The sequence below is a fragment of the Blastococcus saxobsidens genome (assembly GCF_010682065.1).
Classification (GTDB): domain Bacteria; phylum Actinomycetota; class Actinomycetes; order Mycobacteriales; family Geodermatophilaceae; genus Blastococcus; species Blastococcus saxobsidens_B.
In genome coordinates this window covers 56,665-149,046 of the sequence record NZ_JAAGWG010000012.1, presented here as the reverse complement: position 1 = coordinate 149,046, position 92,382 = coordinate 56,665, and the positions used below count along the sequence as shown (strand labels likewise).

88 protein-coding genes, 1 tRNA gene and 1 pseudogene (1 of these 90 only partly in view) are annotated in these 92,382 nt (G+C 73.3%); 53 read left to right on the top strand and 37 right to left on the bottom strand.

Annotation, left to right across the window (positions count from 1 at the left end; translation table 11 throughout):
* Window positions 1-46 precede the first annotated feature (46 nt).
* Complete coding sequence (locus tag GCU60_RS10235) at window positions 47-472, bottom strand: hypothetical protein (protein ID WP_163204810.1); 426 nt, start codon at window positions 470-472, stop codon at window positions 47-49.
* A 59-nt stretch (window positions 473-531) separates the two neighbouring features.
* Window positions 532-1,122, bottom strand: a complete 591-nt coding sequence (locus GCU60_RS10230; RefSeq protein WP_163204808.1) for a TetR/AcrR family transcriptional regulator — start codon at window positions 1,120-1,122, stop codon at window positions 532-534.
* Between the two features lie 186 nt (window positions 1,123-1,308).
* On the opposite strand from GCU60_RS10230, the gene GCU60_RS10225 reads away from it, so the two are divergent.
* From GCU60_RS10225 to GCU60_RS10200, 6 genes are read left to right on the top strand one after another with little or no spacing between them, the layout of a single operon-like run.
* Window positions 1,309-2,193: an ABC transporter permease subunit gene (locus GCU60_RS10225; protein WP_163204806.1), complete on the top strand. Its 885-nt coding sequence runs from the start codon at window positions 1,309-1,311 to the stop codon at window positions 2,191-2,193.
* Complete coding sequence (locus GCU60_RS10220) at window positions 2,160-3,389, top strand: substrate-binding protein (protein ID WP_163204804.1); 1,230 nt, start codon at window positions 2,160-2,162, stop codon at window positions 3,387-3,389. The genes GCU60_RS10225 and GCU60_RS10220 overlap by 34 nt, the downstream gene beginning before the upstream one ends.
* Window positions 3,386-5,098, top strand: a complete 1,713-nt coding sequence (locus GCU60_RS10215; protein ID WP_163204802.1) for an ABC transporter permease subunit — start codon at window positions 3,386-3,388, stop codon at window positions 5,096-5,098. Before GCU60_RS10220 ends, GCU60_RS10215 begins: the two co-directional genes overlap by 4 nt.
* The gene (locus tag GCU60_RS10210) at window positions 5,098-5,787 is read left to right on the top strand and encodes an ABC transporter ATP-binding protein (RefSeq protein ID WP_163204800.1); all 690 of its coding nucleotides are present in this window, start codon (window positions 5,098-5,100) and stop codon (window positions 5,785-5,787) included. The genes GCU60_RS10215 and GCU60_RS10210 overlap by 1 nt, the downstream gene beginning before the upstream one ends.
* 47 nt (window positions 5,788-5,834) lie before the next feature.
* Window positions 5,835-6,035: a hypothetical protein gene (locus GCU60_RS10205; protein ID WP_163204798.1), complete on the top strand. Its 201-nt coding sequence runs from the start codon at window positions 5,835-5,837 to the stop codon at window positions 6,033-6,035.
* 2 nt (window positions 6,036-6,037) lie between these two features.
* The gene (locus tag GCU60_RS10200; RefSeq protein WP_163204796.1) at window positions 6,038-7,435 is read left to right on the top strand and encodes an amidase family protein; all 1,398 of its coding nucleotides are present in this window, start codon (window positions 6,038-6,040) and stop codon (window positions 7,433-7,435) included.
* Between the two features lie 82 nt (window positions 7,436-7,517).
* Here the strand turns inward: GCU60_RS10200 and GCU60_RS10195 are convergent, their stop codons facing one another.
* From GCU60_RS10195 to GCU60_RS10185, 4 genes are all read right to left on the bottom strand, one after another.
* A complete protein-coding gene (locus GCU60_RS10195; protein WP_345770518.1) occupies window positions 7,518-8,144 on the bottom strand; it encodes a TetR/AcrR family transcriptional regulator in 627 nt (208 codons plus the stop codon).
* A gap of 153 nt (window positions 8,145-8,297) precedes the next feature.
* Window positions 8,298-8,432: a hypothetical protein gene (locus GCU60_RS21040; RefSeq protein ID WP_275585493.1), complete on the bottom strand. Its 135-nt coding sequence runs from the start codon at window positions 8,430-8,432 to the stop codon at window positions 8,298-8,300.
* A gap of 104 nt (window positions 8,433-8,536) precedes the next feature.
* Window positions 8,537-8,692 (bottom strand): hypothetical protein, encoded by a 156-nt coding sequence (locus tag GCU60_RS10190; protein WP_163204792.1) that lies wholly within the window; start codon window positions 8,690-8,692, stop codon window positions 8,537-8,539.
* Window positions 8,693-8,759: 67 nt separating this feature from the next.
* Window positions 8,760-9,686: a PfkB family carbohydrate kinase gene (locus GCU60_RS10185; RefSeq protein ID WP_163204790.1), complete on the bottom strand. Its 927-nt coding sequence runs from the start codon at window positions 9,684-9,686 to the stop codon at window positions 8,760-8,762.
* Between the two features lie 102 nt (window positions 9,687-9,788).
* On the opposite strand from GCU60_RS10185, the gene GCU60_RS10180 reads away from it, so the two are divergent.
* From GCU60_RS10180 to GCU60_RS10165, 4 genes are all read left to right on the top strand, one after another.
* Window positions 9,789-10,130: a DUF3140 domain-containing protein gene (locus GCU60_RS10180; RefSeq protein WP_163204788.1), complete on the top strand. Its 342-nt coding sequence runs from the start codon at window positions 9,789-9,791 to the stop codon at window positions 10,128-10,130.
* Window positions 10,131-10,133: 3 nt separating this feature from the next.
* Window positions 10,134-10,841, top strand: coding sequence for a methyltransferase domain-containing protein (locus GCU60_RS10175; RefSeq protein ID WP_345770517.1), 708 nt, complete (start codon window positions 10,134-10,136; stop codon window positions 10,839-10,841).
* Between the two features lie 73 nt (window positions 10,842-10,914).
* The gene (locus GCU60_RS10170; protein WP_163204786.1) at window positions 10,915-11,943 is read left to right on the top strand and encodes a type III polyketide synthase; all 1,029 of its coding nucleotides are present in this window, start codon (window positions 10,915-10,917) and stop codon (window positions 11,941-11,943) included.
* Between the two features lie 75 nt (window positions 11,944-12,018).
* Entirely contained in the window at window positions 12,019-12,669 is a 651-nt protein-coding gene (locus tag GCU60_RS10165; protein WP_163204784.1) for a response regulator, read from the top strand.
* A gap of 23 nt (window positions 12,670-12,692) precedes the next feature.
* On the opposite strand, the gene GCU60_RS10160 is transcribed toward GCU60_RS10165, so the two are convergent.
* Window positions 12,693-14,345, bottom strand: a complete 1,653-nt coding sequence (locus GCU60_RS10160) for a sensor histidine kinase (RefSeq protein ID WP_345770516.1) — start codon at window positions 14,343-14,345, stop codon at window positions 12,693-12,695.
* Window positions 14,346-14,529: 184 nt separating this feature from the next.
* Here GCU60_RS10160 and GCU60_RS10155 point away from each other — a divergent pair, with 184 nt between their 5' ends.
* The gene (locus GCU60_RS10155) at window positions 14,530-16,572 is read left to right on the top strand and encodes a putative bifunctional diguanylate cyclase/phosphodiesterase (protein ID WP_163204780.1); all 2,043 of its coding nucleotides are present in this window, start codon (window positions 14,530-14,532) and stop codon (window positions 16,570-16,572) included.
* A gap of 222 nt (window positions 16,573-16,794) precedes the next feature.
* Here the strand turns inward: GCU60_RS10155 and GCU60_RS10150 are convergent, their stop codons facing one another.
* The 6 genes and pseudogenes from GCU60_RS10150 to GCU60_RS10125 all read right to left on the bottom strand — a co-directional run.
* Window positions 16,795-17,730: an Abi family protein gene (locus GCU60_RS10150; RefSeq protein ID WP_163204778.1), complete on the bottom strand. Its 936-nt coding sequence runs from the start codon at window positions 17,728-17,730 to the stop codon at window positions 16,795-16,797.
* Window positions 17,731-17,912: 182 nt separating this feature from the next.
* Window positions 17,913-19,034: a tyrosine-type recombinase/integrase gene (locus GCU60_RS10145; protein ID WP_163204776.1), complete on the bottom strand. Its 1,122-nt coding sequence runs from the start codon at window positions 19,032-19,034 to the stop codon at window positions 17,913-17,915.
* 81 nt (window positions 19,035-19,115) lie between these two features.
* On the bottom strand, window positions 19,116-19,364 hold the full coding sequence (locus GCU60_RS10140; protein ID WP_345770515.1) for a helix-turn-helix domain-containing protein: 249 nt from the start codon (window positions 19,362-19,364) through the stop codon (window positions 19,116-19,118).
* 130 nt (window positions 19,365-19,494) lie between these two features.
* Complete coding sequence (locus GCU60_RS10135; RefSeq protein ID WP_163204774.1) at window positions 19,495-19,719, bottom strand: helix-turn-helix transcriptional regulator; 225 nt, start codon at window positions 19,717-19,719, stop codon at window positions 19,495-19,497.
* Between the two features lie 165 nt (window positions 19,720-19,884).
* Window positions 19,885-23,514, bottom strand: a complete 3,630-nt coding sequence (gene mobF, locus GCU60_RS10130; protein WP_163204772.1) for a MobF family relaxase — start codon at window positions 23,512-23,514, stop codon at window positions 19,885-19,887.
* Window positions 23,515-23,786: 272 nt separating this feature from the next.
* Window positions 23,787-23,978: pseudogene (locus GCU60_RS10125) on the bottom strand (IS21 family transposase); the annotation flags it as partial.
* Between the two features lie 287 nt (window positions 23,979-24,265).
* Between GCU60_RS10125 and GCU60_RS21035 the strand changes: the two are divergent.
* Complete coding sequence (locus GCU60_RS21035; RefSeq protein ID WP_163204768.1) at window positions 24,266-25,819, top strand: methyl-accepting chemotaxis protein; 1,554 nt, start codon at window positions 24,266-24,268, stop codon at window positions 25,817-25,819.
* Window positions 25,820-26,617: 798 nt separating this feature from the next.
* On the opposite strand, the gene istB is transcribed toward GCU60_RS21035, so the two are convergent.
* Window positions 26,618-27,391: an IS21-like element helper ATPase IstB gene (istB, locus tag GCU60_RS10115; protein WP_163204765.1), complete on the bottom strand. Its 774-nt coding sequence runs from the start codon at window positions 27,389-27,391 to the stop codon at window positions 26,618-26,620.
* On the bottom strand, window positions 27,388-28,629 hold the full coding sequence (gene istA / locus GCU60_RS10110; protein ID WP_163204763.1) for an IS21 family transposase: 1,242 nt from the start codon (window positions 28,627-28,629) through the stop codon (window positions 27,388-27,390). Before istA ends, istB begins: the two co-directional genes overlap by 4 nt.
* Before the next feature lie 446 nt (window positions 28,630-29,075).
* Between istA and GCU60_RS10105 the strand changes: the two genes are divergently transcribed.
* The 3 genes from GCU60_RS10105 (at window position 29,076) to GCU60_RS10095 (ending at window position 31,221) form a co-directional block, all read left to right on the top strand.
* Entirely contained in the window at window positions 29,076-29,768 is a 693-nt protein-coding gene (locus tag GCU60_RS10105) for a hypothetical protein (RefSeq protein WP_163204761.1), read from the top strand.
* 110 nt (window positions 29,769-29,878) lie between these two features.
* Window positions 29,879-30,442: a hypothetical protein gene (locus GCU60_RS10100; protein WP_163204759.1), complete on the top strand. Its 564-nt coding sequence runs from the start codon at window positions 29,879-29,881 to the stop codon at window positions 30,440-30,442.
* Window positions 30,439-31,221: a signal peptidase I gene (locus GCU60_RS10095; protein WP_163204757.1), complete on the top strand. Its 783-nt coding sequence runs from the start codon at window positions 30,439-30,441 to the stop codon at window positions 31,219-31,221. The genes GCU60_RS10100 and GCU60_RS10095 overlap by 4 nt, the downstream gene beginning before the upstream one ends.
* Before the next feature lie 386 nt (window positions 31,222-31,607).
* Here the strand turns inward: GCU60_RS10095 and GCU60_RS10090 are convergent.
* From GCU60_RS10090 to GCU60_RS10075, 4 genes are all read right to left on the bottom strand, one after another.
* A tRNA-Gly gene (locus tag GCU60_RS10090) sits at window positions 31,608-31,681 on the bottom strand.
* Between the two features lie 52 nt (window positions 31,682-31,733).
* Window positions 31,734-32,702 (bottom strand): methyl-accepting chemotaxis protein, encoded by a 969-nt coding sequence (locus tag GCU60_RS10085; protein WP_163204755.1) that lies wholly within the window; start codon window positions 32,700-32,702, stop codon window positions 31,734-31,736.
* Between the two features lies 1 nt (window position 32,703).
* The gene (locus GCU60_RS10080) at window positions 32,704-33,282 is read right to left on the bottom strand and encodes a PAS domain-containing protein (protein WP_163204753.1); all 579 of its coding nucleotides are present in this window, start codon (window positions 33,280-33,282) and stop codon (window positions 32,704-32,706) included.
* A 154-nt stretch (window positions 33,283-33,436) separates the two neighbouring features.
* Window positions 33,437-36,121, bottom strand: a complete 2,685-nt coding sequence (locus GCU60_RS10075) for a S8 family serine peptidase (protein ID WP_163204751.1) — start codon at window positions 36,119-36,121, stop codon at window positions 33,437-33,439.
* Between the two features lie 176 nt (window positions 36,122-36,297).
* Here GCU60_RS10075 and dcd point away from each other — a divergent pair, with 176 nt between their 5' ends.
* On the top strand, window positions 36,298-36,885 hold the full coding sequence (dcd, locus tag GCU60_RS10070) for a dCTP deaminase (RefSeq protein ID WP_163204750.1): 588 nt from the start codon (window positions 36,298-36,300) through the stop codon (window positions 36,883-36,885).
* Here dcd and GCU60_RS10065 read toward each other — a convergent pair.
* The 3 genes from GCU60_RS10065 to GCU60_RS10055 all read right to left on the bottom strand — a co-directional run bounded on the left by GCU60_RS10065 (window position 36,854) and on the right by GCU60_RS10055 (window position 41,953).
* Window positions 36,854-38,161, bottom strand: a complete 1,308-nt coding sequence (locus tag GCU60_RS10065; RefSeq protein ID WP_163204748.1) for an MFS transporter — start codon at window positions 38,159-38,161, stop codon at window positions 36,854-36,856. The two genes, dcd and GCU60_RS10065, sit on opposite strands and share 32 nt — an antisense overlap.
* 216 nt (window positions 38,162-38,377) lie before the next feature.
* A complete protein-coding gene (locus tag GCU60_RS10060) occupies window positions 38,378-40,681 on the bottom strand; it encodes a (Fe-S)-binding protein (RefSeq protein WP_163204746.1) in 2,304 nt (767 codons plus the stop codon).
* Window positions 40,682-40,960: 279 nt separating this feature from the next.
* The gene (locus GCU60_RS10055; protein ID WP_163204744.1) at window positions 40,961-41,953 is read right to left on the bottom strand and encodes a type IV toxin-antitoxin system AbiEi family antitoxin domain-containing protein; all 993 of its coding nucleotides are present in this window, start codon (window positions 41,951-41,953) and stop codon (window positions 40,961-40,963) included.
* 319 nt (window positions 41,954-42,272) lie between these two features.
* Here GCU60_RS10055 and dnaK point away from each other — a divergent pair, with 319 nt between their 5' ends.
* The 7 genes from dnaK (at window position 42,273) to GCU60_RS10020 (ending at window position 49,356) form a co-directional block, all read left to right on the top strand.
* On the top strand, window positions 42,273-44,144 hold the full coding sequence (dnaK, locus tag GCU60_RS10050; RefSeq protein WP_163204742.1) for a molecular chaperone DnaK: 1,872 nt from the start codon (window positions 42,273-42,275) through the stop codon (window positions 44,142-44,144).
* Entirely contained in the window at window positions 44,141-44,833 is a 693-nt protein-coding gene (gene grpE / locus GCU60_RS10045; protein WP_163204740.1) for a nucleotide exchange factor GrpE, read from the top strand. Before dnaK ends, grpE begins: the two co-directional genes overlap by 4 nt.
* A 19-nt stretch (window positions 44,834-44,852) precedes the next feature.
* Window positions 44,853-46,067 carry a molecular chaperone DnaJ gene (gene dnaJ, locus GCU60_RS10040; protein WP_163204738.1) on the top strand — a complete coding sequence of 405 codons (1,215 nt, stop codon included), beginning with the start codon at window positions 44,853-44,855 and terminating at the stop codon, window positions 46,065-46,067.
* Window positions 46,064-46,516, top strand: coding sequence for a heat shock protein transcriptional repressor HspR (locus GCU60_RS10035; protein WP_163204735.1), 453 nt, complete (start codon window positions 46,064-46,066; stop codon window positions 46,514-46,516). The genes dnaJ and GCU60_RS10035 overlap by 4 nt, the downstream gene beginning before the upstream one ends.
* Before the next feature lie 11 nt (window positions 46,517-46,527).
* The gene (locus tag GCU60_RS21030) at window positions 46,528-47,007 is read left to right on the top strand and encodes a MarR family transcriptional regulator (protein ID WP_163204733.1); all 480 of its coding nucleotides are present in this window, start codon (window positions 46,528-46,530) and stop codon (window positions 47,005-47,007) included.
* 91 nt (window positions 47,008-47,098) lie between these two features.
* Window positions 47,099-47,581 carry a MarR family winged helix-turn-helix transcriptional regulator gene (locus GCU60_RS10025; RefSeq protein ID WP_163204731.1) on the top strand — a complete coding sequence of 161 codons (483 nt, stop codon included), beginning with the start codon at window positions 47,099-47,101 and terminating at the stop codon, window positions 47,579-47,581.
* A gap of 53 nt (window positions 47,582-47,634) precedes the next feature.
* Window positions 47,635-49,356 carry an MFS transporter gene (locus GCU60_RS10020; protein WP_345770514.1) on the top strand — a complete coding sequence of 574 codons (1,722 nt, stop codon included), beginning with the start codon at window positions 47,635-47,637 and terminating at the stop codon, window positions 49,354-49,356.
* A gap of 70 nt (window positions 49,357-49,426) precedes the next feature.
* Here GCU60_RS10020 and GCU60_RS10015 read toward each other — a convergent pair whose 3' ends face one another.
* Both GCU60_RS10015 and GCU60_RS10010 read right to left on the bottom strand, forming a co-directional pair.
* Entirely contained in the window at window positions 49,427-49,864 is a 438-nt protein-coding gene (locus tag GCU60_RS10015) for an OsmC family protein (RefSeq protein ID WP_163204729.1), read from the bottom strand.
* Between the two features lie 106 nt (window positions 49,865-49,970).
* Entirely contained in the window at window positions 49,971-50,423 is a 453-nt protein-coding gene (locus tag GCU60_RS10010; protein WP_163204727.1) for a MarR family winged helix-turn-helix transcriptional regulator, read from the bottom strand.
* A 206-nt stretch (window positions 50,424-50,629) separates the two neighbouring features.
* Between GCU60_RS10010 and clpB the strand changes: the two genes are divergently transcribed.
* Together clpB and GCU60_RS10000 are read left to right on the top strand one after the other, a co-directional pair.
* Window positions 50,630-53,212 (top strand): ATP-dependent chaperone ClpB, encoded by a 2,583-nt coding sequence (gene clpB / locus GCU60_RS10005; protein ID WP_163204725.1) that lies wholly within the window; start codon window positions 50,630-50,632, stop codon window positions 53,210-53,212.
* A 133-nt stretch (window positions 53,213-53,345) separates the two neighbouring features.
* On the top strand, window positions 53,346-54,137 hold the full coding sequence (locus tag GCU60_RS10000; RefSeq protein ID WP_163204723.1) for a hypothetical protein: 792 nt from the start codon (window positions 53,346-53,348) through the stop codon (window positions 54,135-54,137).
* Between the two features lie 9 nt (window positions 54,138-54,146).
* Here the strand turns inward: GCU60_RS10000 and GCU60_RS09995 are convergent, their stop codons facing one another.
* Window positions 54,147-54,602 (bottom strand): hypothetical protein, encoded by a 456-nt coding sequence (locus tag GCU60_RS09995; protein ID WP_163204721.1) that lies wholly within the window; start codon window positions 54,600-54,602, stop codon window positions 54,147-54,149.
* A gap of 118 nt (window positions 54,603-54,720) precedes the next feature.
* Here GCU60_RS09995 and GCU60_RS09990 point away from each other — a divergent pair, with 118 nt between their 5' ends.
* The 10 genes from GCU60_RS09990 (at window position 54,721) to GCU60_RS19860 (ending at window position 63,820) form a co-directional block, all read left to right on the top strand.
* Complete coding sequence (locus GCU60_RS09990) at window positions 54,721-56,418, top strand: molybdopterin-dependent oxidoreductase (RefSeq protein ID WP_163204719.1); 1,698 nt, start codon at window positions 54,721-54,723, stop codon at window positions 56,416-56,418.
* A gap of 136 nt (window positions 56,419-56,554) precedes the next feature.
* Complete coding sequence (locus GCU60_RS09985; protein ID WP_163204717.1) at window positions 56,555-57,217, top strand: fasciclin domain-containing protein; 663 nt, start codon at window positions 56,555-56,557, stop codon at window positions 57,215-57,217.
* Window positions 57,218-57,354: 137 nt separating this feature from the next.
* Window positions 57,355-57,909, top strand: a complete 555-nt coding sequence (pyrE, locus tag GCU60_RS09980; RefSeq protein WP_204261778.1) for an orotate phosphoribosyltransferase — start codon at window positions 57,355-57,357, stop codon at window positions 57,907-57,909.
* Between the two features lie 98 nt (window positions 57,910-58,007).
* Window positions 58,008-59,423 (top strand): FAD-binding oxidoreductase, encoded by a 1,416-nt coding sequence (locus GCU60_RS09975; RefSeq protein ID WP_163204715.1) that lies wholly within the window; start codon window positions 58,008-58,010, stop codon window positions 59,421-59,423.
* Window positions 59,420-60,772, top strand: coding sequence for an FAD-dependent oxidoreductase (locus GCU60_RS09970; RefSeq protein WP_163204713.1), 1,353 nt, complete (start codon window positions 59,420-59,422; stop codon window positions 60,770-60,772). The genes GCU60_RS09975 and GCU60_RS09970 overlap by 4 nt, the downstream gene beginning before the upstream one ends.
* 4 nt (window positions 60,773-60,776) lie before the next feature.
* A complete protein-coding gene (locus GCU60_RS09965) occupies window positions 60,777-61,388 on the top strand; it encodes a pentapeptide repeat-containing protein (RefSeq protein ID WP_163204711.1) in 612 nt (203 codons plus the stop codon).
* A gap of 25 nt (window positions 61,389-61,413) precedes the next feature.
* Window positions 61,414-61,932, top strand: a complete 519-nt coding sequence (locus GCU60_RS09960; RefSeq protein ID WP_163204709.1) for a hypothetical protein — start codon at window positions 61,414-61,416, stop codon at window positions 61,930-61,932.
* A gap of 127 nt (window positions 61,933-62,059) precedes the next feature.
* The gene (gene fbaA, locus GCU60_RS09955; RefSeq protein WP_163204707.1) at window positions 62,060-63,091 is read left to right on the top strand and encodes a class II fructose-bisphosphate aldolase; all 1,032 of its coding nucleotides are present in this window, start codon (window positions 62,060-62,062) and stop codon (window positions 63,089-63,091) included.
* A complete protein-coding gene (locus tag GCU60_RS09950) occupies window positions 63,091-63,513 on the top strand; it encodes a DUF3151 domain-containing protein (RefSeq protein ID WP_163204704.1) in 423 nt (140 codons plus the stop codon). The genes fbaA and GCU60_RS09950 overlap by 1 nt, the downstream gene beginning before the upstream one ends.
* A 163-nt stretch (window positions 63,514-63,676) precedes the next feature.
* Window positions 63,677-63,820 carry a GPGG-motif small membrane protein gene (locus GCU60_RS19860; RefSeq protein WP_204261777.1) on the top strand — a complete coding sequence of 48 codons (144 nt, stop codon included), beginning with the start codon at window positions 63,677-63,679 and terminating at the stop codon, window positions 63,818-63,820.
* Between the two features lie 36 nt (window positions 63,821-63,856).
* On the opposite strand, the gene GCU60_RS09945 is transcribed toward GCU60_RS19860, so the two are convergent.
* From GCU60_RS09945 to GCU60_RS09935, 3 genes are all read right to left on the bottom strand, one after another.
* Window positions 63,857-64,693: an ATP-binding cassette domain-containing protein gene (locus tag GCU60_RS09945; protein ID WP_163204702.1), complete on the bottom strand. Its 837-nt coding sequence runs from the start codon at window positions 64,691-64,693 to the stop codon at window positions 63,857-63,859.
* A complete protein-coding gene (locus GCU60_RS09940) occupies window positions 64,690-65,751 on the bottom strand; it encodes an ABC transporter permease (protein ID WP_163204700.1) in 1,062 nt (353 codons plus the stop codon). Before GCU60_RS09940 ends, GCU60_RS09945 begins: the two co-directional genes overlap by 4 nt.
* A 124-nt stretch (window positions 65,752-65,875) precedes the next feature.
* The gene (locus GCU60_RS09935) at window positions 65,876-66,490 is read right to left on the bottom strand and encodes a hypothetical protein (RefSeq protein WP_163204697.1); all 615 of its coding nucleotides are present in this window, start codon (window positions 66,488-66,490) and stop codon (window positions 65,876-65,878) included.
* Window positions 66,491-66,600: 110 nt separating this feature from the next.
* Between GCU60_RS09935 and GCU60_RS09930 the strand changes: the two genes are divergently transcribed.
* On the top strand, window positions 66,601-67,890 hold the full coding sequence (locus tag GCU60_RS09930) for an adenylosuccinate synthase (protein ID WP_163204695.1): 1,290 nt from the start codon (window positions 66,601-66,603) through the stop codon (window positions 67,888-67,890).
* A gap of 234 nt (window positions 67,891-68,124) precedes the next feature.
* The gene (gene rsgA, locus GCU60_RS09925) at window positions 68,125-69,150 is read left to right on the top strand and encodes a ribosome small subunit-dependent GTPase A (protein ID WP_345770513.1); all 1,026 of its coding nucleotides are present in this window, start codon (window positions 68,125-68,127) and stop codon (window positions 69,148-69,150) included.
* 10 nt (window positions 69,151-69,160) lie between these two features.
* Here rsgA and GCU60_RS09920 read toward each other — a convergent pair whose 3' ends face one another.
* Window positions 69,161-70,180 (bottom strand): glycerophosphodiester phosphodiesterase family protein, encoded by a 1,020-nt coding sequence (locus tag GCU60_RS09920; protein WP_163204691.1) that lies wholly within the window; start codon window positions 70,178-70,180, stop codon window positions 69,161-69,163.
* 216 nt (window positions 70,181-70,396) lie between these two features.
* Between GCU60_RS09920 and purD the strand changes: the two genes are divergently transcribed.
* Both purD and GCU60_RS09910 read left to right on the top strand, forming a co-directional pair.
* Window positions 70,397-71,677 carry a phosphoribosylamine--glycine ligase gene (gene purD / locus GCU60_RS09915; RefSeq protein ID WP_163204690.1) on the top strand — a complete coding sequence of 427 codons (1,281 nt, stop codon included), beginning with the start codon at window positions 70,397-70,399 and terminating at the stop codon, window positions 71,675-71,677.
* Complete coding sequence (locus tag GCU60_RS09910) at window positions 71,674-72,072, top strand: DMP19 family protein (protein ID WP_163204687.1); 399 nt, start codon at window positions 71,674-71,676, stop codon at window positions 72,070-72,072. Before purD ends, GCU60_RS09910 begins: the two co-directional genes overlap by 4 nt.
* A 92-nt stretch (window positions 72,073-72,164) precedes the next feature.
* Here GCU60_RS09910 and GCU60_RS09905 read toward each other — a convergent pair whose 3' ends face one another.
* Window positions 72,165-73,610 carry an AI-2E family transporter gene (locus GCU60_RS09905; RefSeq protein WP_345770512.1) on the bottom strand — a complete coding sequence of 482 codons (1,446 nt, stop codon included), beginning with the start codon at window positions 73,608-73,610 and terminating at the stop codon, window positions 72,165-72,167.
* A gap of 63 nt (window positions 73,611-73,673) precedes the next feature.
* Here GCU60_RS09905 and purB point away from each other — a divergent pair, with 63 nt between their 5' ends.
* From purB to GCU60_RS09870, 7 genes are all read left to right on the top strand, one after another.
* A complete protein-coding gene (gene purB, locus GCU60_RS09900) occupies window positions 73,674-74,981 on the top strand; it encodes an adenylosuccinate lyase (RefSeq protein ID WP_163204685.1) in 1,308 nt (435 codons plus the stop codon).
* The gene (locus GCU60_RS09895; RefSeq protein WP_163204683.1) at window positions 74,978-75,853 is read left to right on the top strand and encodes a phosphoribosylaminoimidazolesuccinocarboxamide synthase; all 876 of its coding nucleotides are present in this window, start codon (window positions 74,978-74,980) and stop codon (window positions 75,851-75,853) included. Before purB ends, GCU60_RS09895 begins: the two co-directional genes overlap by 4 nt.
* Window positions 75,854-76,354: 501 nt before the next feature.
* The gene (locus GCU60_RS21570; RefSeq protein ID WP_163204681.1) at window positions 76,355-76,852 is read left to right on the top strand and encodes a DUF559 domain-containing protein; all 498 of its coding nucleotides are present in this window, start codon (window positions 76,355-76,357) and stop codon (window positions 76,850-76,852) included.
* A 99-nt stretch (window positions 76,853-76,951) separates the two neighbouring features.
* On the top strand, window positions 76,952-77,191 hold the full coding sequence (gene purS, locus GCU60_RS09885) for a phosphoribosylformylglycinamidine synthase subunit PurS (protein WP_040338692.1): 240 nt from the start codon (window positions 76,952-76,954) through the stop codon (window positions 77,189-77,191).
* 7 nt (window positions 77,192-77,198) lie between these two features.
* Window positions 77,199-77,870: a phosphoribosylformylglycinamidine synthase subunit PurQ gene (purQ, locus tag GCU60_RS09880; RefSeq protein WP_163204679.1), complete on the top strand. Its 672-nt coding sequence runs from the start codon at window positions 77,199-77,201 to the stop codon at window positions 77,868-77,870.
* A complete protein-coding gene (gene purL, locus GCU60_RS09875; protein ID WP_345770511.1) occupies window positions 77,867-80,215 on the top strand; it encodes a phosphoribosylformylglycinamidine synthase subunit PurL in 2,349 nt (782 codons plus the stop codon). The genes purQ and purL overlap by 4 nt, the downstream gene beginning before the upstream one ends.
* Window positions 80,216-80,224: 9 nt before the next feature.
* Window positions 80,225-80,614 (top strand): sterol carrier family protein, encoded by a 390-nt coding sequence (locus tag GCU60_RS09870; RefSeq protein ID WP_163204677.1) that lies wholly within the window; start codon window positions 80,225-80,227, stop codon window positions 80,612-80,614.
* Window positions 80,615-80,662: 48 nt separating this feature from the next.
* Here the strand turns inward: GCU60_RS09870 and GCU60_RS19855 are convergent, their stop codons facing one another.
* Genes GCU60_RS19855 through GCU60_RS20260 form a run of 3 tightly spaced genes read right to left on the bottom strand, consistent with a single transcriptional unit; the run spans window position 80,663 to window position 82,227 of the window.
* Window positions 80,663-80,812, bottom strand: a complete 150-nt coding sequence (locus tag GCU60_RS19855) for an MFS transporter small subunit (protein ID WP_204261775.1) — start codon at window positions 80,810-80,812, stop codon at window positions 80,663-80,665.
* Entirely contained in the window at window positions 80,809-81,939 is a 1,131-nt protein-coding gene (locus GCU60_RS09865) for an OFA family MFS transporter (protein ID WP_345770510.1), read from the bottom strand. The genes GCU60_RS19855 and GCU60_RS09865 overlap by 4 nt, the downstream gene beginning before the upstream one ends.
* Window positions 81,940-82,227: a hypothetical protein gene (locus GCU60_RS20260; protein WP_239520846.1), complete on the bottom strand. Its 288-nt coding sequence runs from the start codon at window positions 82,225-82,227 to the stop codon at window positions 81,940-81,942.
* 207 nt (window positions 82,228-82,434) lie between these two features.
* Here GCU60_RS20260 and GCU60_RS09860 point away from each other — a divergent pair, with 207 nt between their 5' ends.
* Window positions 82,435-83,526 carry an S-(hydroxymethyl)mycothiol dehydrogenase gene (locus GCU60_RS09860; protein WP_163204675.1) on the top strand — a complete coding sequence of 364 codons (1,092 nt, stop codon included), beginning with the start codon at window positions 82,435-82,437 and terminating at the stop codon, window positions 83,524-83,526.
* Window positions 83,523-84,131, top strand: a complete 609-nt coding sequence (locus GCU60_RS09855; RefSeq protein WP_163204673.1) for an MBL fold metallo-hydrolase — start codon at window positions 83,523-83,525, stop codon at window positions 84,129-84,131. Before GCU60_RS09860 ends, GCU60_RS09855 begins: the two co-directional genes overlap by 4 nt.
* A gap of 42 nt (window positions 84,132-84,173) precedes the next feature.
* Here the strand turns inward: GCU60_RS09855 and GCU60_RS09850 are convergent, their stop codons facing one another.
* Window positions 84,174-84,845 carry a DUF5701 family protein gene (locus tag GCU60_RS09850; protein WP_345770509.1) on the bottom strand — a complete coding sequence of 224 codons (672 nt, stop codon included), beginning with the start codon at window positions 84,843-84,845 and terminating at the stop codon, window positions 84,174-84,176.
* A 74-nt stretch (window positions 84,846-84,919) separates the two neighbouring features.
* Window positions 84,920-85,651: a DUF2071 domain-containing protein gene (locus GCU60_RS09845; protein WP_163204671.1), complete on the bottom strand. Its 732-nt coding sequence runs from the start codon at window positions 85,649-85,651 to the stop codon at window positions 84,920-84,922.
* Window positions 85,652-85,764: 113 nt separating this feature from the next.
* Here GCU60_RS09845 and purF point away from each other — a divergent pair, with 113 nt between their 5' ends.
* Both purF and purM read left to right on the top strand, forming a co-directional pair.
* On the top strand, window positions 85,765-87,303 hold the full coding sequence (gene purF, locus GCU60_RS09840) for an amidophosphoribosyltransferase (protein ID WP_163204669.1): 1,539 nt from the start codon (window positions 85,765-85,767) through the stop codon (window positions 87,301-87,303).
* Window positions 87,300-88,364, top strand: coding sequence for a phosphoribosylformylglycinamidine cyclo-ligase (purM, locus tag GCU60_RS09835; RefSeq protein WP_163204667.1), 1,065 nt, complete (start codon window positions 87,300-87,302; stop codon window positions 88,362-88,364). The genes purF and purM overlap by 4 nt, the downstream gene beginning before the upstream one ends.
* A 183-nt stretch (window positions 88,365-88,547) precedes the next feature.
* Here the strand turns inward: purM and GCU60_RS09830 are convergent, their stop codons facing one another.
* Window positions 88,548-88,736 (bottom strand): DUF3073 family protein, encoded by a 189-nt coding sequence (locus GCU60_RS09830; protein ID WP_430537414.1) that lies wholly within the window; start codon window positions 88,734-88,736, stop codon window positions 88,548-88,550.
* 232 nt (window positions 88,737-88,968) lie between these two features.
* Window positions 88,969-90,033, bottom strand: coding sequence for a Glu/Leu/Phe/Val dehydrogenase dimerization domain-containing protein (locus GCU60_RS09825; RefSeq protein ID WP_163204664.1), 1,065 nt, complete (start codon window positions 90,031-90,033; stop codon window positions 88,969-88,971).
* A gap of 153 nt (window positions 90,034-90,186) precedes the next feature.
* On the opposite strand from GCU60_RS09825, the gene GCU60_RS09820 reads away from it, so the two are divergent.
* The 3 genes in view from GCU60_RS09820 to GCU60_RS09810 are tightly spaced (at most 53 nt apart) and all read left to right on the top strand, a layout consistent with a single transcriptional unit that may run on beyond the window.
* Window positions 90,187-91,188: a sugar ABC transporter substrate-binding protein gene (locus GCU60_RS09820; protein ID WP_163204661.1), complete on the top strand. Its 1,002-nt coding sequence runs from the start codon at window positions 90,187-90,189 to the stop codon at window positions 91,186-91,188.
* 53 nt (window positions 91,189-91,241) lie between these two features.
* On the top strand, window positions 91,242-92,243 hold the full coding sequence (locus GCU60_RS09815; protein ID WP_163204660.1) for an ABC transporter permease subunit: 1,002 nt from the start codon (window positions 91,242-91,244) through the stop codon (window positions 92,241-92,243).
* Window positions 92,240-92,382 carry the 5' end (the start) of an ATP-binding cassette domain-containing protein gene (locus tag GCU60_RS09810; RefSeq protein WP_163204658.1) on the top strand. 685 nt of this gene lie beyond the right edge of the window, so 143 of the gene's 828 nt are visible here — the first part of the coding sequence; it begins with the start codon at window positions 92,240-92,242; the stop codon falls past the right edge of the window. Before GCU60_RS09815 ends, GCU60_RS09810 begins: the two co-directional genes overlap by 4 nt.

Below are 92,382 nucleotides of genomic sequence, written 5' to 3'. Positions count from 1 at the left end.
CCCTCCGGGCCCCGCGATCGGTCCACCGCCTCCGGCGGTGCTGTTCCTAGTCGGCGAGCGCCGGGCCGGCCTCGTGGTTCGGGTGGCCGCTCGTCCGCTCGCGCTGCTTCATGCGCGCCTCGTAGACGTGCCGGTCACCGCCGGCCAGCTCGTCGCGCGCCCGGGCGTCGTAGGCGCGGAAGGTGCCCCAGTAGTTCTCGTCGAAGTCCTCCACGATCTGGAACGTCCAGCGGTCGGCGATGACGTTGCGGCCGACCAGGTCGCGGTCGAGGTCGGCGGCGAGCGCGCCGGCCCCGGCCTGCTCGAACAGCTCCACCGACTCCTGCAGCAGGCGGTCGGCCTTGCCGGTGAGCTGGTGGAAGGCGTAGAGGAAGCCGCGGGCCTGGTCGACGGTCTCCAGGGCCTCGGAGAGCTTGCCGAGCGCCTCGACGGTCGTGTCGTCGAGGTCGGGACGGGTGCGGTCGCTGGTCACCCGCCCATCCTGCGGCGCGGCGGACCGGCTCGCCCCTCAGCCCCGGCGCCTCCCGGCGCTCACAGGTAGTCGGGGTCGGGGGCGCGCACGTGCCCGGCGAGCAGCGCCGTCCCGCTCTCGGGGTGCAGGCACACGCCCTCGACGAGCACCCGGACCTGGGCCACGCGCCGGCGGTGGTCGCGGATGCCTCCGGCCAGTTCGATCAGGTCGCGCGGATCGGCCGTCCGGCGGACCTCGCCGACCCGCTGCCCGCGGACCCACAGCTGCGCCAGCGCCTCGTCGAAGGCGGTCTTGGGGCCCTTGATGGCCACGTCGGGCAGCCGCCCGACGCGGATGCCGGCGGACTCGATGAAGGCGTTGTCCGCGGTGACCATCCGGGAGAACGTGTCCAGGAGGAGCACGATCCGGGAGAGGACGGCGCTGTCGCCGGCCGACTGCCGGGCGAGGTGGTCCATGGCCATCCACCGGTGCACCGAGACGGCGTCGATGAGCGCGCCCTTGTCGGCGAAGTGTCGGTACAGGGTGCTGACCCCTACCTCGGCGCGCTCGGCGATGCTGCGGACCCCCACGCCCGGGCCCTCCTGGGCGACCGCGTCCCGGGCGGCCCGCAGCAGGCGCGCCACGTTCTCGGCGGCGTCGCTGCGCGTCATGGCCCTGGCTCCGTTCCGCCGACCTGTCCGGAAGTGGGAATCATAGGCGCGTTCTGTTTCCGATTTGCTGCATCGACCGCCTCGTGATCGCAGAGTCTGCCCCGAGAAGGTGAGCTCCACCACGGCGATCCGATGTGCCGGGGCGGGGCCCGGCCGCGGATCGGACCTGCAAGGGAGGGCTCGCCGGTGGAGTCGCTCGTCACGTTCGGGCTCGCGGTGCTGCACCTCTTCGGGTTCTACGCGCTGCTGGCCGTCGGGCTGGGCCTGGTCTTCGGGCAGCTCGGGGTAGTGAACGTGGCGCACGGCGAGTTCGTCATGGTCGGCGCCTACGTCATGTACGCGCTCGACGCGGTTCCCTTCGTGCTGCGGCTGGCCCTGGCGGTCGGCGTCGGCCTGGTGCTGTCGCTGCTGGCGGAGTGGACGATCCTGCGCAAGCTCTACTCGCGGGGCATGCTCGCCACCCTGCTGGCCATGTGGGGGCTGGCGATCGTCCTGCGCCAGGTCGCCGAGGCCGTCTTCGGGGCCACCCCCCGGTCGGTGCCGTTCCCGGTGCAGGGCAGCGTGGACGTCCTCGGCGTCCGCTACCCCACCTACCGGCTGCTGGTCGCCGTCGTCTCCCTGCTCGTGGTCGGCGCCGTGCTGCTCGTCATCTACCGGACCAGCCTGGGGCTGAAGCTCCGCGCCTCCATCGAGAACCGCGACATGGCCGCGGTGCTGGGCATCTCACCCCGGGTCATGATCGCCGGCACCTTCGCCGTCGGGACCACCCTGGCGGTCCTCGCCGGCGCGCTGAACAGCCCCACGCTCGGGCTCACGCCCGGGCTCGGCGTGGCCTTCCTGGCCCCTGCCTTCTTCGCCGTCCTGATGGTCCGGCCCGGCTCCATCGCCGGTCCGGCGGTCGGTGCGCTGCTCGTCGCGCTGCTGTCCTCGCTGCTGAGGACGTACTTCACCGAGACCGTGGCCGACCTGGTCTTCTTCGCCGCCCTCGTCGTACTCATCGCCGTCCGGCCCGCGGGCCTGTCCTGGAGGTTGCCCTCATGGTTGACCAGAAGCTCCGAGCGCGTCGCCTGACCCGGGTCGGCGGGCCGGTCGCCGCCGGCCTCGCCGTGCTCCTCGCGCTGTCCGCCTGCGGCGGGTCCATCGGCGGGGGGAGTGACGGCGGGGACGGGGGCTCCGGGGACCCGGGGCCGCTGAAGATCGGCATGCTCGCGCCGATCACCGGGCCGGCGGCGCCGGAGGGCATCGCCCTGCAGCGCGGGTTCGACCTCGCCATCGAGCACATCAACGACGACGGCGGCGTGTTCGGCCAGCCGGTCGAGGTCGTCTTCATCGACGACCAGGCCGACCCCGCCACGGCCACCCAGGCGGCGCAGCGGCTGGTGCAGCAGGAGGAGGTCGACTACATCTTCGGGACGATCACCGACGACACCACGATCGCCGCCGCGACCGTCGCCGACCAGGCCGGTGTGCCCATGTCGCAGGCGATCGCCACCGCGCTGGACTACTGCAGCCCGCACTTCTGGCCCTTCGGCGAGACGCCGACCCAGCTGCTGACCGACCTCGTCCCGCGCATGGTCGAGGAGTTCGGTGGCAACGTCGCCCTGGTCGGCAACGACTACGTCTTCCCCCGGACCTACCACGAGGTGAGCACGCAGCTCATCGAGGAGGCCGGCGGCACCGTGGTCGCCGAGGAGTACTCGCCGCTGGGCACGTCGGACTGGCAGCCCATCATCACCCGGCTGCAGGGGGCGGAGCCCGACTGGATCCTGTCCGCGGTCGTCGGTGGTGACGCCGTCTCCTTCGTCCAGCAGGCCGACCAGTTCGGGCTGCTCGAGGGACGAGGCCTGACCGGGGTGTCGGTCGACCAGCAGTTCTACCCGGCGCTGGCCCCGCAGCTGGAGGGCCGCTCGCAGGTCGTCCGCTACACCGACCAGCTCGACAGCGAGCTGAACGCGACGTTCGTCGAGGCCTACCGGGAGGCCTACGACACCCAGGAGCCCATCCCCGGCGTCGCGGGCAACGCCTACGACGGCATGCGCTTCATCGCCGAGGCCTTCGAACAGGCCGGCTCGACCGACGCCGAGGCGGTCAGCGAGCAGATCGCGGAGATGGAGTTCGAGGGGCTCGGTGGGCCGGTGGGCTTCGACCCGGACAACCACGTGGTCCAGGCGCCGATGTACCTCACCAGCATCGAGGCCGGCTCCCCGTACGCGGTCGTCGAGGAGCTGGGTGTCGTCACCGACGAGCAGGAGAAGGACTGCGCGTGACCGCCTCGCTCGGGCGGAGGGTGGGCGGAGGGCACGCGCTGGCGTTCGTCGGCGCGGCCCTGCTCCTCGCCGCGGCGCCCTTCGTCCTGCTCCCGTACCCGCTGACCCTGCTGACGCTGGCCCTGGTCTTCGGCCTGTTCGCCTTCGGTCTCGACCTGGCGTGGGGACGGGCCGGTGTGGTGAGCATCGGCCACGCCGCGTTCTTCGGGCTCGGCGCCTACGGGTCGGCGATCGCCGCGGCGCGCGACGTCCCGATGGTCCTCGGGGGAGCGGCCGGCGTGGGAATCGCCGTGCTGGTGGCGCTCGGCGTCGGCCTGGCCGGTCTCGGGCGACGGGCGCTGCCCTCGACCATGGCGGTGCTCACCCTCGCGCTGACACTGGCCATGAGCCAGGGGGCGCGCTCGTGGACGTGGCTGACCAACGGGACGAACGGGCTCGTGGTCCTCTCCGACAGCGGGGTCGTCGGCACCTACTACCGGACGGCGGCCATCGTCCTGGTCACGGTGGCCCTCGTCTGGTTCGTCGTGCTGCGCGGCGCCCTGGGCCGCCGGTTCGTCGCCATCCGGATCAACGAGCAGCGAGCCGAGCACCTGGGCATCGACCCGCGGCGCACGAAGATCGTCGCCTTCCTGATCAGCGCGGCGGTCAGCGCGCTGGCCGGGGCCGTCGCCGCGCCCGTCATCGGGCTCGTGTCGCCGTCGGCCGCCGGCATCGTGATGTCGACGGAGGTCCTCGTCTGGCTCGCCGTCGGCGGGCTCGGCACGATCTCCGGCGCCTTCCTGGGGGCCGGCCTGGTGACCATCGGCGACCAGCTGCTCGGGGACGTCCTCGGCAGCTGGTACCTGCTGATGATGGGCGTGGTGTTCCTCCTGGTCGTGCGGTTCGCCCCCGAGGGGCTGGTGGGCCTGGCGCGCGCCGCTCTGCGCCGACCGTTGCGGGAGCGGGCCGCCGGTGGCGCGCTCCTGGAGCCGGTGGGCGCATCCCTCACGCCCCGGCCGGCGGCCGCCGGGTCCTCGGAGCCGGCGATCGGTGCCCGGGACGTGGAGAAGGGCTTCGGTGCCGTCCCCGTCATCCAGGGGGTGGACCTGACGGTGGCCCCCGGCGAGGTGGTCTGCCTCATCGGCCCCAACGGGGCCGGCAAGACCACCTTCCTCGGCGTGCTCGCCGGGGAGCACCGGCCCGAGCGGGGCACGATCTGGATCGCCGGTGACGACGTCACGACGCGGGCGCCGCACGAGCGCGCCCGCCGGGGGCTGGGACGGATGTTCCAGATCCCCAGCGTCTTCCTGGACCTGACCCCCCGGCAGAACCTCGCGATCGCCCGCAGCGAGGGGCTGCACCCGCCCGTCCCGCTGCCCCTGTACGACCGCTTCGACAGCGACACCATGCTGGCCAGGGACCTCTCCCTGGCCGACCGACGGGCCCTGGAACTGGCCATGGTCCTCAGTTGGGGGCCGGAGATCCTCCTGCTGGACGAGCCGGCCGCCGGGCTGTCGCACGAGGACTCGATCGAGCTGGCGCGCACGCTGCGCGACGTCGCCGAGCGCACCGGCTGCAGCCTCGTGGCGGTGGAGCACGACATGGAGATCGTGCGGGAGATGGCCGACCGGGTCGTCGTCCTGGCCGACGGCCGGATCCTGGTGGAGGGCTCCATGGACGAGATCTCGGCCCACGACGAGGTGCGTCGGGCCTACCTGGGGGTGTCCTGATGCTGGAGGTGCAGGGTCTCCACGCCGGCTACCGGGACGCCCGGGTGGTAAACGGGCTGGATCTGCGCGTCGAACCCGGCGAGATCGTGGCGCTGCTCGGGCGCAACGGCGTCGGGAAGACCACCCTGCTGAAGAGCCTGTTCGGGCTGTGCAGCGTCTTCGCCGGCGAGATCCGGGTCGACGGGACCCCCGTCCCGGGCGGCCGCCCGGAGCTCCTCGCCCGATCGGGCTGCACCCTGATGCCCGACGACCGCGGCGTCTTCCCCGGGCTCACCGTGGAGCAGAACCTCCGGCTGGCCGCCCGTCGCGGCTACCGGCCGGTCGTCGACGTCCGCGCCGTCTACCCGTTGCTCTCCGAGCGTGCCGACCAGCTCGCCGGGACGCTGAGCGGTGGGCAGAAGCAGCAGCTGGGGCTGGCCCGCGCCGTGCTCGCCGGCTCCCGCCTGATCGCGATCGACGAGTTCTCCCAGGGGCTGCAGCCCTCCGTGCTGGAGGCCTCCGTCGAGGCTGTGCGCACGGTGGCCCGGTCCGGGGTGGCCGTCCTCGTCGTCGAGCAGGGCCCCGAGATCCCGCTCCGGTTCTGCGACCGGATCGTGGTCATGGTCAAGGGCGGCATCGTGCTCGACGCGACGGCCGAGGACCTGCGCGCCGACCCCTCGCGACTCACCGATCTGCTCGTCGTCGGCTGACGACGACCCCGTTCACCCAGCCGCCACCGACCCCTGGAGCAAGCCCCGTGACACCGACTCCACGTTCCTTCTCCGCCGAGGCCATCGCCCTCGCCGCGGCCGGCGCGCGCCTCGGCCTGCCCGAGGACCGCCAGGAGATGCTGGGCGCCTTCCTCGGCGAGATGTACGGACTGATCGACCGGCTGGACGACGTGCCCCTCGGGGAGACGCCGCCGGCGACCGCCTTCGACGCCCGCTGGGAGGTCTGACCGTGGAGCCGTTCGAGCTCGACCTGACCGCGGCCGCCGAGGCGATCGGGACCGGCAGCCTGTCCCCGGTCGAGTTGACCGAGTCCGTCCTGGGGCGGATCGAGGCGACCGAGCCGGCGATCGGCGCCTTCGCGCACGTCAGTGCCGACCTGGCGCGCGACGCGGCCACCGCGGCGGAGAAGGAGATCGCCGCCGGCCGGTACCGCGGGCCGCTGCACGGCATCCCGCTGGGGGTCAAGGACCTCTACGACACCGCGGGCGTCCCGACGACCAGCAGCTCCGAGGTCCGCGCGGGCCACGTGCCCGACACCGACGCGGTGGCGGTGCGGCGGCTGCTGGACGCCGGCATGGTCATGGTCGGCAAGACGCACACCCACGAGTTCGCCTACGGCGGCCGCACGCACACCACCCGCAATCCGTGGGACACCGCCCGGATCCCGGGCGGCTCCAGCGGCGGCTCGGGCGCCGCCCTGGCCGCAGGCTCGTGCATGCTCGCCCTGGGCACCGACACGGCCGGGTCCATCCGCATCCCGGCGAACCTGTGCGGCACGGTCGGGCTCAAGCCGACCTACGGCCGCACGTCCCGGCGGGGCGTCGCGTCGCTGTCCTGGTCGCTGGACCACGTCGGCCCGCTGGCCCGCAACGTCACCGACTGCGCGCTCGCCCTGGACGCCATCGCGGGGCACGACCCGCTGGACCCGGCGTCGGTCGACGTGCCGGTGCCCGGGTACGCCGCCGGCATCACCGGCGACGTGCGCGGTCTGCGGATCGGGGTTCCCGCCAACTTCTTCTTCGACCACGTCCGGCCCGACGTCGAGGCATCCGTCCGGGCCGCCGTCGACGTGCTCGTGGGCCTCGGCGCGGAGGTCCGGGAGGTGACGATCCCGTACCCGGACCAGGTCCTGGCCGTCGAGTGGGGGATCGTCCTGCCCGAGGCGGCGGCCTACCACCGGGAGTCGCTGCGGACGAAGGCGCACCTGTACCGGCCCGAGACGCGGCTGCAGCTCGAGGCGGGTGAGCTGGTGCTGGCCACCGACTACATCAACGCGCTCCGCGTGCGCACCCTGGTGCAGCGCGCCTGGAAGGAGCTCTTCGCCGACGTCGACGTCGTGGTGGGACCGGTGCAGCCCTTCCCGGCGCCGCTGGTCGACGAGATGGAGGTCGTCTGGCCCGACGGCACGGTGGAGCTGGTGGACCTGGCGATGGTCCGGCTCACGTCGCCGGCCAACCTCACCGGGCTGCCCACGCTGGCGGTGCCGACCGGCTTCGACGAGCGCGGCCTGCCCCTGGGGATGCAGGTGACCGGCCGCCCGTTCGACGAGGCGACGCTGCTCGACGTCGGCGCGGCGTACGAAGCGGCGACCGACGTCGTCGGCAGGCTGGCCCCGCTCGGGCGATGACCGCCGGGGGCCGGCGCCGGACGTCCGGTGCCGGTCCCCGCGCCGTGCGGGGGCGGAGGTCGACGCCGACCTCCGCCGCCGCTCAGCCGCGGGCGACCGCGGCGTCGACGAGCTTCTCGGCCAGCTGGCGGCCGTGGGCCGCCGGGCCGTCGGGACCGAGGAGACCGCCGGAGAGGTACATGCCGTCGATGATCAGGTGGATCTGCGCGGCGAGGTCCTCGCCGTTGCCGGGGACGATCTCGTCGGCCAGGCGCTCGAGGCGGGTGTGCAGCTCGAACTTGTAGTCCGCGGCGGCGCTGCGGGCCGGGTGCTGCGGGTCGTCGTACTCGCTGCTCACGTTGGTGAACGGGCAGCCGCGGAAGCCGACGCGGGTGACGTCGCGCTCCACGGCGTCCACGACCGACAGCAGCGCGGCCCGCGGGTCCCCCTCGAGGCGCTCGAGCTCCGCGTCGATGAAGGCCAGGACCGTCGCGGCCTTGCGGGTCAGGTACGCGCCGACCAGGTCGTCCTTGCTCTTGAAGAGCCGGTAGACCGTCATCTTGCCCAGACCGGTCTCCCGGACGAGCTCGTCCATCCCGACGCTGCGCGAGCTGCGGCCGGAGAACAGCCGCTCCGCGGTGTCGAGCACGATCTCCTGCCGCTCGGCGCGACTCCGGCGCACCGGGGCCGAGCTGTCGTCGGAGGGAACGAGGTTGAGGGCGGCGGTCACGTCAGCGAGGATGCCCCAGTGCCGTGACGGAGCAGTTCGCGGCACGCCGACGTGATTGCTCTGGGTGACGAGAGACGCCCGGGCCGATCGGGGCGCCGGAGATCGATGGTGCCGTTGTGGTCACCCAGCGTTACTTCGGCGGCGGTACCGGCCTCAGTTCCGGCGGGTGCGGCGGGGATTGGCGAGCATCTGGGCGACGGCCCGGACGGCTGCCTCGACGCGCGGCTCTTCGGTGGACCCGTTCGAGGACTCCTGGCCGGCTCCGTGCTGGTTCGTCGTCTTCTCCATGTGTCGCAGCGTGCCCGGCGGGTGACCCGCCGAAACCGCCGCTCCGCCGGCACACCCCGGCCGGGGGGCGAGATGCTGCTCACCCGCCGGCCGGTGCGGAGCGCTCAGACGTCCGGGCTGTCCGCGTTGCCGCCCGCGGAGTCCTCGCGGCCCTCGGCGGGCTCCTCCGGGTGGGGGGTCCGGCCGCTGCCGGAGTCCTCGCCCGCGGGGTCCCCCTCGGCGCGCTCGGGGCTGCGGGGCGTGCGGTGGGCCTCGGTCATGTCGGCTCCTCCTTCTCGGTTCCGGTCGGGAGGCCTGTGCCCGGTCGGCCGGGGGCCGAACCGCAGGTCAATCGACCGGCGTCGGCTCCGGGACGCGGGGGAGCACCGACCGCACGGCGTCCTCGTCGGGCAGGGCGCCGCGCGCCCCGGGGCCGGTGGTGGACAGCGCGGCGGCGGCGACGGCGTGCCGCACGGCCTCCGGCAGCGCCGCGCCCCGGGCCAGCGCCTGGCCCAGGGCGCCGCAGAAGCAGTCGCCGGCACCGGTCGTGTCGACGGCGGCAACCGGCGGCGGCGCCTGGAGCAGCACCGGGCCGCCGTCGCCGGGGACCACCAGCGCGCCACGGGCGCCCAGCGTCACGACCACCGAGCCGGCGCTGACCGTGCGGGCCAGGGCCACCAGCTCGGCCGGCGAGCGGTCCGCGGGGACGGCGCCGGCCAGCTGCACCAGCTCGTGCTCGTTGGGCACCAGCACGTCCACCCGGACGAGCAGCTCGGCCGGCAGCGGCTGCGGGGGAGCGGGGGTGAGGACGACGGTGCCGCTCGCGGCCCGCGCCGCCGCCGTCACCGCCGCCATCGGGACCTCCAGCTGCAGCAGCACCACCCGCGCGTCGCGCACGGACGGCACGTCGACGTCCTCGACCGTGAGCCTGGCGTTCGCCCCGGGGACGACGACGATCAGGTTCTCCCCGCTGCCGTCCTCCACCGGGATCGTCGCGCTGCCCGTCGGGGTCCCGACGGTCCGCAGCACCCGGCGCACGTTGACCCGCGAGGCGGCCAGGGCGGCCAGCTGCCGGTCGCCCGCGGGGTCCTCGCCCACGCGTCCCACCATGTGCACGCCCGGACCCAGCAGGCCCGCTGCCGCGGCCTGGTTGGCGCCCTTGCCGCCCGGCGCGAGCGAGGAGGCCCGGGCCACGACGGTCTCCCCGCGCCCGGGCAGCCGGTCGACGGCGGCCAGGACGTCCTCGTTGAGACTGCCGACGACGGTGACGGACACACGGACCTCCGGGGGGCTGGCGGGGCACCAGCAGTACCAGACGGCCCGTTTCCCCCGGTCCACCGCGCGGTACGGGAGGACGACGAGGCGAGCGGAGGACCCATGGCCGAGGAGGATCCGGACGCGATCCGGCGCGAGTTCGGCGACGCGGTGAACATGACCGCGGGCGAGCTGGAGCAGTGGCTGGACACCGACGAGTCCAAGGCCGTCGGTCAGAAGGACGGCGGCGGGGAGTCCACCGGGCACGCCTCGGGGCGGCGGATCGTCGAGCTGCTGCGCACGAAGAAGGACGACCTGACCGACGACGACCTCGCGCACATGCGCAAGGTGCACGGCTACGTGCAGCGGCACATCGCGCAGGAACCGGAGCACGAGGACGTCGAAAGCTCCCGGTGGCGCCACTCCCTGATGAACTGGGGCCACGATCCGCTGACGAGGGGGTAGCCCGTGCGAGCGACGTCCCTGCCACGCAACGACCCTGCCCAGTACGACGGACTGGCCGACGACTGGTGGGAGGCCGCCGGGGGGTTCGCGGCGCTGCACTGGCTGGCCACCTCCCGCGCGGAGCACATCCCGCCCGCCGGCGCCCCGGGCTCGCTGCTGGTCGACCTCGCCTGCGGTGGCGGGCTGATGGCACCGCACGCCGCGCGGCTCGGGTACCGGCACGTCGGCGTCGACCTGGGCCTGGAAGGGCTGCGGGTGGCCCGCGGGCACGGGGTGCTGCCCGTCCGGGGCTCGGTCCTGGCCGTCCCGCTGGCCGACGGGTGCGCCGACGTGGTGGTCGCCGGCGAGATCCTGGAGCACGTCGAGGACGACGTCGCGGTGCTCGCCGAGTGCGCGCGGCTGCTCCGGCCGGGCGGGACGCTGGTGATCGACGCGCTCGCCGACACCCGGATCGGCCGCTTCCTCATGGTCACCGTCGCCGAGCGGCTGCCGGGCGGACCGCCCCCGGGCATCCACGACCCCGCGCTGTTCGTCGACCGGGAGCGGCTGCTGGCCGCCGCCGAGCGGCTGGGCCTGGACCTCCGGCTCGTGGGCCTGCGCCCCTCGGTGCGCCAGGCCATCGCCTGGGCCACGGGACGGAGGCGGAGCGTGACGATGAAGCCGGTCCGCTCCACCGCCGTCGTCTTCGCCGGCTACGGCCGGAAACGGTGAGCGAGCAACGGCGTCGCGCCGGACGTACCGTCGGAAGCATGATCCCGAGCAGGCCTTCCGCGGAGCGGCGCAGATGACCGCCGCCGTCATCACCGGCGCGGGGTCCGCGCTGCCCGCCGCGCTGGACCAGAAGGCCGCCTGGGACGGGTTCTTCGCCCGGCACTACGAGGGGGTCCGCGCCGCCGAGCGGATCTTCATGAGCGCCGGCGTGCGCCGCCGGCACGCCGTCGCCAACCCGATCGACGAGGACCTCAGCGGCTGGGGCACCGGGGCGCGCATGGCCCGCTTCATCCAGGAGGCGCTGCCGCTGGGCAAGCAGGCGGTGGCCGGTGCGCTGGACGCCGCCGGCCTCGCGCCGGGCGACGTCGGGCTGTTCGCCGTCGCCACCTGCACCGGGTACGCCACCCCGGGGCTGGACATCCGGCTGGCGAGCGACCTCGGCATGCCCGCCGGGCTGCAGCGGCTGCTGGTCGGGCACATGGGCTGCTACGCGGCGATCCCGGGGCTGGCCGCCGTGGGGGACTTCGTCACCGCGCGGTCGCGCCCGGCGGTGCTGCTGTGCTGCGAGCTGACCAGCCTGCACGTCCAGCCGGCGCAGCGGGACCTCGAGCAGGTCGTGGCGCACGCGCTGTTCTCCGACGCCGCGGCCGCGATCGTGGTGGAGCCGGGGGCCGGCCGAGGGCACCGGCTGGCGGGCGTCGTCGCGCGCACGGACGCCTCGACCGCCGACCACATGACCTGGGACGTCACCGACCTCGGGTTCCGGATGGGGCTCTCCCCGAAGGTGCCCGACGTGCTCTCCCGGCACGTGGGCGACGTCGTCGACGAGCTGCTCACCCAGGCCGGCCTGCGCGCCGAGGACGTCGCCGGCTGGGCCGTGCACCCGGGTGGACCCCGGATCATCGACGTCGTCCGCGACGAGCTCGGCCTGCGCGAGGAGCAGGTCGGCGCGTCCCGCCGGGTCCTGGCCGAGCACGGCAACTGCTCGTCGGCCACGGTGCTGCTGGTCCTGCAGGAGCTCGCCGACGTCGACGGGCCCATCGTGGCCATGGCCTTCGGGCCGGGGCTGACGTTGTACGCCGCGCTGCTGCTGCCCGCCTGACCTCGGTCGCGGCGCCCCGGCCGCAGTCCTACGCTGATGTGAACGGGGTCATACCTGCGCGCGAGGGGAGGAGTCGTGCAGTCGTCCCCGCCGCACGTCCGCGTCTTCCTGGTCGACGACCACGAGGTGGTGCGCCGCGGCGTGGCGGAGGTGCTGGAGGACGATCCCGGGATCTCCGTGGTGGGCGAAGCGGGCACGGCGGCCGATGCGCTGGCGCGGGTGCCGGCCGTCCGGCCGGACGTCGTCGTCGTGGACATGCGCCTGCCCGACGGCAGCGGCGACGTGCTGTGCCGGGAACTGCGGTCCCGGGTGCCGGGACTGCCCTGCCTGGTGCTCACCAGCTACGCCGACCAGGAGGCGCGCGACGCGGCGTTGCGAGCCGGCGCCGCCGGGTTCCTGCTCAAGCAGGTGCGCGGGTCGGCCCTCGTGACGGCGGTGCACACCGTCGCGTCCGGCGGCACGGTCCCGCCGCCGGACACCGGGCGGCCGCCCGGCAGGCCTGAGTCGACCGACCGGCTGGCCGGGCTCACCGATCAGGAACGGATCGTGCTGCGGCTGATCGGTGAGGGGCTGACCAACCGGCAGATCGGTGAGCGGATGGGGCTGGCCGAGAAGACGGTGAAGAACTACACCAGTCACCTGCTGGCCAAGCTGGGCTTCGAACGGCGCACCCAGGCGGCGATCCTGGCCACCGAGCTGCGCGACCGCCGCCCGCCCGTGCACTGATCCCGGCGGCCGCCCCTTCGCGGTCAGCCGTGCAGGGGCACGGCCCACGCGACCTCGGTGCCCGACGCGGCGGCCGCTGCGGTCAGCCGCCCACCGCGCCGCTCGGCCCGGTCGGCCAGGTTCGCCAGGCCGCTCCGGGCGGTCACCGGCGGCAGCCCAGCGCCGTCGTCGGTGACCACGACGCGGACCCCGCCGTCCACGGCCACCGTGACGGTCACCCGGGTGGCGCCGGCGTGCCGGACGACGTTGGTGACCAGCTCCCGGACGACGGCCACCACGTCGGCGACCAGCTCCGCCGGCAGCTCCTCGACCTGGTCGTGCACCCGGAGGGACGGCCGCAGGCCGTGCCCCTCGGTCACCGACCGGACCACCTCGGCCAGCCGGCGGCGGACCGCGGCGGGGGAGGTGTCGTCGGCCAGGTGCAGCTCGAAGATGGACTCCCGGATGCGGGTGATGGTCCCGTCCAGCTCGTCCACCCGCTCGGCGATGCGCGCGGCCTCGGCGGGGGAGGTCTCCTCCAGCGACCGGCCGATCCGGTCCAGCGCCAGGGCGGTGGCGAAGATCCGCTGGACGACGTGGTCGTGCAGGTCGCGGGCGATCCGGTCGCGGTCGGCCTGGACCTGGAGGCGGCGCTCCCGCTCCTGGCTGCGGACCAGCTCGATCGCCACCGTCGCCTGCGCGGCGAACGCCTCCGCCAGCTCCAGGACCCCGCCGTCGAACGGGGGGCGCTCCCGCAGCCGGACGGCGACGAGCGTGGTCCGCCGCGAGGGGCCGCCGAGCGGGAGGTAGAGCGCCGGCCCGTACCGCCCGTTCAGCTCCCCGATCACCTCCGGCGGGCTGGTCCCCGGGACGGGTCTGGCGGCATCCTCCAGCAGGGTGGGGACGCCGGAGCGGTGCGCGGTGCCCAGGCGGGTGCTCCCCAGAGGCAGGTGGACGCCCTCCCAGTCGTCGGTGAGCGGCCCCACGGACGCCGTGATGGCCAGCGTCTCCTCGTCCTCGGGCAGCGGCACCAGCACGCCCACCGCGTCGGCCCCGGCGAGCTCCGCGACCCGGACCGCGGCGGCGCGCAGCACCTGGTCGGCCGGCGTCCCGGAGAGCAGCGCGGCGGCGATCTCGGTGCCGGCCTGCGACCAGGCGCGCAGCTGCTCGGCGCGCTCCAGCAGCCGGGCGTTCTCGATGGCCAGCCCCGCGACCGCGGCCAGGGCCTGGGCGACCTCGAGGTCGCTGGCGCTGAACGGTCCACCGGTCCGCTTGTCGGTGAGGTAGAGGTTGCCGAACACCGAGTCGCGCAACCGGACCGGCACGCCCAGGAACGAGCGCATCGGCGGATGCCCGGGAGGGAACCCCACCGCCGCGGGGTGGTCGCGCAGGTCGGTCAGCCGCAGGGGTGCGGGGTCCTCGACCAGCACCCGCAGCAGCCCCTCGCCGGTCGGCGGGCGACCGATCCGCTCGCGGTCCGCCGCGTCCATCCCGACCGTGACGAACCGGTCCAGTCCGCGACCGTCCGGGCTCAGCACGCCCAGCGCGCCGTAGCGGGCGCCCACGTGGTCCACCGCCGCCTCGACGATGGCGCGCAGCGTCGCCTCCAGCTGGCTGCCGGACGCCGCCGCGAGCACCGCCACCGTCAGCGCCGCGGCGTCGTCGCTCACCGGCACACCCGGCTCGGGCGGGGTCACGGCCCGACCGTAGGGGCGTCGGCGCGGGTGGGGGAAGCGATGCGCCCATGGTGCTGCGCCGCCGAGCCGCGTCCCAGGGTCGAAAGGCCCACCGTGGAGGGCGCCGCCGTCGCGGCCTCCCCCCGAGGGAGGGAGACGAGGCCGCGGCCTCAAGATCCACCGACGACCGTCCGATGGATGCGGCATGACCCTCCTGCGCCGCCTGCGACGCGTCAGCCTGCTGGCGCGCTTCGCCGCGCTCAGCCTGGTGCTGACCCTCGGGCTGGGTGGCGTGCTGGGCTGGTCGCGGGCCGAGGCCATCGCCGCCAACGCGCTGGAGCAGGCCGAGTGGACGGCGATCGTGACCGTCCGACTGGGGCTGCAGCCGCAGCTGGACGCCGAGGACGTCGCCGAGGGGTTCGACCCGGACCGGCTGGCGCGCGTCACCCAGGCGATCCGCAGCGCGGAGGACAAGCTGCAGGCCGGGGGCCGCCAGCTGGACGACCTGGACCCCGTCGCGCTCAAGATCTTCAACCGCGAGGGCGCGATCGTCTACGCCGACGAGCACGAGCTCATCGGCAAGGAGTCGAACTCCGACGAGCTCCGGCAGGCGCTCGCGGGTGAGGTGGTCTCCGGGTTCGCAGGCTCCTCGCACGACGACGCCGACGACGGCGTCTCCCGCATGCTCGAGGTCTACGTGCCGGTCCAGTACGCCGGCTCCGATCGGCCGGACGGCGTCATGGAGCTCTACCTGCCCTACGCGCCGGTCGACGCGGCGGTCCGGGCGGACATCGGCAGGCTGATCGTGGTGCTCGCCGTCAGCCTCGCCGTCTTCCAGGCCGTGCTCTACCGCTTCGTGGCCCGCGCCTCCCGCAGGCTGAACCAGCAGACGGAGGAGCTGCGCTCGTCGGCCGAGCGCGACCGGCACACCGCCACGCACGACGCACTCACCGGCCTGCCCAACCGCACGCTGCTGCGCGACCGGCTCGACCAGGCCCTGGCCGGGGCAGCCCGTTCCTCGGCCGAGGTGGCGGTGCTGCTGGTCGACCTGGACCGGTTCAAGGAGATCAATGACAGCCTGGGCCACTCCTACGGCGACGCCCTGCTCCAGCAGGTCGCGCCCCGGCTGGCCGGCGTGCTCCGCGACGGCGACACGGTCGCCCGGCTGGGCGGCGACGAGTTCGCCGTCCTGCTCCCGGCCGTCGACGGCGTCGCCGAGGCCGAGGCGGTCGCCGAACGGCTGCGCGAGGCCCTGCACCGCTCCTTCGACGTCGACGGCGTGACCCTGGACGTCGAGGTCAGCGTGGGCATCGCCGTCTCCCCGTGGCACGGCACCGACAGCGACGCCCTGCTGCGCTCGGCGGACATCGCCATGTACGTGGCCAAGGAGCGCAAGGCCGGTGCGGTCGTGTTCGCGGCCGAGGACCACGTCACGGCGCCGTCCCGGCTCACCGTCCTCGGTGATCTGCGGCGGGCGCTCGAGGACGACGAGCTGTTCCTCCACTACCAGCCCAAGTTCACCCTGGACGGCGAGCGGATCGAGGGCGTGGAGGCGCTGCTGCGCTGGCAGCACCCGACCCGTGGTCTGGTCCCGCCGGCGGAGTTCGTCCCGGTCGCCGAGGGCACCGGCATCATCCTGCGGCTGACCGAGCGCGTGCTCGACCTCGCGCTGGCCCAGGCCCGCCGGTGGTACGACGCCGGGCACCCGATGCCGGTCGCGGTCAACCTGTCCACCCGCTGCCTGCTCGACGCCGGCCTGCCCGACCTGGTCGCGCGCCTGCTCGACCGGCACGGGGTGCCCGCGCGGCTGCTCCGCCTGGAGGTCACCGAGAGCGCGGTCATGGCCGACGCCGCCCGCTGCACCGACGTGCTGCAGCGGCTGCACGACCTGGGGCTGCGGCTGTCGATCGACGACTTCGGCACCGGCTACAGCTCGATGGTCCACCTGCGCCGGCTGCCCGTGGACGAGCTCAAGATCGACCGTTCCTTCGTCATGGGGATGACCACCAGCGCGCACGACGCGGTCCTGGTGCGCACCGCCGTCGACCTGGGCCACAACCTCGGGCTGACCGTGGTCGCCGAGGGGGTGGAGGAGCCGGAGCACGTGGCCGCGCTGCGCGAGCTGGGCTGCGACATCGCGCAGGGCTACCACTACGCCCGGCCCATGGCCGCCGACGCGCTGGACGAGATCCTCGCCCGGGTCGGGACGATCCACGACGACGGCGAGCAGGTGCTCAGGGCCCGCTGACACCGGCGGGCGGGGCGGGGCGCCGGCCGGCGGCGCCCGGTGGAGCGGGTGACGAGAATCGAACTCGCACTGTCAGCTTGGGAAGCTGATCCATCTAGGGGCAAAACCGCAGTTAAAAGCCCTGATTGACGCGCCGAGGAGACACTTCATGACCTCCTTGTGACCTAGCGGCTCCGGTTTGCCAGCGGATGCGTGCCGGCTGCTCGGGGTTGGCGGCAACGCTCAACGCCATAAGGACGAAGTCCGCCACCCCTGGGGGAAGCCCATCTCGGCCAGGGTCCGTCCGGTGGGCGGCAGAGCTGTCGTCACCAGGGCCACGAGATCGTCGCGCCACCCCTTCCACGCGTCGTCGTCAACGACCTCCGCAAGGAGGAAGAGCATGAGACACAGGGGACCGAAGACCCGGGAGACCTGGGCCGTCGGCCCGGTGCGCAGGTGTGCCAGAGGGCCGATCGAGCGCAGGTGAGCCGTGCCGAGTTGGACGTCCATGTTCCGGTTCCACAGCCGCGAGTGGTGGGCGCAAGTGTTACGCAGGTAGTTGATCACTCGCAGCCAATTGGTGAGGACTGCGCCGTTGCCTCGCCCCCTGGCGTCGAGCGCGCCGAAGCCGGCGGCGATCTCATCGCGGTCGCGGCTCTTGAGGCCGCTATAGAGCGTGGAGACTCCGCCGAAGTCCAAGATCTCGGTCACCACCCAGGCTGGCAGCCGGCCGTCGTACTTGGAGCGAAAGTGCTCGACGAAGTCCTCACGGGAGCGCTGCTGCGCGTCATGCATGCGGCGGAGCCACTCCTGGTACCGGCTGGGCTTCCCCGAGGTGAGCGGTTGGTCGAAGCGAGCGTCCAGGTTCACCGGATCCAGGTGTGCGTAGGCGCCGCGACGGCCGAGGACGTGGCCGACCTGTACGCGGGCCGCGATCTCGATGCGCTCCAAGGCATCGAGCAGGTGCAGCTTCAGGCGCCGGTCGAAGTCGTACAGGGCGATGATCTGGTCGAGGCTGGTGCCCGAAACGAACTCGTCGGCTCGTCCGGCGCCGTTCGGGCTGGGCTGGCGGTAGGGATACCAGTAGCCACTGAGCCGGTAGTAGCCGACGGCTTGCAGGACGCTCTCCGCGTGCTGTGGGTCGGGAATGACGAGTCCGCGCGAGGCCAGCAGCCTCACCTGGGCCGGGAGGTCCAGGTGAGGCTTGGTGTACGGCGCAGGCAAGAACGTCCTCTCCTGGCGTCCGAGCAAAAGAAAACCAGCCCGTGATCACGAGGGATCAGAGGGGCTGGCCGTGTTGCATCGACTCTAACGCAGGATGTTGTCGACGTCATCCCTGCGGCGGTGGCGGTGCGTCGCGCTCACTCGGACGAGGGGACCACCGAAGCGGCACCGATCATCGCGTCGAGTGCCCGGGCGATCTCGCTGTCGCGTTCATCGGCCGCGTGCTGGTACATCAACGCTGCGGCTGAGGAGGAGTGCCCCAGACGCCGCATGAGCTCCTTGGTCGTGGCGCCGGTCGCCGCGGCCAGGGTGGCTCCGGTGTGCCGTAGCTCGTGCGGTCGGACCGGTGGTAGGCCGACCGCCTCGACGGCTCGGCGGAAGGTCTGGCCGAAGTTGGCCGAGTGCAGAAAGGTTCCCGCGCCGGTGCCGAAGACCAGCGCATCCGGGGAGTCGGACACGAAGCGCTCCAGATGGGTCGCGAGGGCACTGGCCACGCTGGCCGGCAGGGATACCGTGCGGCGCCCGGCCTCGGTCTTCGGGTCACCGACCAGCCAGCGTCCACCCACGTAGCGGACAGAGCGATGCACGTGCAGCTTGTCACCGTCGACGACGTCCGACCTGCGGAGGGCGGTGGCCTCGCCGAATCGGAGCCCTCCGAAGGCAAGTACGAGCACCAACGCCCGATAGCGCTCCGTTCGCCGGTCCCGGCGCAAGTGGTCGGCCAGGGTCTGCGCCTCAGCGACGGTCAGCGCTCGAGAGGGCCGGGTGGCCTTCGGTGTGCTGGCGCCACGGAGCCGACACGGGTTGGCGGCGATGACCTCGTCGGCCACGGCGACGCCCAGGATGCTGCGGAGGAGTCGATAAGCTTGGGCCAGCGCCGTGGGGCCGGTTCGCCTCGTCGCCGCGGTGTGCCAAGTGCGGACCTTGGCGGGGGTGACCTCGCCGACCGGCACGTCCTCCCACTGGGGGGCCAGGTGGAGCCGCCAGAGGCCGGCATAGAGGCTCCTGGTGCTCTCCCGTAGTTCGTCGCGGACCAGGTAGTCCGCCGCGAAGGCACCGACGGTGCGCTGGCCGAATTCGGGAGCCCGCCAAGCCTTGCGGACGAGGTCAGCCTGTGCGGTTGCGAGCCATGCCCAGGCGTCGGCCTTCGCCGTCCCGAAGACCTTCGACCGGCGGCGTCCATCCGGGCCGACGTAGCGGGCGCGGTAGCGGCCGCTAGGCAGACGGTCGACGGTCCCGAAAGCGGCTCTCTTCGTCATCCGTCCACCCTGTCATGACCTACGAAAGCTGCCAATGTCACCTGTGGACAGCGCATGCTGCGTCTTGCGACCAAACCCTTCCTACTGCCGTGGTACGCGCCCGTTGTTGATGAAGCCATCCAGGGCCGAGCGCTCGAGGCGCACGTGTTTACCGAGTTTCACGTAGGGGATCCGCCGTTCGCTGATGAGGCGGCGGACGAAGCGCTGTCCGGTGTTCAGGTACTCGGCGGCCTGGTTGACAGTGAGCAGCTGACCGGGGTCACCGAGGGGCGTGGGCTCGTGGGCGGAGGCCTGGGGGATCGCCTCTCTCCGTCGGTTGTCCCGAGCCACGGTCAGCGACCGCCTGCCGGGAGGGGGCCCGGGCCCCGCAGGGTGGACCCGAGCGTGCCGCCGAGGGGTGCGCTCGGTCGGCGGGTGTCGCCTCCGGCATCTCGGTGCGTGCGCCGATTGCGGGGTGGGTTCACCGCCGGCTCCTCGAGTCGTTGGCGACCTGGGCGTGTTGAACGTCGATCCAGCTGCGGAGGTCGTCGGCGCGGTAGAGGACGCGGCGGCCGAGGCGGAAGCTGCGGGGGCCGGTGCCGAGGTGGCGCCAGTACCGCAGTGTGGCTACGGGGGCGCGCAGGAGTTCAGCGGCCTCGGCGATGGTGAGCAGTTCGGGCTCCTGGCCGGTGGGGCGGTCGGGCATGGCGGACTCCGGATCCGAGCGACTGGTGTGGGCCTGATGCCTGTAGAAGGCGCCTTTTCGAGCCGTTCGGTGACAGCTCACGACGAGCTTCTTCCGATGGCTCCAGTTCTCCTCCTGTACGTCTCCTGCCGAGCCCGCAGTGGACGCCATCGCGGGGCCGCCTACTCATCGGCCGAGGCCTGGGGTGGTGTCACGCCGGGGTAGGGACGGGCAGAGGCGCTCGTCCTCGGGCCGGGGGACGCCCGGGACGGGGGCGGTTGGCCGCAGGCTCGTCGATCCGCGCTGGGCGGGGCCGGCCGAGTGCTGTGTGCGCCAGGCCTCGCGTTCACGGGTGAGACGGTCGGGTGGCTGGGCGAGGAGAGCCGGCTCGGCGGTCAGGGTCGCGATGCACGCCCGGGCGTCGGTGAGCTCCTGACGGGTGGCGGCGATGTCGCGCTGGAGGTCGGTGAGCCTGCCTGCCGGGCCGGGAGCCCAGGCCACGGTCCCGAACGGGTCGAGCCGTTCCCCGCGCCGGCGGCTGGCCTCGGCCAGTGCCCGCCGGGCCTGCTCGTGCGCGTCCCTGGCGGCGTCGGCGGCCGCGCAGAGCTGGGCGTGTTCGGGATGAGCGTGTTCGGCGGCCCGGTGGGCGGAGGTGTCGAACGCCGTCCACAGGGCGGGCCGGTCGTCGAACCAGCTGGCAACCTTCGCGAGGTCCTTCGGGTCGGCGGGCAGGGACGGCACGTCGATCCGCCAGCGGTCGGCCCAGTCTGTGAGCTGCTCGCCGGCCCGGGTCACTGCGCCTTGGCGGAGGCCGAGCCGACCTGGGCCGTCGAGCACGGTCTTTGCCGCCGCGCGTGTGGCGGGGCGTTCGCCGTCCCAGCGCGCGAGCAGGGTGTCGCGGACCCGATCGGCGTGGGCGGCGATGGCCGCGCCGCTGGCTGCGGCCTGCTGCTTGGCCTGTTTGGCGGTGACCGCCGCCTGCTCACGGGCGGCCTGGAGGTCGGCCAGCTCACTTCTGTGGGCAGTTTCGAGCGCAATGATCTCGCGCAGCGTGTTGCCCTGTGGTCCCCAGTAGGCGAGTCGTTGAAGGCAGTGCTGCTCGGCCGTCCACGCCGCGTGCAGCTCGGCCAGCACGTCGGCCAGTGGGCGGGATGGGGCGTAGCGGGCGGCCTCGGCGGCGGCGAGGCCGGCGGCGTGGGCGGGGCCGAGGTCCGCGCGGTCGCGGGCGAAGACGGCGATCCACTGCTCCCGGGCCTCGTCGGCGTCGGCGGCGACGAGGTGGGCGGTGTTCGCCGTTCGGCCGCGGGTCATGCCGACGTAGGCGGAGGCGGCGCCGGTGTGCTCGCCGACCATCACGTGCGCGGAGGTGACGGTGTCGCCCTGCACGCCGTACGCGGTGGAGGCGTAAGCGAACTCGACGTGCTCGGTGACGTAGTCCGCGGGCAGCACCCGCACGACTCGCGAGCCTGGGGTGACACCATCGGCCCCGCTTCCGGGGGCGGTGCCGGTGGGGGTGACAGCGGGGGTGACGAGCAGCCCGCCGCGGCGGCCGACGGCGGTGACCATCCAGCTGTCGCGGTTGGCGACGTCGAGGTGGCGGTCGTTGCGGCGGGTGGCGATCCGGTCCCCGGCGCCGATCCGCTTCCCGGCGCCGGTGACGGCCACCGTCCGGTCATCGACCCGGCCGGCGACGACCAGCCGTTCCCGGATGGCGTTGTTGAGTTCGGCGGCCTGCTCGCGGGTGTCCACCACCACCGCCACGTGGTCGCCGCGACGGTGGTGCTCGGCGGCGGCCACCGCGATCGCGTCCTGCCGCACGGCGGCGTCGGGGTGCAGCTGGATCTGGCCGCGGGCGAGCAGGGCGTCGAAGACCGCACCCGGGTCCTCGCCGGTGCGCATGGCCAGGGTCAGCTCGGCGTAGGTCGCGTCGGGTGCTGTGCGACCCTCCTGGTCGGTGCGGGTGAAGCGGTGCACCGCGTCGAGTGTCAGGTGCGCCGCCGGGTCGGCGTGGGCGATGGCGAGGTCCAGGACGCCGCCGCGGCCGACCGCGGACAGCTGGTGCCGGTCGCCGAGCAGCGCCACCTGGACCTGGCACTCGTCGGCGATGGTGAGCAGGGCGCGGGCGGTGTCCTGATCGAGCATCCCGGCTTCATCGACCAGCAGCAGATCGCCTGGCCGCAGCTGCGCGGCCTCGTTCGGCCCGGCGTAGGTGCGGCCGGTCGCCGGGTCGTCCTGGTCAGCGGTGAGCCTGATCCACCGCCCCTCGTCGTTCCAGCGCCAGCCGTGTTGAAAGGCGAGGAATGCCGCCGATCCGGCGGCGGCACCCAGCTCGCCGGCGGCCACCTTGGCCGCCTTGCGTGTGGGCGTGACCACCACGAGCCGGCGGCCCTGCGCCTCGAGCAGGTCGCGGGTGGCGGCCAGCGTGGTGGTCTTGCCCGCCCCCGCGGCCCCCTCGACCACCACCAGGGGCCGGTCGCCGGCGAGCGCGGCGACCGCCGCGGCCTGGCCGGCATCCAGCCGGCCAGCGGCGGCCGCCCCCTCGACCGGGAGTGCCGGGTCGGTGCCCGATACGGCGCGGGCGGCGAGCCGGGCGGTCAGCTCGGCCTCGACGTCGAGAACCGGCTGGGAGGTCCATGTCCGGATGTGCTCGGGCACCCCGTCGCGGTCCAGCAACGGCAGACAGCGCTGCAGCGCGCGGGCGGTGAGGTCCTCGGCCAACTCGATCCGCACCGCGGCGTCGGCGACGATGCCTGCGGCGGCGATCAGCCGCTCGGCCTCGCCCCGGATGTCCGCGGCGTTCCACGCCGACCGCCCAGCCGCGAGCCGGGTCAGCGCGCGCTGCACGAGTTCGTCTCGATCCAGCGCCCCCACCGGGGTGGGCGCCAGGTCGACCGGCCTGCCCGGGTCGCGGTAGCCGAGGGCGGACAGCTCGTCCCGCCAGCGTTCGGCCAGCCCGACCCCGGACTGGGCAGTGACCTTGTCCGGGCGGCCGTCGGCCCACGCCCGGGCATCCCACGCGCGGCGCAACGCCGGGCCGGGGTGTTCACCGGGGTGCGCAGCGGTCCATTCGGCTTCGTAGCGGCCCACGTTCCGGGCGATCTGCGCGTGCCGCGCACTGAACGGACCTACGTATTCGGCGAGCTGCTGTATTTCTCCTGTGCCGTCCTTCGTGTATCCCTTTGCGGCGAAGGCGGCGTTCAATTCCGGGCCACATGCCATCGCCGCGTGCCCGATCCCGTTGATCGCGCCTATGAAGTCGCGGATACCGACGGTGTGCAGCCCCCGCCATTTGTCGGCCGCGAACACGCGGGACAGCATCTGCAGGTGCAGATGCCAGTGCGGGTCCTCCGCGCGGGAGGTGTAGTGCCGCACCGTCGCGGCCTCCAGCGCCTCGACAGGGACCTGCACCTGCCCGCCGCGCGGGCCCACCCGGGTGGTGGCGTGCTGGGAGAGCCAGGCGACGATCTGCTCGGCGGCGCGGTCCTGCGCCGCCTCGTACGCCGTCGCGATGTCCGGGTGCAGCGCGGCGGCCAGCGACCACGTCTTCGGGCCGTTGACCACCACCTCGACGAACCGCACGGCGTGCTCGTCGCCGCGCAGCTGCCCCCTCGGCTCGCCTGTCTCCGGGTCGCGGCCGGCCACCCACGTCTCGTAGGTGTCGCCGGTCAGCGGCGCCAGCTCGGCCACGCGACCGTCGGTGGCGGTGAAGCGGCGGGCCACCCCGGTGCCTTCGGTGAGGTAGTAGTCATCCGCCCGGCCGCGGTCGGCCTCCACGTAGTGCCGGGCAGCCGCCGGCGCGCCGGCGTAGATCTTCATTCCGCCGTGCATTCTCAACGCCACCCAGCAATGACCAACACGTCACCCCTAGAAACGCCAATGGGCCCCGCGAAGCGGGGCCCGAGCTACCTCCGAAGGTAGCATTCGTGCCGTCCTCTGGCGTCCTCAGAGATTGCTCGCAGGTATCGCCTCTGAAGCTTGTCTGCGCACTGAATGGCGTTGGCATCTAGATGCGATCAGATCGCGCTTGAGACCTCGGGCGTGCTCGACAGTTCAACTCTTCCGAAGCTCGTGCGAGCCGGGGGAACCGGGCGGCCGGGGAGGAAGGATCGCTCGAGGTAGTCGCGCAGCCGCTCGACCACGCCCTTGGCCTCCGGATTGGCGGGTCGGCCTGGCAGTCGGCGGTGAGCTCGCTGCGCCTGCTCCAGCCCCTGCGGGACCGCCCCCAGCTTGATGATCAGCTGCCACCAGCCGGCCATCAGATCCTCCACCATGCGCGTGGGGGATCAGTACCGTCGCCCTTCAGGAGTAGCCGCAGACAAGCGTCAGCGCCGCAACCTGCGTGGCCGGCGGGTCTGTTCGCGCGGATCAGTACACGCGCAACCAAAGGACCCCCGCGGGCGTCAGCGCGGGCTGGTGACACCGGTTGTCCAGCGGTGAAGGCGCGCCGTTCGACTCAAGGTCCTGCCGCGACCGCCGAAGACCAGGTCATTCAAAGGGATGGCGGGGGCGATCCGGTGGCGTCACTGCTGCCGTGCATGTCCCGTCGCCGAGTTTCGCGGGAGTATTGATGCGCCGTCGTCCGCACGTCACCGCCGCACCGTCGGCGGCCGAGATGCCCCGGGACGTGGAGGCGGTCGAGAAGGTGATCGCTGCCCTCGATGGGGTCAGGGATCGGACCGCAGCCTTCCGGACGGTGGGAGCCACCCTGGTGGAGGCGCTCGGTCTCGGCTACGGGGCGGTGTGGGTGGCCGACGCGACCGGGGTTTATCACCTGGTGGGCGAGTCAGGCCCGCTGTCGCCTGCCATGGCCAGTTTTCGCGGGCAGCGGGTGGATTGCCTGCGGGCGGGCGACGGATTCGGCGGGGAGGCGATCAGGACACGCCGGGTGGTGCTGACCGACGCCAACAGCAATCCGGCGGAGTGTCTGCGGTGGCAGGCCGCGCAGGCTGCCGGGGCGACGCACGGGGTGCTGATCCCGGTGATCGAGGAGGGCAAGGTGGTGGCGTTGAAGGAGTACTACAACGCCGGAGTCATGACCTTCGCCGGTGCTCGTCGGGAGAAGTGGGAGGCGCTGGACAGGCTGGTGGCCCACGCTCGCCGTGCCGCCCTGGACAAGGCCGCGCTGCGGGAGACCCTCGACGACCGGGCCGCGGTCACCACGGTGGTCACCGAGATCGGCTCCGCCCGTACCGCCGAAGCGGCGCTACGGGTGGCGCTGGACACCGTCCGCACCGCCTTCGGGTGGGCCTATGGCTCGTACTGGGCGCTGGATGAGGACGCGCAGGTGCTGCGCTTCCAGCAGGAATCCGGCTCCGCTGGTGAGGAGTTCCGCAAGGTGACCCTGGCTGCCAGTTTCGCCGAAGGGGTCGGACTGTCGGGCCGGGCATGGCGGGCCAGGGACTTGTACTTCGTCCGCGACCTGGCCGAGGTGACCGACTGCGTCCGCGCGCCCGCCGCGCAGCGCGCCGGCGTCCGCTCCGGGGTGTGTTTCCCGCTCGTCGTCGGCGGACGGGTGATCGGCACCATGGACTTCTTCGTGACCGAGACCATCGAGCTTTCCGAGTCCCGCGCCGCCGCGCTACGCAACGTCCAGCAGCTGGTCTCCCAGCGGCTGGACGTCCTGCGGCGCACCGAGTCCTCGGCCGACAGCGCCCGGGAGCTGCTCGACACCGTCGCCCGGCTGCGTGACGCTGCCGGGGAGGCGGGCCGGGTCGCCGAGCAGGCGGTGGCGCAGGCCTCCACCATGAGCGACGAGGTCGACGCCCTCACCCAGGCGTCGACCGCGATCGGCGAGGTGATCCGGATCATCTCCGGCATCGCCGAGCAGACCAACCTGCTGGCACTGAACGCCACGATCGAGGCCGCCCGCGCCGGTGAGGCGGGTAAGGGGTTCGCCGTCGTGGCCAGCGAGGTCAAGGACCTCGCCCGGGAGACCGCCACGGCGACCCAGCGTGTGGCCGACCAGATCGCCGCCATCCAGGCCACCAGCCAGACCGTCACCGTCGGCATCGAAGCCACCAGCGACATCATCGGTCGACTCGACCTCGTTCAAGCCCGGATCGGCGACGTGCTCGAGGAACAGGCCGGTATGGCTGCAGCATTCGAGGCGATGGCCTCCTGACTCCCCGCCACATTGGCCAGGAGGCACCAGGCGTGTGCAGCAACCCGCCTCCTTTGCGTGAGCCCGTTGGGCTTTCGGGCGTCGAAGTAGGTACTCCTTCATCAGGCCGCCCCGCGATGGCGTGACGGCCGGCGGCTCAAGCAGTTCCCAGCCGTCCGCCGACAGGACGTCGAGGGCGTCCATCAGGCTCCCGAGGCCGGCACTCTCAGGAGCTATGGCCTCGTTGCCTCCGGTCGTCAGAAAGTCGATCCTTCCTGCACGGCCTTAGGTGATGCTGCCAGCAGGGTGCCGTTTCGCAGTGGGTTATGGCACCGAGCGTGGACCAGCGACCTGCTTGTCACCCGGGTGGACACCCGACGACATGCCGCAAGGTGCCCGCCCCCGCTCAGTTGACGGTGAGATGGATGGCCTCGTCGGTGGAGGGTCTCGCCGCGGGAGCGGTCGACCGGCGGGGTGCGGTGAAGGGCCCTCGCGCAGACATAGCGAGCGAGTCCCTAGGTCCGCCACCGCGATTACGGACTCGGGCAGGTGGACGAGTCCCTCGCCACCCAGACCGGGATCGACATGGGCCAGCAGCGGCCTACACCACGAGTAGCTCTTCGGAACCTCGGGCGACGAGCGAACGGTATTGGATGTCGTCGTACTCGACGGGTGGGATGTCTCCGCAAGCGCCGTGGGGACGTCACCTTGGGGACCGGCTCGCGACTGCGGATGGCCGCGACGGCCTGGCCGTCGCGCGTGTCAACGACGGCCCAAAGTTGACCCCCTAGCGACGGCCGAAAATTGACCCCCTCGTGGTCATGCGTCTTCGGTGGCGGCCGCGGAGCGGCCGAGGTCTCGGTCTTTGAGCCGGTAGCTGTCGCCCTTGAGAGAGATGACCTCGGCGTGGTGAACCAGCCGGTCGATCATCGCGGCGGCGACGACCTCGTCGCCGAAGACCTCACCCCAGCGGCCGAAGGGCTTGTTGCTGGTCACGATCAGGCTGGCGCGCTCGTAGCGGCTGGAGACGAGCTGGAAGAACAGGTTGGCGGCCTCGGGTTCGAAGGGCACGTAGCCGACTTCGTCGACCACCAGCAGCGGATAGCGGCCGAGTCGGCGTAGTTCGTCTTGTAGTCGGCCGGCGTGGTGGGCTTCGGCCAGCCGGGTGACCCACTCGGTGGCGGTGGCGAACAGGACCCGGTGGCCGGCCTGGCAGGCGCGGATGGCGAGGCCGGTGGCCAGGTGGGTCTTGCCGGTGCCGGGCGGGCCGAGGAGCAGCACGTTCTCCTTGGCGGTGACGAAGTCCAAGGTGCCCAGATGCGCGATCAGCTCGCGCTTGAGGCCGCGGGCGTGGTCGAAGTCGAACTCCTCCAGGCTCTTGCGGGCCGGGAACCGGGCGGCGCGGATCCGTCCCTCGCCGCCGTGGGACTCCCGCGCGGAGACCTCGCGCTGCAGGCAGGCGATGAGGAACTCCTCGTGCGACCAGGACTGCTCGCGGGCCCGCTCGGCCAGCCGCGGCACCGCCTCCCGCAGGGTCGGCGCCTTCAGCGCCCGGGTCAGGAACGCCACCTCCGCGCCCAGGTCCCGGCTCATGCCACGCCCCCGTCGGTGAGGCCGAGGGCGGTGTCGTAGTCGCTCAGCGGCCGGATCTGGACTTCCTCGCTGACCGGCGCCGGGCGGAGCAGCCCGATCCGGGCGGCGCGCAACGCCTTCGCCGCGGTGACGTGCTCGTCGGCCGAGATCGTCTGATGCTTGGCCCAGATCCGCTCGTGGTCGGCCACCACCCGCCCGTCGCAGGCCACCCGCACCCGCGCCAGGTCGGCGAGCACCTCGACCCGCCGGCCGATCACCGCCGGATGGACCGAGTAGTCGTTGCCATCGAGGCGCACGTAGTGGTCCCGGGCCAGGCGCGTGCTGCTGCGCCAGCCGGTGGCCGGAGCGACCGGCGGCAGCGGCAGCATCCGCTCCAGATCGGCGGCGATCCGCTCGGTCGGCGCGCATCCCAGCGCCCGCCGGGGACGGGTGTTCACCAGCCGCAGCCAGGCGGCCAGTTGGGCGTTGAAGTCGGCCGGGCCGGTGAACGTCCTTCCCGGCAGGAACGAGCGCTCCAGATAGTCGTGCAGCCGCTCGACCAGGCCTTTGGCTTCAGGGTCGGCCGGCCGGCAGATCAGCACCTTCGTGGCCAGGGTGCCGCGGAAGCCCTGGCAGTCGGCGGTGAGCTCGCTGCGGCCGCCGCGCCAGCGGCCGACCGCGCCCTCGCCGTCCCAGACCAGCGCCCGCGGCACTGCTCCAAGCGAGGCGATCAGCTGCCACCAGCCGGCGAACAGGTCCTCCGCGGCGCGGGAGGGGATCAGCACTCCGGCCGCCCAGCGGGAGTAGCCGCAGACCATCGTCAGCACCGGCAACTGCTTGGCGGTGCGGGTCTGACCATGGCCGACCGGCAGCGTGATGGGTGGGAACCACAGGTCGAACTGGGCGATCTCGCCGGCCACATACGCCGTTCGGGACGCCGGATCCGGCGGCAGATAGACCGGCCGCAGCTCGGCCACCCGCTTCTTCAGTACGGTCATCGACCGGGTCCAGCCGATCCGTTCGGCGATCACCGTGGCCGGCATCGTCGGGAACGCCTGCAGCAGTTCCCGGACCCGTGGCTCGGCCTCATCGACGATCGACGCCCGTTCGGCTCGCTCGTACTTCGGTGGCCCGTCGGCCCGCAGCGCCGACCGCACCGTGTTTCGCGAGACGCCCAGCACTCGGGCGATCTGCTTGATCGGGATGCCTTCGGCCCGATGCAGCCGGCGGATCTCCGCCCAATCCTCCACGGACAACACCTCGTCCCTCCCCGGCTCGGCTCGAGCCAGGGTCTCGGGAGGGGGTCAGTTTTCGAGCGTCGCGAGGGGGTCAGTTTTCAGGCGTCGTCGACAGCGCGCACTCATCCGGTCGACCCAAGAGCCGCGCGTGGTGTCGGCGTACCGGCCCGTGTCGGTCGCGGGCACCAGGGCGCCGGTGCCGCCGTCGGGCAATCAGGCCGCGCCATAGCAGGTCCAACTCAGCGATGAGTGTGCTCCCGGAACCGGCGGGAGCGGTCGCGCAGGAGCGACTGGCGTGCGCTACATCAAGAAACCATTCGCTATTTCCAGCCGATGCGGCCGCAAACCGGAAAGTGCACTTCTCCCTCTTAAGAGGGAGTTCTCTTGAGCCGATGTTCAGCAAGTCAGTCGTACAACCGTCACTGCTGGCGAGGGAACCATCCGGTTCCGGATCAAGATCGCCTCGGATGGCGCGAGACAGGAACGGATACCTGGTCATGATCACCACCACGCAGAACCCGGCCGAGCCGGCCATCGACGTTGTTGTCCACCGGTTCGTCAGCGAGGAGCAGGAGCCGCGGCCCCGCCGTCGCCGGATCGCCGCCCTCGCCCTCGCCGCGGGCGGTGCGACGCTGGTGAGCGCCGGCGCCTTCTCCAGCTGGGACGCGACGGCCAACGTGACGTCGGGGACCCTGTCGGCCGGCACGGGCAGCGCGCAGCTCCTCGACGCCAACGGCGGCATCTTCACGACGGGCGTGTCGAACCTGCTGCCCGCCGACTGGTTCTACCGCTACGTCGACGTGCAGAACGACGGCTCGCAGGCGAGCAACTTCACCGGCACCGTGACCGTGACCGGCGACCTGGCCGGCCAGCTTGCTGTCGAGGCGACCTCGTGCTCTGTCGCGTGGACGACCGTCGCGGGCGTGAGCACCTGCACCGGCACCACGAAGCCGCTCGCGGGCCCGGCCACCCCTGCCGCGGGCGTGCCGGTCGCGGTGAACCACGGCTCCATCGGCTCGGGAGCGGCCAACGCCCAGCACGTCCGGTACATGTTCACGTTTTCCAGCGGCGCGCCGGCGACCCTGAAGGGCAAGACGGGCTCGATCGCGATCGGCGTCACCGGGACCGTGGTGGGCGGCACCGACCGCACCGCCGGCTGACGGGTCCTCCGATGACAGGCCCGCTCCCTCGCCACCGCGGTGGTCGCCCCCTCGACGGGGGGCGACCGTCGCGGACGGCTCGTCCTCGCCTCCGACGCCTCGTCGCGTCGATGGTCACGCCGTCAGCGGTCGCCCTCGGCGTGGTGGCGGGCCTGTTCGTCGGCCAGGCCGCTGGAGCCGGGCTCGGTGCCCCGGCTGCCGCCGGCGTCACCGCCGCGTGGTCAGGGACCACCGTCAAGGCAGCGCAGGTGACGGAGGCCAAGGCCTCCAGCATCTTCGTCAAGGTCGGCACCAACGGCGCCGTCACCAACGCCGGCACGCGGTTCCAGGTCGGCGCGCTGGTCGTCGACAGCATCGGCTACGCCGAGCTGGTGAACGACTCCTCGATGCCGGGCACGTTGTCCGTGACGGCGAGTCTGCTCACCGTGGTCGGCACCGGCATGGTCAACGTGTGCTCGGAGCCGTGGCGAAACGGTGTCTGCCCCGGCACCAACACCCTCGTCGGGGGCGGGGCGCTGCTCGCCGGCGGCACCGTCACCTACACCACGCCCACGCAGATCGACGTCGGCAAGGCCGTCTACTTCAAGGTGGTCTTCACCGGCGTGGCGGGCGGTGCGGCACTCGTCGCGAACACCCCGGCTTTCCGGGGACCGCAGGAACGGACGTTCTCATGACCACGACCGCCAAGTCCTCACGCGTCGCCGCGCGCGCGGGCGGACTCCTCGGCCTGGCGCTGGTGATCGCGTTGCTCGCCGCTGTCGGCGTGGCCGGCCTGCAAGGCGTCCGGTTCCTGCCCGTGCTCACCGGCTCGATGACCCCCTACGCACCCACCGGCTCGCTGGTGCTCGCGCTCCCCGTGGCGGGGGAGGACGTCGCCGTCGGTGATGTGGTGGTGTTCCGTCCGCCGGCGCCGTTCACGGTGTCCGACGACCGCCCGATCCTGCACCGGATCGCGGAGCTCGGCTCCAGCGAGGGTGCGCCCTACATGGTCACCAAAGGCGACGCCAACCCCATGGCCGACCCGTGGCGGGTGTCCACGCGGGACGCCGACTTCGGCCGCTCGCTCGTGGTCATCCCCTTCCTCGGCCAGCTGCTGTCCGGTGGCGCCTTCGCGGCACTGGCCTTCCTCCTCGGCGGCGCGGCGCTGGTGGCCGGTGTTCGAGGCAGCCGGCAACCGGCGACGACGGGACGGCATCGCCGCCGGCGTGGTGGCCGCCGGACCGCGCACCGCGAGCCGCTGCGGCAGACGATCTCCGTCGCGCTGGAAGTGCCCGAGAGCGAATGGGAACCCGCGGACGGACGGCGTCGAATCCTCGGCCGGGCGCGTGCTGCCTTGGAGAGCGGCCTGGCGCAGCTGAACCTGCGGCTGATCGCCGAACCGGTGCAGGTGACCGAGCCCGACGGGCGAGGCAGCATGCGGCTCACCCTGACCGCGGCGGCCGTGCCGGCCTGAGCTCGGCCGCTGCGTCCGGACAAGGACCCAGGCCCGTCGAGCAGAAGGTCAGCGCGGCGCGGACGAACGGATCGATCCGGTCCGATAGGCGCTATCCGTGGGCTGGTCAGGGCCTATCGCCGTCCACTATCGCCTCGACCGGCGGAGCACACGTGACGCCTCATGAAGGTCTGCCGGTAGGGGGCGGTGTGACCGATGTTGGGTCGCGCGCTCGTCATGCGCCGTCGGACGAGGGGCTCACCTGCCCGCATCCATCTCTCGGCGTGACCTATCCATGACCTACGGGACGGAAAACAGGGGGTTATGGGGGGCTGTAGGGGGTCAATTAGACGATCCACCGGCCCCACCGAGAGGAGCCAATAAGCCCCTTGAACTGCGCTTTTCCGTGGAGCGGGTGACGAGAATCGAACTCGCACTGTCAGCTTGGGAAGCTGATGTTCTACCATTGAACTACACCCGCGGACGGCGACGAGACTACCTCCTGGCCCCGCCGCCGTGGCAGCCGCCCCTGATCAGCGGCGCATCTCGACCAGGAACCCGGTGGCCTCCGACCGGAGCTTCTCCGCCATCTGCGACAGCCCCGTGACGTCGTCGTACCCGGTGTTCAGCGACGCCGAGCCGTCGACGGCCGCGGCGATCCCGTCGACCAGGCCGTTCATCTCGCCGACGGTCCCGCCCACGCTGCTCATGACCTCGGCGACGTTCTCCGAGGCCTGCCGGATCTGCTCCACCTGAGCGGTGACCCGCTCGGTCGCCCGGCCGGTCTGGTCGGCGAGGTCCTTGACCTCGGAGGCCACGACCGCGAAGCCCTTCCCCGCCTCCCCGGCGCGGGCGGCCTCGATGGTGGCGTTGAGCGCCAGCAGCCGCGTCTGGGCCGCCACGGAGTCGATCAGCGCGATGATCTCCTTGATCTCGGCCGAGGACCGGGTGAGCGAGGTGATCGTCTCCCGCGCGGCGCCGACCTCGGTGCTGGCGGCGGACGCGGCGGCGGTCAGCCCGGACGCCGAGGCGCTGAGCTCGGTCGCCGCCGTCGCCACCTGCTCGGACATGGAGAGCACGACCGACTCGAACTCGTCGGCCAGCCGCAGCCGGCTGGTCTGCGCCTCGGCCACCCGCCCGTCGGTCTCCTGCATGGCCGCGCGGGCGTCGTTGATGACGGTGGCGCTGTAGCGGAACGAACCCTGCAGGCCGGTCGTCAGCAGCGTGCGGTGGAACCTTCCCTCGGCGGCGGAGTGCAGGGCGGCGGAGGACTCCCGGACGAAGGCGTCGGAGACGTCCAGCACGTTGTTGAGCGCGTGGTGCAGGTCGACGAGCTCGGGGATCGTCTCCGCGACGCCGCTCAGCCGGCTGCGTGCCTCGAGGTCGCCCACCGACGCGGCGCGGCAGGCCGCGGTCAGCTGACGCACGAACTCGCGGTGGACAGCCAGCTCCTCGGCGTCGGAGCGGCGGCCCGGCTCGGTCCTGCGGGATCGCATCCCCATGTCAGCGCTCCTCGCGGTTGATGATCGACCAGACGAACTCCTCGTACGTCTGCTGCTGCTCGACCAGCAGGGCGGCCAGCAGGCGGGAGGAGGCCTCCACCGCCGCGCGGGCGTTGGGGTGGCGGCGCTCCTCGGCGAGCAGCCGCGTGTAGAGCGGCTGGATGCGCGCGATCGCGCCGGGGGAGGGCTTCCGGCGGTTGGAGTGGTAGCCCACGACGCGGCAGTCGGCCGTCCGCGAGGGCGTCACGTGCGCGAGGACCCAGTAGTGGCCACCGTCGACGGCGAGGTTGTTGATGTAGGCGAAGACCTCCTCGCCCGCGCCGAGGGTGTCCCAGAGCAGCTTGAAGACCGCCCGCGGCATCTCCGGGTGCCGGATCATGTTGTGCGGCTGGCCCAGCACGTCGTCCTGGTGGTAGCCGCTGACCCGCAGGAAGACGTCGTTGGCGTAGGTGATGATCCCGCGGGGATCGGTCTTGGAGACGATCAGTTCGTCGGCGGAGAAGCTCCGCTCGCGGCCCGTCGGCCGGACGGCGGCGCGGTTGCCGCGGGAGACCGGCGGGGCCGGTCGGGTGTCGAGCACAGGGGTTCCTCGTTTCGTCCGTTCTCGTCCCCTTCATCGGCAGGCGGGGTCCGCATCGGAACGGAGGCGGACGACACCGCGCCCCGTCCGTATGGGGAAGCCCGACGGGGCGCGGTGGATCAGGGGACGCGCCGGGAGGGCGCGGGCAGGGGCCTCAGATGGCGACGCCGGTGCAGCTGGCCGAGCAGTTCAGCGACCAGATGGAACCGAGCCGGGAGAACCGGTCGGACCGGACCAGGCGCTCGCCACCGGGCCCGCTGCGCACCACCGGGGCCGCGGCCGGCGGGGTGCTGCCGCCGGGGGTGGACCCGCCGGGGGTGCTGCCGCCGGGAGTGGACCCGCCGGGGGTGCTGCCGCCGGGAGTGGACCCGCCGGGGGTGCTGCCGCCGGGGGTGGACCCGTCCGGCGTCGTCCCCTCCGGCCCGGGGCCGACCGCGTCGGCGTACGTGAGCGCGTTGCTCAGCACCGAGGCGCGGCCGTCCCGTGCGGTGATGGTCACGTCGTAGGTGCCTGCCGTGCGGGCGGGCACGCGGACCACCAGCTCGGTGACGGTGCTGCGCACCACGGTGGCCGTGGCGCTGGCGCCGATGCGGACCGTCGGGTCGGCGGGGAGCGCCCGCCCGGTGACGGTCACCAGCGTGCCGCCGGCGGTGTCGACCCGGTTGGGGCTCAGCGACGTGATCCGGAAGGCGCCCACCTCGGGGTAGGTGGTGCTGCTCGGCGGGGTGCCGGGCGTGGACGGGGCCGGTCCGGTGGTTCCGGGGTCCGGGGTGCCCGGGTCGGTGCCGCCGGGCGCCGGGGCGTCCGGCGTGGGCCCGTCGGGCCCGGGGGTGCCGGGCACGGGCGTGCCCGGCGCCGGGGTGACGGGTGCCGGTGCCGGCGTCGTGGGAGCCGGGGCGGTCGGCGTGGGGGTGCCAGGCTCGGGGGACCCCGGGGCCGGGGCGCCCGGCGTCGGGGAGCCGGGTGCCGGCGTGCCGGGTGCCGGGCTCGTCGGGGTGGAGCCACCGGGAGTGCTGCCGCCGTCGGGCGTGCTGCCGTCGGGGATGGTGGGCGTGGTCGTCCCGGGCCGCGGGGCGGGCGCGGTCGGGGTGGTGCTGCCCGGCGTGGTGCCGCCCGGGGTGGGGCCGGCCGGCGCCGGGCCGGTGGGGGCCGGCCGCGGCGAGGAGACCAGCAGCGGGGCGGCGTGCATGCGCCCCATCGGCTCGCCGTCGCGGTGGAGCTGGACGGTGAGCACGTAGCGGCCGTCGCCCAGGTCCACCGACGGCGCGAGGCCGATCCCCCGGAAGTCGGTCCGGGAGCCCAGGTCGAAGCGGGCGTCGCCCTCGTCGTTCGTCGGCACCGTGACGCCGTCGAGCGTCACGGCCTTGTCCGCCAGGGCCCAGATCTCGCCCCCGGACTCCATGCCCAGGCCGATGTCGACCGAGAACTGCCCGCTGCTGCCCGGCGTGCTGAGGCCGATCGCCGGGCGCACCGTGCCGGGCCGCGAGGTCATCGAGGAGAAGGCGTACTGGACCGGGTCGCTGCCGCCGTCGCCCAGGCGGCTCAGCGTGAGCCGGCCACCGGTGACGGACCTGCCGACGAAGGCGGGGACCGGGTCGACGTCGGCCAGCAGCGCTGCCTTGAGCTCGGCGGCGGTGGCCGTCGGCCGGACGGCCCGGTACAGGGCGACCGCGGCCGCCACGTGCGGCGCGGCGAAGGAGGTCCCGTCGACCAGCCGCATGCCGCCGTCGTTCCACGGCGCCGGGACGCGGGTGCCGGGGGCGAAGAGGTCGACCGAGGCCGCGCCGTAGCCGGAGTGGCCGGCGATCGTGTCGGCGGCGGTCGAGCTGCCGACGGTCACCACGTTCGGCTCCGGCAGGCTGGCCGGGTAGACGATGTTCGTGTCGCGGTTGCCGCCGTCGTTGCCGGCCGCGGCGACGACCAGGACGCCGTGGGCGTCGGCGTAGGCGATGGCCGAGCGGAGGGTCTCGAGGGCGTGGCCGCCGAAGGCGCCGCCCCAGGAGGCGTTGACGACGTCGGCCCCGTGGTCGACGGCGTACCGGATGGCCCGGGCGCACAGGTAGATGTCGACGGTGCTCCCGCCGCCCGCGACCAGCGGCATGATCGACACCCCCGGCGCGACGCCGGCCGAGCCCTGACCGTTGTCCGCCCGCGCCCCCACGACGCCGGAGACGCTGGTGCCGTGGCTGCCGAGGCTGCCGTTGTCGATGTCGGCGTTGTTCGCGTAGAAGTTCCAGCCGTGGCAGTCGCCGGCCAGGCCGTTGCCGTCGGTGTCGGTGGTGCCGCACGACTCGTCGGGGTTGGTCCACAGGGAGCCCGCCAGCTCGGGGTGGTCGGAGTCGAAGCCGGAGTCCACGACGGCGACGACCCGGCCGATGCCGGTGCCGGTGTCCCAGCCGGTGGTGGCGTCGACGTCGGCGTCGGCCACCGCGGCCTGCCCGGTCGCGTTGCGGCCGGTGTTCTCCAGGTTCCAGCCGTACTGCGGGAAGAAGGGGTCGGTGACGGTGCCCAGCAGCGGTGCCGACGTCGAGAGCTCGACGTCGGTGACCCCCGGCACGCCGGCCAGGCGCTCCGCGGTCACGCCGTCGGCGGCGACCAGGGCGCGGGCGGTGTCGACCCACTGCGCGCTGGCCACGCCGGGGACGTCCTCGAGCGCGCCGAGCAGGTCGGCCGACTGCGTGTCGGCGGTGAGCACGTAGCGGGTGAGCCCGTCGCCCGCGCCGAAGTCGGTGGCCACCGGGACCGGCGGGGTGGCCCATGCCGACCAGACCGCCGCGCCGGCGTAGCCGGCCACGACCGCCGAGGTCAGGACGATGCCCAGAGCCTTCTTGCTCGTCATCCGCGGAGTCCTCCGGCGCGACCACCCCGGCCCGTCCGGGGAGGGCCGGCGACCGGAGGACCGGACGCCGGCAGGCGCTCTTCAGGCACGCTTCGTCCCGTCCCGGCCCCGGCTTGAGGGGTGGCGGCGCCCATTCACCCGGAGGGAGGGGGAACCCGTTCCCTAGACTCCGCGCCATGCTGCTGAGCGACCGCGACATCACGGCCGCGATCGCCGAGGGTCGCCTCGGCATCGAGCCCTACGACCCGGCCCTGGTGCAGCCCTCGAGCATCGACGTCCGGCTGGACCGGTTCTTCCGCGTGTTCAACAACGCGCGGTACACCCACATCGACCCGGCGGAGCAGCAGGACGACCTGACCACCCTGGTCGAGCCCCAGGGCGACGAGCCCTTCGTGCTGCACCCGGGCGAGTTCGTGCTGGGGTCCACGCTGGAGGTCGTCAGCATCCCCGACGACCTCGCCGCCCGCCTGGAGGGCAAGTCCTCGCTCGGCCGGCTCGGGCTGCTCACCCACTCGACGGCCGGCTTCGTCGACCCGGGCTTCTCCGGGCACATCACGCTGGAGCTGTCCAACGTGGCGAACCTGCCGATCACGCTGTGGCCGGGCATGAAGATCGGTCAGCTGTGCATGTTCCGGCTCACCAGTGCCGCCGAGCACCCCTACGGCTCGGCGGTCTACGGGTCCCGCTACCAGGACCAGCGCGGCCCCACGCCGTCGCGGTCCTTCCGCAACTTCACCCGCGCGGAGACCCGCCGTCCGGAGTGACCTGGGCGCTGGCCGGCGGCTCGACGCCGGCGGTCTCCAGCACGTCGGAGCACCGCCCGGCCGGTGACCAGCCCGGCACGGACCGCTCGACCTCGTCGTCGACGAAGGTCTGGCGGGTGGCCACCCAGCCGGCGACGGAGAGCACCGCGACACCGGTCAGCACGATGACGAACATGCCGGTGTAGCTCCCGGTCACGCCGCGCAGCACGCCGACCAGCAGCGGACCCGCCCCGGCGATCACGTAGCCCCAGCCCTGGCTGACCGTGGACAGGGCGGCGACGGTCTCCGGCGTCCGGGCCCGCAGGCCGATCAGGGTGAGCACCATCGAGAACGTGCCCATGCCGACGGCGATGAGGGTCATCCAGAGCCAGGGCACCGTCGTCGGCGCCGTCCAGAGGCCCACCCAGCCGGCGACGTAGCAGGCGACGAAGACGGCCAGCAGCGGGCGCTGCAGCGGCGGCCGCACGACGAGCGAGGGGATGACCGCGCTCAGCGGCAGGCCCACCAGCGAATTGAGGCCGAGCAGGAGCCCGGCGGTGGCGGCCGACATGCCCGAGTCGCGCAGGTACTGGGCGGACCAGCCGATGACGACGTAGGCCTGGAGCGCCTGGACCCCGAAGAAGGCGGTCAGCGCCAGCGCCGTGGGGCTGTGCACGAGCGCCCGCATGCGGACCGCGGTGTGGCTGTCGCGCGAGACGCCGGGCGAGGCCGGGAGGGCCAGCCAGACGCCGGCCGCCACCAGTGCGGGGACCGCCCAGACGACGAGCGCCCAGCGCCAGCTCCCGGTGGCGTCGGCCAGGGGCTGGGAGCCGACCGCGCCCAGCGTGGCGCCCAGGCCCATGGCGGTGCTGTAGGCGCCGACGAGGGGGCCCGTGCGGGTGGGGAAGTAGCGCTTCACCAGGCCGGGGAGCAGCACGTTGCCGAGCGCGCCGCCGACCATCGCCAGCGCGGTGCCGGTGAGGAAGAGCGGGAAGCCGCCGGCCGCGCTGCGCAGCGCGAGCCCGCCGGTCATCGCGACCAGCGCCCCGGCCAGCACGTGGGCGTCGCGGTAGTGCGCGGACAGGGCCGGGCCGGTGAAGCCGATGAGGGCGAAGCACAGCACCGGCATCGTCGTGATGACGCCGGCCAGGCCGCTGGAGATGCCCAGCCCGTCCTCGATCTCCTCCAGCACCGGCCCGACGCTCGTGACCGCGGTCCGCAGGTTGAGCGCGGTGAGGACGATCGCGACGGCGATGAGCGCGAGGCCGCGCCGACGGGAGGGGGCGGTGCTGGTCACCGGAGGATCGTCCTCCACCGGGGCCGCGCAGCCCCCGCCGGGTCGTTTCCCTGAGCAACGATCCGCCGGACCGGGGAACGACGACGGCGCGCGCCCCCTCGCGGGGACGCGCGCCGTCGTGGTGCGGTGCGGGTGGGATCAGGCCTTGTCACGGGCCCGACCCCGCGCCGGTCCGCTCCTCGCTCGTGCCTCGCTGCGGTGCTCCCGGCGCTGTCGTCAGGCGTTCGGGCCGTGCTCCGTGGCCGCGGAGCCCTCACCGGCCGGGTCGGGGTCGGGCGACGTGCCGACGTCGGGGCCGGATGCCGCGCCCTGCGCGGAGACCGCCACCGGCTGCATGGAACGCAGCAGGATCTGGCTGACGTCGAGGACCTCGACGTGCTCGGCGGCCTCGCCGTTCTGCTTCTTGCTGGTCAGCGCGTCGCTGAGCATCGTGATGCAGAACGGGCACGCGGTGGAGATGACGTCGGGATCGAGCTCGAGGGCCTCCTCGGTGCGCTCCATGTTGATCCGCTTGCCGATCTTCTCCTCCATCCACATGCGGGCACCGCCGGCGCCGCAGCAGAAGCCGCGGTCCTTGCAGCGGTGCATCTCCTGCGTGGACAGGCCCTGGACGGAGTCGAGGATCTCCCGCGGGGGCGTGTAGACCTTGTTGTGCCGGCCCAGGAAGCAGGGGTCGTGGTAGGTGACCTTGCGGTCGACCGGGGTGACCGGGACGAGCCGGCCCTCCTCCACCAGCTGGCCGAGCAGCTGCGTGTGGTGGACGACCTCGTACTCGCCACCGACCTGCGGGTACTCCTTGCCCAGCGAGTTGAAGCAGTGCGGGCAGGTGGCCACGATCTTGCGGGTGCCGGGCACGCGGCCCTCGAAGACTCCGTTGAGGGTCTCGACGTTCTCCATGGCCAGCTGCTGGAAGACGAACTCGTTGCCCATGCGGCGGGCCGGGTCGCCCGAGCAGGTCTCCCCGCTGCCGAGGACGGCGAACTCGACGCCCGCGGTGTGCAGCAGCTCGGCGACGGCCTTGGTGACCTTCTTGGCGCGGTCGTCGATGGCGCCGGCGCAGCCGACCCAGAACAGGTACTCGACCTCGGCCGGCAGCGGGCCGTCGGCCATGCGGACGTCGAAGTCCAGCTCCTTGATCCAGTCCTCGCGGACGTTGCCGGCCATGCCCCACGGGTTGCCGCGGTTCTCGAGGTTGCGCAGCATCACGCCGGCCTCGGACGGGAAGTTGGACTCGATCAGCACCTGGTAGCGGCGCATGTCGTTGATGTGGTCGACGTGCTCGATGTCCACCGGGCACTGCTCGACGCAGGCGCCGCAGTTGGTGCAGCTCCACAGGACGTCGGGGTCGATGACCCCGCCCTCCTCGAGGGTGCCGACCAGCGGGCGGTGCGCCTGGGCGTCGTTGGTGCCCTCGATGCGGGCGTAGCCCGAGGCCCAGACCTGCTCGTCGCTGGGCTTGAGGACGTCGTAGTCCGGCGCGGTCTCCGCGGCGGTCTTCTCGCCCAGCAGGTAGGGGGCCTTCGCGTAGAGGTGATCGCGAAGATCCATGATCACCATCTTCGGGCTGAGCGGCTTGCCCGTGTTCCACGCCGGGCACTGGCTCTGGCACCGACCGCACTCGGTGCAGGTGCTGAAGTCCAGCATCCCCTTCCAGGTGAAGTCCTCGATCTTGCCGCGACCGAAGATGTCGTCCTCGCCGGGATCCTCGAAGTCGATCGGCTTGCCGCCCGAGGTCATCGGGAGCATGGGGCCGAGCGCGGGGGCGCCGTCGGCGTTGCGCTTGAAGTAGATGTTGAAGAAGGCGCTGAACCGGTGCCAGGCGACGCCCATGTTCAGGATCCGGCTGATCACGACCAGCCAGGTCAGGCTCACCACGATCTTGATGAACGCGACGACCGTCAGCAGGTCGGGGCTGTCGGGCAGGATCGTGGCCAGGGCGCCGGAGACCGGGTGCGACCAGCCGGGGGCGTCGGTCAGGTCGGAGGAGACCTTGAGCGCGCGGATCAGCAGGATGCAGAGGCCGACGGTGAGGACGATCGCCTCGACGAAGTAGCCGCGGCCCTCGTTGGAACCCGCGAAACGGCTCTTGCGGCCCTGGCGGCGCGGGTGGTCCTTCTGGCGCCGGTAGATCAGGTAGACGATCCCGAGGATCGTGCCGGTCCCGATGATGTCGGCGAACAGGTTCCACAGGCCCCAGTTGCCGATGAGCGGCAGGTGGAACGCGGGGTTCCAGACCTCGCCGAAGGCCTCGACCAGCGTCAGGAAGAGGCCGTAGAAGCCGACGAAGACGAACCAGTGCGCGATGCCGATCGAGGACCACTTGAGCATCCGGGTGTGGCCGAGCGACTCGATCGCCAGCGTCTTCAACCGGGTCTTGACCGGCCCGAAGCGGGTGCCGTCGGGCTGGCCGGTGCGGATGATCCGCACCATCGCGCGCACGGCGCGGTAGGCCATCACCGAGGCCACGATCAGGAACAGGACGCTGATCGTCCCGAGGACGATCTGCAGCGGGCCCGTCATGTTTTCCTCCCCGGACGCCCGAGGGCGTCGGCTGACTCCCGCCGGCCACGTGGGGCGACGAGGCTGTGTGTGGTGCGCGCGGCGCGGGACCGGCTCGGGAGCCGGTCACGCGGGCGCGTACGGGCACCGCTGCCCGCACTGCTTGCGCACGATAGCGGGCGCGCCAGAAGGCTACTCGCCGGTAACCCCGTGGGGGCATCACGATCCGGCCACCCCGCCGCCGGGCCGTGGTCGCCGCCGCCGCGCTGCAGCGCGGCGGTGACGACGACACCGCGGTGGTCAGCCGGTGCGCGCCTGCCCACGGGCCCGTGGCAGGGTGCTGAATCGCCGTCGGAGGGGTGCCGGTCGTGCGAGCGCCCGGCGCAGGTCGGCCTCGGCGTCCGGCCACCGGGGGCCGACATCGGCGTCGGCGATGCGCACGACGCCGATGTCCAGCGCGCGCAGCCGGTCCTCCCGGCGCTTCTCCTCCCAGAGGACCCGCTCGGGTGACCGGCCGCGCCACGGATCGGTGTACTTCACCTGCCTGTCGAACTCGACCGCCACCGCGGCGTCGTCGAACCAGGCGTCGACCACGGCGACGAGACGGCCCTCGGCGCGGATCTCGACCTGGAGCTCGGGCACCGGCAGGCCCGCGCCCGCGATCCGGAGCCGGCCGCGGGTCTCCAGCGGTGACTCGGCGCGCCCGTCGGCGAGGACCACTGCCCGCTCGGCCCGCCGGGCGCCCGGCCACCGCGCCGCGCGGGAGGCCGCCGTCCTGAGCTGCTCCGGCACGACCCGCTCGGCCAGCAGGGCCGCGTCCATGGCGACGACCGCCTCCTCGAGCGGTTCGCTGCGAGCGTGGTCCACCAGGGTCCGCGCCGGTGTCGTCAGCCGGAACGGGCCCCGGACGGCGACCTCGTCGTCGGCGAGGGGGGTCTGCGTCATCCGGTGGTCGCGGCCCGTGCGGGTGTGGGCCGGGTCGACGAGGGAGATCGTCGGCGGACGCGGGACCGGCAGTCCCCACAGCCGGGCGGCGGTGCCGTGGCCGAGGGCGGCGCCCGGGCGGTCGAGCGCGACGAGCACCGCCAGGCAGTCGAGCTGGAACCGCCGACCCTGTTGCTCGGCGCGGGCGAGGTCGTCGGCGGCGACGTAGATCCCGCGGCGCAGCCGCACCCAGCGGCCGGTGGCGCACATCGAGCGGATCTCCGGATGTCCGTAGCCGGCACGCCGGGCATCGGCGGCCGTGAACAGCCCCAGACGACGCTCGGCGGCGGCTCGCAGCAGCGGATGCATGGTGCGCAGTGTCGGTGTGCCGATCCGGGCGCGGACCCGCGCGCGCAGATCTGTGGACAGCGGCGCCCATCGAGCGCCGCTCGGCGGTGACGACCGCCGCACCGCAGCGCGGCGGTCGTGGCGGCGGGGCGGTGGTGAATGGAGCACGCGAGCGAAGTTGAGCCGAGGTGGCGCACCCCGGGAACACGGGCGCGCTGCCTGCCGTTACGGTGGGCAGGAAAGTTGAGCGAGCCCCGCGCAAGGTGGACGAGCGCCGCGGCTCCTCGGCTGACCCACACGGACCAGTACCACCCCAGCACACGGAAGAGAGGCCATCCCCATGGCACGAGCTGTCGGTATCGACCTCGGCACCACCAACTCCGTCGTCACCGTCCTGGAGGGCGGCGAGCCGACGGTCATCGCCAACTCCGAGGGCTCGCGCACAACCCCGTCGGTCGTGGCGTTCGCCAAGAACGGCGAGGTCCTCGTCGGCCAGTCGGCGAAGAACCAGGCGGTCACCAACGTCGACCGCACCATCCGGTCGGTCAAGCGCTACATGGGCACCGACTGGAAGACCGACGAGATCGACGGCAAGAAGTACACGCCGCAGGAGATCTCCGCGCGCATCCTGCAGAAGCTGAAGCGGGACGCCGAGACCTACCTGGGCGAGCCGGTCACCGACGCCGTCATCACCGTCCCGGCCTACTTCGAGGACGCGCAGCGCCAGGCCACCAAGGAGGCCGGTGAGATCGCGGGCCTCAACGTCCTGCGCATCGTCAACGAGCCGACGGCCGCCGCGCTGGCCTACGGCCTGGACAAGGGCGAGACCGAGCAGACGATCCTCGTCTTCGACCTCGGTGGCGGCACGTTCGACGTCTCGCTGCTCGAGATCGGCGACGGCGTCATCGAGGTGAAGGCCACCGCCGGTGACAACCACCTCGGTGGTGACGACTGGGACGAGAAGGTCATGACGCACCTGGTCAAGACCTTCAACGCCTCCAACGGCATCGACCTGTCCAAGGACAAGCTGGCCATGCAGCGGCTCCGCGAGTCCGCCGAGAAGGCCAAGATCGAGCTGTCGCAGGCGCAGTCGACCAACATCAACCTGCCCTACATCACCGCCGGCGCCGAGGGCCCGCTGCACCTCGACGTCACGATCACCCGCGCGGAGTTCCAGCGGCTCACGCAGGACCTGCTCGACCGCGCCCGCGCGCCGTTCAACCAGGCGATCCGCGACGCCGGCATCTCCGTCGGCCAGATCGACCACGTCGTCCTCGTCGGTGGCTCGACCCGCATGCCGGCCGTGTCCGACCTGGTCCGCGAGCTGACCGGCGGCAAGGAGCCCAACAAGGGCGTCAACCCCGACGAGGTCGTGGCCATCGGTGCCGCGCTGCAGGCCGGTGTCCTCCGCGGTGAGGTCAAGGACGTCCTGCTCCTCGACGTCACCCCGCTGTCCCTGGGCATCGAGACCAAGGGCGGGATCATGACCAAGCTCATCGAGCGCAACACCACGATCCCGACCAAGCGCTCCGAGATCTTCACGACGGCCGACGACAACCAGCCGTCCGTGCAGATCCAGGTCTTCCAGGGCGAGCGCGAGATGGCGGCCTACAACAAGAAGCTCGGCATGTTCGAGCTGACCGGTCTGCCCCCGGCGCCGCGCGGCGTCCCGCAGATCGAGGTCGCCTTCGACATCGACGCCAACGGCATCGTGCACGTGTCGGCCAAGGACCTGGGCACGGGCAAGGAGCAGTCGATGACGATCACCGGCGGCTCGGCCCTCCCCAAGGACGACATCGAGCGGATGATGAAGGACGCCGAGGCCCACGCCGAGGAGGACAAGAAGCGCCGCGACGAGGCCGAGACCCGCAACCTGGCGGAGTCGCTGCAGTACCAGACCGAGAAGTTCCTGGCCGAGAACGGCGACAAGATCCCGGCCGAGAAGAAGGACGAGCTCGGCGAGGCGCTGACCGAGCTGCGCAGCGCCCTGGGCGGCTCCGACATCGCCGCGATCAAGGCCGCGCAGGAGAAGGTCGCCCGCGTCTCCCAGGAGGTCGGCGGGGCGCTCTACGCCCAGCAGGCCGAGGGCGCCGACGGTGCCCCGGGTGCCGCGGCCGGCGACGGCGGGCAGCAGGCGCCGGCGGGTGACGACGACGTCGTCGACGCCGAGATCGTCGACGAGGGCCCGGACGAGGGCACCGACCGCCGATGACCGCGGGGGACGAGCAGCCGCGGGTCGTGATCCGTGACAAGCGGCGGATCGACCCCACCACTGGCGCAGTACGGACGCCGGCCGGCGAGCAGCCGGCCGGCGCCCGGCCCGGTACCGACCTCCCAGGGGAGCAGATGAGCGAGCACGAGACACCGGTCGCCGAGCAGCCGCAGGTCGCGGACGGCGACGGTGCCGACCTGAGCCAGCAGCTGGCCGAGCGCACCGAGGACCTGCAGCGCGTCACCGCCGAGTACGCCAACTACCGGCGGCGGGTCGACCGCGACCGGTCACTGGTCGTCGACCAGGCGGCCGAGCGGTTCGCCGCGCAGCTGTTCCCGATCGTCGACGACATCGAGCGGGCCCGGGACCACGGGGACCTCACCGGCGCGTTCAAGGTCGTGGCCGACCGCGTGCTCGGCCTGCTGGACGGCCTCGGTGTCGAGGCGTTCGGGACGACCGGCGACGAGTTCGACCCGGCGCTGCACGAGGCCGTCATGCACGACACGTCGGCCGAGGTGCAGGTGCCGACCGCCACCACGGTGCTGCGGCAGGGTTTCCGCCGCGGCGACCGCGTGCTGCGGACGGCGATGGTCGCGGTGACCGAGCCGGAGAACCCGGCGCCGCCGGCGGCCGATCCCGTGGCCGCACCGGCGTCCGGCGACGAGGCCGGCGCCCCGACCACCGACTGAGCGCGAGAGGGGGCGTCCGATGAGCACCCGTGACTTCATCGAGAAGGACTACTACGGCGCGCTCGGCGTCCCTCAGGACGCCGACGCGACCGCGATCAAGAAGGCCTACCGGCAGCTGGCCCGGGACCTGCACCCGGACAAGAACCCGAACAACGCCGAGGCGGAGGCCCGCTTCAAGGAGGTCTCCGAGGCCTACGACGTGCTCTCGGACCCGAAGCGACGGGGCGAGTACGACGAGGCCCGGCGGCTGTTCGGTGCCGGTGGCGCCGGCGCCCGTGCCGGGTTCCCCGGTGGAGGTGGCTTCCCCGGTGGCGGCCAGACCTTCGACTTCGGCGACCTGTTCGGCGCGGCCGGTGGGCCCCGCGGGGCCGGGGGCGCCGCGGGCGCCGGTGGGCTGGGCGACATCCTCGGCGGGCTGTTCGGGGGCGCGGCCGGTGGTGCGCGAGCCCGGAGCCAGGCGGCGTCCGGCCCGGCCCGGGGTCAGGACGTCGAGACCGAGGCGACGCTCTCCTTCGAGGAGGCCGTCCTCGGGGTGACGGTCCCGCTGCGCATGCAGAGCCCGGGCAGCTGCCAGACCTGCGCGGGCAGCGGTGCCAAGCCCGGGACCAGCCCGCACACCTGCCCGGTGTGCCAGGGCGCCGGCGTGACCAGCCGCAGCCAGGGCGCGTTCGCCTTCTCCGAGCCCTGCCGCAACTGCCGTGGCAGCGGCCAGGTGGTCGACGACCCGTGCCCGACGTGCTCGGGCAGCGGGATCACCAGCCAGACCCGGACGATCACGGTCCGCATCCCGGCCGGTGTCAAGGACGGTCAGCGGATCCGGCTCCCCGGCAAGGGCGCCCCGGGCCGGCGCGGAGGCCCGGCGGGCGACCTGTTCGTCGTCGTCCACGTCGCCGAGCACCCGCTGTTCGGGCGCAAGGGCGAGGACCTGACGCTGCACGTGCCGATCACCTTCGCCGAGGCCGCGCTCGGCACCACGCTGACCGTGCCCACGCTGGACGGCTCCGTCTCGCTCAAGGTGCCGGCCGGCACCGCCAGCGGCCGGACGCTCCGGGTGCGCGGCCGCGGGGTGCCCGGCAAGGGCCGGGCCGGTGACCTGCTGGTCACGGTGGAGATCGCCGTCCCGGTCCGGCTGACGCCCGCCCAGCGCAAGGTCGTAGAGGCGCTGGCCGAGGAGATGGACGAGGACCCGCGTCCGCAGATCACGGCGGCGGTGCGCCCGGGGGGCGAGGGATGACCATCCCACCGGGCGACCCCGCCGCGGAGGCGGGGCGGGCCGTCGCCGAGGACGCGCCGGTCTTCGTGATCTCCGTGGCCGCCGAGCTGGCCGGCATGCACGCGCAGACGCTGCGCCAGTACGACCGGCTCGGCCTGGTCAGCCCCGGCCGCACGGCCGGCGGCGGGCGGCGGTACAGCCCGCGGGACGTCGCGCTGCTGCGGGAGGTGCAGCGCCTCTCCCAGGAGGACGGCGTCAACCTTGCCGGGATCAAGCGGATCATCGAGCTGGAGTCGCAGGTCGAGGCACTGCAGTCGCGGGTGCACGAGTTGCTCGAGGAGCTCCAGCACTCCGAGAGCCGCCGGATAGCGGCCGAGGCGGCCGTGCCGGCCGCCTACCGCGCGGAGCTGGTGCCGCTGCGGCGGCCGAGTTCGGCCCTGGTGATCTGGCGTCCGGGCGCCGGGCGGTGAATGCTCCCCCGGTGGACGCGCACGAGGCCTATGTCGCCCTGGAACGGGAGATCGGACTGCTCCTGCGCCGCTCCCGCGCCATCTCCACCCGGCTGGCCCGGGAGCTTCACCCCGACCTCGACGGGGCGGCCTACGGGCTGCTGGCCCTGCTCCAGGACGCCGGCCCGCTGCGGGCGAGCGACCTGGTGGTCCGGCTCGGGCTGGACAAGAGCACGGTCAGCAGGCAGGTCTCGAGCCTGGTGGAGCTCGGCCTGGTCGACCGTGCCGCCGACCCCGAGGACGGCCGCGCCCAGGTGCTGACGCCGTCGCGGGAGGGGGCGGCCCGGCTGAACCGGATCCGGGAGGCCCGGCGGGCGCGCTGGGAGTCCGACCTCTCCGGGTGGCCGACGGACGACGTCGCCACCCTGGCCGGCCTCCTGGGCCGGCTCAACCGGCTGGGCGAGGCCCGCGAGACCGACGCCAGGGAGATGCCGGACGCCGCGGGGGAGTGACCGCGCCCACACGGGCTGACTGTTGCAGACCGCAACCATACGGACGTATGGTTGCGGTCTGCAATTAGTTGATCAGCCGTAGGACGCCGTCATGCCACTCGCTCCGCACACCCGCGACCGCCTCATGGGCAGCGTCGCCCAGCTCATCCGGGCCGGTCGCCACCTGAGCACGCGCGCCGCCGCCCAGCTCCACGGGGACCTCCCGTCGTTCGGCTGGGCGCTGCTCCTGCCCCTCGAGCAGGAGGGGGTGCTGCGCTGCAGCGCCCTGGCCGCGCGGGCCGGCATCGACGTCTCGGTGGCCAGCCGACAGCTGGCCGCGCTGGAGCGGTCGGGCTACCTGCGGCGGCACCCCGACCCGCGGGACGGCCGGGCCGCGCTCTTCGAGCTCACCGGACACGGGGCCGACGCGCTGGCCACCTCCCGGGCACTGCGCTCCGGGTGGGCGCTGACCGCGCTCGCCGACTGGGACGAGCCGGACGCCGGCCGGCTGGCCGACCTCCTCGAGCGCCTCGTCGCCGACATCGACGCCGCCGGCTCCGCGCAGCGCGGCGCCCAGCCGGTGGCCGCCGGATGACCGCCCGGCCCGCCTCCTCCACACCTACCGAACGACCCACCAGCAGGAGTTCCGTGAGCACCGTCCAGAGCACCGTCCCCGAGGCGCCCGTCGAGCAGCAGGGGAGGATGACGCACAACCAGGTGCTGAAGGCGCTCTCCGGGATGCTGCTGGCGATGTTCGTCGCGTTCCTGTCCGGAACGGTCGTCTCCAACGCCCTCCCCACGATCATCACCGATCTGCGGGGCAGTCAGAGCCAGTACACCTGGATCGTCACCGCGACGCTGCTGACGTCCACGGCCACCACCCCGATCTGGGGCAAGCTGGCCGACCTGTTCAGCAAGAAGCTGCTGATCCAGCTGTCGATCGTGGTCTTCATCCTCGGCTCGATGGCGGCCGGGCTCTCCCAGTCCGTCGAGGCGCTCATCGCCTGGCGGGCGGTGCAGGGGCTCGGTCTCGGCGGCCTGCAGGCGCTGGTGCAGATCGCCATCGCGGCGATGATCAGCCCGCGCGAGCGCGGCCGGTACGCCGGTCTGATGGGCGCGGTCATGGCGGTCGCGACCGTCGGCGGACCGCTGCTGGGCGGCGTGCTGGTGGACACCAGCTGGCTGGGCTGGCGCTGGTGCTTCTACGTGGGGGTGCCCTTCGCGGTCGTCGCGCTGGTGCTGCTGCAGCGGACGCTGCACCTGCCGGTGACCAGGCGAGACGTGCGCATCGACTACCTCGGCGCCACCCTGCTGACCGCCGCCGTCACCGCCCTGCTGATCTGGGTCACGCTCGCCGGCAGCAGCTTCGCCTGGGCGTCGACGGAGACGGCCCTGTTCCTCGGCGGCGCAGCGCTGGCGACGGTGGCCTTCCTGGTCACCGAGACCCGCGCGGCGGAGCCGATCGTGCCGCTGCGGCTGTTCCGCGACCGCACCACCACGCTGGCCATCATCGCCAGCGTCGCGGTGGGCATCGCGATGTTCGGCTCCAGTGTCTTCCTCGGCCAGTACCTGCAGATCTCCCGCGGCTACTCGCCCACCGAGGCCGGTCTGCTCACCATCCCCATGGTCGGCGGCCTGCTGATCTCCTCCACCGTGTCCGGGCTGCTCATCACCCGCTACGGGCGGTGGAAGATCTTCCTCGTGGCCGGCTCGATCGCGGTCCTGGCCGCCTTCGCGCTGCTCGCGTCCATCGACCACGCCACCGACATGGTCCTGCTGTGCAGCTTCCTGTTCCTGCTCGGTGTCGGCATCGGCATGACGATGCAGAACCTCGTGCTCGCCGTGCAGAACACCGTGGCCGGCAGCGACCTGGGTGCGGCCAGCTCCGCGGTCGCCTTCTTCCGGAGCCTCGGCGGCACGATCGGCGTCTCGGTGCTCGGCGCGGTGCTGAGCAGCCACGTCGGGAACCTGATCCGTGACGGGCTGGTGGCGATCCCCGGGGCCGCCGAGGCCGCGGCCGCCGGTGGTGGCGACGTGGGCCTGGCCGACCTGTCCGGCGCCCCGGCGCCGATCCAGGAGCTGATCCGCGTCTCCTACGGCGACGCCACCGGTCGGATCTTCCTGATCTCGGCGATCGTGTCGGTGGTCGCCGTCCTGGCGATCCTGCTGATCCGCGAGATCGCGCTCGGCACCGCCACCGGTGACGAGCGGGCCGCCGCCGAGCGGGCTCCGGGCAGCCGGGTCGACGCCGCCCTCGCGGCCGAGTCCGCCGGGCAGCCGGTCGACGACGACGCGGCGCGTGGCGGCGGCGCGGTCCGGGCCGACGAGGCGGAGCGGATCGCCGAGGCGGAGCGGGCCGGGGCCCGCTGACCCCACCCCCCGACGACGACGGCCCGTCTCCCTCGGGGGAGACGGGCCGTCGTCGTCGGGTGGGGTCCGCTCACTGCTCCAGGGAGGCGTCCAGGGTGATCTCGGTGCCGGTGAGCGCCTTGCTGACCGGGCAGCCGGCCTTCGCCTTCTGGGCCGCCTCCTGGAAGCCGTCGGCGTCCAGGCCCTCGACCTCACCGCGGACGGTGAGCGCGATCCCGGTGATGTGCGGGGCGCCGTCCTTCTGGCCGAGCGTGACGTCGGCGGAGACCTCCAGCGACTGCGGCGTGCCGCCGGCCTTGCCGATCTCGCTGGACAGGGCCATCGCGAAGCAGGCCGAGTGGGCGGCGGCGATCAGTTCCTCCGGGCTCGTCGTCCCCCCGGCCTCGTCGGCGGCGCGCTTGGGGAAGGACACCTCGTACGTGCCGACCTTGGAGCTGGACAGCTCGACCTGACCGGAGCCCTCCTGGAGGGTGCCGTTCCAAGCCGTGCGAGCGCTGCGAGTGGGCATGTTGCCTCTTCCGGGCCGTGGCCGCCCCCTTGCTCGGGCGGCGCCTGTGACCAGCTCCTACCCGGAAGGGTTGCGGGCTACCGTCCGGTTCGCCGGACGGGCCGGGTCAGGCCTGCGCGGCGCCGTTCACGCGCTCGGTGAGCAGCCGCAGCCGGCTCTTGAGGTCGTCGAACTCGCTCGTGTCGAACCCGATGGCGCCGATCATCTCCTCGGAGATGGCGATCGCCTTGTCCTGCAGGGCGCGACCGGCGTCGGTCAGCCCGATGGACACCGACCGCTCGTCCTCGACCCGGCGCTTGCGGCTGACCAGCCCCGCGGCGGTCAGCCGCTTGAGCAGCGGCGAGAGGGTGCCGCTGTCGAGGGCCAGCCGGTTGCCCAGCTGCCCCACGGTCTGGTTGTCGGTCTCCCAGAGCAGCAGCATGACCAGGTGCTGCGGGTAGGTGAGCCCGATGGCGTCGAGCATGGGGCGATAGCGCGCCGTCACGGCGCGGGAGGCGGCGTACAGGGCGAAGCAGAGCTGGTCGTCGAGCGCCACGCTCGGAGCCGGCAGAGCGGTCATTCCCGCAGTCTACGGCGCAATTGCTGTGACACCGCGACACTTCACTGGTTTCTCGTCCCAACGAGTTGGCCGCGGCGTCATCCGTGGGCCACCTTGACGCGGCAGAGTTGAGCGGAACAGACTCAACCCGACCGTCGTTGCACGGGTCGAAGCGCCGGCCACGGATGGACGGTGCACCGGAACAGAGGAAGGACGTGCGTCCGAGCATGGAGAGCAAGCTCACGACTCGTTCGCAGGAGGCCATCGCCGGCGCCCAGCGCCTCGCCGTCGGCCGGGGTCAGGCGGCGCTGGAGCCGCTGCACCTGCTCGTCGCCCTGCTGGAGCAGACCGACGGGATCGCCGGCCCGCTGCTCACCGCCGTCGGGGCCGACCCCGTGGACGTGCGGAGCAAGGCCGACGCCGCGCTGCGCCGCATGCCCAGCGTCAGTGGTGCGACGGTCTCGGCGCCCTCCCCGTCGCGCGAGTTCCTCCGCGTGATCAACGCCGCGGGCGAGCAGGCCGGCGCACTCGGGGACGAGTACGTCTCCACCGAGCACCTGCTCGTCGGCCTGGCCGGCTCCGACGGCGAGGCGGGCGCCGTCCTCACCGGCTCCGGCGCCACGGCCGACGCCCTCCTGGCGGCCTTCCGCACCGTCCGCGGCAACCGCAAGGTGACCACCGCCGACCCGGAGAGCACCTTCCAGGCGCTGGAGAAGTACGCCGTCGACCTCACCGAGCGCGCCCGCGAGGGGAAGATCGACCCGGTCATCGGCCGGGACACCGAGATCCGGCGGGTCGTGCAGGTGCTGTCGCGGCGCACCAAGAACAACCCGGTCCTGATCGGCGAGCCCGGCGTCGGCAAGACGGCGATCGTCGAGGGTCTGGCCCAGCGGATCGTCGCCGGTGACGTTCCGGAGAGCCTGAAGGGCAAGCGGCTGATGGCGCTGGACCTGGGCGCGATGGTCGCCGGGGCCAAGTACCGCGGTGAGTTCGAGGAGCGGCTCAAGGCCGTGCTGCAGGAGATCACCGAGGCCGAGGGCCAGGTCGTCACCTTCATCGACGAGCTGCACACGATCGTCGGCGCCGGGGCCACCGGCGACTCGGCCATGGACGCCGGCAACATGATCAAGCCGATGCTGGCCCGCGGTGAGCTGCGCATGGTCGGCGCGACGACGCTGGACGAGTACCGCCAGCACATCGAGAAGGACGCCGCCCTGGAGCGGCGCTTCCAGCAGGTCTTCGTCGGCGAGCCGTCCGTCGAGGACACGATCGGCATCCTGCGCGGGCTCAAGGAGCGCTACGAGGTCCATCACGGTGTCCGGATCACCGACACCGCGATCGTGGCCGCCGCGACGCTGTCGGACCGGTACGTCACCTCCCGGTTCCTGCCGGACAAGGCGATCGACCTCGTCGACGAGGCCGCGAGCCGGCTGCGCATGGAGATCGACAGCCGCCCGGTCGAGGTCGACGAGGTGGAGCGCGCGGTCCGGCGCATGGAGATCGAGGAGATGGCGCTGTCCAAGGAGGACGACCCGTCGTCCCTGGACCGCCTGGCCACCCTGCGCGAGGAGCTGGCCGACCGCCGGCAGGAGCTCGCCGAGCTGACCGCCCGCTGGCAGCAGGACAAGGGCGCCATCGAGCGGATCCAGCGGATCAAGGAGGAGCTGGAGTCGGTCCGGCTGGAGGCCGAGCGGGCCGAGCGCGACGGCGACCTCGCCCGGGCCGCCGAGCTGCGCTACGGCCGGCTGCCCGAGCTCGAGCGGTCCCTGACCTCCGCCGAGGACTCGGTCGCCTCCGGTGACTCGATGCTCAAGGAGGAGGTCGGTCCCGACGACATCGCCGAGGTCGTCCAGGCCTGGACCGGCATCCCGGCCGGCCGGCTGCTCGAGGGGGAGACCCAGAAGCTGCTGCGCATGGAGGACGGGCTCGCCGGGCGGGTCGTCGGTCAGCCCGACGCCGTCCGGGCCGTGTCGGACGCCGTCCGGCGGGCGCGTTCCGGCGTCGCCGACCCGGACCGCCCGACCGGCTCCTTCCTGTTCCTGGGTCCGACCGGCGTCGGCAAGACCGAGCTGGCCAAGGCGCTCGCGGAGTTCCTGTTCGACGACGAGCGGGCGATGGTCCGCATCGACATGAGCGAGTACTCCGAGAAGCACTCGGTGGCCCGCCTCGTCGGCGCCCCGCCCGGCTACGTCGGCTACGAGGCCGGCGGCCAGCTCACCGAGGCGGTGCGACGGCGGCCCTACACCGTCGTCCTGCTCGACGAGGTGGAGAAGGCCCACCCCGACGTCTTCGACGTGCTGCTCCAGGTGCTCGACGACGGCCGGCTCACCGACGGGCAGGGCCGGACCGTGGACTTCCGCAACACCATCCTGATCCTGACCTCGAACCTCGGTTCGCAGATCATCGCCGACCAGTCGGTGCCCGAGCAGCGGCGCCGGGAGGCCGTCCTGGAAGTGGTCCGGTCGCACTTCAAGCCGGAGTTCCTCAACCGGCTGGACGACGTCGTGGTGTTCCGGGCCCTGGGGACCGACGAGCTGGCCGGGATCGTGGACATCCAGGTCGCGGTCCTCGCCCGTCGCCTGGCCGCCCGGCGGCTGACCCTGTCGGTGACCGACGCCGCGCGGGAGTGGCTGGCCCTCAACGGGTTCGACCCGGTGTACGGCGCCCGGCCGCTGCGGCGCCTGGTGCAGTCGGCGATCGGTGACCAGCTGGCCCGGGCGCTGCTGGCCGGGGACATCCGCGACGGCGACGAGGTCGTCGTCGACTGGCCGGCCGGGGACGCGGAGGGCCTGACCGTCACCCGGGGCTGATCCGCACGCGCCCTGCCGGATTCCCAGGGGTCCGGCAGGGCGTGGTCCCCGATGGGGTGGCGCTGCGCGCCCTGCTGGAACACGTCGGCCGGGTCCGCCATGATCGCGGCGAGGACCGACGAGCGGAGGCGTGATGACGGCGGGTCAGGACGACCAGCACGGCCAGCAGCAGGGACCGCACGGCGGGCAGCCCGACGGGCCGGCCTGGCCCTCGGCGCCGCAGGGCCAGCAGCCCGGCGGGCAGCAGCAGGGGCAGTCGCCGTACGGGCAGCCCGGCCCGCCGCCGCAGGGGCAGCCGCCCTACGGCTGGGCGCCCCCCGGCCAGCAGCCACCCCAGGCGCAGAACCCCTACGGCCAGAACCCCTACGGGCAGCCGCACGGCCAGAACCCCTACGCCTTCCCCAGCGCGCCGTCGGCCGGACCCGGCTGGGGGCCCGAGCCCCCGACGCCGATGGAGCGCCCGGTGACGGTGCGCGCGGGTGTCGGCGCATTCCTCGCCTCGCTGGTGCTCAGCGCCGTGGGCGGCATCGTCACGTTCCTCAACTGGGACGAGATGCTCGAGTGGACGCTCGCCGAGACGCCGGCCGACGCCGGGGTGAGCCAGGCGGAGGTGGAGCAGTTCGCCGAGCTGGGCCTCCAGTTCGGGGTCGCCTTCGGCGTGCTCCTCCTGCTGCTCCAGGCGCTGTTCGTCTGGTTCGCCTGGCGGGGCCGGAACTGGGCGCGGATCGTGCTCTGGGTGCTGGGCGGGCTGGTGCTGCTGTCCGCGCCGTTCAACGCCGTCTCCAGCGGTCCGGTGCCGTTCGTGACGGCGCTGACCTGGTTCCAGATCCTGCTGACGCTGGTCGGCGTGGTGCTGCTGGCCCTCAAGCCCTCGAACGACTGGTACCGCTTCCGCAAGTGGCAGTACGCCACCGGGCAGGGCTGAGCGGCAGGGTCAGCGGGCCGCCAGCCACTCCCGGGTCGTCCGGGCCAGCAGGCTGGTGGCCGTCGCGACGGCGAGCACGAACAGCAGCAGGGACACGACTGTGACCCCGCCGGCGGTGAGCATCGTGGTGGCGACCAGCCCGGCCAGGACCACCGCGGCGACCAGCCCGGTCCAGCGCCCCCAGGAGCGCCGCCGGGACACCCCGAAGGCCGCGATCCCGTAGACCAGGCCCATCACCAACGGCGCGGCCGTGTTGATGACCAGGAACTGCTCGGCCTCCGCGGGGGTGAGCCCGGAGTCGGTCAGCGCCTGGACCAGCCCGTCCCGGCCGAGCCAGGTGACCGTCACGTAGAGCAGCAGCAGGACGGCGAGCGTCGACAGCAGGGCGATGGCGACCCGGACCGACGGCGGTGACTGGGGGAGTGCTCCGGAGTCGGCGGGACGAGGGGTGGAGGAAGCCGGCACCCGCCCAGACTGGCAGATCGGTGCAGCTGCGGGCCCTGGTGCCGCCGGAGGGCACCGCAAGAAATTCCGGCCGGGGTGAATCCGGATCGCGCTCAGGCGGCGAATGCCAGTCGTGACCATGACCGAGCAGGCCGCGCGGCCGACCCCCTCCGAAGGGGGCGACGGCACCGCGCACCGCGGGGCCCGCAGGCTGCTCGCCGCGCTGGCCGGCCTGCTCGCCGCCGCCGTCGCGCTGGGCATCGCCGAGCTGGTCGCGGCGCTCGTCGGGCCCGCCTCATCCCCGGTGGTCGCCGTCGGCGACGCCGCGATCACCCTGACCCCCGAGCCGGTCAAGGCCTTCGCGATCCGGACCTTCGGCGAGAACGACAAGATCGTCCTGATCATCGGCACGCTCCTCGTGATCGCGGTGTACGCGCTGGTCATCGGGCTGGTCGGCCTCCGCAGCCGGCGCCTCGGCGTCGCCGGCATCGCGCTCTTCGGCGTCGTCGGCATCGTCGCGGCCGTCACCCGGCCGGCCGGTGGCCTCCTGGACGGGCTGCCCTCCCTGGTCGGCGCGGCCGCCGGGGCGGTCGCCCTGCTGGCGCTGCTCGCGCCGCTGCAGCGCCCCACCCCGGCCGCTCCCGGTGCCGGGACCGCTCCTGCTCCCGGGGACCCGCAGGGGTCCGGCTCGGCGGACGGGCGGGACGGCCTCGCAGGCCGGCTGCGCGACCTCCTGGGCGCCGGTGACCGCAAGGGCGCCGGGATGGACCGGCGTCGCTTCTTCCTCACCAGCGGGGTGGCCGTCGGCGTCGCCGCGGTCGCCGGTGGCGGCGGTCGCCTGCTGCAGCAGCGCTTCGACGTCGCGGGGGAGCGCAGCGACCTGGTGCTGCCGCGGCCGGCGTCCCCGGCGCCCGCCCTGCCCGCCGGTGCCGACCTCGCCCGGGACGTCGAGGGACTGACCCCGCTGTTCACGGACAACCGGGAGTTCTACCGCGTGGACACCGCGATCACCGTGCCGCAGATCAGCCCGTCGGGGTACCGGCTGACGCTGACCGGCATGTTCGACTCGCCGAAGTCCTACACGCTCGACGACCTGCTCGGCCGGGACGACCTCATCGAGCGCGACATCACCCTCACCTGCGTCTCCAACGAGGTCGGTGGCCGGCTCGCGGGCACGGCCCGCTGGCTCGGCGTGCCCCTGGGCGCCTTCCTCCGCGAGAACGGCGTCCGGGACAGCAGCGACCAGCTGGTCTGCACCTCCTCCGACGGCATGACCATCGGCACCCCCACCCGGTCCGCCCTGGACGTCGACGACGCGATGCTGGCCTTCGGGATGAACGGCGAGCCGCTCCCGGTGGAGCACGGCTTCCCGGTCCGCATGCTGATCCCCGGTCTCTACGGCTACGTCTCGGCCTGCAAGTGGCTCACCCGCATCGAGGCGACGACGTTCGACGCCTTCGACCCGTACTGGGTGGAGCGCGACTGGGCGGCGCAGGCGCCGATCAAGGTCTTCTCCCGCATCGACACCCCCGCGCCGCTGCGGGCCTTCCCGCCCGGCCGGCGCCCCATCGCCGGCGTCGCCTGGGCGCAGACGCGCGGCATCGCCCGCGTCGAGGTCCGGGTCGACGACGCGGACTGGGTCGAGGCGGAGCTCTCCCCCCAGGTCGACGCCGACCTGTGGCGCCAATGGGTGCTGCCCTACGACTTCACCCCCGGCCAGCACTCGCTCACCGTCCGCGCCACCAGCGCCGACGGGGAGACCCAGACCGAGGAGCGGGCCAGCCCGAAACCCGACGGTGCCAGTGGCTGGCACTCCATCCAGGTGATCAGCCGCTGATCCCTGCCCGGCCCCAGGGCCGGACCCACAGACCCGTCCCGGCCCGCCGGCGACGACCACCCGGCCGCTCCCGTGGCCGGCGCCCCACCCCGACCGCGACACCGCCGTCGCACGGACAGCAGAGGAGCACCACCCCATGAAGCGCACCCTGACCCGCGGCATGCTGATCACCGCCGTCTCCACCCTGGCCATCACGCTCAGCGCCTGTGGTTCCGACGACACCTCCGACAGCGGCGCCGCCTCCTCCAGCAGCAGCGGCGGCAGCTCCATGGCCGAGGAGACCACCGCGGCTCCCATGGCGGACGGCCCCTTCGGCCCGGCCTGCGCCGACGTGCCCACCGAGGGTGAAGGCAGCGTCGACGGCATGGCCGACGACCCGGTCGCCACCGCCGCCAGCAACAACCCGCTGCTGTCCACGCTGGTGACGGCCGTCCAGGCCGCCAACCTCGGCGACACGCTGAACAGCGCCGAGGACATCACCGTGCTGGCCCCGGCCAACCCGGCGTTCGAGGCGGTCCCGGCCGACGCGCTCCAGGGTCTGCTGGCCGACACCCCGGCGCTGACCACCGTGCTCACCCACCACGTCATCCAGGGCCGTCTGGCGCCCGACGAGCTGGCCGGCACGCACACCACGCTGAACGGCGACGAGGTGACGATCGAGGGCTCCGGTGAGGAGTTCTCCGTCGCCATGGACGGCACCGTCGTCGGCATGGAGGCCTCGGTGATCTGCGGCAACGTCCAGACCGCCAACGCCACCGTCTACATCATCGACCAGGTCCTCAAGCCTGTCGGTATGTGAGGAAGGACCCCCTTCCTCCCCACCCCTCGCACGCTCGGGGTGGGGCCCTGGAAGGGGGCCGACGCAGGGCCCCCGCCGGACTTACGTCCGACGGGGGCCCTGCGTCGTGTCCGGGATCGTGTCTAGGGTCTCCAACCATGACGGCTCCCACCGCCCTGCCCGACCGCGACCGGCTGCTCCAGCTCATCCTCGACCTGGCCGTGGTGCACGGGAAGGTGACGCTCTCCTCGGGGCGGGAGGCGGACTGGTACATCGATCTGCGCCGGCTGACCCTCCACCACGAGGGCGCTCCGCTGGTCGGCCGCGTGATGCGGCAGCTCACCGGCGACCTCCGCTACGACGTCGTCGGCGGCCTCACCCTGGGGGCCGACCCGGTGGCCGCCGCGATGCTGCACGCAGCCGCCGCCGGTGAGGGGTTCCTGGACGCCTGCGTGGTGCGCAAGGCCGGCAAGGCGCACGGGCTGCAGCGCCGGATCGAGGGCCCCGACGTGGACGGCCGCGCCGTCCTGGTGGTCGAGGACGTCTCCACCACCGGCGGCAGCCCGCTCACCGCGGCGCAGGCCCTGCAGGAGGCCGGTGCCGAGGTCATCGGCGTGGCGGTGATCGTCGACCGCGGCGGCCGGGCGGCGGTCGAGGAGGCCGGCTTCGAGTACCGCGCCGCCTTCACCCTCGCCGACCTCGGCCTCGACTGAGGAAGGACCCCGTCGCCCCCCGGCACTCGCTCCGCTCGCACCGGGTCCCTGCGACGGAGCCGGTTCCAGCGGGCGGGGGCCGGCCGTACGGTGTGACGATGACCACGACGACGGCGACGTGGGTGGCCGAGCTGATCGACGCGGTGGGTGCCGACGGCGTGCTCACCGACGTCGACGTCACCGCGTCCTACGCCCGTGACCAGGCGATGCTCGCGCCCGCCGGCACCCCGGCCGCGGTGGTGTTCCCGCGCAGCACCGCGGACGTCGTCGCGGTGCTGCGGGTGGCGAGCCGGCACGGCGTCCCCGTGGTCCCCCGCGGAGCGGGCTCCGGGCTGGCCGGCGCCAGCAACGCCGTCGACGGCGGGATCACGCTGGTCATGACCCGCATGGACGCCGTGCTGGAGGTCTCGCCCGCCGACCGGCTGGCCGTCGTCCAGCCGGGCGTGGTGAACAAGCAGCTCCGCGACGCCGTCGCCGGTGCTGGGTTGTTCTACCCCCCGGACCCCTCCAGCTACGACTGGTGCACGATCGGCGGCAACCTCTCCACGAACTCCGGCGGCCTGTGCTGCGTGAAGTACGGGGTGACCACCGACTACGTGCTGGGCCTGGAGGTCGTGCTCGCCGACGGCCGCGTGCTGCGGACCGGTCACCGCACGGTGAAGGGCGTGGCGGGCTACGACCTGGCCCGGCTGTTCGTGGGCTCAGAGGGCACCCTGGGCGTGATCACCGAGGCGACGCTCGCCCTGCGGCCGGCGCCGCAGCGGCCGGTCACCCTGGCGGCCACGTTCGCCACGACGGCGCAGACCGGCCAGGTGGTGGAGCGGGTGGTGACCACCGGCCTGGTGCCCAGCCTCCTGGAGGTCATGGACAACACCTGCATCCGGGCGGTCGACGACCTGCTGCACGCCGACCTGGACCGGGACGCGCACGCGCTGCTGGTGGCCCAGTCCGACACCGGGGGCGACGCCGCCGCGCGGGAGATCGCAGCGCTCACCGAGCTGTGCCGGGAGGCCGGCGCGCTGCTCGTGCACTCCACCGACGACGCGGGCGAGGGCGATCTGCTGCTCGCCGCCCGGCGGATGGCGCTGCCGGCGCTGGAGCGCCTGGGCAGCACCCTGATCGACGACGTCGCGGTGCCGCGCTCCCGCATCGCGGAGTTCCTGGACGGCTGCGACCGCATCGCCGCCGACCGCGGGCTCGTGATCGGCGTGGTGGGCCATGCCGGCGACGGCAACATGCACCCCACGGTCGTGTTCGACCCGACCGACGACGACCAGCGCACGCGGGCGTTCGGCGCGTTCGACGACATCCTCGAGCTGGGGCTGGCGCTGGGCGGCACGATCACCGGCGAGCACGGCGTGGGGGTGCTCAAGGTGGACTGGCTGGAGCGCGAGATCGGACCGGTCGCCCTCGACGTGCACCGCTCGATCAAGGCCGCGCTCGACCCCGCCGGGCTGCTCAACCCGGGCACGGTGTTCCGCGCCGGACCGCGGGCTGCCACGCTGGCGCCATGAGCAGGGAACGGTTCCTCGTCATCGGCGGGGACGCCGCAGGGCTGTCCGCGGCCGCCCAGGCCCGGCGGCTCAAGGCCGCCGACGACCTGGAGATCGTCGTGCTGGAGCAGGGCGACGTCGTGTCCTACTCCGCGTGCGGCATCCCGTACTGGGTCGGCGGCCAGGTCGCGGACCGCGACGCGCTCATCGCCCGGACGCCGGCGGAGTTCGCCGCCCGGGACATCACCGTGCACACCCGCACCCGCGCGGTCGAGATCGACGCCGACGCCGGGAAGGTCGTCACCGACTCCGGCGAGCGGATCGGCTACGACCGCCTGCTCGTGGCCACCGGGGGCCGTCCGAGCCGCCCGCCGATCCCCGGACTGGACGCCCCGGGGGTGTTCGGCGTCCACCGGCTCGACGACGGCGCGGCCATCCGGGCCGCCCTGGACGCCGGTCCCCGCCGCGCCCTGGTCCTCGGGGGCGGGTACATCGGGCTGGAGATGGCCGAGGCGCTGCAGCGGCGGGGGCTCGAGGTCACCGTCGTCCTCGCCGACCCGCTGCCGATGCAGCTGCTCGACAGCGACATGGCCGAGCGGGTCTGTGCCGGCATGGGCGCCATGGGCATGGAGATGCACCCCGACCAGGCGGTCCGGGAGATCCTGGTGGACGAGTCGGGCCGGGCGCGCGGCGTGCGCACCGACGCCGGCAGCTACGACGCCGACCTGATCGTCCTCGGGCTGGGCATGGGTCCGGAGGTGGCGCTCGCCGAGCAGGCCGGCATCGGGCTGGGCACCACCGGCGCCATCGCCGTCGACCGCACCCAGCGCACCCGGTCGCACCCGGAGATCTACGCCGCCGGCGACTGCTCGCAGACCTTCCACCGGGTCACCGGCGAGGTCACGCACGTCGCGCTCGGCACCCATGCGAACAAGCAGGGCCGGGTGGCCGGGTCGGTCATCGGCGGCCGGGCGGCCCGCTTCGCCGGGGTCCTGGGGACCGCGCTGACCAAGGTGGGGGACCTGGAGATCGGCCGCACCGGGCTGTGCACCACCGAGGCGGAGCAGGCGGGCTTCGACTACCGCGCCGACACGATCGAGGCGACGACGAGGGCCGGCTACTACCCGGGCGCGGAGGAGGTCGCGATCAAGCTCCTCAGCGAGGCCGGGTCGGGGCGGCTGCTGGGGGCCCAGATCGTCGGCGGCCCCGGATCGGGCAAGCGGATCGACGTGCTCGCCGCTGCGATCTGGGCGGGGATGACCGCCGAGGACCTCGCCGGCTCCGACCTCTCCTACGCGCCGCCGTTCTCGCCGACCTACGACCCGGTGGTCGTGGCCGCGCGGGTGGTCAGCCGGATCGAGCAGGGCTGAGCGCGTGGCCCCGCGTGCGCTGCCGGCCACCGCGACCGAGGTCCGCGGCGCCGACTGGTACGGCGAGGACCTCTCCGGCCGGGAGCACACGGGGGTGGCGTTCAGCGCCGTCGACTTGACCGAGGCGACCGGCACCGGCGTCGCCTTCACCGACTGCACCTTCCACGACTGCCGGTTCAACCTGGCCGGGTTCACCGACGCCGCGTTCGTGAACTGCACCTTCACCGGCTGCTCCTTCTTCGCCGCCACCCTCACCGGCTGCAAGCTGGTCGGCGCGGTGTTCGACCGGTGCTCGTTCGACCAGCTGACCGTCAGCGGCGGCGACTGGTCCTTCGCCACGCTCCCGGGCGCCGATCTCCGCCACGCCGCGTTCACCGGCGTGCGACTGCGCGAGGCCGACCTCACCCGGGTCCTCGCCGCCGGGGCCGCCCTGCGCGACGTCGACCTCTCCGGAGCGGAGCTGCACGAGGCCGACCTCGCCGGCGCGGACCTGCGCGGCAGCGACCTCTCCGCGCTCGATCCCCGGGCGGCCCGGCTGGCCGGCGCCCGGATCGACCTCGCACAGGCGGTGCAGCTCGCCGCGGCGCTGGGGCTGCAGGTGGACGGCGGGGCCTAGGACCGGGGCGGCGGAGGTGGACCGGGTGGATCGACGACGCGCCGGGCTGCTCGCCGTCCTCTGCCTCGGGCTGGTCGGCTGCACGTCCGACGGCGCCGCACCGCCCCCGGCCGCCGGATCCACCGCGGCCACCGGGCCGGACGCGAGCGACGAGCCGGCTGCGATCGAGGGGCCGTCCCGGACCCTGGCGGGGTGCGATGCCGAGCCGATCGAGCCGCTCGAACCGTTCACCGTGCCCGCGGAGGGCGGCACCGTGACCGGGCTCGCCTTCGGGGAGATCCCGGCCCGGGTCGGCGACGAGCTGAAGATCATCTGGCGGGTGACCGGCGCGGGGGACCTCGCCGTGCGACCGGTCCGCCCGGACGGCAGCGAGGGCGACCTGGTGTTCGGCCCCGAACCGCACGGGGGCAGCAACTTCTCCGAACCCGGTGACGAGTGGGGCACCGGGTTCGAGCTCGACCGGTCCGGCTGCTGGCGCCTGGAACTCGCGCGGGAGGGCGTCACGGCCACCGTGGAGCTGCTCGTGGAGGAGCCCCCCGGCTGATCGAGGATCGCCCGGACGGGGTGCGCCGCGGCAGGTGGTGTCGCGGCACCGGGGCCCGGCGGGATACTGATCACCGACGTCAGCCGCACAGCGCCGTACAGCCGCAACCGATGCGAGGAGTGCCCGCATGCCCATCGCGACCCCTGAGGTCTACGCCGACATGATCAGCCGGGCGAAGGAGGGCGGATTCGCCTACCCGGCGATCAACTGCACGTCCTCGGAGACGATCAACGCGGCCCTGCGCGGCTTCGCCGACGCCGGCAGCGACGGCATCATCCAGTTCTCCACCGGCGGTGCGGAGTTCGGCTCGGGCACCCGGGTCAAGGACATGGTCACCGGCGCGGTCGCGCTGGCCGAGTTCGCCCACGTCGTGGCCGAGAAGTACCCGGTCAACGTGGCGCTGCACACCGACCACTGCCCCAAGGACAAGCTGGACTCCTACGTCCGCCCGCTGATCGCGCTGTCGAAGGACCGCGTGGGGGCCGGCCAGGAGCCGCTGTTCCAGTCGCACATGTGGGACGGGTCGGCGATCGACCTCGACGAGAACCTGGACATCGCCGAGGAGCTGCTCGAGCGGGCCGCCGAGGCCAAGATCGTGCTCGAGGTGGAGATCGGCGTCGTCGGCGGCGAGGAGGACGGCGTCGCCCACGACATCAACGAGAAGCTCTACACCGCCGAGGGCGACTTCGTGGCCACCGCGCGCAAGCTCGGCCTGGGCGAGCGCGGCGTCTACCTGCTGGCCGCCACGTTCGGCAACGTGCACGGCGTCTACAAGCCGGGCAACGTCAAGCTGCGGCCCGAGATCCTCAAGCTGGGCCAGGACGTCGTCGCCAAGGAGTTCGGGTCGGCCGACGCCAAGCCGTTCAACCTGGTCTTTCACGGCGGCTCGGGCTCGGCCCAGTCGGAGATCCGCGAGGCGCTGTCCTACGGCGTGATCAAGATGAACGTCGACACCGACACCCAGTACGCCTTCACCCGGCCGATCGCCGGCCACATGTTCGGCAACTACGACGGCGTGCTGAAGATCGACGGCGAGGTCGGCAACAAGAAGACCTACGACCCGCGCAGCTACCTCAAGGCCGCCGAGACGGGCATGGCCGCCCGCGTCGTCGAGGCGTGCGAGGACCTGCTGTCCGCCGGCCAGTCGACGGGGGCGTGATGTCGCACTCCCACGGGAACCTGCTCGGCGAGCCGGCACCCACCCTGCTGCCCGCCACCCCCGAGGCCGACGCCGAGCTCGCCGAGGGCGCGACGCTGGCCGAGGTGGCCGCGCACCACCCGACGGTGAGCGCGGTCTGGGCGGGCCTCGCGGAGGAGGCGCTGCACCGCACCGAGCGCGCGCTCGGCGACACCGTCCAGGCCTACGCCTACGCCCGCACCGGGTACCACCGCGGGCTGGACGCGCTGCGCCGCAACGGGTGGAAGGGCTACGGCCCGGTGCCGTGGTCGCACGAGCCCAACCGGGGGTTCCTGCGCTGCGTCACGGTGCTCGCGGCGGCCGCCGAGGCGATCGGGGAGACCGGGGAGCACGAGCGCTGCATCCAGCTGCTGCGCGACTGCGATCCGACGCTCGCCCCCTGACGCTCACCAACGGTAACGGGCGGTCCGCTCCGGCGGGCCGCCCGTTCGCCTGTGACCGGGCCTTTCACCCTCGGATCTGATCATGGTTTGGGATCCGGGCGTGACGGTCATCACAGAGCGTGCACGGCGCCGGTCGGGCGCCCCGTGGATTGGGGACGTACTCATGGTGACCTTGTTGTGGATCCTGGCCGTGGTCCTGGTGATCGCAGGGATCGTCTCGATCGTCCGCGGCCAGATGCTGTGGGGGATCGTGCTCATCGTCGTCGGGCTGCTCGTGGGCCCGGGCGGGGTGAGCGTCTTCGCCTGATCGCGCCCCGGGTCCCGCTCCGGCGGGACCCGGGGCTCAGCGGTCGCCCAGCTCCGGGTGGAGCTCGGTCAGCGCGTCGGTGAGGGTGGTCAGCTGCTCGCCGCCGGCCATCAGGGCGGTGAGGTCGTCGGCGTCGACGTCCTCACGGGTCAGGCTGCCGGCCACCTGGCCGTGCGCCAGCAGCAGGAACCGGTCGCCGATGAGGTGGGCGTAGCGCGGGTTGTTCGTGACCACGACGACCGCCAGCCCCTGGGCCCGCGCGGCGAGGATCGCCTGCCCGAACAGCGTCTGGCGCGCCACCGTCATCGGCGTCACGGGCTCGTCGATGATCAGCGCCCGGGCCCCGAAGTGCAGCGCGCGGGCCACGGCGAGGCTCTGCCGCTCGCCGGCCTGCAGCGCGCTGGCCGGCTGGTCGGGGTCCAGGCCGGGGATGCCGACCCGTGCCATTGCCCGCACCGTCGTCTCCCGCGCGCCGTCGATGTCGAGCCGGCGCAGCGGCCACACCCCGCGCGTGGGCTCCACGCCGAGGAAGAAGTTCCGCCAGATCGACAGCAGCGGCGCCACGGCGAGGTCCTGCCACACGGTGGCGATGCCCACGTCGCGCGCCTGCCGGGCCGAGCGGAACCGCATCGGGACGCCGTCGACCAGCAGCTCGCCCTCGTCGTAGCGCTGCAGGCCGGAGAGCACGGAGACCAGCGTCGACTTCCCGGAGCCGTTCTCGCCGAGCACGCAGGTGATCCGGCCCGGGGGCAGGACGGCGCTGACCCGGTTGAGGGCCGGGACGTTGCCGTGGCGGACCGTGATCCCGCGCAGTTCCAGGACCGGGGTCGTGCCGCCGGCGGGAGCGCCGTCGACGGTCGTGGACGTGCTCACGAGCGAGGCCTCGACTTCAGCCGGCGGCGGACCTCGCCGTTCGCCAGCAGCGCCACCAGGAGCAGCACCCCGAGCAGCGCCTGGAACCAGCGGGTGTCCCAGCCGGCCAGCGTGATGCCCTGCCGCGCGACGGCGTAGAGCAGGGCGCCGATGGCGGCACCGATCGCGGAGCCGTAGCCACCGGTCAGCAGGCACCCGCCGATGACCGCGATGACGATGAAGTCGATCCCGCTCAGGATCCCGACGGTGCCCCCCGCCTGGACGCTGCCGAGGCGCACCAGGGTGAAGGTGCCCAGCAGCCAGCCCGCGGCCGCCGTGAGGCAGAAGAGCGCCACGGTCGTCCGGCGGACCGGGACGCCGAGCTCGCGGGCGGCCTGCCGGGCGCCACCGCAGGCGAAGACCGCGTTGCCGAACCGGGTGCGCCACAGGCCCCAGGTGGCCAGCGCGGTCAGGGCCAGCCACCAGAGGATCGAGACGGTGAACCGGCCGTTGCCGACCTCCAGGGCGCCGTCGAACAGGGCGCTGGCCGACGACCAGCCCGGTGTCTGGTCCAGCCCGCTGACCCGCGTGGAGCCCGCGACCGCCTGCGCCCCGGCCTGCGACGTGCCCTGCAGGATGAGGAAGGTCGCGAGCGTGACCAGGAAGCTCGGCAGGCCGGTGTTCACCACGAGGACGCCGTTCACCACGCCGACCGCGAGCGCGGCCAGCAACGACACCAGCAGGGCGGGCCAGGTGCTCCAGCCCGCGTAGCCGATCAGCAGTGCGGTCAGCAGCGAGCTGGACACCGCGACCACCCCGACCGAGAGGTCGAACTGCCCGGCGATGAGCAGCAGCGCGACGGCGACGGCCCCGACGCCGAGCACGGCCGCGGTGTCGAGGACCGTGGCCAGGCCGAACGGTGACAGGAGGTCCGGCGCCCGCAGGGCGAAGAAGGCGACGACCACCACGAGCCCGACCACGGCGGGAAGGCTGGGGCGGGCGAGGGAGCGCGCCAGGGACCGGCGGCCGGACGGCGCGGCCGCCCGGGCGCTGCCGAACGCGGGCAGGCGGTCGCTCATCACCGGCGGGGCGCCCGGGTGGGGCGGCAGGACGTCGGCAGCGGGTCCTCCTCGGCGAGCGGGTTGCGCTCCAGTGTCCACGACGCCCCCGGGCGACGGGCGACGTGCTGGGACGGCCGCCCGCTCAGGGCTGCAGCCGCCACCGCACGCGGTCGTCGGCGTACCAGGTCCAGCGGTTGACCGGCCGCGGGTACGCGACACCGTCCCGCACGATCCGCGCCGGGTCCGACGCCACCTGCAGCGCCCGTCCGCTGGTGTGCCGGGTGGGCCGCAGCGGCAGGGCCATCACCGTCACGCCGATGGTGTCGACGGCGGCCCAGTCCGGACGGACGTCGATGCGGGTGATCTCGCCGTCGGCCACCCGGATGTCGTCGTGGTGCGCCTGCAGCCCGATCCGCCGGGACAGCGAGCGGCGGCCGTCCCCGGCGGCCTCGATGCGGCCGTGGTGCAGCAGGACGCCGCCGTGGTCGTCGCGGACGAGCGTGAGGTCCCGGGGCTCGCCCGTGCCGATGCCCAGGTCGCGGGCCAGGGCGGTGGACGCCTTGTCGGGGCCGGGTTCCCAGGCCACCGGGACCTCCGCCGTCCGCCCCGCCCTGAGCAGGGCGGCCAGCGTCGCGGCCAGCGCCGGCACCGGTCCGCGGACGACCACGGAGCCCGCCGCGGCGACCGGCTCCAGCTGGGCCGGGCGCGGTGCCTCCCCGGGCGTGAGACGGCGGAGGTCCAACTCGACCGACGACATGCGGATACCCTGTCACCCGTTCCACCGCGCCGCCCCTGGCCCACCTGCCGGCCGTCATCCACCCGGGTGCCGGGTGCCGCACCCCGACGAACGAGGAGAACCAGGAGCCGATGCCCGCTGTCGTCCTGATCGGTGCCCAGTGGGGCGACGAAGGCAAGGGCAAGGCCACCGACCTGCTCGGCGGCCGCGTTCCCTACGTCGTCCGCTACCAGGGCGGCAACAACGCCGGCCACACGGTGATCACGCCGGACGGGGAGAAGTACGCGCTGCACCTGATCCCGTCGGGGATCCTCACGCCCGGTTGCACGCCGGTCATCGGCAACGGCGTCGTCATCGACCCCGAGGTGCTGATCCGGGAGCTCGCCGGGCTGGAGGAGCGAGGGGTGGACACCTCGCGGCTGGTCATCTCCTCCGACGCGCACTTGATCATGCCGCACCACCGGGCACTGGACAAGGTCACCGAGCGGTTCCTGGGCAAGCGGAAGATCGGCACCACCGGCCGCGGCATCGGCCCCGCGTACGGCGACAAGGTCGCCCGCGTGGGCATCCGCGTGCAGGACCTGCTGGACCTCTCCATCCTCCGGCAGAAGCTCGAGGGCACGCTGCAGGAGAAGAACCAGGTCCTGGTCAAGGTCTACAACCGCAAGGCGATCGACGTCGACGAGGTCGTCGAGGAGTACACGCAGTACGCCGAGCAGCTCAAGCACCGGATCGTCGACACCCGGCTGCTGCTGGGCAAGGCGCTCGACGCCGGCGAGTGGGTGCTGCTCGAGGGCTCGCAGGGCACGCTGCTCGACGTCGACCACGGGACCTATCCGTTCGTCACGTCGTCCAACCCGACCGCCGGTGGCGCCGCCGTCGGCGCGGGCGTCGGCCCGACCCGCATCGAGCGGGTCGTGGGCATCCTCAAGGCCTACACCACCCGCGTGGGCTCCGGTCCGTTCCCGACCGAGCTGCACGACCAGTGGGGCGAGTACCTGCGCAAGCACGGCGGCGAGGTCGGTGTCACGACCGGCCGTGACCGCCGCTGCGGCTGGTTCGACGCCGTCGTCGCCCGGTACGCCAGCCGGGTCAACGGCATCACCGACTACTTCCTCACCAAGCTCGACGTGCTCTCCGGCCTGGAGACGGTGCCGATCTGCGTGGCCTACGAGATCGACGGCGTCCGGCACGACGAGATGCCGATGACGCAGACCGACTTCCACCACGCCAAGCCGGTCTACGAGGAGATGCCGGGCTGGTTCGAGGACATCCGGCACTGCCGGAGCTTCGACGAGCTCCCGGCGACCGCGCAGGCCTACGTGCGGCGGCTCGAGGAGCTCTCCGGAGCCCGGATCAGCGTCATCGGCGTCGGCCCGGGCCGGGACGAGAACGTCGTCATCCACGACCTCATCGGCTGAGTGGCCTGTCGTCCTCCGGACGACACCGCGGGCGTGACACCGTCGTCAACCGGACGACACCGCGGGCCGTGACACCGTCGTACACCGGACGACACCGCGGCCAGGGGCCGTGCCCCGACTGCGTGGGGCCGCTGCGTCGTCCCTGCGTGGCCCCTCCGGGGCCCGCTCGGGCCGACAGGGCCACGCCCGGTAAATGCCGCGACAGCCTGACCGGTGCGGAGTCACCATCCCGGCGTGGAACTCGCTGCGCTGGGCTGGACCGCCGATCGTGCCGTCGCGCTGCCCGCGGGGTGCCTCCCCGGCCGGGTGACGCGGGTCGACCGGGGGCGGCTGAGCGTGCTCACCGCCGAGGGGGAGCAACGCCTGCGTCCCGCGGCCGCCCTGCACGACGCGCTCCCCGGTGGGCCCGCCGTCGGTGACTGGGTCGCGGTCCGGGACGAGCTCGCCGTCGCCGTCCTCCCGCGCCGCACCGCCTTCACCCGGACCGCGGCCGGACGCACCTCGGCGGCGCAGGTGGTGGCCGCCAACGTCGACGTCGTCCTCGTCGTGGACTCGCTGGCGGGGGAGGCCCGGCTGCGCCGGGTGGAGCGCTACCTCGCGGTGGCGTGGAGCAGCGGGGCCACGCCCGTCGTGGTGCTCACCAAGGCCGACCTGTGCGCGGACGTCGGCCCGGCGGTGGCGCAAGTGGCCGACGACGCCCTGGGGGTCGCCGTCCTCGCCGTCAGCTCGCTGACCGGCGACGGGCTGGACGCGGTGCGGGCCCTGCTCGGCCCGGGCCGGACCGCCGCCATGGTGGGGCCGTCGGGGGTGGGGAAGTCGAGCCTGGCCAACGCGCTGGCCGGGCGGCGGGTGGCCGGCACCCGGGAGATCCGGGACGACGGGCGGGGCCGGCACGCCACCACCGCGCGCGAGCTGCACCTGCTGCCCGACGGCGGGCTGCTCGTCGACACCCCGGGGATGCGCGAGCTCGGCCTCCACGACGACCTCGACGGCGTCGGCCGCGCCTACGCCGACGTGACCGGGCTGGCCGTCGACTGCCGCTACCGGGACTGCGGGCACCGCACCGAGCCCGGCTGCGCGGTCGCCGCCGCCATCGAAGAGGGCCGGCTCGACCCGGCCCGCTTCATCGCCTGGCGGAAGCTCCAGGGCGAGGCGCACCGGCAGCGGCTGCGCGTGGACGCCCGCGCCCGGGCCGACGAACGGGCGAAGCTGCGTGCGCTGCACCGCAGCCGCCGGGCCGAACCCGGGCGGCCGCGGTGAGCGCGTCGGATCAGACCAGCTGGGCGGTGGCGGCGGTCCGGGCGCGCACGGCGTGGTCGGGGGAGTCGGTGATCAGCCCGTCGACCCCGAGCGCGAGCAGCTGGAGCGCGTCGCCGACGGCGTCGCCGAGGCCGTTCGGGGAGTCGCCGCGGCGCAGGTGCTCCGGCAGGTAGGCGTTCTCCGCGCGAAGGGTCCAGCAGAAGACGGCGAGCTGGGCGGCGTGCGCCTGGGCGACCAGGTGCTCGGCGGGTGCGGCGGTGGCGGCGCTGGCCAGCACCCGGTCGCGGCTGGGCGCGACGACCTGGGCGTAGGTGGAGATCTCCCGGAGGCCCGAGGGGGTGACCATCGCGTCGCCGGTGTGGGCGTCGTCGACCAGCTGGCCCATGAGCGGGCCGTCGTCGCCGAGGCGGGCGCGCAGGTCGCGCAGCACGGCCGGGTCGAAGGACTGGACGACGACCGTGCCGTCGGCGCGGTCCGCCCCGAGGCGGCTCAGCTCCGCGGCGACGAGCTCGGACATCGGCATGCCCTGGGCCTCCCACCACTCGGGGTGCTTCAGCTCGGCCAGCACCCGCACCTGCCGCTCGGCGGTCGAGCGGCAGCGGGCGAGCTCGATGACCTCGGCGAGGGTGAGGATGCCGAACCGGCCGTCGTAGGCGGTGTTCGTCGGCCGCAGCGCCGGCATCCGCTCGATGGAGCGGAGCGTGCGCAGTTCGGCGTAGGTGAAGTCCTCGGTGAACCAGCCGGTGCACAGCTGACCGTCGATCTCCTTGCGGGTGTGCCGGTCGGCGAACTCCGGGTGCTCGGCCACGTCGGTGGACAGCGAGAGCTCGTTCTCGTGCCGGACCACGAGCACGCCGTCGCGGCTGACCACCACGTCCGGCTCGATCAGCTCGGCACCCATGTCGATGGCCAGCTCGAAGCTCGCCGTGGTGTGCTCCGGCCGGTAGGCCGGGGCTCCACGGTGTCCGATGACGACGGGCCGGGGAAGGCGTGTCGCGGGCCTGGTGGCCAACGACTCGGTCGCGCGCATGGCGTCCACAACACAGGAATCGGGTGAATCGAGGGGGAACTGAAGAAGGCGGGTTGCGCACAATCGAGCACACAGCGCGTTGACCAGCACCGCTGGGGAGTGTTTGTGACCCAGATCACGTGGTGTGTCTGGGGTTTCTGAGGTTCGAAGCTCCGGAGAGGGGTCCCGGGCCGCGGCGTCGCGGCTCACCCGGAAGGGTCGGTAGGGTCGCCGCTCGTGCGCGTGCTGGTGATCGGCTCCGGTGCCCGGGAGCACGCCCTGTGCGTGGCTCTGCAGTCCGACCCTGCGGTGAGCGCGCTCGCCTGCGCCCCCGGGAACGCGGGTACGCAGGCGATCGCCGCCCCGCCCGCGGGGGGTGCGACGCTCGCCGTCACCGATCCCGATGCCGTCGCCGGTCTGGCGCGGGAGTGGCGGGCCGACCTGGTCGTCGTCGGGCCGGAGGTGCCGCTCGTGGCCGGGGTCGCCGACGCCGTCCGCGAGGCGGGCATCGCCTGCTTCGGCCCCTCCGCGCAGGCCGCCCAGCTCGAGGGCAGCAAGTCCTTCGCCAAGCACGTCATGACCGCGGCCGGTGTCCCCACCGCCCGCTCGTGGGCCGTCGGAGGCCTGCCGGAGCTGGAGACGGCGCTGGACGAGGTCGCCGCCCTCACCGGCGGTGCGCCGTTCGTGGTGAAGGACGACGGCCTGGCGGCGGGGAAGGGCGTCGTCGTCACCCCCGACCGGGAAGCCGCCGTCGCCCACGGCCGGTCGGTGCTGGACGCCGGCGGCTCGGTCCTGGTCGAGGAGTACCTCGACGGGCCCGAGGTCTCGCTGTTCGCCGTCACCGACGGGACGACGGTGCTGCCGCTGGTGCCCGCCCAGGACCACAAGCGGCGCGACGACGGCGACGCCGGACCCAACACCGGGGGGATGGGCGCCTACGCGCCACTGCCCTGGGCGCCGCCCGGGTTGGTCGAGGAGGTGCTGGCGACCGTCCTGCAGCCCACCGTGGACGAGATGGCCCGCCGGGGCGAGACGTTCAGCGGGCTGCTGTACGCCGGTCTGGCACTCACCTCCCGCGGGGTGCGCGTCGTGGAGTTCAACGCGCGGTTCGGCGACCCGGAGACCCAGGTGGTCCTGCCGCTGCTGGCGACGCCGCTGGGCGGGCTGCTGCACGCCGCGGCCACCGGCACCCTCGCCGACCAGCCACCGCTGCGCTGGCACGACGGCGCCGCGGTGACCGTCGTGGTCGCCGCGCCGGGCTACCCGCAGGCGCCCCGGACGGGCGACCCGATCACCGGCGCGAACGGCGAGGGCGTCCTGCACGCCGGCACGGCGCTCGCCGCCGACGGCACCGTGGTCTCCGCCGGCGGCCGGGTGCTGGCCGTGACCGCGGTGGGCGCGGACCTCGCCGCCGCCCGGCAGGCCGCCTACGAGCGCGTCGCCGGCGTGCGACTGGCCGACGCGCACTGGCGCACCGACATCGCCCTGGCCGCCGTCGAGGGCAGGATCGCGCCGTGACCGATCCGGACGAGATCTGGAACCGGGCCTGCGACCCCTTCGCGCCGTTCACCCACCCCGGGGACGCGGCACTCGCCGCGGTGCTGCTGTGCCACGGCATGGCGATGAACGGCGGACTGCTGCACGCCGTCGAAGGGCTGGAGCCCGACCAGCGCGAACGGGCGGTCGCCGGCTTCCGGCTGCTCGGCCTGGACGCCGCCGCGACCGCGGTCGAGGACATCGCACGGTCGAAGGACGCTCGGGCCGCGGACGACCCGGGCGCGGACGACGACCTCGAAGAGGAGGCCAACCGGCGCTACGACGAGGCGCTGCCGGAGTGGGACGCCACGATCGAGCGGGCATTCCGGGCCGACCTCGCCTCCCATCCGGAGGCCTACGCGCCCGTCGAGCGCTGACCGACCTGCCTCCGCACAGGGACGGAGTGCTCCCCGGGTGATTCCGCCATCGCCCTGGGAGCGCCAACCGGATGTCGTGGTGCCGCCGGGCGTCAGCCGGCGCTGACCACCGGGTCGGCCCGTCCCGGCCGGGGCTCGGGCGGGCGAGGGCCCTCGTGCCGCCGGCTGAGGTAGGTGCCGGCGACGTTCACGCAGGCGACCGTCGGGACGGCGATCAGCGCGCCGAAGATCCCGCCGATGAGCAGCCCGGCCGCGATCGCCAGCACCACGGCCAGCGGGTGCACGTGCACGGCGCGGCCCAGCAGCAGCGGCTGCAGGACGTGCCCCTCCAGCTGCATGACGGCGATGACGACCGCCAGGGCGATCAGCGCCTTGATCGGGCCGACCGCGACCAGCGCCACCAGCACGGCGACCGTGCCGGCGAGGAAGGACCCGATGATCGGGATGAAGGCGCCCAGGAACACCAGCGCCGACAGCGGGATGACCAGCGGCACGCCGAGGACCGCCAGCCCGATGCCGATGCCGATGGCGTCGACCATCGCGACGGCCACCGTCGCCCGCACGTAGCTGATCAGCGTGCGCCAGGCCCGGCGTGCGGCCTCGTCGACGTAGGCGCGGGAGTCGGCGGGGAACAGGCCCACGACCCACAGCCAGATCGACCGGCCGTCCTTGAGGAAGAAGAAGAGCGTGAACAGCGCCAGGACGATCCCGGTGAACACCTCGCCGACGGTGGCCGCGGTGGTGATGGCGCCGGAGGCGATCGTCTCCTGGTTGGCGACCAGCGTCTCCTGCGCCTGGGCGACGGCGTCGTCGAGCTGGCCCCCGGTGATCGGGAAGGTGCGGACGACGAAGGTGCGCACCTGCCCGAGGCCCTCGCTGACCTGCTCGGCGAGGTCGCCGAAGCCGGTGCTGACCTGCTGGACGACCAGCGTGATGATCCCGGAGACCACGCCCAGCCCGACGACGAGCATCGTCAGCGCGGAGAAGGACCGGGGCCAGCCCTGGCGCACCATCGCCGCGGCGCCGGGCTGCAGCAGCGCGGCCAGGAGCAGCGCCACGATGATCGGCACCACGACGAGGGCGACGTAGGTCATCCCGGTCAGCAGCGCGTACAGACCGGCGATGACGACCAGCAGCCGCCAGGACCACGCCGCCGCGGTCCGCAGTGCGGTCGGGACGCCGTCCTCGATGCGGGTGGGGGACCGGCCGGGCGGCAGCGGGCGTTCGCGCCGGCGCTGCGGCCGGCCGCCCTCGGGCGGGCCGCTCACCCCGCCGGGCCCGAGGGCGCCGTCGAGGTCCGGCGCGCCCGGCTCGGGACTGCCGAGCGGTGGTTGCTCGTCGCCGGCGCGGTCCTCGTCGAGCCCGTCGTCCGGCTCGTCGTGGTCGACCCGGACGACGTGGTCCGGTGACCGGTCGGGCCAGGCGTGCGGGTCGTGCTCGCGGGCGACGCGGATGCGCTCGCGGGCCCGACCGAGGAGGGCGCTGGCCCGGCGCCGCATCGCGTACCTCCGCGAGAAGTAGGGGTGGTTCGTGATCACGCTAGCCCTACGGGAGGATGTCCCCGTGGCGCGACGAGCTGAGCAGTGGCAGGCGGTACCCGCATGATCGAGCGCTACACGCTCCCCGACATGGGCCGGGTCTGGAGCGACCAGCACAAGTACGAGCTGTGGTGCCGCGTCGAGACGCTGGTGCTGGAGGCGCACGCGGCTGCGGGGCGCGTCCCGGCCGACGTCGTCGATCCGGTCCGCAACGCCCCGCCGCCCACGCCGGAGCGGGTCGCGGAGATCGAGGAGACGACGCAGCACGACGTCATCGCCTTCCTCACCGCCTGGGCCGACAACACCGAGCCGCGTTCGGCCGCCGCCTACGTGCACCACGGGATGACGTCGTCGGACCTGCTGGACACCGCGCTGGCCGTGCAGCTGACCGACGCCACCGACGTGCTGCTGGCCAAGGCCGACCGGCTGGTGGCCGCGCTGCGCGACCACGGCCTGGCGCACCGGGAGACGATCCGGGTCGGCCGGACGCACGGCGTGCACGCCGAGCCGGTCGTCTGGGGCCATCGCGTCGCCGACCTCGCCTTCGCCGCCGCCCGGTCCCGCGACCGGCTGCGGGCCGCGCGGGACGCCGTCGGCGTCGTGGCCATCTCCGGCGCCGTCGGCACCTACTCGCTGATCGACCCGGCGGTGGAGACCACGGTGGCCGAGGCGCTCGGGCTGCGGCCCGCGGACGCCTCCACCCAGGTGGTGCTGCGCGACGGGATCAGCGAGTGGGTCTCGGCGCTGGCGATCATCGCCACGGTCTGCGAGGCGATCGCGCTGGAGGTCCGGCACGGCCAGCGCACCGAGGTGCGCGAGCTGTCGGAGGCGTTCGGGTCGGGCCAGAAGGGCTCGAGCGCGATGCCGCACAAGAAGAACCCGATCCGCTCCGAGCGCATCGCCGGCCTGGCCCGCGTGGTGCGGGCGGCGATCGTGCCGGTGATGGAGGGCATCCCGCTCTGGCACGAGCGCGACATCTCGCACTCCTCGACCGAGCGGGTGTTCCTGCCCGACGCGGCGATCACCACCGACTACCTGCTGAACCTGACGGCGGGGCTGGTCGAGAACCTCGTCGTCGACGCCGACCGGATGCGGGCCAACCTCGAGTCCACCGGCGGCCTGATCTACACCTCGTCGGTGCTCCTGGAGCTGGTCGAGGGCGGGCTGTCCCGCGAGGACGCCTACGCGCTGGTCCAGTCGGCGGCCATGGAGACGTGGAACAGCGGCGTGCCCTTCCGCGAGACGCTGCGGACACGGGCGTCGGCGTCCGACGTGACGCTGGACGAGGCCCGGCTGGACGAGATCTGCCGGCCCGAGCAGTACGTGACCAACCTCGGGCCGCTGTTCGACCGGCTGGCCGCACTGTCATGAGCTCCGGCCCGGTGGTGGACCTCCCGCTGATCGCCCGCGGCAAGGTGCGGGAGATCTACGACGCCGGTGCCGACCAGCTGCTGCTGGTGGCCTCGGACCGGATCTCGGCCTACGACTGGGTGCTGCCGACGCCGATCCCGGACAAGGGGCGGGTGCTCACGCAGCTGTCGGTGTGGTGGTTCGAGCAGCTGACGCCGGTGCTGGACTCCTTCGGCGCGACGCACCACCTGGTGTCGGCCACGGACGTCCCGGCCGGGGTCGAGGGCCGGGCGATGCTCGTCCGGCGCCTGGAGATGCTGCCGGTGGAGTGCGTGGCCCGCGGCTACCTCTCCGGGGGCGGCACGAAGGAGTACGAGCGCAGCGGCTCGATCCGCGACGTCGTGCTGCCCGCCGGGCTGGTCGAGGGCTCGCAGCTGCCCGAGCCGGTGTTCACGCCGTCGACCAAGGCCGAGATCGGCGAGCACGACGAGCCGATCGACTTCCCGCGGGTGGTCTCGCTGGTCGGCGCCGAGCGGGCCGAGGAGCTGCGGGAGCTGACGCTGGCGCTGTACCGGCGCGGCGCGGAGATCGCCCGCGACGCCGACATCGTGCTGGCCGACACCAAGTTCGAGTTCGGTGTCGACGCCGCCGGCGGGCTGGTGCTCGGCGACGAGGTGCTCACCCCGGACTCGTCGCGGTTCTGGCCGGCGTCGTCGTGGTCCCCGGGTTCGGTCCAGCCGTCGTACGACAAGCAGTTCGTGCGCGACTGGCTGACGTCGTCGGGCTGGGACCGCGTCTCCGAGCCGCCGGAGCTGCCCGACGACGTCGTCGTCGCCACCCGCGAGCGCTACGTGACCGCCTACGAGCAGCTCACCGGCCGCCGCTTCGCCTGACCGAGACTCCGGCGAGATCTGCACACTGACCCCCATCCGGCCGCTATTCGGGGCGTCAACGCAGAACTCGGCCGCTGCCTGTGGACGACGCGGCAGGAGGGGGCCCGTTCCGGCGAGGCTGCGTCCGTGCCTCGACGAGCGTCCCCCTCACGGCTGACCGGTCCGGCTACCCGCGCGATGGCCGGCGCTGCCGGGATCAGCCGCAAGAGGCTCCGCCATCCGGACGTCGTCCGCTTGTCGCGTGACACCTACCTGCCCCGCGCCCTCCTGTCCGACCTGTCGGCGCGCATCTCGGCGGTTCAGCTGACCGCGCCCCCTGGCGCGGTGGTCAGCCACGCCACCGCGGCGGCCCTCTGGAGCCTGGACATCCCACTTCAGCGAGACGACGTGCGGGTGCATGTGACGGTGGCGACCGGATCGGCGGTGCGCGGGCGGGCGGACCGATGCATCCACCGAAGCCCCCTCGTACCGACTGACGTGGGCGAGCGGTTCGGTTTCCCGGTGACGACGCCGGAGCGCACCTGGCGCGACCTCGCCATGACGCTCGAGCCGGCTGCTCTGCTGGCGGTCACCGACCAGGTGCTCGCCGCCTGGTGCACGGTCGCGGACCTGGAGGGGCAGCTGGCGCGCCGGCCGTCGGGGCGTGGCTCGGCGCGGGCGCGGAGCGTCCTCCCGGTCGCCGACCCGCGGGCGGAATCCCCGATGGAGTCGGTGCTGCGCTGGCTGCTCCACACCGCCGGGGCCCCGGCGCCGGTGCTCCAGCACGAGATCAGGACCCCGGCCGGGCTGTTCCGTGCGGACATGGCGTGGCCGGACCGGCGCGTGCTGGTCGAGTTCGACGGCGACGTCCATCGCGACCGCGCGGTGTTCGTCCGGGACCTGCGCCGGCAGAACGCACTGGTGGCGTCGGGATGGACCGTGCTCCGCTTCAGCTCGGCCGACGTGCTGGGCAGGCCGGACGTTGTGGTGGCCCAGATCCGGCGCGCGCTCGCCCGGTGAGATCTGCGAACCGGCCCCTCACAGCGGCCGCAGCGGGATGAGTGTGCAGATCTCGCCCGGGAGATGGGGGGGGAGCGGGCCCCCGGTACGCTCGTCGGCGTGTCCCGAGTGGTCGTCGACGTCGTCCTGAAGCCGGAGATCTCCGACCCCCAGGGTCAGGCGGTGCTCGGTGCCCTCGGCCGGCTCGGCCACGACTCCGTGCGGAGCGTCCGCCAGGGCAAGCACTTCGTGCTCGAGGTCGACGGGACACCCGACGAGGCCGAGCTGAAGCAGATCGCCGAGACACTGCTCGCCAACCCGGTGATCGAGGACGTCGAGCTCCACCTCCCCAAGGACTGAAGCAATCGTGCGCATCGGTGTCATCACCTTCCCGGGCTCCCTGGACGACGTCGACGCCGCACGCGCGGTGCGTCTCGCCGGTGGCGAGCCCGTCGTCCTCTGGCACGGCGACCACGACCTCAAGGACGTCGACGCCGTCGTCCTCCCCGGTGGCTTCTCCTACGGCGACTACCTGCGGGCCGGCGCCATCGCCGCCCGCTCTCCGCTGATGCAGGACGTCGTCGCCGCGGCGAAGCAGGGCCTGCCGGTGCTGGGGATCTGCAACGGCTTCCAGGTGCTCTGCGAGGCGGGCCTGCTGCCCGGCGCGCTGACCCGCAACAGCCACCTGCACTTCCGCAACCGCGACCAGGTGCTCGTCGTCGAGCGCGCCGACACCACCTGGACGGTCGACTTCACCGAGGGCCAGCGGATCCTCATCCCGGTCAAGAACGGCGAGGGCCGCTACGTGGGCTCGGACGCCGACCTGGACCGCCTGGAGGGCGAGGGCCGGGTCGTGTTCCGCTACGCGGACGGCAACCCCAACGGGAGCTCCCGCGACATCGCCGGCGTCGCCAGCGAGAACGGCCGCGTCGTGGGCCTCATGCCGCACCCCGAGCACGCGATCGAGGACCTCACCGGGCCGAGCACCGACGGTCTCGGCTTCTTCACCTCCGTCCTGAAGGCGGTCGTCGCAGCGTGAGCCAGGACAGCGCCACCGCAGGACTCTCCGACCTCGACACCGGTCCGGGCCGGCTCGCGAACCGGCTGGACACCGTCGACCTGGCGGCGAGCACCCCCGACGACGAGCAGCCCTACGCGGAGCTCGGCCTCAAGGGCGACGAGTACGCCCGCATCAAGGAGATCCTCGGCCGCCGACCCACCACCGCCGAGCTGGCCATGTACTCCGTGATGTGGAGCGAGCACTGCTCCTACAAGAGCTCCAAGGTGCACCTGCGCCAGTTCGGTGACCTGCCGCCCAGCGAGGCGCTGCTGGTCGGCATCGGCGAGAACGCCGGCGTCGTCGACGTCGGCGAGGGCTACGCGGTCACCTTCAAGGTCGAGAGCCACAACCACCCCAGCTACGTGGAGCCCTACCAGGGCGCGGCCACCGGCGTCGGCGGGATCGTGCGCGACATCCTCACCATGGGCGCGCGCCCGATCGCGGTCATGGACAGCCTTCGCTTCGGCCGGGCCGACGCCCCCGACACCGCCCGCGTGCTGCCCGGCGTCGTCGCCGGCGTCGGCGGCTACGGCAACTGCCTGGGCCTGCCCAACATCGGCGGCGAGCTGCTGTTCGACGACTGCTACGCCGGAAACCCGCTGGTCAACGCCCTGTGCGTCGGCGTCATGAAGCACGAGGACGTCCGCCTGGCCAAGGCCGAGGGCGTGGGCAACAAGGTCATCCTGTTCGGCGCCCGCACCGGCGGCGACGGCATCGGTGGCGTCAGCGTGCTGGCCAGCGAGACCTTCGACGCCGAGGGCCCGGCGAAGCGCCCGGCCGTGCAGGTGGGCGACCCGTTCACCGAGAAGCTGCTCATCGAGGCGTGCCTGGAGATCTTCGCCGCCGACCTCGTCACCGGCATCCAGGACCTCGGCGGCGCCGGCCTCTCCTGCGCCACCAGCGAGCTGGCCAGCGCCGGCACCGGCGGCATGCACGTCGACCTGGACACCGTCCCGCTGCGCGACTCCACCCTGACGCCCGCCGAGATCCTGATGAGCGAGTCGCAGGAGCGCATGTGCGCGATCGTCGAGCCGGACAAGGTCGAGCAGTTCCTCGCCGTCTGCCGGAAGTGGGACGTGCGCGCCGCCGTCATCGGTGAGGTCACCGACGGCGACCGGCTCACCGTCGACTGGCACGGCGAGCGCATCGTCGACGTCCCGCCGCGGACCGTCGCCCACGAGGGCCCGGTCTACGAGCGCCCCATGGCCCGCCCCGCCGACCTCGACGCCCTGCAGGCCGACGACCCGGCCCGCCTGGCCAAGCCCACGACCGCCGCCGAGCTCCAGGCGCACTGGCTGGCCGTCGTCAGCAGCCCCGACGGCGCGGACAAGACCTGGGTCACCGAGCAGTACGACCGCTACGTCCGCGGCAACACCGTCCTGGCCCAACCCGAGGACGCCGGCGTCGTCCGGATCGACGAGACGTCGAACCGCGGCATCGCCCTCTCCCTCGACGGCAACGGCCGCTACGCGCGCCTGGACCCCTACACCGGCGCCCAGCTCAACCTCGCCGAGGCCTACCGCAACGTCGCGGTCTCCGGCGCCAAGCCGCTCGCCGTCACCAACTGCCTGAACTTCGGCTCGCCCGAGAACCCCGAGGTCATGTGGCAGTTCGCCGAGGCCGTGCGCGGTCTGGCCGACGGCTGCCGTGACCTGGGGCTGCCGGTCACGGGTGGCAACGTGAGCCTCTACAACGAGACCGGCGACGTCGCCATCAACCCGACCCCGGTCATCGGCGTCCTGGGCGTGCACGACGACGTCCGGAAGCGCGTCCCGACCGGCTGGCGGACCGCGGGCGAGACGGTGCTCCTGCTGGGCGAGACCCGCCCCGAGTTCGGCGGCTCCGCGTGGGCGAGCGTCGTGCACGGCCACCTCGGCGGCCGTCCGCCGGCGGTCGACCTGCCCGCCGAGCGCGCGCTCGGCGACCTGCTGGCCGCGCTGGCCGGTCAGGGCCTGGTCAGCTCCGCGCACGACCTCGCCGACGGCGGTCTGGCGCAGGCGCTCACCGAGTCGGCGCTGCGGTACGGCGTCGGTGCGCGGCTGCGCCTGGACGGTGACCCGTTCACCGCGCTGTTCAGCGAGTCCACCGCGCGCGTCGTCGTCACCACCTCCGACCCGGGCGGCGTGAAGACGACGGCCCAGTGGGCCGGGGTGTCCGTGACGGAACTCGGCACGACCGGTGGGGAGGCGCTGAGCCTCGACGGCGTGCTCGACCTCCCGCTCGCCGAGCTGCGCGCCGCCTGGAGCGCGACCCTGCCGGCGCTGTTCGGGTCTCCCGAGGTGGCCGTGGGCACCGTCCCGGCGGGCACCGTCCCGACCAGCTAGGCGGGCGGGATGGCAGGCCAGGCGCCGATCCCCGCCGAGGACCTCCGGGCCGCGATCGAGCCGGTGCGCGACTGGCTGGCCGGGGAGGCGGAGCAGCCGGCCCGGTCGGTGGTCGGCACGGCGGTGAAGACCAGCGCCCGCTGGCTGGCCCAGCAGGTGCCGGGGCGCTCGGTGGAGGTGCGGGTGCCCCCGCACGTCGCCGTCCAGTGCATCGAGGGCCCGCGGCACACCCGCGGCACGCCGCCCAACGTGGTGGAGACCGACGCGGCGACCTGGCTGCGCCTGGTCACCGGTGCGCTGACCTGGGCCGAAGCGGTGGCCGCGGGGAAGGTCAGCGCCAGCGGGAACCGGGCGGACCTGTCGGCGATCCTGCCGCTGCGTCCCCTGAGACAGCACTGAGCCCCGCCCGCTGGACAGCGGACGGGGCTCAGTGGGTGGAGAGGGTGATCAGGCGCCGAACAGGGCGCTGGCCGCCTTCACGGTGTTGTAGAGCCCGTAGGCCAGCGGGATGCCGACCAGGGCCCACGCGAAGGCGATGAGGCCCGTGGGGGTGTGGCTCGGCTGCTGGTCGGTGCTCGTGGATGCGGGGGTGCTCATCGGACGGTGCTCCGTTCGGGGGCGGCGGCTGCGGTGGGGACGTCGGTGGTCTTGGGCTCCCAGTACTTCTCCGCCACCGGCTTGATCAGCAGGTTGGCGATGAAGCCGACGGCCAGCAGGCCGACCATGATGAACAGCGCGGGCCGGTAGTCACCGGCGACGAGCTGGCCCGGGGTGCCGCGCGAGTCGAGGACACCGTTGATGATCAGCGGACCGACCACACCGGCGGCCGCCCACGCGGTCAGCAGCCGGCCGTGGATGGCGCCCACCTGGTAGGTGCCGAAGAGGTCGCGCAGGTAGGCCGGGACGGTCGCGAAGCCACCGCCGTAGAACGAGATGATGACCGCGGCCAGGAGGACGAAGATCCAGATGGCGGTGCTGCCGATGGTGGCCAGCAGGACGTACAGGACCAGGCCGACGCCGAGGTAGACCATGTAGATCGGCTTGCGGCCGATGAAGTCCGACGTGGAGGACCACACGAAGCGGCCGGCCATGTTGAACAGCGAGAGCAGACCGACGAAGCCGGCGGCCGTGGCGGCCAGGACCGTGGAGGTCTCACCGTTGCGGAAGAAGTCCTGGATCATCGGCGCGGCCTGCTCGAGGATGCCGATGCCGGCGGTCACGTTGCAGAACAGCACGGTCCACAGCAGCCAGAACTGCGGCGTCTTGATCGCGTTGTTGGCCGAGACGTTCTCCGTCGTGACCAGCGACTTGCTCTTGACCGAGGCCGGGTCGAACCCGTCGGGACGCCAGTCGGCGGCAGGCACCCGGATGATGAAGGCGCCGAACATCATGAAGACCAGGTAGATCAGCCCGAGGGTGAGGAACAGGCCCGCGACGGCGTTACCGCTGGGCACGGTGCCGACGACGGCCGGGTCGTAGCCCGGGTCGTACCAGTTCATCAGCTGGCGGGACAGCGGGGAGGCGATGAGCGCGCCACCGCCGAAGCCCATGATCGCCATGCCGGTGGCCAGGCCCGGACGGTCGGGGAACCACTTGATCAGCGTGGAGACCGGCGAGATGTAGCCGATGCCCAGGCCGATGCCGCCGAGGAAGCCGTAGCCGAAGTAGAGCAGCCACAGCTGCTCGGTGTAGATGCCGAGCGAGCCGACGAGGAAGCCCGACACTCAGAAGACGGCAGAGGTGAACATCGCGGCGCGCGGGCCGTTGCGGTCCACCCAGGTGCCGAAGACGGCGGCCGACAGGCCGAGCATGACGATGGCGATCGAGAAGATGATCCCGATCTGGGTGAGCCCGGTGCCGAAGTGCTCGACGAGGGCCACCTTGTAGACGCTGGTCGCGTAGGCCTGGCCGATGCAGAGGTGCACGGCCAGGGCCGCCGGCGGGATCAGCCAGCGGTTGAAGCCTGGCCGGGCGACGATGCGCTCGCGAGCCAGGAAGCTGGGTACTGCCACGGGGAACTACCTCCGGGGACGGGAACCGGAGGGGCCGGACGGCCACAACCGGGACGCGCCCTGTGATGTGGGTCGCGATCGAGTGGCACGGTACGGCGTTGATGCGCTAAGGAGCGCGCGAAACTCGCTTCGTGGTCGGCAAGTGACGGGAAGTAACGGAACTGTAGCGGCTGAGCCGTCGAAACGGCACCCGCCTAGGCTCGCGGCATGGCATACGAGGTGCGTGGCGTGGTCGCCCGCGGCAAGGGTCAGCCGGTCAGCGTCGAGACCATCCTGGTGCCCGACCCGGGCCCCGGTGAGGCGGTCGTCGACATCCAGGCCTGCGGGGTCTGCCACACCGACCTGCACTACCGCGAGGGCGGCATCAACGACGACTTCCCGTTCCTCCTCGGTCACGAGGCGGCCGGGCTGGTGGCGGCGGTCGGCGAGGGCGTCACCAACGTCGCCGTCGGCGACTACGTCGTCCTGAACTGGCGTGCGGTGTGCGGCGAGTGCCGCGCCTGCCGCAAGGGGCAGCTGCAGTACTGCTTCAACACCCACAACGCCGCGCAGAAGATGACGCTGGCCGACGGCACCGAGCTCTCCCCGGCCCTGGGCATCGGCGCCTTCGCCGAGAAGACGCTGGTCCACTCGGGTCAGTGCACGAAGGTGGGCCCGGCCGCTCCGCCGGCGTCGGCGGGCCTGCTGGGCTGCGGCGTCATGGCCGGCGTGGGCGCGGCCATCAACACCGGTGCCGTGCAGCGGGGCGAGACCGTGGCCGTCTTCGGCTGCGGCGGCGTCGGTGACGCAGCGATCGCCGGCGCGAAGCTCGCCGGGGCGACGACGATCATCGCCGTCGACATCTCCGACCAGAAGCTGGAGTGGGCCAAGGGCTTCGGCGCCACCCACACCGTCAACTCCGCCGAGACCGACCCGGTCGAGGCCATCAAGGCGCTGACCGGCGGGTTCGGCGTCGACGTCGCCATCGACGCCGTCGGCCACCCGAAGGTGTTCGAGCAGGCCTTCTACGCCCGCGACCTGGCCGGCCGCGTCGTGATGGTCGGCGTCCCGACCCCGGGCATGGAGATCACGCTGCCGGCGATCGAGATCTTCGGCCGCGGTGGGGCCGTCAAGTCCTCCTGGTACGGCGACTGCCTGCCCAGCCGCGACTTCCCGATGCTGGTCGACCTCTACCTGCAGGGCCGTTTCGACCTCGACGCCTTCGTCAGCGAGACGATCGGGCTGGACGACGTCGAGGCCGCCTTCGACAAGATGCACAAGGGCGAGGTCCTGCGCTCCGTGGTGGTGTTCGACAAGTGAGCGCCCGCATCGACAAGGTCGTGATCCCCGGCGTATTCTCCCTGGACGGGCAGGACTTCGACGTCGAGAACAACGTCTGGCTGGTCGGGGACGACGACGAGGTGCTGGTGATCGACGCACCGCACGACGCCGCCCCCATCGTCGAGGCGATCGGCGGCCGAAAGGTGGTCGCGATCGTGCTCACCCACGGGCACAACGACCACATCACCGCCGCGCCCGCGCTCCGCGAGGCCACCGGCGCGCCGATCTGGTTCAACAGCGCCGACCGGATGCTCTGGGACATGACGCATGCCGACTCCGAGCCCGATCGCGACCTGCAGCCGGGCACCCGGTTCACCGTCGCGGGCACCCGGATCGTCGCCCTGCACACGCCGGGTCACTCGCCGGGCAGCACGTGCCTGCACGCGGCCGACCTGAACACCGTCTTCACCGGGGACACCCTGTTCTGCGGGGGGCCGGGGGCGACGGGCCGCTCGTTCAGCGACCACCCGACGATCCTGAACTCGATCCGCTCCCAGCTGTTCAGCCTGCACGGCGACACCGTGGTGCGGACCGGGCACGGCGACGACACCACGATCGCCGCGGAGCTGCGCACCGTCGGCTGACGCCCCTGAGGGCCGAAATCGCCACTTCGGCCCTCGGGGACGTCAGGTACGGGTCGCCGCCGAGGCGAAGCCCAGCCAGGTGTGCCGGTTGCCCGCCCAGCACCAGCCCACCTTCGGTGCGCCACGCCGCTCCCGGCCGTCGCGTCCGGTGCCGTTGCTGATCCAGAGGGCCGGGGTGCGGGAATCCAGTCGCCCGCCGGGCTTGACCAGGCGCGAGCCGAGGGTCATGAAGCAGGCGTTGCGGGTCAGCACGTCGGGGCGCTGCAGCAGCCAGTGGATCCCCTCGGCGAGCGTCAGCGGCGTCCGGCCCGCGGCGATGAGCGCCGGCAGCGCCTCGTCCGGGCTCCAGTTCCGCATGTGGTCGCCGCGGTCCAGGCCGGCGACGGCGTAGACCGGCCCGTCGGGCACGACCACCGGCTCGACGGGCCCGAAGGCGTCGACGTCGGTCATGTCCGCGACGACGAACCCCGGCCGGCCGTCCAGCTCGAGCAGCGGCGCGAGCGCGGACGGCGCGGCGAGCCGCGGATCGACGACCAGCAGCGCCCCGGCCGGCAGGGCCTCCGCGGCGGCGCGCAGCTCGGCCGGCTGCAGGCCGGCGAGCTCGTGCACGCCGAGGGCGATCAGCCGCTCGGCCTGGGCGGCCGCGGGCGGCAGCGGCGCGGCGACGGGAGCGGGGAGCCGGTCGGGAACGGTGGGCGCGAGGGGAGCGGGCACGGCGGACCTCGGGGGGACGGCGACGGGCGGACCCTCGACGCGCGCCGCACCCCGCTGGTTCCCCGCGGCTCCGATCAAGCGGCGGCGGCCGGCAGCGCGCTCCAGTCGACCGGCACCTTGCGCATGACGAGTGCGCAGTCGAGCTGCGCGCTGCCCGCCGGGAAGACGTCGGTGTCGTCGAAGAAGGACGACGAGGCGCTCAGCACCCGGCCCGGGTCGACCCGCCACGCGGTGGTGTCCAGCCGGACTCCCTCGACCTGCCCGGCGCGGTGCGCGGGGGACCAGCCGACCGTGCCCTGCTCGAAGAACCGGGAGGCCGCCGCGACATCGGGGAACAGCGAGCTGCCCTCGAGTCGCGGCTCGACCGCCACGGCCACGTCCACCGCCGCCCGGCCGTCGTCGCTGCGGAACGCCACGCGCAGACGGTCGTCGCTCTCCGCCACGGTGAAGCGGGCCCGGGAGTGCACTCCGGGAAAGGCCCGCCCACCGAGCAGCACCGTCAGCCGGGAGTCGGTGTCGCGCCGGGGGATGTAGACGCCGGACTCGACGCCCGCCGGACCGTCCCACTCCACGGCGATGCGGTGGGCGGCGTTCTCGGTCGTGAGGCCGAGGCCGGTCAGTGGCGCGGGGGTCCAGCGCGGCCGCAGATCGCCGAGCCGGATGAGGCAGATGCCGGCCACGGCCGCACCCTCGACCAGCTGCGGGCGGAAGCGCTCCGGCAGCAGCGGCCGCAGCGCCGCCGGGTCGACGCGGTAGTTCACCAGCAGCCGGCGTTCGATCTCGCCGGTCATCCGGGGCACGCGCATGGCGGGACCGTACTGGTCAGCGGCCCGGCGCGGCGCGGTCCAGCACCCGGGGAGTGATGCGGTCCACCCGATCGGCTCGGGGCGGGGTGGCGGGCGCCGGTACGCTCGACCCCGTGCCCCGTGGTGATGGACGGCTGACGCACGACCTCGATCCCCAGTCCCCGGGGCCCCAGGACGCCTGTGGCGTCTTCGGTGTCTGGGCGCCGGGCGAAGAGGTCGCGAAGTTGACCTATTTCGGCCTGTACGCGCTCCAGCACCGGGGCCAGGAGGCGGCCGGTATCGCCGTCTCCGACGGCGCCTCGGTCGTCGTCTTCAAGGACCTCGGGCTCGTCAGCCAGGTCTTCGACGAGGCGACCCTCGGCAGCCTGCGCGGCCACCTCGCCGTCGGCCACACGCGGTACTCCACCACGGGCGCGTCCACCTGGGAGAACGCCCAGCCGACCTTCCGCACGACGGAGGCCGGCACCGGTCTGGCGCTGTGCCACAACGGGAATCTGGTGAACACCGCGGAGCTGGCCGTCAAGGCGGCCGACGACGGCGTCGCCGGGGCGTTCCTCGCCACCAACGACTCCGACCTGATCACCGCGCTGATCGCCGCCCGCCCCGACCTGTCCGTCGAGGCCGCCGCGATGGAGGTGCTCCCGCAGCTGCGCGGCGCCTTCAGCCTGACCTTCATGGACGAGGACACCCTCTACGCCGCCCGCGACCCGCAGGGCGTGCGGCCGCTGGTGCTCGGCCGGCTGGAGCGCGGCTGGGTCGTGGCCAGCGAGACGGCGGCCCTGGACATCGTGGGCGCCTCCATGGTGCGCGAGGTGGAGCCCGGCGAGCTGATCGCGATCGACGAGAACGGTCTGCGCAGTCAGCACTTCGCCCCGGCCCAGCCCAAGGGCTGCGTGTTCGAGTACGTCTACCTCGCCCGCCCCGACACCACGATCTCCGGGCGCGGCGTGCACGCCGCCCGCGTGGAGATCGGCCGCCGGCTGGCCAAGGAGCACCCGGCCGAGGCCGACCTGGTCATCCCGGTGCCGGAGTCGGGCACCCCGGCGGCGGTCGGCTTCGCCGAGGCGTCGGGCATCCCCTACGGCCTGGGTCTGGTCAAGAACTCCTACGTGGGCCGCACGTTCATCCAGCCCAGCCAGACCATCCGGCAGCTGGGCATCCGGCTGAAGCTGAACCCGCTGCGCGACGTCATCCGCGGCAAGCGGCTGGTCGTCGTGGACGACTCGATCGTCCGCGGCAACACCCAGCGCGCGCTCATCCGGATGTTGCGCGAGGCCGGCGCCGTCGAGGTGCACGTGCGCATCGCCTCCCCGCCGGTGAAGTGGCCGTGCTTCTACGGCATCGACTTCGCCAGCCGGGCCGAGCTGATCGCCAACGGGCTGGACATCGACGGCGTGCGCGCCTCGATCAACGCCGACTCGCTGGGCTACGTCTCCGAGCAGGAGCTGATCGCCGCCACGGAGCAGCCGCGCAACCGGCTGTGCACCGCCTGCTTCACCGGCCAGTACCCGATCGACCTGGGCCAGCCCGAGGTGCTGGGCAAGCACGTGCTCGAGGGCATCGGGCAGCGGGCGGTCACCGGCTGGACCGGCCAGCAGGCCGGGACGGCGTCGGTGCCCGGTGGCGCCGAGGACGCGCTGCGTCGGCCATGACCGGGCCCGAGTTCACGTACGCCGCCTCCGGCGTCGACATCGACGCCGGCGAGCGCGCGGTCACGCTCATGCGGACCGCGGTCGAGAAGACCAACCGGCCGGAGGTCGTCGGCGGGCTGGGCGGGTTCGCCGGTCTCTTCGCGCTGGACACCGCGAAGTACCGCAAGCCGCTGCTGGCCTCCTCGACCGACGGCGTCGGCACGAAGATCGCCCTGGCGCGGCAGCTGGACCGGCACGACACGGTCGGCATCGACCTGGTGGCCATGGTCGTCGACGACCTGGTCGCCTGCGGCGCCGAGCCGCTCTTCCTGCAGGACTACGTGGCCTGCGGCAAGGTCGTCCCCGAGCGGATCGCCGCGATCGTCACCGGCATCGCCGCCGGCTGCACCCAGGCCGGCGCCGCGCTGGTGGGCGGGGAGACCGCCGAGCACGGCGACCTCATGGACGCCGACGAGTACGACCTGGCCGCCACCGCGGTCGGGGTCGTCGAGGCCGACGCCGTCCTCGGCCCCGAGCGCGTGCGGGCCGGCGACGCGGTGATCGCGATGGCCTCCTCGGGCTTCCACTCCAACGGCTACTCGCTGGTCCGCCGGGTGGTCTCCGCCGCCGGCCTGGACCTGACCGGCACCCCGGCCGGGCTGGACCGCCCGCTGGGGAACGAGCTCCTCGAGCCCACCCGCATCTACGCGCTGGACTGCCTCGCGCTCGTGGACGAGCTCGGTGTCGAGGGCGTGCACGCCTACGCGCACATCACCGGTGGCGGGCTGGCCGGCAACACGGCGCGGGTGGTCCCCGACGGGCTGCAGGCCGTGCTGGACCGCGGCACGTGGGCGCTGCCGGCGGCGGTGCGCCTCATGGAGGAGCACGGGGTGCCGCGCGCGGAGTCGGAGCGGGCGTTCAACTGCGGGGTGGGCATGGTCGCCGCGGTGGCGGCGGAGCACGCCGATGCCGCCGTCCGGCTGCTGACCGGCCGCGGAGTGCCCGCCTGGGTCGCCGGGAGCCTGCGGGAGCGGCCCGACGCCGCCGCACCGGCCGCGGAGCTGACCGGCTCCTACCGCTGACCCGTCCCGCGCCCGCGCCCGGCACCCGGCCGGCCGCGGTCGGGTGTCGAGTGCCGACCCGGCCGGTACGAGGGGTCGCCTGAACTCGGGCGGCGACGGAGATCGTCGTCCGCGCCGCAACACCACGACACCGCTGCCCCGGAGGGCCGCGGTGTCGTGGTGGTCAGACGGAGGAGCGGCCGGTCAGCGGCTGGCCGCCCAGTCGTCGTCGGAGTCGTCGTCCGCCCAACGATCGGCGTACGTGTCGTCCTCGTCCTCGTCGTCGTCATCCACCGCGGGAGGCGCGGTGTAGGTCGACGACGAACCGGCCAGCTCGCGCTGAAGCGCGGTGAGGTCGGTGTTGGGTGAGCTGTACTTGAGCTCACGGGCCACGCGTGTCTGCTTGGCCTTCGCTCGGCCGCGCCCCATCGGCTCGACCCCCTCGTTACGGAGTGCGGTGGACCAGCCAAGCGGCTGATGCGGCCCGCGTGGCGACCCCGACTGAGTGACTATGTCTCGGACAACATTACGACACGGATCCGCGGCGGGCACACGCCCTCCCCCCGTGGCCCCGTCCAGGGCACCGCCCCGAGCGTGCGAGGGGTGGGGAGGACGGGGTCCTTCTTCAGCGGGGGAGCCGGATCGTGGCCAGCCGGCCGACCTCGCGGATGCGCTGCTCGGCCAGCCGATCGGCCGCCACCGCGGGTGAGACGCCCTCGGCGTCGGCCAGCGCGAACACGCGCAGCGCGACGTCGAAGATGCCCGAGGCCTTCGACTGGGCGCGGGCGAAGGAGAAGCCGTGCCGCTCGTCCTCGACCTGGATCACGCCGCCGGCGTTCACCAGGAAGTCCGGCGCGTAGAGGATGCCGCGCTCGGCCAGCCGGCCGGCCATGTCGGCCGTGGCCAGCTGGTTGTTGGCTCCGCCGCACACCACCCGCGCGGGCAGCGCTGCCACGGTGTCGGCATCCAGGGCTCCGCCCAGCGCGCAGGGGGCGTAGACGTCGTGCGGCGTCCGCACCAGGGCGGCGGTGTCCTCGACGACGCGCACCTGCGGGTGGCGGGCCCGCAGCCGCTCGACGGCGGCCGGGTCGACGTCGGTGACCACCACGTCGGCGCCGTCGTCGACCAGGTGCCCGGCCAGCCAGGAGCCGACCTTGCCGACGCCGGCGATCGCCACGGTCCGGCCGGCCAGCGACGGGGAGCCCCAGCAGTGCTGGGCGGCGGCCCGCATGCCCTGGAAGACCCCGTAGGCGGTCAGCACCGACGAGTCGCCGCAGCCGCCGTAGGCCTCCGAGCGGCCGTGGGCGAACCGGGTCTCCCGGGCGACCACGTCCAGGTCGGCGTTGTAGGTGCCGACGTCGCAGGCGGTCAGGTAGCGCCCGCCGAGCGACTCCACGAACCGGCCGTACGCGCGCAGCAGCGCTTCGGTCTTGTCCGTGCGCGGGTCGCCGATGATCACCGCCTTGCCGCCGCCCAGGTCCAGCCCCGCGAGGCTGTTCTTGTACGACATGGCCTTGGACAGCCGGAGGGCGTCGGCGACCGCGGCGTCCTCGCCGGCGTAGGGGTAGAAGCGTGTGCCACCCAGCGCCGGGCCCAGGGCGGTCGAGTGGATCGCGATGACCGCCCTCAGCCCCGACTCGGCGTCGCTGCAGAACACGACCTGCTCATGACCGGAACCCAGGACGTCCACGAGAGGAAGCCTAGAACCCGTCGCGCTGTCGCCCGGACGGAGGAGACCCCCGCCACGACCGGCCCCTCCTCGCGGCCGGCGGCTGCCCGGAGGGGCATGATCCAGGGGCAGACGACCGCGCGGGCGCGTGCCCGCGAGCACAGGAGGACCCCCATGCCCGCACCGAAGCGATTGCTGGCACTCGCCGTGGCCGCGCCCCTGCTGCTCGCCTCGTGCACGACCGACGGCGGGGGCGACACGGACGGCGGCGGTTCCTCCGGTGGCGGCTCCGGCGGTGGCGACCTGGCCTTCTCGGTGATCACCCACGGCTCGGCCGGTGATGCGTTCTGGGACGTGGTGCAGAACGGCGCCGAGCAGGCGGGGGAGGACCTCGGCATCGACGTCGACTACCAGAGCGACGGCGACCCCCAGCGCCAGGCGCAGCTGATCGACGCGGCGGTGAACTCGCAAGCCGACGGCATCGTCGTCTCGATGGCCAACCCCGACGCGTTGCAGGAGTCGATCGAGGCGGCGGTCGAGGCGGGCATCCCCGTCGTCACCATCAACTCCGGCGGCGAGCGGTCCACCGGGTTCGGCGCGATCGGCCACGTCGGGCAGGACGAGGTCGTCGCGGGGCGAGGAGCCGGCGAGCGCCTCGGGCAGGACGGTGCGACCAGCGTGCTGTGCGTCACCCACGAGGCCGGCAACATCGGCCTCGACCAGCGCTGCTCGGGCGCCTCGCAGGGCTTCGCCACGGCCGGCTCGCCTCCCGGCAACTTCACCGTGATGCAGGTCGACATCAACGACCTCACCGGCGCCCAGTCGTCGATCGCGGCCCAGCTGCAGGCCGACGAGTCCATCGACGCGGTGCTCACCCTCAACTCCGCGGTCGCCGCCGTCGCGGTCGAGGCGGCCACGGACGCGGGCGCTGAGGCGCAGGTGGCGACGTTCGACCTCAACGAGGACGTGATCAGCGGCATCCAGGCCGGTGACATCGCGTTCGCCGTCGACCAGCAGCAGTACGAGCAGGGCTACCTGCCGGTCGTGATGCTCAAGCTCTACGCCGAGAACCTGAACACCGTCGGCGGTGGGCAGCCGGTCCTCACCGGCCCGGGCATCGTGGACGCCGACAACGTCGACGAGATCGCCGACCTGGCCTCGGCCGGCACGCGCTGAGCACCCGGGAGGCCACCGCGCCGGCGGGTCGGCGCACGGACGAGCGGACGTCGGTGCCCGGCCCGCTGCGCCGCCTGCTGGTCAAGCCCGAGCTCGGCGCGCTGGTCGGCGCCGTGGTGGTCTTCGCGTTCTTCGCGGTGCAGTCGGAGACCTTCCGCTCGCCCCGCGGCATCGCCAACTGGCTGGACCCGGCCTCCACGCTGGGGATCATGGCCGTGGCGGTCGCCCTGCTGATGATCGGCGGCCACTTCGACCTGTCCGCCGGCGTGATGGTCGGGACGACGGCGCTGACGGTGGGCATCGTGGCCACCGAGCTGCGGCAGAACCTGTGGGTGGCCATCGGCGTCGCCCTGCTGCTCGCCCTCGCCATCGGTTTCCTCAACGGCTGGCTGGTGACCCGCACCGGGCTGCCGAGCTTCATCATCACGCTCGCCACGTTCCTGATGCTCCAGGGCCTGAACCTGGGGCTGACGAAGCTGTTCACCGGGACGGTCACCGTGGGCGGCATCGACGACGTGCCCGGTTACGGGGCCGCCGAGTGGGTGTTCGCGTCCCGGGTGAGCGTCTTCGGGGCGGAGGTGCGCGTCGCCGTCCTCTGGTGGCTGCTGTTCACCGCCCTGGCCACCTGGGTGCTGCTGCGCACCCGGTTCGGCAACTGGGTGTTCGCCACCGGCGGGGACGACGTCGCCGCCCGGAACGTCGGTGTGCCGGCCCGTCGCACCACCATCGCCCTGTTCATGACGACGGCGGCCGCGGCCTGGTTCGTCGGCACGACGCTGGCCGTGCGGCTCACCTCGGTCCAGGCCAACACCGGCATCGGGCAGGAGCTCATCTACATCGTGGCCGCCGTCATCGGTGGCTGCCTGCTCACCGGCGGGTTCGGCTCGGCGATCGGCGCCTCCCTGGGTGCCCTGATCTTCGGCATGACGCAGCTGGGCATCCCGTACCTGCGCTGGGACGCGGACTGGTTCTACTTCTTCCTCGGCGCGATGCTCCTGCTCGCCGTGCTGGCCAACCGGCTGGTCCGCCGCTACGCCGAGGCGGCCCGCCGATGACCACCCGGCCCGCTGCCGTCCCGTCGCGGAACGAGCCCGGGAACGCCGCGCCCCTGTTGGAGCTGCGCGACGTCGGCAAGGACTACGGCACGGTCATCGCCCTGGACGGCATCAGCGCGACGGTGCGCGCCGGGGAGGT

What these genes read in the sequence shown, in the direction of transcription:
- GCU60_RS10230 (WP_163204808.1), bottom strand. Translation starts at nt 1,122, where the DNA reads ATGACGCGCAGCGACGCCGCCGAGAACGTGGCGCGCCTGCTGCGGGCC.
- GCU60_RS10220 (WP_163204804.1), top strand. Translation starts at nt 2,160, where the DNA reads ATGGTTGACCAGAAGCTCCGAGCGCGTCGCCTGACCCGGGTCGGCGGG.
- GCU60_RS10210 (WP_163204800.1), top strand. Translation starts at nt 5,098, where the DNA reads ATGCTGGAGGTGCAGGGTCTCCACGCCGGCTACCGGGACGCCCGGGTG.
- GCU60_RS21040 (WP_275585493.1), bottom strand. Translation starts at nt 8,432, where the DNA reads ATGGAGAAGACGACGAACCAGCACGGAGCCGGCCAGGAGTCCTCGAAC.
- GCU60_RS10190 (WP_163204792.1), bottom strand. Translation starts at nt 8,692, where the DNA reads ATGACCGAGGCCCACCGCACGCCCCGCAGCCCCGAGCGCGCCGAGGGG.
- GCU60_RS10180 (WP_163204788.1), top strand. Translation starts at nt 9,789, where the DNA reads ATGGCCGAGGAGGATCCGGACGCGATCCGGCGCGAGTTCGGCGACGCG.
- GCU60_RS10170 (WP_163204786.1), top strand. Translation starts at nt 10,915, where the DNA reads ATGACCGCCGCCGTCATCACCGGCGCGGGGTCCGCGCTGCCCGCCGCG.
- GCU60_RS10155 (WP_163204780.1), top strand. Translation starts at nt 14,530, where the DNA reads ATGACCCTCCTGCGCCGCCTGCGACGCGTCAGCCTGCTGGCGCGCTTC.
- GCU60_RS10145 (WP_163204776.1), bottom strand. Translation starts at nt 19,034, where the DNA reads ATGACGAAGAGAGCCGCTTTCGGGACCGTCGACCGTCTGCCTAGCGGC.
- GCU60_RS10135 (WP_163204774.1), bottom strand. Translation starts at nt 19,719, where the DNA reads ATGCCCGACCGCCCCACCGGCCAGGAGCCCGAACTGCTCACCATCGCC.
- mobF (WP_163204772.1), bottom strand. Translation starts at nt 23,514, where the DNA reads ATGAAGATCTACGCCGGCGCGCCGGCGGCTGCCCGGCACTACGTGGAG.
- GCU60_RS21035 (WP_163204768.1), top strand. Translation starts at nt 24,266, where the DNA reads ATGCGCCGTCGTCCGCACGTCACCGCCGCACCGTCGGCGGCCGAGATG.
- istB (WP_163204765.1), bottom strand. Translation starts at nt 27,391, where the DNA reads ATGAGCCGGGACCTGGGCGCGGAGGTGGCGTTCCTGACCCGGGCGCTG.
- GCU60_RS10105 (WP_163204761.1), top strand. Translation starts at nt 29,076, where the DNA reads ATGGCGCGAGACAGGAACGGATACCTGGTCATGATCACCACCACGCAG.
- GCU60_RS10100 (WP_163204759.1), top strand. Translation starts at nt 29,879, where the DNA reads ATGGTCACGCCGTCAGCGGTCGCCCTCGGCGTGGTGGCGGGCCTGTTC.
- GCU60_RS10095 (WP_163204757.1), top strand. Translation starts at nt 30,439, where the DNA reads ATGACCACGACCGCCAAGTCCTCACGCGTCGCCGCGCGCGCGGGCGGA.
- GCU60_RS10085 (WP_163204755.1), bottom strand. Translation starts at nt 32,702, where the DNA reads ATGGGGATGCGATCCCGCAGGACCGAGCCGGGCCGCCGCTCCGACGCC.
- GCU60_RS10075 (WP_163204751.1), bottom strand. Translation starts at nt 36,121, where the DNA reads ATGACGAGCAAGAAGGCTCTGGGCATCGTCCTGACCTCGGCGGTCGTG.
- dcd (WP_163204750.1), top strand. Translation starts at nt 36,298, where the DNA reads ATGCTGCTGAGCGACCGCGACATCACGGCCGCGATCGCCGAGGGTCGC.
- GCU60_RS10060 (WP_163204746.1), bottom strand. Translation starts at nt 40,681, where the DNA reads ATGACGGGCCCGCTGCAGATCGTCCTCGGGACGATCAGCGTCCTGTTC.
- GCU60_RS10055 (WP_163204744.1), bottom strand. Translation starts at nt 41,953, where the DNA reads ATGCATCCGCTGCTGCGAGCCGCCGCCGAGCGTCGTCTGGGGCTGTTC.
- dnaK (WP_163204742.1), top strand. Translation starts at nt 42,273, where the DNA reads ATGGCACGAGCTGTCGGTATCGACCTCGGCACCACCAACTCCGTCGTC.
- grpE (WP_163204740.1), top strand. Translation starts at nt 44,141, where the DNA reads ATGACCGCGGGGGACGAGCAGCCGCGGGTCGTGATCCGTGACAAGCGG.
- dnaJ (WP_163204738.1), top strand. Translation starts at nt 44,853, where the DNA reads ATGAGCACCCGTGACTTCATCGAGAAGGACTACTACGGCGCGCTCGGC.
- GCU60_RS10035 (WP_163204735.1), top strand. Translation starts at nt 46,064, where the DNA reads ATGACCATCCCACCGGGCGACCCCGCCGCGGAGGCGGGGCGGGCCGTC.
- GCU60_RS10025 (WP_163204731.1), top strand. Translation starts at nt 47,099, where the DNA reads ATGCCACTCGCTCCGCACACCCGCGACCGCCTCATGGGCAGCGTCGCC.
- GCU60_RS10015 (WP_163204729.1), bottom strand. Translation starts at nt 49,864, where the DNA reads ATGCCCACTCGCAGCGCTCGCACGGCTTGGAACGGCACCCTCCAGGAG.
- GCU60_RS10010 (WP_163204727.1), bottom strand. Translation starts at nt 50,423, where the DNA reads ATGACCGCTCTGCCGGCTCCGAGCGTGGCGCTCGACGACCAGCTCTGC.
- clpB (WP_163204725.1), top strand. Translation starts at nt 50,630, where the DNA reads ATGGAGAGCAAGCTCACGACTCGTTCGCAGGAGGCCATCGCCGGCGCC.
- GCU60_RS10000 (WP_163204723.1), top strand. Translation starts at nt 53,346, where the DNA reads ATGACGGCGGGTCAGGACGACCAGCACGGCCAGCAGCAGGGACCGCAC.
- GCU60_RS09990 (WP_163204719.1), top strand. Translation starts at nt 54,721, where the DNA reads ATGACCGAGCAGGCCGCGCGGCCGACCCCCTCCGAAGGGGGCGACGGC.
- GCU60_RS09985 (WP_163204717.1), top strand. Translation starts at nt 56,555, where the DNA reads ATGAAGCGCACCCTGACCCGCGGCATGCTGATCACCGCCGTCTCCACC.
- pyrE (WP_204261778.1), top strand. Translation starts at nt 57,355, where the DNA reads ATGACGGCTCCCACCGCCCTGCCCGACCGCGACCGGCTGCTCCAGCTC.
- GCU60_RS09975 (WP_163204715.1), top strand. Translation starts at nt 58,008, where the DNA reads ATGACCACGACGACGGCGACGTGGGTGGCCGAGCTGATCGACGCGGTG.
- GCU60_RS09970 (WP_163204713.1), top strand. Translation starts at nt 59,420, where the DNA reads ATGAGCAGGGAACGGTTCCTCGTCATCGGCGGGGACGCCGCAGGGCTG.
- fbaA (WP_163204707.1), top strand. Translation starts at nt 62,060, where the DNA reads ATGCCCATCGCGACCCCTGAGGTCTACGCCGACATGATCAGCCGGGCG.
- GCU60_RS09950 (WP_163204704.1), top strand. Translation starts at nt 63,091, where the DNA reads ATGTCGCACTCCCACGGGAACCTGCTCGGCGAGCCGGCACCCACCCTG.
- GCU60_RS19860 (WP_204261777.1), top strand. Translation starts at nt 63,677, where the DNA reads ATGGTGACCTTGTTGTGGATCCTGGCCGTGGTCCTGGTGATCGCAGGG.
- GCU60_RS09940 (WP_163204700.1), bottom strand. Translation starts at nt 65,751, where the DNA reads ATGAGCGACCGCCTGCCCGCGTTCGGCAGCGCCCGGGCGGCCGCGCCG.
- GCU60_RS09935 (WP_163204697.1), bottom strand. Translation starts at nt 66,490, where the DNA reads ATGTCGTCGGTCGAGTTGGACCTCCGCCGTCTCACGCCCGGGGAGGCA.
- GCU60_RS09930 (WP_163204695.1), top strand. Translation starts at nt 66,601, where the DNA reads ATGCCCGCTGTCGTCCTGATCGGTGCCCAGTGGGGCGACGAAGGCAAG.
- GCU60_RS09920 (WP_163204691.1), bottom strand. Translation starts at nt 70,180, where the DNA reads ATGCGCGCGACCGAGTCGTTGGCCACCAGGCCCGCGACACGCCTTCCC.
- purB (WP_163204685.1), top strand. Translation starts at nt 73,674, where the DNA reads ATGATCGAGCGCTACACGCTCCCCGACATGGGCCGGGTCTGGAGCGAC.
- GCU60_RS09895 (WP_163204683.1), top strand. Translation starts at nt 74,978, where the DNA reads ATGAGCTCCGGCCCGGTGGTGGACCTCCCGCTGATCGCCCGCGGCAAG.
- GCU60_RS09870 (WP_163204677.1), top strand. Translation starts at nt 80,225, where the DNA reads ATGGCAGGCCAGGCGCCGATCCCCGCCGAGGACCTCCGGGCCGCGATC.
- GCU60_RS19855 (WP_204261775.1), bottom strand. Translation starts at nt 80,812, where the DNA reads ATGAGCACCCCCGCATCCACGAGCACCGACCAGCAGCCGAGCCACACC.
- GCU60_RS09860 (WP_163204675.1), top strand. Translation starts at nt 82,435, where the DNA reads ATGGCATACGAGGTGCGTGGCGTGGTCGCCCGCGGCAAGGGTCAGCCG.
- GCU60_RS09845 (WP_163204671.1), bottom strand. Translation starts at nt 85,651, where the DNA reads ATGCGCGTGCCCCGGATGACCGGCGAGATCGAACGCCGGCTGCTGGTG.
- purM (WP_163204667.1), top strand. Translation starts at nt 87,300, where the DNA reads ATGACCGGGCCCGAGTTCACGTACGCCGCCTCCGGCGTCGACATCGAC.
- GCU60_RS09820 (WP_163204661.1), top strand. Translation starts at nt 90,187, where the DNA reads ATGCCCGCACCGAAGCGATTGCTGGCACTCGCCGTGGCCGCGCCCCTG.